Annotated in this window: 97 protein-coding genes, 1 tRNA gene and 1 pseudogene (2 of these 99 running past the window's edge); 51 read left to right on the top strand and 48 right to left on the bottom strand. The window is 54.7% G+C overall.

What is annotated here, in order from left to right:
• The 3 genes in view from modA to VN12_RS11280 are tightly spaced (at most 13 nt apart) and all read right to left on the bottom strand, a layout consistent with a single transcriptional unit that may run on beyond the window.
• A protein-coding gene (modA, locus tag VN12_RS11290) for a molybdate ABC transporter substrate-binding protein (RefSeq protein ID WP_168164340.1) crosses the window boundary here: on the bottom strand, positions 1-917 show its 5' portion. Its footprint begins 340 nt before the window's first position; only the first 917 of its 1,257 coding nucleotides appear in the window; the start codon lies at positions 915-917; its stop codon lies off the left edge, out of view.
• Between the two features lie 13 nt (positions 918-930).
• Positions 931-1,446 (bottom strand): HD domain-containing protein, encoded by a 516-nt coding sequence (locus VN12_RS11285; RefSeq protein ID WP_146676930.1) that lies wholly within the window; start codon positions 1,444-1,446, stop codon positions 931-933.
• Positions 1,443-2,414: an AAA family ATPase gene (locus VN12_RS11280; protein ID WP_146676928.1), complete on the bottom strand. Its 972-nt coding sequence runs from the start codon at positions 2,412-2,414 to the stop codon at positions 1,443-1,445. The genes VN12_RS11285 and VN12_RS11280 overlap by 4 nt, the downstream gene beginning before the upstream one ends.
• Before the next feature lie 103 nt (positions 2,415-2,517).
• Between VN12_RS11280 and VN12_RS11275 the strand changes: the two genes are divergently transcribed.
• Positions 2,518-4,464 (top strand): hypothetical protein, encoded by a 1,947-nt coding sequence (locus VN12_RS11275; protein WP_146676926.1) that lies wholly within the window; start codon positions 2,518-2,520, stop codon positions 4,462-4,464.
• Between the two features lie 15 nt (positions 4,465-4,479).
• Here VN12_RS11275 and VN12_RS11270 read toward each other — a convergent pair whose 3' ends face one another.
• Entirely contained in the window at positions 4,480-5,196 is a 717-nt protein-coding gene (locus VN12_RS11270) for a DUF1080 domain-containing protein (RefSeq protein ID WP_146676925.1), read from the bottom strand.
• A gap of 169 nt (positions 5,197-5,365) precedes the next feature.
• On the opposite strand from VN12_RS11270, the gene VN12_RS11265 reads away from it, so the two are divergent.
• Positions 5,366-5,791 (top strand): cytidine deaminase, encoded by a 426-nt coding sequence (locus VN12_RS11265; protein WP_146676924.1) that lies wholly within the window; start codon positions 5,366-5,368, stop codon positions 5,789-5,791.
• Positions 5,788-8,757 (top strand): hsp70 family protein, encoded by a 2,970-nt coding sequence (locus tag VN12_RS11260; RefSeq protein ID WP_146676922.1) that lies wholly within the window; start codon positions 5,788-5,790, stop codon positions 8,755-8,757. Before VN12_RS11265 ends, VN12_RS11260 begins: the two co-directional genes overlap by 4 nt.
• Before the next feature lie 125 nt (positions 8,758-8,882).
• Here VN12_RS11260 and VN12_RS11255 read toward each other — a convergent pair whose 3' ends face one another.
• Positions 8,883-10,262 (bottom strand): beta strand repeat-containing protein, encoded by a 1,380-nt coding sequence (locus tag VN12_RS11255; RefSeq protein ID WP_168164339.1) that lies wholly within the window; start codon positions 10,260-10,262, stop codon positions 8,883-8,885.
• Between the two features lie 660 nt (positions 10,263-10,922).
• Here VN12_RS11255 and VN12_RS11250 point away from each other — a divergent pair.
• Together VN12_RS11250 and VN12_RS11245 are read left to right on the top strand one after the other, a co-directional pair.
• Entirely contained in the window at positions 10,923-12,008 is a 1,086-nt protein-coding gene (locus VN12_RS11250) for a DUF1559 domain-containing protein (RefSeq protein WP_146676918.1), read from the top strand.
• An 81-nt stretch (positions 12,009-12,089) separates the two neighbouring features.
• Complete coding sequence (locus tag VN12_RS11245) at positions 12,090-12,776, top strand: DUF533 domain-containing protein (RefSeq protein ID WP_146676917.1); 687 nt, start codon at positions 12,090-12,092, stop codon at positions 12,774-12,776.
• 115 nt (positions 12,777-12,891) lie between these two features.
• Here VN12_RS11245 and VN12_RS11240 read toward each other — a convergent pair whose 3' ends face one another.
• Both VN12_RS11240 and VN12_RS11235 read right to left on the bottom strand, forming a co-directional pair.
• Positions 12,892-13,980 carry an RluA family pseudouridine synthase gene (locus VN12_RS11240; RefSeq protein ID WP_146676915.1) on the bottom strand — a complete coding sequence of 363 codons (1,089 nt, stop codon included), beginning with the start codon at positions 13,978-13,980 and terminating at the stop codon, positions 12,892-12,894.
• The gene (locus VN12_RS11235) at positions 13,964-14,407 is read right to left on the bottom strand and encodes a hypothetical protein (RefSeq protein ID WP_146676913.1); all 444 of its coding nucleotides are present in this window, start codon (positions 14,405-14,407) and stop codon (positions 13,964-13,966) included. Before VN12_RS11235 ends, VN12_RS11240 begins: the two co-directional genes overlap by 17 nt.
• A 213-nt stretch (positions 14,408-14,620) precedes the next feature.
• Between VN12_RS11235 and VN12_RS11230 the strand changes: the two genes are divergently transcribed.
• From VN12_RS11230 to VN12_RS11210, 5 genes are all read left to right on the top strand, one after another.
• Positions 14,621-15,955 (top strand): Gfo/Idh/MocA family protein, encoded by a 1,335-nt coding sequence (locus tag VN12_RS11230; RefSeq protein WP_146676911.1) that lies wholly within the window; start codon positions 14,621-14,623, stop codon positions 15,953-15,955.
• Positions 15,956-16,262: 307 nt separating this feature from the next.
• Positions 16,263-17,369: a DUF1559 domain-containing protein gene (locus tag VN12_RS11225; RefSeq protein ID WP_168164338.1), complete on the top strand. Its 1,107-nt coding sequence runs from the start codon at positions 16,263-16,265 to the stop codon at positions 17,367-17,369.
• A complete protein-coding gene (locus tag VN12_RS11220; RefSeq protein ID WP_146676909.1) occupies positions 17,369-17,788 on the top strand; it encodes a hypothetical protein in 420 nt (139 codons plus the stop codon). The genes VN12_RS11225 and VN12_RS11220 overlap by 1 nt, the downstream gene beginning before the upstream one ends.
• 152 nt (positions 17,789-17,940) lie before the next feature.
• Entirely contained in the window at positions 17,941-18,654 is a 714-nt protein-coding gene (gene rph / locus VN12_RS11215; protein ID WP_146676907.1) for a ribonuclease PH, read from the top strand.
• Between the two features lie 15 nt (positions 18,655-18,669).
• The gene (locus VN12_RS11210; protein ID WP_146676905.1) at positions 18,670-19,890 is read left to right on the top strand and encodes a threonine/serine exporter ThrE family protein; all 1,221 of its coding nucleotides are present in this window, start codon (positions 18,670-18,672) and stop codon (positions 19,888-19,890) included.
• A gap of 157 nt (positions 19,891-20,047) precedes the next feature.
• Here VN12_RS11210 and VN12_RS11205 read toward each other — a convergent pair whose 3' ends face one another.
• On the bottom strand, positions 20,048-21,391 hold the full coding sequence (locus VN12_RS11205) for a DUF1552 domain-containing protein (protein WP_146676904.1): 1,344 nt from the start codon (positions 21,389-21,391) through the stop codon (positions 20,048-20,050).
• Positions 21,388-23,724, bottom strand: coding sequence for a DUF1592 domain-containing protein (locus VN12_RS11200; RefSeq protein ID WP_146676902.1), 2,337 nt, complete (start codon positions 23,722-23,724; stop codon positions 21,388-21,390). Before VN12_RS11200 ends, VN12_RS11205 begins: the two co-directional genes overlap by 4 nt.
• Positions 23,725-23,931: 207 nt before the next feature.
• On the opposite strand from VN12_RS11200, the gene VN12_RS11195 reads away from it, so the two are divergent.
• The 4 genes from VN12_RS11195 to VN12_RS11180 are packed head-to-tail and all read left to right on the top strand — an operon-like array spanning position 23,932 to position 26,510.
• Positions 23,932-24,315 carry a 4a-hydroxytetrahydrobiopterin dehydratase gene (locus VN12_RS11195; RefSeq protein WP_146676900.1) on the top strand — a complete coding sequence of 128 codons (384 nt, stop codon included), beginning with the start codon at positions 23,932-23,934 and terminating at the stop codon, positions 24,313-24,315.
• Positions 24,312-25,151: an ABC transporter ATP-binding protein gene (locus VN12_RS11190; protein ID WP_146676898.1), complete on the top strand. Its 840-nt coding sequence runs from the start codon at positions 24,312-24,314 to the stop codon at positions 25,149-25,151. Before VN12_RS11195 ends, VN12_RS11190 begins: the two co-directional genes overlap by 4 nt.
• Positions 25,144-25,956, top strand: a complete 813-nt coding sequence (locus VN12_RS11185) for an ABC transporter permease (protein ID WP_240491397.1) — start codon at positions 25,144-25,146, stop codon at positions 25,954-25,956. Before VN12_RS11190 ends, VN12_RS11185 begins: the two co-directional genes overlap by 8 nt.
• 35 nt (positions 25,957-25,991) lie before the next feature.
• Positions 25,992-26,510, top strand: coding sequence for a DUF4149 domain-containing protein (locus tag VN12_RS11180; protein ID WP_146676896.1), 519 nt, complete (start codon positions 25,992-25,994; stop codon positions 26,508-26,510).
• 66 nt (positions 26,511-26,576) lie between these two features.
• On the opposite strand, the gene VN12_RS11175 is transcribed toward VN12_RS11180, so the two are convergent.
• The gene (locus VN12_RS11175; RefSeq protein WP_146676895.1) at positions 26,577-27,119 is read right to left on the bottom strand and encodes a hypothetical protein; all 543 of its coding nucleotides are present in this window, start codon (positions 27,117-27,119) and stop codon (positions 26,577-26,579) included.
• Positions 27,120-27,259: 140 nt separating this feature from the next.
• Here VN12_RS11175 and VN12_RS11170 point away from each other — a divergent pair, with 140 nt between their 5' ends.
• The 5 genes from VN12_RS11170 to VN12_RS11150 all read left to right on the top strand — a co-directional run bounded on the left by VN12_RS11170 (position 27,260) and on the right by VN12_RS11150 (position 34,292).
• Positions 27,260-28,387, top strand: coding sequence for a dipeptidase (locus tag VN12_RS11170; RefSeq protein ID WP_146676893.1), 1,128 nt, complete (start codon positions 27,260-27,262; stop codon positions 28,385-28,387).
• Positions 28,388-28,545: 158 nt separating this feature from the next.
• On the top strand, positions 28,546-31,131 hold the full coding sequence (locus tag VN12_RS11165; RefSeq protein WP_146676891.1) for a PSD1 and planctomycete cytochrome C domain-containing protein: 2,586 nt from the start codon (positions 28,546-28,548) through the stop codon (positions 31,129-31,131).
• A gap of 2 nt (positions 31,132-31,133) precedes the next feature.
• Positions 31,134-32,654: a DUF1501 domain-containing protein gene (locus VN12_RS11160; protein ID WP_146676889.1), complete on the top strand. Its 1,521-nt coding sequence runs from the start codon at positions 31,134-31,136 to the stop codon at positions 32,652-32,654.
• Positions 32,655-32,777: 123 nt separating this feature from the next.
• A complete protein-coding gene (locus VN12_RS11155) occupies positions 32,778-33,353 on the top strand; it encodes a flavodoxin family protein (protein WP_146676888.1) in 576 nt (191 codons plus the stop codon).
• Between the two features lie 15 nt (positions 33,354-33,368).
• Positions 33,369-34,292, top strand: coding sequence for a sugar phosphate isomerase/epimerase family protein (locus VN12_RS11150; RefSeq protein WP_240491396.1), 924 nt, complete (start codon positions 33,369-33,371; stop codon positions 34,290-34,292).
• Here the strand turns inward: VN12_RS11150 and VN12_RS11145 are convergent.
• Positions 34,289-35,311 (bottom strand): zinc-dependent alcohol dehydrogenase family protein, encoded by a 1,023-nt coding sequence (locus tag VN12_RS11145; RefSeq protein ID WP_146676884.1) that lies wholly within the window; start codon positions 35,309-35,311, stop codon positions 34,289-34,291. The two genes, VN12_RS11150 and VN12_RS11145, sit on opposite strands and share 4 nt — an antisense overlap.
• 83 nt (positions 35,312-35,394) lie before the next feature.
• On the opposite strand from VN12_RS11145, the gene VN12_RS11140 reads away from it, so the two are divergent.
• Positions 35,395-35,476: transfer RNA gene (locus tag VN12_RS11140), tRNA-Ser, on the top strand.
• Positions 35,477-36,215: 739 nt separating this feature from the next.
• Here VN12_RS11140 and VN12_RS26810 read toward each other — a convergent pair.
• From VN12_RS26810 to VN12_RS11095, 9 genes and pseudogenes are all read right to left on the bottom strand, one after another.
• Positions 36,216-36,563: pseudogene (locus VN12_RS26810) on the bottom strand (phage integrase SAM-like domain-containing protein); the annotation flags it as partial.
• A gap of 209 nt (positions 36,564-36,772) precedes the next feature.
• Entirely contained in the window at positions 36,773-37,243 is a 471-nt protein-coding gene (locus tag VN12_RS11130) for a hypothetical protein (protein WP_146676883.1), read from the bottom strand.
• On the bottom strand, positions 37,243-37,566 hold the full coding sequence (locus tag VN12_RS11125; RefSeq protein ID WP_146676881.1) for a hypothetical protein: 324 nt from the start codon (positions 37,564-37,566) through the stop codon (positions 37,243-37,245). Before VN12_RS11125 ends, VN12_RS11130 begins: the two co-directional genes overlap by 1 nt.
• A 143-nt stretch (positions 37,567-37,709) precedes the next feature.
• A complete protein-coding gene (locus tag VN12_RS11120) occupies positions 37,710-37,997 on the bottom strand; it encodes a helix-turn-helix transcriptional regulator (RefSeq protein WP_146676880.1) in 288 nt (95 codons plus the stop codon).
• 45 nt (positions 37,998-38,042) lie between these two features.
• A complete protein-coding gene (locus tag VN12_RS11115; RefSeq protein ID WP_146676878.1) occupies positions 38,043-39,761 on the bottom strand; it encodes a hypothetical protein in 1,719 nt (572 codons plus the stop codon).
• A gap of 12 nt (positions 39,762-39,773) precedes the next feature.
• Complete coding sequence (locus VN12_RS11110) at positions 39,774-41,150, bottom strand: hypothetical protein (protein WP_146676877.1); 1,377 nt, start codon at positions 41,148-41,150, stop codon at positions 39,774-39,776.
• Positions 41,151-41,292: 142 nt separating this feature from the next.
• Positions 41,293-41,973: a recombinase family protein gene (locus VN12_RS11105; protein ID WP_146676875.1), complete on the bottom strand. Its 681-nt coding sequence runs from the start codon at positions 41,971-41,973 to the stop codon at positions 41,293-41,295.
• 29 nt (positions 41,974-42,002) lie between these two features.
• Positions 42,003-42,827 (bottom strand): hypothetical protein, encoded by an 825-nt coding sequence (locus tag VN12_RS11100; RefSeq protein ID WP_146676873.1) that lies wholly within the window; start codon positions 42,825-42,827, stop codon positions 42,003-42,005.
• Positions 42,828-42,861: 34 nt separating this feature from the next.
• Entirely contained in the window at positions 42,862-44,034 is a 1,173-nt protein-coding gene (locus tag VN12_RS11095) for a hypothetical protein (RefSeq protein ID WP_146676872.1), read from the bottom strand.
• On the opposite strand from VN12_RS11095, the gene VN12_RS25800 reads away from it, so the two are divergent.
• Positions 44,034-44,186, top strand: a complete 153-nt coding sequence (locus VN12_RS25800; RefSeq protein ID WP_168164337.1) for a hypothetical protein — start codon at positions 44,034-44,036, stop codon at positions 44,184-44,186. The genes VN12_RS11095 and VN12_RS25800 overlap by 1 nt on opposite strands.
• Before the next feature lie 17 nt (positions 44,187-44,203).
• Here the strand turns inward: VN12_RS25800 and VN12_RS11090 are convergent, their stop codons facing one another.
• From VN12_RS11090 to VN12_RS11050, 9 genes are all read right to left on the bottom strand, one after another.
• Entirely contained in the window at positions 44,204-44,623 is a 420-nt protein-coding gene (locus VN12_RS11090) for a helix-turn-helix domain-containing protein (protein WP_168164336.1), read from the bottom strand.
• A gap of 5 nt (positions 44,624-44,628) precedes the next feature.
• Entirely contained in the window at positions 44,629-44,952 is a 324-nt protein-coding gene (locus VN12_RS11085; RefSeq protein WP_146676869.1) for a hypothetical protein, read from the bottom strand.
• Entirely contained in the window at positions 44,945-45,133 is a 189-nt protein-coding gene (locus VN12_RS11080) for a hypothetical protein (protein ID WP_146676867.1), read from the bottom strand. Before VN12_RS11080 ends, VN12_RS11085 begins: the two co-directional genes overlap by 8 nt.
• A 2-nt stretch (positions 45,134-45,135) precedes the next feature.
• Positions 45,136-46,473, bottom strand: a complete 1,338-nt coding sequence (locus tag VN12_RS11075; protein WP_168164335.1) for a DnaB-like helicase C-terminal domain-containing protein — start codon at positions 46,471-46,473, stop codon at positions 45,136-45,138.
• Positions 46,470-47,036 carry a hypothetical protein gene (locus VN12_RS11070; protein WP_146676865.1) on the bottom strand — a complete coding sequence of 189 codons (567 nt, stop codon included), beginning with the start codon at positions 47,034-47,036 and terminating at the stop codon, positions 46,470-46,472. Before VN12_RS11070 ends, VN12_RS11075 begins: the two co-directional genes overlap by 4 nt.
• The gene (locus tag VN12_RS11065; RefSeq protein ID WP_146676864.1) at positions 47,033-47,251 is read right to left on the bottom strand and encodes a helix-turn-helix transcriptional regulator; all 219 of its coding nucleotides are present in this window, start codon (positions 47,249-47,251) and stop codon (positions 47,033-47,035) included. The genes VN12_RS11070 and VN12_RS11065 overlap by 4 nt, the downstream gene beginning before the upstream one ends.
• A complete protein-coding gene (locus VN12_RS11060) occupies positions 47,238-47,438 on the bottom strand; it encodes a hypothetical protein (protein ID WP_146676862.1) in 201 nt (66 codons plus the stop codon). The genes VN12_RS11065 and VN12_RS11060 overlap by 14 nt, the downstream gene beginning before the upstream one ends.
• Before the next feature lie 139 nt (positions 47,439-47,577).
• Positions 47,578-48,402, bottom strand: coding sequence for a hypothetical protein (locus VN12_RS11055; RefSeq protein ID WP_146676861.1), 825 nt, complete (start codon positions 48,400-48,402; stop codon positions 47,578-47,580).
• Positions 48,403-48,539: 137 nt separating this feature from the next.
• Positions 48,540-48,785, bottom strand: a complete 246-nt coding sequence (locus VN12_RS11050) for a hypothetical protein (RefSeq protein WP_146676859.1) — start codon at positions 48,783-48,785, stop codon at positions 48,540-48,542.
• Between the two features lie 619 nt (positions 48,786-49,404).
• Here VN12_RS11050 and ltrA point away from each other — a divergent pair.
• Positions 49,405-50,661 (top strand): group II intron reverse transcriptase/maturase, encoded by a 1,257-nt coding sequence (ltrA, locus tag VN12_RS11045; RefSeq protein ID WP_205855087.1) that lies wholly within the window; start codon positions 49,405-49,407, stop codon positions 50,659-50,661.
• A 180-nt stretch (positions 50,662-50,841) separates the two neighbouring features.
• Here ltrA and VN12_RS11040 read toward each other — a convergent pair whose 3' ends face one another.
• The 7 genes from VN12_RS11040 to VN12_RS11010 form a co-directional block, all read right to left on the bottom strand.
• Positions 50,842-51,408 (bottom strand): four helix bundle suffix domain-containing protein, encoded by a 567-nt coding sequence (locus VN12_RS11040; RefSeq protein WP_146676858.1) that lies wholly within the window; start codon positions 51,406-51,408, stop codon positions 50,842-50,844.
• 290 nt (positions 51,409-51,698) lie between these two features.
• Positions 51,699-51,962, bottom strand: a complete 264-nt coding sequence (locus tag VN12_RS11035; protein WP_146676857.1) for a DUF4404 family protein — start codon at positions 51,960-51,962, stop codon at positions 51,699-51,701.
• Between the two features lie 79 nt (positions 51,963-52,041).
• Complete coding sequence (locus VN12_RS11030; RefSeq protein ID WP_146679884.1) at positions 52,042-53,364, bottom strand: DUF1501 domain-containing protein; 1,323 nt, start codon at positions 53,362-53,364, stop codon at positions 52,042-52,044.
• 65 nt (positions 53,365-53,429) lie between these two features.
• On the bottom strand, positions 53,430-54,299 hold the full coding sequence (locus VN12_RS11025) for a hypothetical protein (protein ID WP_146676856.1): 870 nt from the start codon (positions 54,297-54,299) through the stop codon (positions 53,430-53,432).
• A 16-nt stretch (positions 54,300-54,315) separates the two neighbouring features.
• Positions 54,316-55,575 (bottom strand): LL-diaminopimelate aminotransferase, encoded by a 1,260-nt coding sequence (locus tag VN12_RS11020; protein WP_146676855.1) that lies wholly within the window; start codon positions 55,573-55,575, stop codon positions 54,316-54,318.
• A gap of 498 nt (positions 55,576-56,073) precedes the next feature.
• Entirely contained in the window at positions 56,074-58,233 is a 2,160-nt protein-coding gene (locus VN12_RS11015; RefSeq protein ID WP_146676854.1) for a redoxin family protein, read from the bottom strand.
• A 144-nt stretch (positions 58,234-58,377) separates the two neighbouring features.
• Positions 58,378-58,917: a SixA phosphatase family protein gene (locus tag VN12_RS11010; protein ID WP_146676852.1), complete on the bottom strand. Its 540-nt coding sequence runs from the start codon at positions 58,915-58,917 to the stop codon at positions 58,378-58,380.
• Positions 58,918-59,108: 191 nt separating this feature from the next.
• On the opposite strand from VN12_RS11010, the gene VN12_RS11005 reads away from it, so the two are divergent.
• Together VN12_RS11005 and VN12_RS11000 are read left to right on the top strand one after the other, a co-directional pair.
• On the top strand, positions 59,109-60,494 hold the full coding sequence (locus VN12_RS11005; RefSeq protein ID WP_146676851.1) for a tetratricopeptide repeat protein: 1,386 nt from the start codon (positions 59,109-59,111) through the stop codon (positions 60,492-60,494).
• Positions 60,495-60,578: 84 nt separating this feature from the next.
• Complete coding sequence (locus VN12_RS11000; protein WP_168164334.1) at positions 60,579-61,736, top strand: glycosyltransferase family 61 protein; 1,158 nt, start codon at positions 60,579-60,581, stop codon at positions 61,734-61,736.
• A 30-nt stretch (positions 61,737-61,766) separates the two neighbouring features.
• On the opposite strand, the gene VN12_RS10995 is transcribed toward VN12_RS11000, so the two are convergent.
• Positions 61,767-62,723, bottom strand: coding sequence for an N-formylglutamate amidohydrolase (locus VN12_RS10995; protein WP_146676849.1), 957 nt, complete (start codon positions 62,721-62,723; stop codon positions 61,767-61,769).
• 2 nt (positions 62,724-62,725) lie between these two features.
• On the bottom strand, positions 62,726-63,334 hold the full coding sequence (locus VN12_RS10990; protein WP_168164333.1) for an RsmD family RNA methyltransferase: 609 nt from the start codon (positions 63,332-63,334) through the stop codon (positions 62,726-62,728).
• Positions 63,335-63,420: 86 nt separating this feature from the next.
• On the opposite strand from VN12_RS10990, the gene VN12_RS26185 reads away from it, so the two are divergent.
• The 3 genes from VN12_RS26185 to VN12_RS10975 are packed head-to-tail and all read left to right on the top strand — an operon-like array spanning position 63,421 to position 67,387.
• On the top strand, positions 63,421-64,932 hold the full coding sequence (locus VN12_RS26185; RefSeq protein ID WP_205855250.1) for a peptidylprolyl isomerase: 1,512 nt from the start codon (positions 63,421-63,423) through the stop codon (positions 64,930-64,932).
• Between the two features lie 57 nt (positions 64,933-64,989).
• Complete coding sequence (locus VN12_RS10980; protein WP_240491395.1) at positions 64,990-66,228, top strand: 1-acyl-sn-glycerol-3-phosphate acyltransferase; 1,239 nt, start codon at positions 64,990-64,992, stop codon at positions 66,226-66,228.
• A gap of 13 nt (positions 66,229-66,241) precedes the next feature.
• On the top strand, positions 66,242-67,387 hold the full coding sequence (locus VN12_RS10975) for an acyltransferase family protein (protein ID WP_146676846.1): 1,146 nt from the start codon (positions 66,242-66,244) through the stop codon (positions 67,385-67,387).
• Positions 67,388-67,423: 36 nt separating this feature from the next.
• Here VN12_RS10975 and VN12_RS10970 read toward each other — a convergent pair whose 3' ends face one another.
• Together VN12_RS10970 and dprA are read right to left on the bottom strand one after the other, a co-directional pair.
• Positions 67,424-68,362 (bottom strand): putative 2-dehydropantoate 2-reductase, encoded by a 939-nt coding sequence (locus VN12_RS10970; RefSeq protein ID WP_146676845.1) that lies wholly within the window; start codon positions 68,360-68,362, stop codon positions 67,424-67,426.
• A gap of 14 nt (positions 68,363-68,376) precedes the next feature.
• On the bottom strand, positions 68,377-69,612 hold the full coding sequence (gene dprA / locus VN12_RS10965) for a DNA-processing protein DprA (protein ID WP_146676844.1): 1,236 nt from the start codon (positions 69,610-69,612) through the stop codon (positions 68,377-68,379).
• A 201-nt stretch (positions 69,613-69,813) separates the two neighbouring features.
• Here dprA and VN12_RS10960 point away from each other — a divergent pair, with 201 nt between their 5' ends.
• Positions 69,814-70,920: a hypothetical protein gene (locus VN12_RS10960; RefSeq protein ID WP_146676842.1), complete on the top strand. Its 1,107-nt coding sequence runs from the start codon at positions 69,814-69,816 to the stop codon at positions 70,918-70,920.
• Between the two features lie 411 nt (positions 70,921-71,331).
• Here the strand turns inward: VN12_RS10960 and VN12_RS10955 are convergent, their stop codons facing one another.
• Positions 71,332-72,645: a WD40 repeat domain-containing protein gene (locus VN12_RS10955; protein WP_146676841.1), complete on the bottom strand. Its 1,314-nt coding sequence runs from the start codon at positions 72,643-72,645 to the stop codon at positions 71,332-71,334.
• A 44-nt stretch (positions 72,646-72,689) separates the two neighbouring features.
• A complete protein-coding gene (locus VN12_RS10950) occupies positions 72,690-73,463 on the bottom strand; it encodes a ThuA domain-containing protein (RefSeq protein WP_146676839.1) in 774 nt (257 codons plus the stop codon).
• 241 nt (positions 73,464-73,704) lie between these two features.
• Between VN12_RS10950 and VN12_RS10945 the strand changes: the two genes are divergently transcribed.
• The 3 genes from VN12_RS10945 (at position 73,705) to VN12_RS10935 (ending at position 79,013) form a co-directional block, all read left to right on the top strand.
• The gene (locus VN12_RS10945; RefSeq protein ID WP_146676838.1) at positions 73,705-74,157 is read left to right on the top strand and encodes a hypothetical protein; all 453 of its coding nucleotides are present in this window, start codon (positions 73,705-73,707) and stop codon (positions 74,155-74,157) included.
• Between the two features lie 239 nt (positions 74,158-74,396).
• A complete protein-coding gene (locus VN12_RS10940) occupies positions 74,397-75,581 on the top strand; it encodes an efflux RND transporter periplasmic adaptor subunit (protein WP_146676837.1) in 1,185 nt (394 codons plus the stop codon).
• Positions 75,582-75,584: 3 nt separating this feature from the next.
• Positions 75,585-79,013 carry an efflux RND transporter permease subunit gene (locus VN12_RS10935; RefSeq protein WP_146676836.1) on the top strand — a complete coding sequence of 1,143 codons (3,429 nt, stop codon included), beginning with the start codon at positions 75,585-75,587 and terminating at the stop codon, positions 79,011-79,013.
• Between the two features lie 37 nt (positions 79,014-79,050).
• Here VN12_RS10935 and VN12_RS10930 read toward each other — a convergent pair whose 3' ends face one another.
• Positions 79,051-81,804 (bottom strand): PQQ-dependent sugar dehydrogenase, encoded by a 2,754-nt coding sequence (locus VN12_RS10930; RefSeq protein WP_146676834.1) that lies wholly within the window; start codon positions 81,802-81,804, stop codon positions 79,051-79,053.
• 212 nt (positions 81,805-82,016) lie between these two features.
• On the opposite strand from VN12_RS10930, the gene VN12_RS10925 reads away from it, so the two are divergent.
• The 4 genes from VN12_RS10925 to VN12_RS10910 are packed head-to-tail and all read left to right on the top strand — an operon-like array spanning position 82,017 to position 87,686.
• Positions 82,017-83,033: an AAA family ATPase gene (locus VN12_RS10925; RefSeq protein ID WP_146676833.1), complete on the top strand. Its 1,017-nt coding sequence runs from the start codon at positions 82,017-82,019 to the stop codon at positions 83,031-83,033.
• Positions 83,034-83,044: 11 nt separating this feature from the next.
• On the top strand, positions 83,045-83,953 hold the full coding sequence (locus tag VN12_RS10920) for a DUF58 domain-containing protein (protein ID WP_146676832.1): 909 nt from the start codon (positions 83,045-83,047) through the stop codon (positions 83,951-83,953).
• Entirely contained in the window at positions 83,950-85,989 is a 2,040-nt protein-coding gene (locus VN12_RS10915; protein ID WP_168164332.1) for a BatA domain-containing protein, read from the top strand. The genes VN12_RS10920 and VN12_RS10915 overlap by 4 nt, the downstream gene beginning before the upstream one ends.
• Positions 85,990-86,006: 17 nt before the next feature.
• Complete coding sequence (locus VN12_RS10910) at positions 86,007-87,686, top strand: amidase (protein WP_146676830.1); 1,680 nt, start codon at positions 86,007-86,009, stop codon at positions 87,684-87,686.
• Positions 87,687-87,720: 34 nt separating this feature from the next.
• On the opposite strand, the gene VN12_RS26635 is transcribed toward VN12_RS10910, so the two are convergent.
• The 3 genes from VN12_RS26635 to VN12_RS10900 form a co-directional block, all read right to left on the bottom strand.
• The gene (locus VN12_RS26635; RefSeq protein ID WP_256388130.1) at positions 87,721-87,855 is read right to left on the bottom strand and encodes a hypothetical protein; all 135 of its coding nucleotides are present in this window, start codon (positions 87,853-87,855) and stop codon (positions 87,721-87,723) included.
• Between the two features lie 87 nt (positions 87,856-87,942).
• Positions 87,943-90,651, bottom strand: coding sequence for a flagellar filament capping protein FliD (gene fliD, locus VN12_RS10905; protein WP_146676828.1), 2,709 nt, complete (start codon positions 90,649-90,651; stop codon positions 87,943-87,945).
• 178 nt (positions 90,652-90,829) lie between these two features.
• Positions 90,830-94,060, bottom strand: coding sequence for a flagellin (locus VN12_RS10900; protein WP_146676827.1), 3,231 nt, complete (start codon positions 94,058-94,060; stop codon positions 90,830-90,832).
• An 895-nt stretch (positions 94,061-94,955) separates the two neighbouring features.
• Here VN12_RS10900 and VN12_RS10895 point away from each other — a divergent pair.
• The 5 genes from VN12_RS10895 to VN12_RS26690 all read left to right on the top strand — a co-directional run bounded on the left by VN12_RS10895 (position 94,956) and on the right by VN12_RS26690 (position 100,955).
• Positions 94,956-96,152, top strand: coding sequence for an LptF/LptG family permease (locus VN12_RS10895; protein ID WP_146676826.1), 1,197 nt, complete (start codon positions 94,956-94,958; stop codon positions 96,150-96,152).
• A 2-nt stretch (positions 96,153-96,154) separates the two neighbouring features.
• Positions 96,155-96,577 (top strand): ExbD/TolR family protein, encoded by a 423-nt coding sequence (locus tag VN12_RS10890; RefSeq protein ID WP_146676825.1) that lies wholly within the window; start codon positions 96,155-96,157, stop codon positions 96,575-96,577.
• Positions 96,574-97,026, top strand: a complete 453-nt coding sequence (locus VN12_RS10885) for an ExbD/TolR family protein (RefSeq protein WP_146676824.1) — start codon at positions 96,574-96,576, stop codon at positions 97,024-97,026. Before VN12_RS10890 ends, VN12_RS10885 begins: the two co-directional genes overlap by 4 nt.
• Positions 97,027-97,091: 65 nt before the next feature.
• On the top strand, positions 97,092-97,784 hold the full coding sequence (locus VN12_RS10880; RefSeq protein ID WP_146676823.1) for an AIM24 family protein: 693 nt from the start codon (positions 97,092-97,094) through the stop codon (positions 97,782-97,784).
• 207 nt (positions 97,785-97,991) lie between these two features.
• Positions 97,992-100,955 (top strand): autotransporter domain-containing protein, encoded by a 2,964-nt coding sequence (locus tag VN12_RS26690; protein WP_146676822.1) that lies wholly within the window; start codon positions 97,992-97,994, stop codon positions 100,953-100,955.
• A gap of 29 nt (positions 100,956-100,984) precedes the next feature.
• On the opposite strand, the gene VN12_RS10870 is transcribed toward VN12_RS26690, so the two are convergent.
• Positions 100,985-101,269 carry a hypothetical protein gene (locus VN12_RS10870; protein WP_146676820.1) on the bottom strand — a complete coding sequence of 95 codons (285 nt, stop codon included), beginning with the start codon at positions 101,267-101,269 and terminating at the stop codon, positions 100,985-100,987.
• A 609-nt stretch (positions 101,270-101,878) separates the two neighbouring features.
• Here VN12_RS10870 and VN12_RS10865 point away from each other — a divergent pair.
• The 11 genes from VN12_RS10865 to VN12_RS10815 all read left to right on the top strand — a co-directional run bounded on the left by VN12_RS10865 (position 101,879) and on the right by VN12_RS10815 (position 115,138).
• Positions 101,879-103,357 carry a Gfo/Idh/MocA family protein gene (locus tag VN12_RS10865; protein WP_146676819.1) on the top strand — a complete coding sequence of 493 codons (1,479 nt, stop codon included), beginning with the start codon at positions 101,879-101,881 and terminating at the stop codon, positions 103,355-103,357.
• A 155-nt stretch (positions 103,358-103,512) separates the two neighbouring features.
• Positions 103,513-104,772 carry a hypothetical protein gene (locus VN12_RS10860; RefSeq protein ID WP_205855249.1) on the top strand — a complete coding sequence of 420 codons (1,260 nt, stop codon included), beginning with the start codon at positions 103,513-103,515 and terminating at the stop codon, positions 104,770-104,772.
• Positions 104,773-104,877: 105 nt separating this feature from the next.
• Complete coding sequence (gene surE, locus VN12_RS10855) at positions 104,878-105,651, top strand: 5'/3'-nucleotidase SurE (RefSeq protein ID WP_146676817.1); 774 nt, start codon at positions 104,878-104,880, stop codon at positions 105,649-105,651.
• A 29-nt stretch (positions 105,652-105,680) separates the two neighbouring features.
• Positions 105,681-106,922, top strand: a complete 1,242-nt coding sequence (locus VN12_RS10850) for a tetratricopeptide repeat protein (RefSeq protein ID WP_146676816.1) — start codon at positions 105,681-105,683, stop codon at positions 106,920-106,922.
• Positions 106,923-107,139: 217 nt separating this feature from the next.
• Entirely contained in the window at positions 107,140-107,319 is a 180-nt protein-coding gene (locus tag VN12_RS10845; protein ID WP_146676815.1) for a hypothetical protein, read from the top strand.
• 192 nt (positions 107,320-107,511) lie between these two features.
• Complete coding sequence (gene purH / locus VN12_RS10840) at positions 107,512-109,101, top strand: bifunctional phosphoribosylaminoimidazolecarboxamide formyltransferase/IMP cyclohydrolase (RefSeq protein WP_409994278.1); 1,590 nt, start codon at positions 107,512-107,514, stop codon at positions 109,099-109,101.
• A gap of 10 nt (positions 109,102-109,111) precedes the next feature.
• Positions 109,112-111,100, top strand: a complete 1,989-nt coding sequence (hemE, locus tag VN12_RS10835; RefSeq protein ID WP_146676814.1) for a uroporphyrinogen decarboxylase — start codon at positions 109,112-109,114, stop codon at positions 111,098-111,100.
• An 8-nt stretch (positions 111,101-111,108) separates the two neighbouring features.
• Positions 111,109-112,188 carry a 3-oxoacyl-ACP synthase III gene (locus tag VN12_RS10830; RefSeq protein WP_146676813.1) on the top strand — a complete coding sequence of 360 codons (1,080 nt, stop codon included), beginning with the start codon at positions 111,109-111,111 and terminating at the stop codon, positions 112,186-112,188.
• A gap of 125 nt (positions 112,189-112,313) precedes the next feature.
• Positions 112,314-112,610, top strand: a complete 297-nt coding sequence (locus tag VN12_RS10825; RefSeq protein WP_146676812.1) for a hypothetical protein — start codon at positions 112,314-112,316, stop codon at positions 112,608-112,610.
• Between the two features lie 292 nt (positions 112,611-112,902).
• On the top strand, positions 112,903-114,174 hold the full coding sequence (locus VN12_RS10820; protein ID WP_146676811.1) for an NAD(P)/FAD-dependent oxidoreductase: 1,272 nt from the start codon (positions 112,903-112,905) through the stop codon (positions 114,172-114,174).
• Between the two features lie 19 nt (positions 114,175-114,193).
• On the top strand, positions 114,194-115,138 hold the full coding sequence (locus tag VN12_RS10815) for an amidohydrolase family protein (protein ID WP_146676810.1): 945 nt from the start codon (positions 114,194-114,196) through the stop codon (positions 115,136-115,138).
• 5 nt (positions 115,139-115,143) lie between these two features.
• On the opposite strand, the gene VN12_RS10810 is transcribed toward VN12_RS10815, so the two are convergent.
• Positions 115,144-115,343: the 3' end of a type IIA DNA topoisomerase subunit B gene (locus VN12_RS10810; RefSeq protein ID WP_146676809.1), read on the bottom strand. It continues 1,714 nt past the right edge of the window; only the last 200 of its 1,914 coding nucleotides appear in the window; the start codon falls outside the window, past its right edge; its stop codon occupies positions 115,144-115,146.

Raw genomic sequence — 115,343 nt, 5'->3', positions numbered from 1 at the left:
AGTTGTTGCTCAACGGTCATGGTCGGGAACAGTGCCAAATCTTGGGGCACATGCCCCAGTTGGCGATCCGCGACGGCTACATCGGTCATCTCTTTGGAACCGATCCAAATCTGTCCCGCCGCGATCGGCTTCAAGCCGCAAAGGGCTTCTAGGACAGTTGTCTTCCCGACCCCTGTCGGTCCCATCAGTACGCCATAACACCCCGATTCGATACGAAATGAAACGTGCTCACGACGAAAACTCCGTGAGCATGCAGTCACGTCGATGAGCTCAATCATGCCGCTCTCTTTCCACCGAACCATCGCATCGCAAACAATTCCTACGTCCGCGACCCCTAATCGAACATCATTCGCGACTTCATTCACGTTCGATCGAAAAGCCAATGTTGCCGATTCAAGATCACGCCAAAGGTTCGCTCTCTGCAGCATCTGTCGCGTTTGTTGACCGACTGCCGCCGTGTCCGGATTGGCCTGAACCAATCGAATTTTTGGCTGGAGAAGTGAACTCCATCCGGTGACGCCTTTTGGATTTCCTTTTCTCACTGCAAGACCGATGCGCATGGTGGCGATTGGAAAGACCTCGTCCACCAACCCCTTCTGGGTTGCAATTCGCAGGTAACTGTCGTCCGCAGGAAGGAACAATGCGCCAGTGCGCGCGATTTCCAACTGCGCCAAAAGAGTTTGGGATGCACCAAAATGCATCACAACACGATTCCCTGTCTTCGCCTCATAGAGTTGGCAGATCTCTTCAAGCACCGCGCGGTTACTGGACGCAACATAAAGTTGCACCTCCCTCTCACCCTCGCGGCTTTCCCCCAATCGTGAATCACTGCAAGGTGGAGCCGATCGAACAAGCGAAATCACGATGCCAACGGCTGCAAATAGAGAAAGCGCTAACGCAATGAATACTTTGGCCATCCGCGATCTCAACTCACTGTGAAGAAACCAGCAATGCCATTCGACGGCGATACGTTTCCTCATCCAATCGGTCTGTTAGAAATTGGTATGTGAGAATGTACTTCTCGATTCTCGCTCGATCCTCGTGTTCGTACCCTTCCCGATAGGCAACTCGATCGAGGCGGTAGTTGTCTTGCAAATCCAGCAATTTTGCGGCTCTCGCAATCGGGTTGCGTTGAAGCAGGACAATATAGTCGGCGTAAGACATCTCGCGTTGATGCGTCAAGAGTTGAACTGCTTCGCACGCTTCCAGGTCGACGCCAGCCTCGATCAAGTCCTGCAGTGTGGCGGCCGTGTCTTCCAAGACGTCGTGCAGTACGGCCGCCTGTTGAACCCGAGGATCCTCACTCATCATCATCATGCGGAGCGGGTGTTGAATGTAATCATTCCCCTGCTTGTCTCGCTGACCACGATGGAATCGGGTCGCGAGCTCGATCGCCCTCTCCAGGGGGCTCTCCAGATCGGATGAAGGCGGTTTTTCCAAGCTCATCGATCATCGTCCAAGGAGTCGTCATCCAAGGAGTCGTCATCGAAGTCCGGGTGCATCGGATCGTCTGGGTCGAGGAAGAAGTCTCCCAAACCGTGCGGTAGAGTATTCGCACCCAGAGAACGCGACTTCCGCTCTCGAGCCGACTGCAAATCCAACGCATCCTCTCCAAGACAGGAGACCAATGCCTGCCGCCAGACTTGATCCTTGGCGACCGGGTGAGTTGGGTCTTGCGCTAATAGTTTCATCGCGTACCGGAGTAGTTGGATACCATCGCGCGCGGAATAGTCCAATTGCAAGGAATGCGATTGCTGCAAGAAGTCGATCGTCAGCGTTAGAAGTTCTTCCGCAGCGAAGGGGAGATGATACTTCAAAATTGCCAGCTCATCGTCCCGGTTCGGGAAACCGACCGCGAGCGATGGTTGAAGCCGACTCATGATGTAGTCGGGAATCTCATAAGTCGAGTCATCTTGATTCATGGTTACCGCGCATCGGAAATCGCGGTGGGCTTGAATCGAGACCCCAGCCACAATCGACTCGATATATCGACGATGGTCCAGGAGTGGAGCGAGAGATGCCCACGACTTTTCATTCATCCGATTCCCTTCGTCCAGAATGCAGACTCCTCCCTTGATCATCGCGGTGACCAAGGGAGACGCATGATAAGCAATTTTTCCATCGCTCCCTAAGATTGGGGTGATGAGCAGGTCTTCTGGTCGCGTGTCTGCGGTACACTGGTAAATGTACAGAGATTGATTTCTCGCTTTCGCAGCAGCCATCGCCAAGGCGGTTTTGCCGATGCCAGGCGGGCCGACTAAACGAGGTGCGAGAGGGAGATCTTTGTCATCGACAACGAGCCAACAGGCCAGTAATTGCCGCAATACCTCTCCTTGACCGATCCATTGCAATTCGTTTGTAATCGGATTGCTGAGCGTAAGGCTGACGCCATCGATTTGAATTTTATCCTGCATAACGGTCGATTGGATTTCGGACTGGCCACGGAAAGTAGAGAAGAACGGGACGGGATTCGCATGCAAAAGGATTGTACCAGATTCGACCACGGAGTATCCCCAATTGAGCGATAGCTTTCGTTTGGATGATAAAGTGACCCTGCTGCCCGTCGTGCATCGCAGCGGCGCCAACGCTCGAGCCGTGGAGGAATGGCTGCTTCAGCATCAAGTCGATTGCTTGGCCGTCCCGCTTCCACCCTCGTTTCGCGAGTCGGTGCTCGCCGGAGTGGAGCAGCTCCCAACGATTTCCTTGGTCGCACAAGCCCCAGCGGCCAGTTCGCGTTGGGAGGCGGAGCAAGCTTGGCTCGATTCCGGAGAGTCGGAAGACCCCGATGGCGACCAGGACGAAGAAGACTCGGAACTCGCTCCCTTCTCGGGCGAGTCCCTGCCGTATAGCTACGTGCCGATCGACCCGAGTCAAAGCGTCATTGCTGCGATTCGATATGCGATGGGGGAACGCATCCCCATTCGATTCGTGGATCTCGAAACGGACGTTTTTACAGGCGACGAGGAATTCCTAGTCCCCGATGGATTTGCGCTGAAGGAAGTGCCTCTGGATACCTACAACGCGGCGATCTTAACTACCGTTCCGCGTCCTCAGTCCGAGCAAGTCTTGGCGAGGATCGAATCGATGGCCTCCAAGCTGCTTTCTCTCCGCCAGCACTACAAGAAGATCGTGATGCTCTGCTCGGTGGGGCATTGGCCTTGGCTACGTGAAGCCTACCAACGACAGCTAGCTACCCCATGGGTGGCCGATGGGGATTTTCATGACGAGCCAGCGGTCAATCATTCCGTAGAGGAATCGACCTTAGTGTTTCTTCTCGGAGAACTCCCTTACATCACAGCAGTCTACGAGCAGTCGCGTTACGAACTTTCCGACGACCCGCATGCTGCTGCCATCGACGGAGTGAAACGTTTGCTCCTTTCGGCGCGAGCTTCCTATTTGGCAGATTTTGGCCAACGGGCTCGGCGCATTTCGCCCCTCCTGCTTTCGCAGTGCTTGAAGTACATCCGCAATTTGACATTGCTCGATCGGCGGCTCACCCCAGACATGTACACGTTGGTTTTGGCTGCGAAACAAACCTGCGGTGACCAGTTCGCAATTCACGTTGCGGAAACCCTCCGCAACTATGCGTTCCAAGAACCTTTGCCGTGGTCCTCGGTCCAGATGGGGATTCATCAATTGCGATTGCCCGATGGAGAGGTTGTCCCCGCCATCAGCCGATTAGGGCAGCACCTTGGCGAGTGGCGAACCCTTCAGCTCAATCGCCGTCCGCTCAAAGACGAGTCCCGGCAGTGGCGACTCCAGTGGAATCCATACAAACAATGCTCTTGGCTACCCGACGATGCGAAAATCGAGAGCTTCCGAACGCGAGTGATCGAACGGGCTCGCGCACTGATTGGAGCGGACTTGGCACGGAGTGAAAAATTCACAACGAGCTTGATGGATGGTATCGACATCCGCGAAACATTGCGTCACTGGTACGATGGTCAGCTCTATGTGAAGGTTCAGCCACCCAGTGTGGGAACACTGGACGCGTGCGTCTTCATCTTCGATCCTAACCCCGACCCGAAGGTCTATTCGTGGCAGACGACTTGGTTTGCCGAGTTTGCTTGGGAATCAACTCTCGCATTCTATGCGACCGACTTCTCTCGCGAGATCCTTGGTCCAGGCATCGCGGTCGCGACGTACGGGGGGGCGATGTTTCTGTTTCCTCCGAAACCGATACCGGACATTTGGAAGGATCGGGATCTGCAATTCGCTGATACGCTGGAAGAAAGGCTGATCGCAGCGGCATGCAAACATTCGGAGGCAAAGCAAATCGCTCTCCTGTCACCCATTGCACCGACTGCTTCGTGGCGGCGAATCGCCAAGCAATTCGGTAAATCGCTCGTGCATGTCCCGCTGTCGCAATTCAGCGACGCAATGGTCGCCCAGTTGCGAACCGTCCATGTTCTCAACGGTCAAGAAGTTCGCAGTTATGCGGCCCACTTTATTCGTCAAGCATAGACGAGAATTTCGACGTTACGGCTTTGCTGGAGGGGGCTCGAGAATCTGGAACTGGATGTTGCGCATCCAAACCTCGCTCCCGTGATCCGTTAGCATCAGCTTGCCACGAAAGGTCTTTCCGAATCCATCGGCATCATTGAACTTGCTCGCCTGGTAACGACGATCCCAATCGGAATCTCCGATCGTAGCAGAAACGATCTTCTTCCCATTGAGCCAGTGTTCCAGCTTTGGGCCTTGCGCGACGATCTTTGCTGCATTCCATTCGCCAGCGGGATGAAGCAGCTTTTCACTGTTGGGTTCGTAGAGATCGTAAATAGCTCCCGTACTGTTCTTGGGTTCTACCTTTTTGGCATGGTGATCGTCGTAAATCTGGTATTCGAAACCAAGCCACCTGCCTCCGTAATTCCGCACTCGATACTTGATGCCGCTATTGCCAGACTTGGCTACTTTGAAGTCAAAGCTCAGTTCGAAGTCGTCAAACTCTTCCTTCGTGAGCAAATTGCCACCGCGAGGTATCTCCGCTCCTCGTTGGAGGTGAATCTCACCTGATTGGCATTCCCAAGCAGCAGGCGCTGGCTTGCCATCGAACGCTTGCCATCGCTCCATGGAGTCGGAAAGGAACGGGCTTTTGGTCGGTTCATCCGAATAGCCCCGATCGGAAAACAAAAAGAAAAGGGCTGGGAGTGCGAACTGCAACACAATACGCAGGTGTGACCTAGGCGAGAAAACCATGGCGAGACTCGATTGGAGAACAGGAGAGGACGGAGCGACTTAGGTACCGGGTAGGATGCTTCATTATATCTACCGCGAAATACGCCGCTCGCTTCCTGCGCAAGGATGACAACGGCCAGTTGAACTTTACAATACAAGCCCTCGAGAACCAAACAAGGAACCCAACTCCATGTCCCATGCGGATGCTCCGCTAGAACTGATCGAATTGATGGCTGCTGCCCGTGATGCGGCGACCAGGGCTTACAACCCGTATAGTCAATTTTCGGTCGGCGCTGCCATTCGTACATCGAGCGGACGAATCTTTGCCGGATGCAATATCGAGAACGCCTCCTACTCAGTCACTCTCTGCGCCGAGCGGGTCGCCGGTTCTCAAGCGATTTTGCAAGGTGAATTCGATTGGGAGAGCATGGTCGTTCTATCCCCCCAACGTGTTTCACTCTGCGGCGTTTGCAGGCAGTTTTGCCATGAGTTCGCACCAAAGATGCGAGTTTGGACAGGTTTTCTACTCGAAGATCCCCGTCTGATCGGCCCAGTCATCCTCTCGGATCTGTTGCCGGATGGAATGACTTTGGATCCTCGCAACACTCCATCATGACCTCTAACTTATCTACGTCGGAGTCGCTCGATCAAGCGTTCGAAGCGAAACGGAGCCGTTATGTTATCGGCATTGATTTGGGAACGACCAACTGTGCCGTCTCGTACATCGATACGAGTCTATTGCAATCGAACGACGGTCCTCCTCTGGTCCAGTCCTTTCGCGTCGAGCAGATGATCGACTCCGGGACTCGACAACATCGAGAGACTCTCCCGTCATTTCATTACGAACTTCAGTCAGCCGAAAGATCGGGGGTCGATTCTCGATTTCAATTTGGCGGCTCCAGTCATACGGGAATCGTCGGAACGTTCGCGCGCGACCGAGGGCTGGAAATGCCGGGTAGAGCGATTGCCTCCGCCAAAAGTTGGCTTTGCAATCCCATGGTGGATAGGCAAAGCGACCTTCTGCCATGGGGAGCCGACGAGGATGTCGAAAAGCTCTCTCCCGTGGAAGCGAGCCGTCGCTATTTGGAACATATTCGGCGTTGCTGGGATCGCGAACATCCTGATGCGCCGATGCAGGAGCAGGAGACGATTGTTACCCTACCAGCCTCCTTTGACGAACTGGCGCGGCGATTGACGATTCTTGCAGCTGAGCAAGCGGGGTTGAAGCAGCTGGTGCTCATCGAAGAACCGCAAGCGGCGTTTTACGCGTGGTTGGGACGGCACGAACAAGACTGGATGGAACGCATTACACCCGGTCAGACTATCTTGGTGTGCGATATTGGTGGAGGCACAACCGATTTCACGTTGATCCGTGTCGTCGATCGAAGCTCGGTTGCTGCCACAACCATCGACCAACGCGATCAGAGCCAATCTGTCTCAGAGAAGCTGGAGAAGAACTTTGGCTTGCACCGAGTTGCCGTTGGCGAGCACCTCATGCTCGGTGGAGACAACCTCGACTTGGCACTTGCGCGCTGGGCAGAGGCGCAGTGGATTCAAGATTCACCGGGAGGGGAAAGCCTCAAACCCCGGCAATGGGATGCGTTGAAGCTCCAATGCCGAGGTGCGAAAGAGTGTTTGCTGGGATTGGATCCGCCCCAGGAGTATCGACTTAGTATCCCAGGAAGCGGAACCAAGCTCATTGAGTCGGCGCGATCGGTGGTGATGACACTCTCCGAAGCAAAAAATTTACTGGTGGATGGCTTCTTCGGATTCGTTGATTTGCACGATCGTCCCAGCTCGGTCGACTCTGGTTTTCAAGAATTCGGACTTCCCTACGCCGCTGACCCCAATGTGTTGCGCCACCTAGCAGCTTTTCTTTGGGATCACCGATGGGCGGGCCGCTCTGAGACTCACGAAACCATGACCGATCCTATCGCAGCGCGCCCCGACTGGATCTTGTTCAATGGTGGTGTGCTCGAATCCCCTGCGATCAAGTCGGCGGTCTTGGACCAGATTGCGCGGTGGTTCGGGGCACAGGATGGTTGGAGACCTCGTGAGTTGTCTGGAAATCGATTGGATCTCGCGGTATCGCAGGGCGCTGCCTATTACGGGCAGGTACGCCGCGGCGAGGGAGTCCGAATCGACGCTAGGTTGGCGAAGACCTACTACTTGCAAATCGAATCCGACCCTCCTCGGGCTATGTGCATCATGCCCGCTCAAGCTCAAACGGGAGAACGCTTTTTGTTGGATCAGCATCCCTTGATGCTTTCAGTCGGGCAACCCGTTCAGTTTCCCATGTTCGTCAGCACGACGCGTCTTCTGGATCGTCCAGGTGATGTGGTCGAGATCGATCCGAACCAGATGGTCCCAACCGCTCCGATCCAAACGGTGCTCGAGTTGCCACGGAGGAATCAGCAACGAATGCTCCCTGTGTTGCTCGAATCCGAATTGAGCGAGATCGGTACTCTGGCCATTCAGTTACGGGTCGATCAGCGATCCGACGAGCATGAGTATTCCGAGGCCACGCCTGAAACGCATGCTCTGCCCTTAGCATGGCGACTGGAGTGCGACACACGAGGCGAATCAACGGGGCTTCGAAACAGATTGCAAAAAGCGGTCGATATCGCAGTGCTTCGCAAGGCAACACAGGGCGGGACACGTGTGTTCGGCCCCGAGTCGATAACGCCTCCCAAGGAGGCTTGGGAGGCATTGAGCGAAGAAGTCGGCTTGAATCGTCGCGACTGGGAGCCTGCAGTCCTGCGCGAGATATGGCGCGTGCTGATGGAAAATAGCGAGTATCGAAATCGATCTCCGGAGCATGAAACCCGATGGCTCAATGTTCTTGGCTGGTCCCTGAGGCCGGGCCTTGGCGTTCCCGCCGATAGTTGGCGCGTTCAGTCGACGTGGAGAGCGGTGCATAACAAATTGGTGCACCGAAATGCAGCGGTCCAGTCCGAAGCGATCGTGCTGTGGCGTCGTATCTCGGGTGGATTTACGAGCGGCCAGCAAACAGCTTTGTATCAGGATGTTTGGTCAAAGCTTAAGCCAACACTCTCAGGCGGAGGAGGTTTACCTCTCGGGAACAACGTGGCGATGGAGTTGCTTCGATTGCTCGGATCGCTGGAGCTGTTGTCGAGTCAGGACAAGGAATCGTTGTTGGAAACGCTGATTGGTTCGCTATCAAAAAAACGATTGGAGCCGCTTGCGACTGCGATTCTTTGGACGGTGGGTCGATTGGGGACTCGCGTTCCGTTGTACGGCGGTTGGGATCAGTTGGCGCGGGCCGAGAAGCTGGAGAGTTTGTTAAAGAAGCTAGTGTCCAGCTCGATCGTAAAGAGTGAATCGGTTCGCGCGGCCTACTCCTTGTGCTTGATGCAATGTGCGCAGCGAACGGGTGATCGACGCCGTGATATCAGCCATAGCCTGCGGCAGCAGATCCTGATGGAGATGAAAGCCTTAGCGATGCCGGAGAAGCATTGGCAGCGAATCGAGGAAGTGAGCGCGAGCGATCAAGATCTCGATGCCATTGTCGGCGAAAGCCTTCCCCTCGGATTCTCCCTCGCCGGAACCACGCAGTCGTAGATTGAAAAGACCGAAGATTCGTTGGAGCGCGATTCAAGCGGACGAAATAAAAAAACGGTCCAAGAAGGACCGTTCGTGCTGTTTGAAGATGCGTTAAAGGAAATCGGCTTGCGGCCGCGTGCGGACTAGCACGCCGCCGTCAAACGCTTGGCCAGCTTGTTGCGGCGGCGTGCATAAGCACCCCCGATGACCCCAGCCAATCCGAGCAATGCCATCGACGAAGGCTCAGGAACTGCGGTGAAATTCAGCGTCACACCGTTGGTACTGGAACTCCAGGTGAAGAAGCCCTTTGTAACATCGGGTGCTGCACCTGCCAAAGTGATGTTGCCGAAGACGCTGCCTGGAGCGGCAAAGGTTCCGGTGAAAACATTCCAGCTTTGGTTGGTGTTCCAAAAGGATGCGTCGATCGCATTGGAGATGTTGAGGACCGAGGTTGCTCCACTGTTGATCGAGAGCCCCGATCCACCGGAAACAGCTACCGTATCGAAACCGGTTGTCGTGTTGACCAAGTCCCACGAAAAAGTCGAGCCGGAGTCAAATGCGAGACCGCCGTTGAATGCAAGCGAACCGGCACCGGATACACCCGGGCTCAATGTTCCACCGTTTTGGATCACAACGGAGTTACCAAACGAACCGAGACCAGTCAGCGAGGATCCGGCTCCCGAGACGGCGGTGGATCCATTGACGGTTACCCCGGAAGCGACTTCCACACGACCTCCGCCTGAAAACGACACCGTCGATGCGCCCACGTTGTTGTTGAGACGAACAACGCCTGTCGCATCCGAATTTGTGATCTGCAAATTTCCGCCACCTGTAATGGCTCCGACGTTCAGCGTAGCAGCAGCGGAGTTCGAAATCGCGACATTTCCTGATGTATTGGAAATGCTACCTATGGTAGTAACCCCCGTTCCAGAGTTCGAAATCGATACACCCGCAGCGCTCGAAATTCCGCTCGTCGAAAGCGTCCCTGTGCCTGCCTTGGTGAGCGTCAGCACCCCTGCGGCGTTTGTGAGAGTGCCAGTGAACGAAGTAGCCCCAGTTCCGCCTACCGAAACTGTCGATCCCGAAACCGTTGCGTTTCCGATCGTGACATTCCCGGTCGCGTTCGAATTTGTGATGGCCAAGCCCGCGTTGCTTGTTAAAGATCCCGTGAAGGCGATTGCACCAGTACCAGACTTCGAAATAGTTAGGGCCGATGCAGCGGTGTTGCTCACACTCCCACCGAATTGAAGACCGCCAGTTGACGTTGCAGAAATGGTCTTCGACCCCGCGCCGGAAAAGGTAACGCCGGCGTTGATTTGCTGATTATTTCCACCGAGATTTTCGAGGAACGAGTTGGATCCCTGCAATTGCAGCCCAACGCCTGAGAATGGACGGAACGTATAAGCGCTCGAACCGGCTGCGAAACGAACACCGTTGGCGATGTTTGCTCCACCCGCGAAATCGATATTCTTCGAGTTGGCACCATTGTTCACAAACAACGCTGTGCTTGAACTAGTAGGCACCGTATCAAGCAACCAGTTACTGCCATCGGACCAGTAGTAGAAAAGTGGTGCGTCAAGGGTCGAATCCCCTTCCCACGTCTGGCCGATCGCAAAATTCCCGAAACTGCCTACTGCAAGCGTAGCTATGCTGGCTACTAAGAATCTCGCCAATCTCATGTTGCCCACCTCAGAATTCTTCAAGGTTGTTAGATACTAGGGCCTGAGTTTAAACCGTTGTGAAAGATTTGCAAAGGTTTTTCGCTCCAAATCGCGCATTCCGCAAAGTTCCTATTACTCCTAGGGGAATGATGTTTTCCCGAAGATTGGGTCGCCATTAGATAACTGCGATTCTAACGTTTCGAGCCCTGAGACGATCCGGTCGTTTTTAACGTCTCTATTCCGAAATATTGCCCATCCAACCTGAGGCTGAAATGTTCAATTTTGGGCAAAGTTATGACGTTTTCACGGTGCGTAAGTCCCGTCTAACGGTGTTGCGGTCGAATTTCGCCTCTTTTCGTAAGTTTTTTTGCGTACCGGGAGATGCGGATTGCGCTTAATAGGAATGGTTGAAGCGATTGTCTAAAGTATCGCCGCAATTTTCTTTCGCTTCCGACATGTAGCAGATACAATCCAGGTGTGACGTACACATCTTCGTCAGTAGATTCGAAGGGTTTTTCAAAAATGGTTGTCCGCAGAAGTCGTGGTTTCACTCTCGTTGAGTTGCTAGTGGTCATTGCAATCATCGGGATTCTGGTTGGTTTGCTTCTTCCCGCAGTTCAGGCGGCACGGGAGGCAGCGCGACGGATGCAGTGCCAAAATAACCTCAAGCAGTTTGGTCTCGCTGCATTGAATCATGAAAGCGCACTCAAGTACTTCCCGCCAGTGATTCACTCAAAGGTTTTTCCTAGCAGTGCTGGCCCTGTTGCACGTTCATCGGCTGCGAGTCTTCAAGTAGCGCTTTTGCCTTATTTCGAACAAACAGCGGCTTATTCGCTCTTCGACATGGATTACAACGTCGAGACCGATATTCCAATCTTCCCAACGATTGTTGACAAGCCTAACGCGAATGCTGCTGCCAGAGTCACGGAAGTCCCGAGCTTCCTTTGTCCGTCAGACGGTTCGGCGGAGCGGATTAACAATTTCGGCCGCCTCAATTACCACGGTTGTATGGGCGGGGCAAACCTCTACGGCGGAGCGACCTTTAATGGTGTGTCGTTGGACGGCGTTTTTTCTAAGAGCAGGCCAACCAACCAGGTAATGAGAGGTCCGACCTTTGGAGAGATCAGCGACGGAACCAGCAACACTTCGCTCTTTGCAGAGGTTATGAGAAGCACGAGTGTCGGGGTGAATAATAACACTACAGCATTTCGCGGCACAGCCGCGTATACGGGATTGCAGCTGGTGGACGGCAGGACGGTACCAGAATGCATGCCAGGTGCCAGCTCAAGTAACGTCCACCGCGACACCGGCTTGAAGTACTACATCTTCCTTCCGAACAATACGACCTACACCCACTCACTCCCTCCCAACTGGAACAAGCGAGTTCAGAATGTTGCTCAGCAACGATACAACTGCGCGAATGACGCGGTTGTTGGCGGGTTTGCAGGCTCCCAGCAACACATGGCTTCATCGAGCTACCACACGGGTGGAGTGAATGTTTGCCGTGCGGACGGATCGGTTGCGTTTCAGTCCGATTCCGTGGATTTTGGTGCGTGGCAAGCCTTTGGAAGCCGAGCTGGCGGCGAAGTGGTCAATTTGAACGATTAGTCGGATCGACAGCAAACAGAACCAAAGAAAGGCTGCCTCACCAGGCGGCCTTTTTTGTTATCCCACACCCTCGATGGACGCATGTTGCGACCATTTACTCAGTGGTTTCTTAATGAATCCTTCTCGAACTCCGTCATGACCCTCGACCATTTCACCTTGTTGAATCGGCAACTGCTCGAGTGCCTTCAAGCGGACGCAACCTCCCCTGTCGCAGCATTGAGCAGTATTGTCTCGGGAACCTCTTTGGGGGAGCGGATTGCGAAAGCCCCTGCCTGCATTGGCTCATTTCAGCACCTTGATTCGATAGTTCGCGCCGCTCTTCAGCGGCCATCTCTCGCTCTTAGGTTTCGCTCCGTGGAACGAGAAATGCCTGACGACGCGGTGCATGCGGACGAATCGATTTCAACGATTCCAAACGACGTTCGGGCTCTGGTCTTGCTTCGGGCGATGATCGCTGCGGCGAATGCGGATGGAGAGATCGATTCCACCGAGCTAGTGCAGATTGAAGATAATTCAGCGCGGTTGCAACTCCCCGAATCCGCCCGCACTTGGCTTCGATGTGAGCTGAAAACACCTCGCAATGTCTACAGCATTGCCTCCATCACGGAGCAGCCCGCCGACGCGGTCGCCGCCTACATCGTCTCGCATTTGATTGTCGATCACCAAAACGAAGCCGAGCAAGCATTCCTCGATGAATTGGCAGGCGCTCTTCAACTCACGCCACGCATGGTGATGGAGATTGAGCAAGTCCTGCACGATCCGACCTGATCGAAAGTTCTTGATCACCCTCAGCAACCAACTATTTTCCCGAGGGTGCAGCAAGGCGAACCACTGAGTCCGTTCGTTTTCCTTCAACCGCACGTACCCGGTGCGCGAAGTGGGTTTATTGGCCTTCGCGGAGGACCTTTAATACGCTTTCAAAATCAGGCGGAAGGGGGGCGTTAAATCGCATCGGCTCCCCTGTCTTAGGATGCGCAAATTCCAGTTGGTACGCATGAAGCGCTTGCCGTTCCATCTCGATGGTGTCATCCCCAGGACGGGCTGGAAGTCCTTGGGCGACGCGGCGAAGCAGCTGACCTCGGGTTACCTGTGCATGGCCTCCGTAGAGGCGATCGCACAAGACAGGACAGCCAATATGGGCCAAGTGCAGTCGGATCTGATGCGTTCGCCCCGTTTTCGGTTGAACCTCCAGCAATGCGTAACCGCGGAATCGCTCCTTGACCTCAAAAAACGTCGAAGCGTCACGGCTCGATGGATGCCCGGAACGAATCGCCATCTTTTCTCGATGATAGGGATGATGACCAATCGGCTGATGAATCCAATCGCGATCCCGATCCAGCGAACCCGACACGATCGCCATGTATGTCTTTGTCACATCACGAGCTTCGAACTGGGCACTGAGCTTGAAGTGAACTTCGTTGGTCTTCGCAATCGCAATAACGCCGCTCGTATCGCGGTCCAGGCGGTGAACGATCCCGGGACGCGTCGCACCTCCCGCATCGCTAAGCTGTTGAAAGTGGTGTGCGAGCGCGGCCGTGAGAGTGCCTGACCAATGCCCCTTCGCTGGATGTACCACCATACCCGCCGGTTTATTGATGATCACCATCCCTTCGTCTTCGTAGAGAATGTCGAGGGGGATGTCTTCTGCGATCGGTCCATCGGTCGGGGGGGGAGGAAGCAGATCGATGGCAACCTTCTGTCCCGCGAATACCTTGAACGCAGGCTTCACGGGCCGACCGTCCACCGAGACTTGTTCTTCCGTAATCAAACGGCGGAGAAAGACGCGGCTGTACCCATCCAGTTTGAGGGTCATGAACAAGTCGATGCGCTTTCCCGAATGCTCTTCGCAAACTTCGAGAAGGACATCGCGCCGAGGGGGGAGCGGGTCGGTATTCGAGGGAGCTAGCGGCAGGGAGGGATCCTGTTCGGAACCATCCTGCGGAAACTCAATCTCATCAAGAGGCAGAACCATCTTCTTCTTCCTCTGTGCCGTCGCACTCCTCATCGCATCCGGATTCGGAATGAAGCAAGCCCGGTTCGACCATAACCGCTTCATCGGATTCAGGATTGATCAATAAACCGAATTCTTCGGACATCGGGCGGAGCAAGGACTCGCCGTCGACCTCGAACAAGTCGACCGACTCCCCTTCAATTTGATCGGCGATCGAATCAACAAACAATTGAGCCGCTTCGCTATCCATGAAGGCGACGACGGCTGGGAACTCTTCGGTCTCTACGACCAATGCCGAGAGAGCATCTTCATCGTCCTCTTCGGAGGCGAGCGCGACGAGAGTGAATCGCTCGCTGCGGATCCACTGATCGACCGCGACTTGATCGTCGTTATTGATCGCCTGGATCAAGCCTTCCAAGCGGTTGTTTTCACTGCCAGCGTTAGTCATTGCGAAGTCCTTATTCGTTGAAAACGGATAGTTTGACAGAGGACCGCGAGACTGGCTATCGCAAGCGATCAGAAATCGTTTGAAAGTTGGCAGGGCTGATCGGGGGAGGAATTGCGGTCTAATTACCCTTACCTCTTCCCTTTGGTGGGTTTCCCGGCCAAAATGACAATTCTTGTAATGTCCTGTTCTATGCTTCCTGTCGGAGAGTCCTCCATGTCACAATCGTCTCGCCGTTCCTTTATTCAGAAAGCCGCCGCTGCGAGTGCAGGCGTGGCTGCAGTCCCCTACTTTCACACCGCTGCCAATGCGACGTATGCCTCCCCCAACGACCGTTTTAAAATCGGATGTATCGGGGTCGGTAGCATGGGAACCGGGGATGCACGCGGGCATGCGAACTTCGGTGACATCGTCGCGGTTTGCGATGTCGATTCCAATCACATGGATCGCGCACGCAACGATGATAAGATCGGCAAAGGCAAGGCGGATGCTTACAAGGACTATCGGAAGCTCCTTGATCGCAAAGACATCGAAGTAGTCAGCATCGTTACACCGGACCATTGGCACACGAAGATCGCTATCGAAGCGCTTCAAGCGGGTAAACATGTCTTCTGTCAAAAGCCTTTGACGCTCACTCTGCAAGAAAACCTACTCATCCGCGCTGCTTGCAAAGCCAATCCGAAGTTGGTCTTCGTCGTCGGAACACAGCAACGCTCGGATAAAGATCGATTTCTTCGCGCCGTCAACATGGCACAAAAAGGTCTGCTGGGTGATCTGACGCGGATCACGTGCGGCATCAACGGCAGCCCCACGGGCGGTCCGTTTGAAAAGGGGACACCACCCGCCCAACTGGATTGGGACATGTGGCTCGGGCAAGCTCCGAAAGTGGACTACATCGAAAAACGATGCCACTACGAGTTCCGCTGGTGGTATGAATACTCCGGAGGCAAATTCACCGACTGGGGAGCCCACCACATCGATATTGCTCTGTGGGCAGCCAAGCTCACCGAGCAAGGTTCTGGGCCCGTCGAAATCGACGGCCGCGATGCCAAGCATCCGGTGGAATTCAAAGATGGTAACCCGACAGTCGACAACCAATACAACACCTCCCACGACTTCAATATCATCCACAAGATGCCGAACGGTTTGGAGATCGTGGTGACCAGCCGAGGCCGAAACGGGCTTCTCATCGAAGGCTCCAAAGGACGTATCTTCGTCAACCGGGAGAAAATCGAAGGACAGCCCATCGAAGAGAATTGGGACAAGGACGCGTTTACCCCAGAAGACTTGGTCGATCTCTACAAGAGCAAGAAGTTTGAAGGCCACAAACAGAACTTCTATACCTGTATCCGCGAAGGGGGACTGCCGGTGTCGGACGTTTACTCGCACCTTCAAACGATGAACATGTGCCACTTGTCCGCCATCGCCGGCCGCCTGAATCGCGTGATCAAATGGAATCCGGCGACTGAGAAGATCGAAGGTGATGAGCTCGCCGCCTCCATGCAAGCTCGAGTCCAACGCAAAGGTTTCGAGATCCCCGTCGTCGGCTAAGCGACGCGCCAACATACCCATCCCACTTCGACTCAACGGGAGGCTTCGGCCTCCCGTTTTTTATTTGATGCACACGAATCATTCGTCTCCATTCCATCACTCTTGCCTAATTGGATGTTTTTTGACGTAATGGTGTTTAGAGGCGCACAATGTGCCATTTATGGGGTCGTGTGTGTGTTGGTGTAAATTAGCAAAAATAAGCAACCTTGGTTTGTGTTGTGGATCTTAGGCCGCTATTCTGATTCTGGTAATGGATCTTAGGTGGTTCTTTCTGAGCCGTCCCTGCAATTTTACAAGGGTTTCGTTTATGAGTCTTTCGCGAAGCAAATTGCGTCGAGCATTCACCTTGGTGGAGCTGCTCGTCGTCATTGCAATCATTGGAATTCTGGTCGGGTTGTTGTTACCTGCAGTCCAATCTGCGCGCGCTGCAGCACGGCGCATGCAGTGTGCGAACAACGTCAAGCAAATTGCTTTGGCCTGTCACAACTTTGAAAGCGCCTACAAGGCTCTGCCAGCCTGGACGTTTGTTGCGGGCGCGACGACCGGAGCATCCGGTCAGCGCCCAACAGCGCTCGGGTCCGCGCACTTCCAGCTTCTGCCGTACATCGAACAGAATGCGCTCTATAGCAATGCCAACGGAATTAGCTTTGAAGTTCGAACAGGGAAAGTCCCCTCGTTCGCTTGTCCTGACGATAGTACCCTGAGCGCGGCTGGTTTCGCTGGACGTGCCTTGACCTCGCATACGACTCGGACGAGCGTGGGTGGAGTTCCTTACGGTGGTACAACGTACGCGATCAACGCCCAAGCATGCAGCGCTGGATTCGAGCGAGGGCATCCCACACGCCTTGCTGGAAAGTTCTCGACGATATCCGATGGGCTGAGCAACACCATCCTTACGGTGGAGCGTCAGGCCGCGTGCTATGGGCACGACTTTCCACGAGCCGGGCAAACTCCGAACTTGGGTACGGGCTCGTTCACCTTTAGTATCTGGGCACGAGGAGGTCGGCACGCCACGTTTTCTCCATGGATCGACGGTGCACCCGCGGCGGCCGACTTGACCCTCAACAATGGTTCCGCCACAGAAGTCAACGCGGGATATACCTGGTGGGACTGCCCCGTAATCAATGCGACCCTTCGGAATCCTGCTAACTTCGCAGCAGGTCCAGGACCTCGTACCGACCCAACCTTCCGAAATCCATTCAACGGCGTTCCGAATCCTGGCGGAATCCAAAATGGTACGACCGAAACCGGATGCGATTGGCGTCGGCCTCAAGCGATGCACAATGGAGTCATGACGGCTAGCTTGGCGGATGGAAGTGTTCGAATGATTGCAGCCAATATCAATGTCACCACATTCAACCTGGCTTGCACGCCTTCGGATGGAAATGTACTCGGATCGGATTGGGAGCAGTAATGAGCCGACTTATCGCTTTGTTCTTCTTGATCGGTTTGCTTGGCTGCGGGCCCGGCAAACCTGCGCTTACGGAAATTTCCGGGACGATCACCTTCAAGGGGGAGCCTATCCCCGCGGGCGATATCAGCTTTACACCCGATGTATCGATATCGAATGGTGAGTTACGTATGTATATGGTGAAGGACGGGAAGTTCAATTCCGAAGAAACCCCCGAGAGCGGATTGCTTCCGGGTAAGTACAAGGTCCGGGTCAACGGATACGACGGAGTTCAGATTCCTAACTTCTACAGCGGCAAACAAATCTTCAATGCGGTCGAGATGGAGATGGAGATCGCACCGGGAGAAAAAGTTGCTAAGGATGTCGTGATTCCCGAATCGGCCGGACAGAATGTGCGGCACATTCCCACCGCGGACTTCTAAGGTTGTCGATTCCATAAATCCCTACAAACGGTACGAACGCTCCCTGCTTCGTGCCGTTTTTTGTTTGCGAATCAGCGGTACCGCGAAAGCATGGAGTCGCTAAGCTTATGAACTCGGGATTCAACAAGCCTCGGTTCGAAAACAGCCTAACGATGTCACAACAAGTACTCCGCCCGGTAGCCGTCCAGCGTCATTTCACCAACAAAACACCTGGAAGCGTCCTTTACCGTTGCGGCGACACGGTCGTACTCTGCACGGCTTCGCTCGAAGAAAGAGTTCCCGATTGGATGGTGGGAAAAGGCAAGGGATGGATCACAGCCGAATACAACATGCTACCTGGCAGTACTTCACCGAGAAAGTCTCGTGAACGGGCAGGTAAAGTGGATGGTCGAACCACCGAAATCCAACGATTGATCGGTCGGTCGTTTCGCGCAGTCGCGGATTTGCAGAAGCTAGGTGAACGATCATTGACGATCGATTGCGACGTCCTGCAAGCCGATGGTGGGACCCGAACCGCTGCTATCACCGGTGGCTTCATTGCGCTCGTCGATGCCGTCAACTCCGTTTTCGCGGATGTACCTCGTGAACAATATCCATTGCGAAGCAGCGTCGCTGCGATCAGCGTAGGAATAGTGCACGGTGTTCCGGCTCTCGATTTGGATTACGCAAAGGACGTCATCGCCGATGTCGATATGAACGTCGTCATGACTGGCTCCGGACGGTTTATCGAAATACAAGGAACTGGAGAAGAAGCGACATTCGACGACGCTGAGCTGGGTTCGCTCTTGTCGTTGGCCAAGCAAGGAATTCAGTCTTTGACGAAGGTCCAAAAAGAGGCGCTCGGCAGCGGTTGGCGATTCGATTGATGCCCTGTCGATATCATGCCATCTCTCAAGAACAGTCCCGAATCGGGATCCACGGACGAATTTCTCATTCGCACTGCTGAACTCCTTCATCAGCATGGTACACCCTCTCATCGTTTGGAGAGAGTGATGACTAAAGTGGCGAAGACACTCGGCATTCAAAGCGTGTTCTTGTACACCCCAACCGCCTTGATCGCTTCTCTCGGCGAAGGGAGTAGCGAGAGAACTTATATGCGACGGGTGGATTCAGGCATCGTGGATGCCGACAAGCTCATTCGATTTGATGAGACGCTCGAACGCCTTGAAGCGGGCCAGATCGACGTCGCGAGCGCGAGACGAGAACTCGAGGCAGCCGCCTCCGCTCTCCCTCCTTATTCGGCGTGGCTTACCGCGATCGCATGCAGCCTCGGGTGCGTTTCCATCGCCATCTTTTTCGGAGGAGGAGCGCCGGAAGTCATCGCGGCTGGGGTGATCGGATTGGCTATCGCCGGCTTGGAAGAACTGCATGCTTGGATGAAATGGGAGTCGGGACTTTTGTTCCCGGTAGCCGGATTTGTGGCTGCCATGGCCGCGATTTCCGTTTCGAAATGGGTTACTCCACTCGACGATCGTTTGGTGACGCTCGCTTCGCTGGTGATTCTGCTCCCCGGCTTCACCCTTACCATCGCGCTCACAGAATTAGCCGTCGGCCATTTATCCGCCGGGGTTGCCCGATTAGCTGGTGCGTGCGTCACCCTCGTTACGTTGTTCCTCGGAGTCGCGATCGCATGGAAACTGATGGAGGGCGTGCGTATTCCACCCATTCAAGCACTTCCGCTGCCGGGGTGGTGCAATTGGTTAGCGATCGCCGTAGCTCCCATCACGTTTGCAATCTTGTTTCGCGTTCGAGTATCGCAGTGGTTGGTCGTTCTAACAGTGTGTTGGACCGGATTCTTGACATCGAGATTGCTCGGCGAAAAATTTGGTATCGAAGTAGGTTCGTTCGCGGGTGCGATTGTTGTCGGGGCTGGTAGTAATCTCTATGCACGGCTTCGTGACCGACCTGCCATGGTTCCCCAAACTCCTGGAATGATCTTGCTGGTGCCTGGCTCCCTGGGCTATCGCTCCCTGTCGGCCTTGCAAGAACGCGAGACCCTCCAAGGCATTGACTTCGCTTATGGAATGGTCTTGGTCGCCATGTCGCTCGTAGGAGGATTGCTCGCTGCCACGGCCTTGGTTCCGCCCAAACGCATCCTCTAACGCGAAACGGTCATGCTCTGGAATATGCCTTGCGCACCAGCACAAGGCAAAAGATACAAGGCACTTGGACAAGGTTCGTTTCTGTCGATGGCAAAGACGCTCGGTTTTCAATAGCCCCGGTCGTCAATAGACGCGACCGTCCGAAAGCACCCTAGTGCTACGAAGGGATCGAGATAGGTTCTTTGCTGTCTCCGAACCGATCGGTTTGCACTCCCGATTGCTGGAGCATCCAAAGGTATAAATCGCATAGAGGAGTGTTCTTCGGATAGCGCCAATGACCACCCTTGCGAATCTTTCCACCTGCCTTCCCTACGAACACGATAGGTAAGTCGTCGTGATTGTGCCGATCACCGTCTGAGATGCCGCTGCCATAGACCATCATGCAATGGTCCAAGAGCGTTCCCTCTGCTTCCTCGACTCCCGAAAGATGATCGAGTAGGTAGGCAAAGTGCTCCATATGGAACGTGTTGATCTTTTGTATCTTCTCTTGCTTCTCAGCGCTCTTTCCATGGTGGGAAAGATCGTGGTGCCCCTCGGGGACACCAATGTCGGGATAGCCAGAATTGTTTCCTTCGTTGCGGTACATGAAGGTGAGGATACGGGTTGCATCGCTTCGAATCGCCAATGCGGTGAGGTCGAGCATCAGTTTGCAATGTTCGCTCCAGTCGCGAGGGATACCTGCGGGACGGGGGTATTGCGGGAGGCCATTCTCTCCTATTTGCAGTTTGTCATTGCGGACCAATCGGTTCTCGACGTCCCGAATGGCGTAGAGGTACTCGTCCAGTTTTCGCTTGTCCGCTGCCCCCAGATCCTTTTGCAACGACTTGGCGTCCTCCAACGCAAAGTCCAACACGCTCTTGCGACGCACAGCTCGCTCGGTGTGGTTCGTTCGATCGCTAACTTTCTCGCCCGAACCAAACATGCGTTCGAAGAGAGACGCCGGGTCATGTTCTTTTGCCAGCGGACTGTTCTCGGTTCGCCAAGCCAGGTTACTCGAATAGGCGCAGGAATAGCCCGAATCGCAATTTCCTGACTGCGCGGAGCCCTCCGTTCCCAATTCCAACGTTGCAAAACGAGTTTTATTACCAATCGCTGCACCCGCGAACTGATCGACAGAGATGCCGTTCTTGAAATCAGCTCCATCGGTCTTCTTCGGATGGGCACCTGTTAGGAACGCCGCCCCGCTTCGAGCGTGATCACCTGCTCCATCGCCATGGTCCCTCGCTCCATCCAATGTCAATCCGGTAAAGACTGAAACGTATTCGCGATGCTTGGCCAGAGGGGCGAGAATCGGAGTCAGTTTGAAGTCGGTACCATCTTCGGTGGGGGTCCAAGCCGGCATGTGAGCTCCGTTTGGAACCATAAAGAATAACATTCTCTTAGGGATCTCCGCTGCCGCGGACGCTCGGACCGTTGGGATCATCGCATCGAGCAACGGCAAACTAATCGCTGTTCCAATCCCTCGAATCACAGTCCGTCTCGATATCCTTTTTCGGCTCATAGATCGTCCCTCTCCCCTTTGCGTTGGAATGGATCGCTGGCAACGATCTCGTAAATCAGCGTTGTGAATCGATATTCATCTTTCCCAGCTGCGACCATGATTTTGTCGACAGCGCATCGATCGTAATATTCAAGCCCTCGCCCGAGTGCGTAGGTCATGAGCTTTTCGGTAACACATCGCGCGAAGGTCGAAGCTTGCTTCTCCTTCAAGTTCCTTATCAAGTCTCCAGGACCCTTCACGGTTTCGCCGCTAGGCAACTCCCCCGTGGTGTCAATCGGCTCGCCTCGTTCATGAGTACGCCATCGTCCGACTGCGTCATAGTTCTCCAGGGCTAGCCCCAAAGGGTCCATCAGTTTATGACAGCCTGCACAACTCGGATCAACGCGATGCTGCTCCATTCGCTGGCGAAGAGTCCCTGTCAATTCTGTCTTTTCTAGTTCAGGCACTCCCGGTGGAGCAGGAGGCGGTGGGGTTCCCAGCAAGTTATCGAGAATCCACTTGCCCCGTTTGACCGGACTGGTTCGAGTGGGGTTGCTCGTCACCGCGAGGACCGACGCATGCGTGAGGATCCCCATTCGCTTTTGACCCTTGGTGGAAATGAGCCGAAACTGTTCTCCCGCAACGCCTGGAATTCCATAGAAACGAGCTAGCTTCTCATTCACAAACGTGTAGTCGGCATCGAGAAGCCGCAAGACACTCTCATTCTGCCGCAATAAATGCAAAACGAAATGATAGGTCTCGTTCCTGGCCAAGACGCGGATCTCATCGTCCCACTGCGGAAACAAATTTTGGTTCGGCTGAAACTGTTCCAGCTTTCGGAGGTTCAACCATTGCCCTGCAAAGTTCTCTACAAACTCGGCGGCGCGTCGGTCGGCGATCATGCGCTGGATCTGCTTCTTCAATAGGGCGGGCTCGCGGAGCTTCCCCTGGTTCGCGATGGATAACAATTCGGCGTCGGGCATGGAGCTCCACAGGAAGTAACTCAATCTCGTCGCTAATTCGAAGTCGCTGAGGAGCGGGTAATCGTTTCCCTTTTTTACAGCAGGTGACTCGACTTTGAACAAGAAGTGAGGCGAAACGAGAATGGCCTGCAAGCCCACTCGCAACGCCCCTTCGAAACTCTCCCCCGATTCCACGGTCTCGGCAACCAATTTTCCCAGTCGCTTCAACTCATCCGGTTTGACTGGCCTGCGAAAGGCGCGACTGGCTATCGGTCGCAAACAGGCCTCGGCCGCTTGCGAAACACTCGTCGCGACATCCGGTTTCGTGTGAACCAGTCTCTTGTGCGTTTCCGGTAAGGTGGCTTCGACGAGAGGGGTAGGGGCTTTTTGTCCAAGCACCTTCACGTCGTGAATGGAGAGATTGCGATCCTGTGCTGGTTTCCCATCTTTGGCTTCCACATAGAAGTCATTGAAGAACTCGAGCGTGATGGTCTGCGTCTTCTTGCCTGTCCCTTTGATCGGCACCGTGTACGTTTGCACGTTCCCTTTCGGTTCGGTCGAGACAGAGACCTCACTCACCTTTTTGTCATCCAATAGGACGCGGAGCTTGGGCGGTTCGTCTCCTGCGGGAGTTCCACTCAGCCCCATCTCGATTCGGAAGGAGCCTCGCCAAGGGAGCGACTCTTGGAAGCTAATCTTTCCATTGGAAAAAAAGAGTAATTGCCTACCATCGTATTTCCCTCCACCCTGAGGCTCTGCATCCGAGAATTTGACAATCGACTCATAAACAGGTCCAGGTTCCGGGGCCATGATGGATTGGTCGGAAATCTCTTCCGCCGCGCGAACGTATTTTTCCATCAAGATGGGAGGCAGAGCCAGAACATCCCCGATGTTGTCGAAACCATATCCGACGTCATCGCCCGGAAATCCCGAGGCCGGTTGGTACTCGATTCCCAGCAAGTCTCGAATCGTGTTCTGATATTCGACCTTGTTGAGTCGACGAAGGGTCACACTCCCTGGGTTGGGGGTCAAGCCGCATTCGATGTCGTTGATGGTGGACCGAATCCAATCGATCAGTTTCTGTTTGGCTTCTTTCTCGAGAGGCGTCGCGTCCTCGGGAGGCATGTCCCCGAGCTCAATTCGCTGCAATACCTTTTGCCAAGTGGAACGTTCCTTCAACATCGATTTGGCAGTCTGGAAATGACTAAGCGCCAAGCCCCCGTCTGCCTCGGCCCCGCTATGGCAGTCCAAGCATGCTTGCTTCAAAATAGGCTGGATGGAGGAAGCAAACTCTTTGTCCTTCTTCGCCCAATCGATTCCTAGCACACTAGGAGTTGACCCAAACGCAAAATGCATCGCAGCCAGGAACAGACAGCTAACAAACCCTCGCATGGGTAAAATCAATGCTCCAGCTACGAGTCCTGATCAACGAACGCCCAACCAACACACTCCCAGCCAACAATCGTTTAGGCAAACCAACAATCGTTTAGGCAAAGAGGTACATTACATCCCAGAATGTCCTCAATCCTCGGGTGGTTTTCCCGACATAAGACATTTTAGACGACAAAAGCCCCTCGGGCGAAATGGAATCGAAGCGAAATGACGCAAGTTGCCACGACAGATGAACTTATCCAACGAAAATGCGCTGCCTGCGAAGGAGGGCTCCCTCCCTGCTCCCCCGAGTTGGCACGCGAGCAACTCGCTCACTTGGGCGACTGGAAACTCGACGAGTCGGGAAAGTCTATTCGCCGCGGTCTCCGTTTTCGGAATTTCCTGCAGGCGATCGACGCTCTCAATCGAATTGCTGAGCTGGCGGAACAAGAGCAACATCACCCGGACCTCCATCTCACTAGCTACCGCGTCTTGACCATCGTATTGACCACCCACGCCGTCTCCGGCCTCAGCGAAAACGACTTCATCTTGGCCGCAAAAATTGACCGCTTGATCGGAACATCCTTTGCCGACGCCAAGCCAAACCCATGAGCGTTTCCTCTTCTGAACCATCGCTCCCCATTCGAAACATGGATCCCGCTAGCAAGGAGATTGTATGCCACAGGATCGCGATGGAATTTCCGAACTCCCAAGGGGATGCTGAACAGGTTCTTCGAGGACTTGATTTGCATGTTCGCACAGGCGAAATCCTCACGCTGCTCGGACCGAGCGGGTGTGGAAAAAGCACGCTCTTACGAATTCTCGCGGGATTGCTTGTCCCGACGCGCGGAGAGGTCCTGGTCCAAGGTCAGACGTTCCAGCAGGGTGGCAAGGAACTTAAGAACCGTCTGTCGTTCGTCTTCCAAGAGCCTGCCCTCCTGCCCTGGCGGACTGTATGGGAAAATGTCTCGCTTCCGCTGCAACTGCGAGGAGGTCTCCGTGCCGCGGCTGCCAAGGATTCCATCGAACATTGGCTCGACGTGGTAGGCCTATCGTCGAAGGATTGGTCGAAGAAGCCAACGCAGCTATCAGGGGGGATGAAGATGCGCGCGTCGATTGCGAGGGCGATGACGACTCAGCCTCGCATTTTGCTGATGGATGAACCCTTCGCCGCGCTCGACGACGTACTGAGGTCCCGTTTGAACGATCTCCTTCTCCAAATCGTGGCGGAGGAGAAATGCACCGTCGTTTTCGTGACACACAATATCACCGAAGCTGTTTACATGAGCGATACGATTGCGATCATGGACCAAGGGAAAATCGCGGAAAGTCTCGAGGTTCAATTCTCATCCCCCCGAACCAAAGAGCTTCGCAGCTCCACCGATTTCTCCCGTTACTACGGCGCGGCGTCCGCTTCTCTATTCCGGAATGGAACGGGCGATGAATAAGTCGTCGATGCATAGAATCGCAGTCGCTTGGCCAAAGTTTCTTCTCCCGGTTGTCGTGTTTCTTTTGGTATTAGTGACCTGGGAAGTGCTGGTTCGCTGGCTGGAAATCCATAAGGTGATTCTGCCTCCCCCGAGCGATGTCCTCTCCGAAATGGTGCGCGAGCGTTGGACTCTACTGCGGGGTGCGTGGATCACTCTTCAGTCGGCAGCCGCGGGATTGCTCTGCAGCGCATTGGTCGGCAGTTTGGTAGCGATGATCTTTAGCCAGTCCTCCTGGCTCAGGCTTTCCTTCTACCCCTATGTGATCTTCCTGCAAACCGTTCCCATTGTGGCGATTGCCCCGCTGTTGATCCTTTGGTTCGGAAACGAGTTTCGAACCGTGGTCCTGGTCTCTTGTATCATCAGTATTTTTCCAATCATTTCCAACGTCACGAGCGGGCTTCTTTCAATCAATGAGAATTTGCGAGATCTCTTTCGCATGCAGTCAGCAAGCCGGTGGCAAACGTTGATCAAGCTTCGGATACCGGCGGCGATTCCACAGCTTATTCTCGGTCTTCGTGTGAGCAGCGGACTGGCCGTGATCGGTGCAATCGTCGGCGAGTTCTTCGTGGGGGATCGGGGTGCCTACGAAGGACTGGGGACGATCATCACGGCTCGGCAAGGAAACTTGAAAACCGCCTCGATGATTGGGGCTGTCATCGCATGTACTCTCTTAGGACTGGCTCTCCTCTTTTGCGTTCAACTCCTCAACCGCTGGATTTTGAAACGATGGACGCAAGGAGTTGGCTTCGAGTCCGATCATTAAATCACGAAGGGAGATCGGACCGCGATATACCCGCAATGAAGAACGCAAACTACGAGCACGGTCCAGCACGAGGGGATGGACACTACGAGAATCGGGATAAATCCGGATCCGCCATTCGCACCTGGAGTTCGGTCGCCTTGTTCGTTTGCTGGTCCTTGTGGTGGGGAGGTCTAACGTTTTATGCAGCCGTGGTGGTGCCAATTGGTACAGAAAGGTTCGGGAGCTTTGACCAAGGGCTCGTTACACAGGAGGTGACCCGCTATCTTCACGTGTTGGCTGCGATCGTAACCGGACTTGCTTTGCTGACAGGCCTCGTCGAGAAAAACAGACGAAAGATCCTCGCAGCCCTCCTCCTGGGAATCCTCACGGTCGCTCTCACGTACCAGCACAACGCGCTCACTATCCGCATGGATACAGCGAACGACACGGTCACCGACGATTTTTATCGTATGCACGCGATCTATCTTTGGCTCACGACCGGACAGTGGATCGTTGGTTTGCTCACTATCCTCCCCGCGACGCTTACGCCGACTCGGTGCCCGACCGCTACCTGATTCTCGCGGCTTGAATCCGGTAGGCCGACCCACGCGGCGGATGGCCCTACCTCCGATTCCCAAACATCAAAACAGAATGGGCTCGTCGCCGGATGGTTTCTCTTCCCATTGCCGACGAATTTCCCGGAGACCATACGCGCACATTTCGAACTGCTCGCTGAGCCGATGCAGCAAGTCGCTCGAAGCAGTCTGCTCATCGTCCGATTCGATTTCGCTCGCGATCTCGTACGCTTTCTTTCCTTCATGGCAGTAACTGACAAAATGATCGGATTTGTCGGTCTGCAACCCCCGCAAGGACTCCGGATAAAGACCGGTCCAGAACAAGGTAAAGTCCCCGATATGACGGTGCACTTCTCGCTTCGCCATCCCGACGCGATGCTGTGCTTCAGCCATCATGGTAACGACTTCCGTCGCCCGTCTTCCGTTCAGCTGCCGAATGCGATGGAGCGCGTCGGTCTTTGTGAAGCGAATCAGCAAATTGCTGACGTAGGTAACGAGCTCGGTATCGGTTACGCCCAACTGAGAATAGAATGCGTACTCGGACAAACCTGTAAAAAATCGCTCAAGCAGCTTGCTGCTCGGGCTGGAGGCATCGCTTTCAAATTGCATAGAAAGTCGCTCCCACTTCTACCAAACAAACGGACACGCTTTGTATTAAACTATTCAGTCCGTCCCGGTGAAGTCAAGACAATTACCTATCCTGTCCACAACTTTTGCCACCCCTACGATCGGAACGACTCGGTGAACCGATGTCTGTCGCTTCCGGCAATCTCCCTCCTTCGTGTGAAACCCTCCCTATGCTATTCGATGCTCACTTGGATTTGGCACTCAACGGTGTCGATTGGAATCGAGACCTTCGGCAAACCGTCGAGGATATTCGGGCACAGGAAACGGCATTGCAAATGCCGGAAGCCGGTCGAAGAACCAATACACTTAGCCTTCCCGAACTGCGTGAATCGGGGCTCGCCGTTTGCCTGGCCACTTTGCTGGCACGATTGGAGCCCCAGATCAACCATTCGTTCGGTTGGACCAGCCCAGAGGCTTGCTACGCGATGGCCCACGCGCACTTGGCCTACTACCGTGCGCTCGAACGCGCAGGACACTTGACTTGGATCCGATCTCGAGCCGATTTGCAGTCGCACGCAGATCGATTTGCCGCTGCCCCAGCGATAACCCCACTCGGAATTATCTTGACCATGGAGGGGGCGGATCCGATCCTCACGCCTGACACGGTCTTCGAGTACCATGCCGCCGGCCTGCGAGCCTTAGGCCTGACGCACTATGGGACCAACCGCTATGGTGGTGGTACGAATAGCCAAGTCGGATTAGCGGTCGACGCCGTTCCTTTGTTGAAGCATTGCGAGCAACTGGGGATTACCATCGACATGACCCATCTCTCCGACATCGCGTTTTGGCAAGTCCTCGAGCATTTTCAAGGTCCGATTCACGCGAGCCATCAAAATGCGAGGGGTATCTGCAATTGGCAACGCCAGTTCAGTGATGCCCAAATTCGAGCCGTGATCGAACGCCGAGGTATCCTAGGGGTTGCGATGGATGTCATTATGTTGCAAGAGGGGTACGTGCGCGGGGTTACCCCCCCGGTTGTGACCCTCGAAAGAGCCGTCGATCAAATTCGCTACGTGGCGGACTTGGCCGGATCGATCGACTGCGTTGGGATCGGATCCGATTTGGACGGTGCCTTTGGCAACGAACAAACTCCGGTTGGACTCAGCCGCTACCGGGACTTGCTTAAAATCGAAGATATCATGCTTCGACGCGGTTTCACTCCCGAGGACGTGGAAGCGGTATTCTTCGGCAACTGGTTCCGATTCTTTATGCGCATTCTTCCGGATGAAGAATCCGCCAGCCAGGAATAGCGATCGATGGATTTCGGTTACACTCAATACGGTTGCGCTTGATCGATCGAACGCTCGCTCGATCGAATTCGCCACATAGAGCAAATGCACCCAGCAGATACCTATAGCAATTGCTAACGTTCTTCCTCGATGTCCCAAGCATCGCAGAGTTCCCACCCATGTCCCCTCCGACTCGGATCTTCTTTCTCTGCCGACCGTGCATTCCGTTCGCATGGATCCTGGGAGCCATTCTAGGACTGGCTATGCACGGGCTGTTCCCGAGTGGATTGCCCGCGCAAGACGCAGCCCAAAACACGCCGCAAAGTACGGTCGACTTCAATCGCGATATCCAACCGATCCTCGCCGAGCATTGCTTGGAATGCCATGGGCCTGAGACGTCCGAAGCGGGACTGGATCTCTCGCGGCGGGATACGGCGACTGGGCTTCTCGAGAGTGGCGTTCGAGCCATTGTGGACGCAGCCCCCGATCAAAGCGAGTTGTTGCGGCGCGTCCAAGCCAGCGATGCGGATGTTCGAATGCCTCCCCCTGATCATGCTCCGCTCAAACGGATCGAAGTCGAAAGGCTCCGCCGCTGGATCGCACAAGGAGCAAGCTACGATCTTCACTGGGCATTCAAACCGTTGATGGACCTATCGCAACTCGACTCGACTGCCAGCGAATCGACCGTCCATCCGATCGATCGATTCGTGGAACGCGAGCTGGCTACGGTCAACGCCTCCCTCTCTCCGGAATCCGATCCACACACCTTGATCAAACGAGTCTATCTCGATCTCCTCGGATTGCTCCCGAATCCGGAAGAGACATCCAGCTTCGTCGACGCGTATCGATCTGCTAACAGCTCGGAGAAAGAAGTTCTTTACGAACAGCTGGTCGATCGTTGTCTAGCTTCTGCCCATTTCGGCGAACGATGGGGCCGGCATTGGCTCGATCTCGCGCGCTTCGCCGATAGCGATGGCTATGAAAAGGATCGAACCAGGCCTGATGCCTACGTCTATAGGGATTGGGTGATCAACGCCTGGAACCAGAATATGCCTTTTGATCAGTTCTCGATCGAACAACTTGCTGGCGACCTACTTCCCCACCCTACTCCCCAGCAACGCATCGCGACCGCATTCCATCGCCAGACGTTGACCAACACCGAAGGAGGGGTCGACCAAGAAGAGTACCGAATCGCTGCCAATTTTGATCGGACCGACACTCTCGGAACCGTTTGGTTCGGACTCACGATCGGATGTGCGAAATGCCACACCCACAAATACGACCCCATCACGCATCGGGAATACTTCGAACTCTTTGCATACTTCAACGAAGGTGACGAACAGTCGGAAGAGCTCCCGATCAACCTATCGAACCATTCGCCAATACTGCCCGAACTTTGGGCGGTCGAGTCGCAATTGAAGTCGCGTTATGGAGAGCTTGTTGAAGCTCAGCAAGCTTGGGAGCGCGAGCAACGAGAACGAGTGGAAGCAGACGAAAACAAATCGCTCAAACCGGAAGATCTGCAATTATCCAAAGAAGTCTTCAACGCCCTCAAGATGTATCCCGAAAAGAGGACCAATGAGACCCGCGAACTCTTGTTCGGGTTCTTTACGGATCGGGACGACGAGGTAAAGCGACTCAAAGCCATCCACAAAGAATTGTTGGATCGCTCTGGATCGCCCGTCATGTCGATTCGTGTCTTCGCTCCATCGCGGAGCAAACGCAAGACGCATCGATTGGAACGCGGGGATTTCTTGTCCCCCGCTGAGCGCGTTGATCTTGGTATTCCTACAGCTCTGCTCGATGACAACTCCGGCAAAGGTGCCTTGCGAGACCGATTGGAATTGGCCAAGTGGATGATGGGGCCGTCGAATCCTCTCACTCCCCGTGTGGTCGTGAATCAGATTTGGCTACGGTTGTTCGGACAAGGAATCGTGCGGACAGTCGGGGATTTTGGTGTTCGCGGAGAAAATCCCTCTCACCCCGAGTTACTCGACTGGCTCGCTACCCACTTCCGAGATCGATTGGGTTGGAATACGAAAGCCTTCATCAAGTCGATCATGCTGTCGCGAACCTATCGCCAATCTTCGGTGCATCGTGTTGATTCGAGTACACAGGATCCACTCAACAGACTTTTGTCGCGGCAGAATCGATTGCGATTGGAAGGGGAAATTGTTCGCGATATTTCGCTCCAATCTTCAGGCCTTCTGTCGCGAAAGATTGGTGGTCCCAGTGTCTTTCCTCCGATGCCTCCCGAGCTTGCTAAACTCAGTTACGCCAACAATTTCACTTGGAAAGTAAGCGAAGGCGAGGACCGGTACCGACGGGGGATGTACACCTTCTTCAAACGAACCATTCCACACCCGACCTTGATGACGTTTGATTGTCCCGATGCGAATGCTACGGCAGTTTCGCGAACGCCATCCAATACGCCTCTGCAAGCTTTGGCATTGCTCAACAACGAAACATTTCTCGAGGCGTCCGTCGCTTTAGCCCAGAATATTCTCTGGGCCCAATCGAGCGAGGATGAACGTTTGAGATTGTGTTTTCTTCGCTGCCTGGCGCGCGAGCCGAGCTCAAGTGAACGGATCGAACTGCGTGGGCTACTGGAACGAGCCCGTGTGATTTACCGCGAAAATCCAGCTTGGGCGAGCGAGCTCCTGTCGACTCGGCCCGATAGCGAAGGTCCAGTTGCCGAATTGGCCTCATGGTCTATCGTCGCGCGCGCCTTATTGAACTTGGACGAATTCATCACCAGGGAATAGCCATGGACCTCCATTCCATTTTGAAACATCCTGAGCTATCCCAGTTTGTCCAACGCGATTCCCGGAGGGTCTTTTTGGAAAACGCAGGGTATGGAATCGGAGCCTTGGCGCTCGCGGCTTTGGCCAGAGAGAACGCTGACGGCGACGAACCTACGTCTCGCAGTACGTCCGATCCGGTGTTCTCCATGAATCCGAAACCGCCGCACTTTGCACCCCGCGCGAAGCGATGCATCTTTATTTTTCTGGAGGGGGCGCCCAGTCAAATCGATCTTTATGATCCCAAGCCCAAGTTGGTGGAGTTGGATGGTCAACCATTGCCCGAATCGATGACGCAAAGCGTGCGCTTTGCCTTCATCAAGAAAGAGTCCGCGGTGCTCATGGGGTCGAAGCGAGTCTTCCGCCAGCACGGTCAATGCGGCATGGAGTTCAGCGACCTGATGCCCCACATCGGATCCTGTGCGGACGACATCCTTATGGTTCGATCGATGCACACGGATCAATTCAATCATCACCCCGCGCAGTTGACCTTGCTCGCAGGCCGCCCATTCTTCGGACTACCGACGATGGGATCGTGGCTGACCTACGGGCTAGGGAGTCCGTCTCAAGATTTGCCAGGATACGTCGTCCTTTCGGCGGGACGGGGAACCAGCGGTGGGGCATCCCTCTGGTCGAGCGGAATTCTCCCTTCCCTTTACTCCGGAGTTCTCTTTCGAAATCAAGGTGACCCCGTGTTGAATTTGGGAACTCCAAAAGGGATCCCACCCGAGTTGCAACGAGCAACGGTCGAAACGTTGAGCCAACTCAATCGCAACCGGTTTGAGCAGCTTGCCGATCCTGAAATCCAGAGTCGAATCGCCAACTATGAACTGGCTTTCCGAATGCAAAGCGCTGCACCGGAGCTCATCGATTTGAAGGGCGAGACTCGCGAAACCGAGGAGGAGTACGGTATCCACCGAGAAGATCCGCCGATCAAGGCAGACCGAGCGGGAGGTAAGGGGCAGTACAAGCAATTTGCGACGAACTGTTTGTTAGCGAGACGACTCATCGAGCGTGGGGTTCGGTTCGTCAGTTTGTTTCATGCTTCGTGGGATCATCATTCCAACTTGGACAACGAATTGACCTTCAATGCCGGCATGGCAGACCAGCCGGTCGCAGCATTGCTAAACGATCTCAAACGACGTGGCTTGCTCGATGAGACGCTGGTCATCTTCGCGGGGGAATTCGGCCGAACGCCTCTCGGTGAAAACCGGCTTGGGTATAGCAAGGTGACAGGCCGCGATCACCATCCGTTTGCGTTTTCGCTTTGGATGGCAGGGGGAGGTGTTCGCGGTGGGCTTACCTATGGTGCCACCGACGAGATCGGTTGGTCGGTTATCGAGAAACCTGTTCATGTCAACGATTTTCATGCGACAGTTTTGCATTTGTTCGGCATGGATCATCTGAAGCTAACGTATCGTCACCAAGGCCTCGACGCGCGATTGACCGGAGTGGCAGGGGACGTCATCCACGATTGGATTGCGTAGTCCACTTCCGTTCCACCGAGAGGAGCGTGCATTGCTTTCTCCTACTCCATCCACGAGACTATACAGCCTCTCATCTATTCCTATTCATCGCTTCCGATTCCAATTGCCGAGAAAGCAACCATTATGGCCAAGATCGCAATCGTCTACTTTTCCGCCAACGGGCACACCGAGCAACTCGCACATGCGATTTCCGATGGGGTGAAATCGCAGTCTGGAGCCGAGCCCGTCGTGCTTGCCGTGCAGTCGTCGGATATCACCAACGGCCGATGGAAAAACGATTCTGTCATCGCTTCGTTGCAACAGGCCGATACGATCGTCTTTGGAACGCCGACTTACATGGGAGGGTATGCTGCCCAATTCAAGTCCTTTCTGGATGCCTGCAGTTCGATTTGGTACTCGCAAGGCTGGAAAGATAAAATGGCGGCAGGTTTTACCCACTCGCTCGGGCTGTCCGGTGACAAGCTCAACACGCTCAACAGCCTTATGGTCAATGCGATGCAACACGGAATGGTGTGGGTTGGAAATGCGGTCATGACCAATTCGAACTCGGTCGAGGGTCTCAATCGCCTTACCTCTTACTCCGGCTTGATGGCCCAATCGAATATGGATCAACCCAACATTGGACCTGGCGATCGGCAAACCGCCGTTCTTTTCGGAGAGCGAATCGCTCAAGCAACTTTACGCTGGACCCAGAAATAGATCGGATCGTTGGTCATGCATACCTCTCTGCATCGTAGACATCTTCTCCAATCGACCGCGGCAACATGCTTGGCTGCGTCGATTGCCAAAGTGGCGCCCGCCCTCCCGGCTGATGAGCCCTTTTCCTTTCGCTATTTGCTGGGCTCCTCGCTCTACGGTTATGCGTCGATCGAATCGATTCTCCGCGAAGCGCCGAAGCTGCAGTGCGCATCGATCGATCTTTGGCCGCGCGTGCATGGTGATCAACGAGAGCAACTGGATGCAATGGGCGAAGAAGCCTTCCAGCGACTCCTCGAGGAACACCATCTCCAGCTCGGGTGCATCACGCAGTACAAACTCGGGCCCTTCGGTCTGGCGGATGAGTTTCGATTGGCCAAGCGGTTGGGATGCAAGACTATTGTGACGGGAGCCAAGGGGCCTTCGAAACTGCAAGGATCCGAGCTTCGCGCTGCCATTCGTGACTTTCTCGAACAGTTAAAACCCCATCTGGCCATCGCAGAAGAGTGTGGGGTGGTCTTGGCGATAGAGAATCATGCCAACAACTTGATGGAGAGTGAAGATTCGCTCCGCATCTTTGCAGAGCTTGCGTCCGCGGACAATTTGGCTATCGCCTTTGCACCGTATCATCTTCCTCAGGATCCCGATCGCTTGGCCAAGCTGCTTGAAGAGATTCTCCCGAAAGTGAACGTCTTTTACGCGTGGCAACATGGCAAAGGAAGCATGACGAAGCAGCCGAGGGAAGACGAATGGATGCAACTGCCAGGATACGGTACGCTTGATTTCAAGCCGATGGTCGATGTGCTGCGACGGGGCAAATATCAAGGATGGACCGAGCTATTCATGCACCCTTATCCACGCGGGTTGGCAATCCATGAATCCGTCGAGCAGTCGACAGCTGTTTTGCTCCAGGCGAAACGGCATCTTGAGTCACTTCTTTAGTCGATGCGAATAACGATCTTCCCGAAGTGATTGGCAGCGGCCAACGATTCGAACGCTTGAGGGGCCTCGTCAAACGAATAGATCGAATCGATGACGGGGAGGATGGGATGCGATTCCAGAAATTGGTTCATCGCGATGAAGTCCGCACGGGAACCGACATAGATCCCGTCGAGCCGCACGTTGCGAGCCAGCAGCGGAAAGAGGCTGGCCGTCGGGGGGCCAAATCCGGTGAGAACTCCGATCAAAGCGATGTGGCCGCTGGCAGCCACCGACTTCATCGATTGTTCGAGTGTTCCGGGACCACCGACTTCGACGACGTGGTCGACGCCTCGTCCATCGGTATCTTTCCAAACTTGCTCGGACCAATTAGGAAATTCTGAGGTGCAGATGGTTTTCCAAGCCCCCAAGGCTTCCGCCCTCTCAAGCTTCTGTTTGCTCCGCGATATGACGATTGGTTTTGCACCGTGTGCGACCGCGAATTGAAGAGCGATGACCGACACGCCCCCGGTACCGATGCAGAGGACGGTTTGGCCGGGAAGCAATTGCGACCGAGAACAAAGGGAATACCAAGCCGTAAGGCCCGCGCAGGGGAGTGTGCTGGCATGTTCGTAGGAGAGGGAGTCGGGGATGCGAACCACCCCGGTTTCGGGGAGATCGATGACCTGTTGCAACATTCCGTCGAGAGTTCCGCCGAGGTCGTTTTGATGGTGAGAAAGATCGAATGGGCCGGACTGCCAAGTCTGGAAAAAGCAGCCTGCGACGCGGTCACCGAGTCGCCACTGGGAGACATTGTCGCCGAGAGCGATGATTTCCCCTGCACCGTCGGAGGTAGGGACACGGCCGTCGACCTGCCTGCCAGCCAGGTTTTTCCAGGCGATCAGGTCGCGGTAATTGAGCGAGGCGGCGTGGACCCGAATCCGGACGTGGCCAGCAGGGGGCTGGGACGGGAGAGAAATTTCGGAACGGACAAGATCGTAGGCGGTCGGATTCTTCGAAAACTGCCAGGCAATGTGGTTCATAAAGGGCTCCGAATGGTGGAAAATGCGGTTCTCGACTTGTTCAGTTAGAGCACTTCGATATGCTTTTGAACAGTCCGCTATTCGGAGGGTAAGCGAATGGCTAGCGGCATCATTGGAAATGATGTGCCCCGTAAGGGGTTGCGGGTTCGAGTCCCGTGCCCTCCGCTTGTTCGCCTGCATAAACCATGTCAGAATCACCGTTCCCCCTGTGATTTCCTTGGTTTTCAGCGTTATTTTGCTCAGCATCGCAAACGCTCGCGGTGCTGCTTTCCGTGCTGTTTTGGCTGTTCACCGTGCTGTTTTCCGTGCGCGGCTCCGACGCCTTCTCGAAGTCCCCATCGGTCACTAGCAAGTAGCTCTTCCGCGCGATGGTCGGAGAGTTCCCCAACCACATGCAAACAACGTGCGTCGGGAACTCCGCTTCCAACTCGGTTTGACGGCTGGCCCGCATCGAGTGGAAGAGTCGCTTCCAGGGCTCAACCTGGGCCTTGGCGAGCTTCTTTAGGAACTGGGTCCGCAGGTTGGAGTTCTTCCATCCGTTGCCCGTCTGGGCTGCCTCTCGATACGCCTGCTTGTTGACGACAAACTCCGCATCGAGGGGATTCCTACGCCTGGCCTCGACGATGAAGGGCATCAGCTCGGGGAAGATCGGGCACTCGCGCACCCCTCGCCCTTCGTGGTGCTCCACCTTGGGCTCTCTCACCCGCATTCGCTTCCTTTCGATGTCCACATCCTCCCAGCGAAGGGAGAGGACTTCGGAGGGGCAGCGAAGGCCACCATATCGCGATAGAGCGACGATGAGCTTCCAAGTGGGCTCGCATACCCCAATCACCTTATCGATCGTCTCACGCGATACGAAGACGTTGGATTTAACCGAACTGGCCGAAGTCCGAATCTTGGCGAATGGGTTTCGCCCGATCAACTCCCGATCGATCGCATCCTCGAAGAACTGGCGAGCGAATCCGATTCGCTTATGTATCGTGGTCGTTGCCATCCCGTGCGCTTTGAGTGATTCGTGGAAGTCCTTGGCGTGCCCGGCTGTGATCTCATCGAGGTGAATCCCGTCGGGCATCCACTTTTTGAGATTGCCCACAACCTGGCGCCATACCTCCAGCGTCCCCGGCTTCCTGGCCCCACTCATTCGCTTCATGTAGTCATCGAGGAAGCTGGCGAGTGTTGGAACTCCCTTCTTCTCTTCGGCCTTCTCCAACAGCCCGACGTTTTCGAACTTCTTTCGAAGCTTCTCGGGCATCGAGGAGACCCATATCGAATCATCACGCGATAGCTCCCCGGTGGTTACCAGGCTCGACAGGATCGATTCAACGCGAAACTTGACGGCCTCCGCGTCTCGCTTGCTGCACTTGCCAAGCCAAAGCGTTTTGCGCGTTCCGTCTGGGGAGTAAAACAAGACGCGCTTCTTGCCGTCTGCATCGTTACCAATGGAAGCCATGCTAGAACCTTTCAGTTATTGAGGGCGCTCGAGGTTTTCACGTTGCTGGCAATAAACCACTCTCGGGCAACTGGGCCGGTCATCTCGATCCGGTCGTCATCGCCGTTTAGGAAGTAAAACTTCCAGTGATCTGGATAGGGAACGTAGGCGGGCCACGGAAAGGCAGCGCCGCCGATCTTCGCCATGCACATCGATCGCTTAGACAGCTCGCGCCAGTCGATGCCAGCCCGAAAGATCATCAAGCCATTGCCGGGTTCATTGTGATTCACCATCAGCAAATCGAACGCGCCACCCTCGCAATCCCAGTGATCGGGGTATTCGCGATCGGGATCCCAAAACAGCGGGAAGAGGCCTTTGCCCTGCATGAAATCGGCAAGCTGTTTCGCCCTTCCAATGCTTGTTCGTGGCTCGATCAAATACACTTTGTTTGTGGCCGCTACCAACAACAAAACGTCCACCTTTTCGGCTTTGTTCGCTCGCATTATTGAGCCCCTCCATTGATCGAGGAGAAGAGCTTCGAAAGCGACTTTCGATCATTCAAGACGTATCGGTAACGTCCCGTGTTTGGATCTTGGAATTTATCAACGAATCCGAGCACCTCCAGCATCGACACATCCCGGTAGATGGTCCTCTCGCACCAATCGCCCGATGTCTCGATAAGATCAAGCCGGATGTCGTTGAGCGAGCACCCAAATCGCTTTGAGGCGATACATTCCAGCGTGTGTAAGATCCTCTCCGTCATGCGGAGGCGGGCAGCGCCATTGTCTGAGGTAGATTTTTGCGCACCTTCGGTTAGCATAACCATCGTTCTGAACTCCCAAATAGTTTGGAACCAGGCCCTCGGATGTTGGCGCATCGCGGGGGCCGCTTTATTTCATCGGTTGCAAAACAGAATAGCAACCAACACAACCAAGCTTACCCCGTCTGACCAATCTGGTCAATACGGATTCAAGAGGCAGGGAAAAGATTTCGAATCGACTCGCCAAGAGCTTTAGCGATCTCTGGCAGCATATCGACCGACGGGAATCTTGAACCATCCTCCCATCGATAGACGGTTCTCGAAGTGCATTGGTATCCCGTCTGTGTGATTCGCTCCGCTACGTCATCGATCGTTAGCCCAGCCTTCTCGCGCAGCGTTCGCAATCGAACAGCGAAGCGCCCCGAGTAGGTGGATTGATCGATTTCCTTAGCGGGTCTTCCCATTTGTTGGGGCGGTCTTCTCGTTGCTGTGGTCATTTGGTTCAGTCGGTGAAGTGTCAATTCTAGTCAAAAGTACCCAAGTCAGTTAGCCCCGGCTTCTTCGTCTCCGTCGTCGATCCTCAAAAGCGGTCCAGCGAGTTGATAGCGTTGCTTCCATGCCGCTTCGAACACTGGTTGCCCGAAGTAATCTCCAATCTTGCGAGTGATGAAAGCGCCCTTTCCGATGGGGCGGTACAGAACCCCACCGATCTTGATTTTCCCAGGGTGGGGAACCTGATAACCAACTCGCTCAGCGTGCCCGATGACGGTTACCATTTGGCTCCCCGCTCGTTCTTCGATCCACCTCTTGGCCGCTCCCTCGGGCGCTGGTTGTGGAAGGTTTGCGCTGGGTACATCGCTCGAAACCAAGTTGTATTGCAAGTCCTTGCCCCGAAGCTCAACCGACACATAAGCGGGCTCGTCCGTTTCGTATTGAATTGCAGCTTGATACTTCAAGTAGCTTTTGCTCGGGAGTGGCTTTTCGTTTACCAGTGCTGGCGATGGAGCGACATAAGGCGTTGGTGTGATCCCGTAGGGAATCGGAACATTCGTTACTTGATTGCAAAGATCTGTGATCCGCTCACCCTCAACCTGATGGCCTAGCCCCGACTTCGCATAGTCGAAACCGATGCCGCGAAGTGGCGTCAAATGCTTGATGCTTTGATCCCAAGCTCTCCAGCTATCAAGATTATCGGAGACTGGCTGGAATACTCCCGACTCGGAGATCATTGAAGAGCCATCTTCCGCCCCTGACAGAAAATGATAACTGATGTAGAAGCCTATCCTGTTGGAGAAAATGTCATCATCGATTTCAAGCTCTTTGAGGAATAGATCTCGCTTGTTCAAAATGTACTGTTGTCTCTTGTCCACGAGTCCACGAAAGATCATCCAAGCTCGTGACTTGTGCTCTGTAGGTGAAAGCTCGATGGAGACGTTAAGCGTGTTTTCGATCTTGCCCAACGATTTCACTTCTCGGCGAACACGATGCATTGCACGAATATCGACAACGCCCGCAGGCCACGCGTTGGGGCTGGCAATCTCTTTATCCGTAATGGTGTAGTTAGCCGTCCGCTTGTCTGCTGAAATACTCCAATCAACTTCCCGGGTGAAGTTGTCCGGTTTGGTGTGGGCAATGCGATTTCGGTAGAGGTCAACCGTATCAGGTAAGGTTCGCTGACCTTGAACCCGAGTCATTGCGACCGACAAACTACCGCTGATCGTTCGTGTAGTGTATCCGCGGCTGTCGTATTTGAAGTTGATGGAATAGTTATGGCTTGCGAGCCCGCGAAATGCTGGAGATTCTCCGAGTCCATCGCAAATCGGAATTTCGAAGTCACATTCCCATTCCACCTCAACCGCGTGCGTATGCCCTACCGGAACCCAACGAATAAACCTCGGTTTGGGTCCCCATGAAATGTCTCTGATCCCTTGAAGAGAATCATTGATGTACCAGTGAGGCGAGAAGCCGTCGTGACGAATTTCGAGAATCTGCCCAGGCTTGCTAAGCGACTGCCTGGCTCGCTGCATGGTAGGCGCTGCGAACCTATCCGCAATCTGCCATTGCTCATCGGGTTGTTTCGCTGAATTGAACTCATATCCTTGCGAGTTCTCTTCGTTGATAATGATAGTCTGAACTTTCAAACGAAATCGCGTAGCTGTAACAGTCCAGTCCGCTTCATCATAGACGAACTGTTCATCAATCGTGATGTTGCTTCGATCCGGGAACGTGAAGCCGTTGTAGGTGATAACCGATAAACCCATCTTTGAAGATCCTTACTTTTTCTTGATGACTCGGCCTTTAGTATCCAACTCGATCGCCATAACTGCATCGAGAATGCTTAGATCGTTTGATTTCGTTGCTTTGCCCTCGATCGCGTCGAGGATCTTCCTCTGCCTATCCATGATGTCGTTGATCTTGTTTTGAGAAGCAACGAACGCACTAATGGCCGCTTTGTCGTCGGCTGGATTGTTGTTAGCGAGCGCTTGCACCATTGCAATTCGCTTCTGTTCCGAGTCCTCAACAGCGACCGTTTCTCGCCTCTCGGCGAGCCCTAGGGCTGCGTAGTTGGTCATTGTTGAGAGCATGGGCTCGAATGTAACTAAGTATTCAAGAATCTCAGTCCAAATCTGTTGCATCTCGTTGTTGATGTTTGACTTCGCTTCCTCGAAGCTTGCGAGAGAGTCTCCAATGCGACCAGCTCTATCTCTCATGTTCATTTCGGTGTTGACTTGATCTCGAAGACGGGCATTCATAATCGCCCCCGAATATTCCTCAAGTCGGTCGGCCTCATTGCCCAACGTGTCCGCGAATGTCTTCACGGCGAGCCCTGCTACTGCAAATGCTGCGACCACTGCGCCAACGGCTGGAACAATCGCCGCTCCTGCTGCTGCTGCTCCACCTGCGGCCGCCGTTCCCGCTCCGGTCGCCGCTGCACCTGTTGCGCTCGCTGCCGCTGCTGCAACACCTCGGGCCGCTACTGCCTGTGCGAACCTCGGCGATACCCTCGATGCGATCGATGAAGCTGCTCGCCCGATGCTTCGACCAACGCGAGTTCTCCCCGCAGCTCTCACGGCTCGCTGTGTGAATCGACTGGCCCGGGAAGCTACCTCGAGCGCTCGAGATCCTCCGGGCACTCTTCGGATAATCCGCTCCGCTGCTCCCCGAGCCCTCGCAAGTCCTCTTTGAAATGCTGTTGGGGGCGCTGCTGTTGTTGGTTGTGGTTCTTCTCGGGCCGGTGTCGGTAGCACCTGGGAAACTGGGGCAATGTTCCGAGCCTGTTCGGTCGAGATCGGCGGGGCAATCGTTGTATCAGCCTGCTGTGTCCCTCGGTCGTTACCTCGGAGAGTGAGGGCATTGATAAGCCGCTCGATCGGATCGCGGAACGCATCGGGGGCGAACCGATCCACCAAGGCCATGATCGAATCACGAAGGGCGTTGGTTTCCTGGCCGGGTGGTATCGGTGATCCGCCCGCAGTCGTTGGGCTTGCTGTCGTTGGCGAGCTTGTTGAAGGTGAATCCGTTGCTGTTGGGCTCGATGGACTCGATGGGCTCGCGCTCGGCTCATTGAAGTTCGGGGGCGGTTGATTGAATGCGGCCTGTTCCGCTTCGGTCGCATCGACCAGCCTGATTGTTATTCCTGCTTCGCTCATTGTCCGAGCCCTTTCCCTTTGTGTCGTTGTTCCTGGCGTTCCCTCGCCTTCAAGTATCCTGCCAAGGTTTGCTTGGCCCGTATGGTTTCAAACTTCGCTTCCCTGCGGAGTCGTTCGATAAGCTCGTCATCGGAGAGATACGCTAAGCGGTTCTCGCCACTATGCGGGCAATGGTGGTGTGGGTCCACTGTGGGGCTCCCTTCTTCGGTGTGCGTTGGTCGTTGGTAAGTGCTTCGGCAATCGCCCTCAGCGACATACCGCGCCGCCTCAGCTCGTGAATTACTTCGATGGTTTCTTGCTCCCGCTCGTTGGGGAGAAGCGTTTCGCCATCGGGGGCGAGATCGAAACCGTAGGGAATCGCTCCCACCCGTTGAGACTTGGCCCGTTTGTGGGCGAGTGCGAACTTCGTGCGCTCGCTGACTTGATCGCGTTCAAATTCAGCGAGAACAGCGAGCATCCGAAAGATCATCTTTCCCGCCGCTGTGGTGGTGTCGATCTTCTCGGATAGGCTCACCAAATCGGCTCCGGCTTTGTCCAATCGCTCCCCAATGTCGATGGTGTCCCGAGTCGATCGGGCAAGACGGGAGAGCGAATAGACCACCAAGACGGCCTTCGTTTTGCATGCGCGATCGATTGCAGCTTGAAGGCCTGGCCGGTTATCGGATCGACCACCGCTAAGGCCCGCATCGGTTTGGATGTCGAGTAGCTCCACATCGTTCGCCAAGCACCAAGCCGCGATCTTGGCCCGTTGGGCCTCCAGGCTTACGCCTTCGCTTGCTTGGTCCTCTGTTGAGACTCGACAGTATCCGATTGCGGTTTTCATGCTGACGCCCTTTTGCGGTGCTCTTGGGCCTAGTTGGTGTTCGAACGATCGAAAACCATTTGGTGGCCCACGAAGTAGTTGACGCCGCTATTTGACGGGGGCGTTTGTACACCACCGGTCAGTTGCGTACTAAAAGCTCGCTGATGGATGTCCGTTTGAACCCCGAATGTCTGAAGAATCATCTTGCTATCCAGCGTCCCAACGCTATTTCGATATAGAGCGTGGTTGCACTGCGCGAGCTTGAGAAGCTGATCTCCGACGACTTGTCGAATCTCTTCGAGAAGATCCTCCGCGTCTTTTTTGATCGTCTTTGCGACTCGCAAGCGAGTTTTGCTTGCGATGTTGTCCGCCTTCATCAATAAACGATTGCGAACTTCATCAAAAGCGTTTCGAGCGACAACCAACTCGTCCCAAGCAATCCGCGCTTCGGTACCAACAGCGACCTTGGCGGCAACAAGCTCGGAAATCTTCGACTCTATCAATTCGACGGAGTCCTCCCCGCTTCGTTGTGTCGCTATGATTTGTAACTCGATGTCGTTTTCTCGCTGCCTTGCTTGATCGTGTTTAACCAGAAGCCGTTCGCAAACTTCTTTTAGATTCATATAAGCTTGAAACTCGTCTGATTGAGTGATTTCTTCCCTAGCTTGCGACCTAGCGTCGTAATCGTTCTTCCCTTCCCCCTTGATCTTCATAGAAATGTCGACCACGAGTCCCTTATCGTCAGGTAGTGCCCTCGCCTGAATCTTTCGCATGTCCATTTTGACAGTGCTGATTGGCCTTTCGATAATAATCATTCCCTCTTCATTGCCCATAACTTGCTCCGGTGCTGCTTGTTGTTCAAAGTTCTTAGCCATCGTTTCCCCCTTGGTTGGTAAATAAGCCTTTGGCTCACGCCCCATGACGTTTCGCCCCCTGTGTTTCCATCGCCTGCAGCGCTAGCGGTTTGTGGCGTATCTCGTATTCGGGGATCCGTCCCCAGTTCAGAACCGCTATCGCATCAACCGTGCGCCTCAGGTCCGCTAGGATCTGGGTTACCCATAGATCGAGGCCCGCATAGAACGCTGAAAGCGGGATGGACTTTCCCTCCCATGCGCCCGCTCCGTCGTTACTGATTGCGCCATCTGGTATTTCGAGCCCGCGCCGAATCTCCGCGTCGAGGTCTTTTGGATATTGCAGGATATGGTCCGCGTTGCTCGGGAACGAAGCCTCTTCGATCTTCCATAAAGGCTTTCCGTTTTCATCGACGGTTGAGGGCGCGGTTATCACTCCGCCATTTACGCATTGTTCCGCGATCTGCATAGCAACATCACGGGCGGGGATCGGGTTTTCTTGCCCGTCGATGAATACTTGCCCTTCAGGATAAAAGACCCTCCTACCCCCGTAGGCGTCTTTGTGCATGAACAATCGCCGGGTATCGAGGGCCCCACCTCGTAACCACTTTTCCGTCCACGGGCAAAACGCCCCACGAAGGATGGAGTTCGAATACTTTTCGCCGTCCTCGGGTCGGAATCTAACGAAGTAGCAATAAGGAAACGGGATCGGGACGGCTCCACCTTCAACTCCACTCACGCGAATACCCCAAGGCGTCCCGGTCGATTTGATTTCCATGAGTCGACAATCCATCGCGTGCCTCGGGAGAAGCTCTTCGATTTCGATAAGGTTCGCATCGCTCAACCGCAGTCGAACCTCACCCGCAGCCCACCCCCAGATTTGCGAAGTGAGGATCCCGGGTAAGTAGCTCCTCCAAATCGTCTCGAACTGTCGGAGTAACCAATCGGCAATGACAGGATTGCGATGCTCTACGCCTGGCTTCCATAATTGCTTTCCATTCATATCGTAGGCACGGTACGCGAACTCCATCGAACTGATGGGAGCGGCTCGCATCTTCAGGCATAGCCTGACTTCTGGATCCATCAACATCGCTTGGATCGCTTGAAAATCGAATGGGGGAAGATCGCGGATGGTTCGAAAGGGAGGCGGGGCGACATAGGTACCCGTCAACACCTTTGAAACCTCGCCCCTCACCTTGGGCAATCGTGGCTTTTGAATGATCTGGTTCAATGGAAAACCTTCCCTTTAATCAAGTCTTCGATCTTCTCGCTTACCTTGCGCCTCTTGCTCTTTCGAATCCGTTCAGCGAGCACATTGGCGAACGCCGTAAAGAACAAGCACCCGACAAAGAACCCGGCGGATATTCCAAGGCCCACAAGTGATCCATTTATGAAACTGCTCAACATGTTTGATCCTCTCGCCCATCGTCTGGGAAGTAAAATGTCACGCCCGAACCCGGTGGAACCTGCGCGGCTGCTTCTTCTGTGGTCATGCCTTCAGGAATGAGAACGATGGTTCCCCGGTTCTTCGTTTTGTCTTCGACTTCAAGCTTCCTGCCATAACCACGCGATCGACCGAGCGTCGTTAGTGTGAAGATCGATGCTTTGAGACTTCCTGCCTCAACCTTCTCACGTAGCGTCTTTTCCGCAGCGTCTACCAGCTCTTCTCGGAACCCCTCAGCGATCGCTAATAACTTCGGGTCCGCGTGAACTCGCTTTGACACCGCTTGCCTGGAAACATTCAAGATCCTGGCGGTCTCAGCGAAGACGCCTTTGGTCTTCCTCAGCGCGTCCACAAGTTGCGTTTTGGTGAACTTCATAAGAGCTAGCAACCTTTCCGGCTTTGATAAGCTTCGCGAATGGCTCGCATCGTGAGAACGCATTGCTTCGCAAGCCTCTCGCTAGCCCTCTCGTGGTTACCCATCGGGCCTGCCAAGCTTAGGCGCTTGGCCTTGTGTACCTGCTCAAAGCTGGCGAGCGACTGCAAGGCCTCGGCGAGAATCCTTCGGTACATCGACAACGCGAGTCCTAGATCCTCCTCCGCTAAAGCCTCTTCGATAATCTGCTCCCTCTCGATCTTCATCGCGATGGCCGCTTGTCGAAAGGATCTCGATTTCGCTTCGAGCTTCGTGAGATCATCGTTACTCATGCTTCCCATCCTCATTTTCCAAAACAGCTCCCGACTTCTTTGGTGCATCGACTTGTTGAATGCTCACGCATCGATAGCCGTACATCCGAAGCAATCGCTTTAAGATCGATCGCAATCTTTGAAAGGGGTCTGGACCGCCGGGGGCAGAATCCAGAGCCCTGACTGTTATTTGGAATTGCACTGCTATCCCTCCCAGTTCGCTAATCGCGGTTGCGGGTCGATGTACTTCCTTCCGTCAAATTCAAGCATGAAGCTTCCGGCACTCAGCTTTCGAGACTTTGCGACGATTACCTTCATCGCGTCTTCGTACTTATCTTTCTCAACCATGTTGCGATGCAACAAAAGTGCAACATCAGCCTCTTCGAAAATCTGCTTTGACTCGGCATAGTCGCCGGTTGTTGGTTCTCGATTGCTACCATCTGCTATCTTTAATTGCGTCAGCAATACAACCGCGATACCCAACTCAACCGCCAAGTCCTTGAAGGTCTTTGTCCACTCCTTCAACTGAAATCGATATTCCCTTTTTGGGTCCGCTGTGAATCGCTGCAAGTGATCGACGAAGAGAACCTTGATTCCATGTTTCGCCTTCAAGTAGCGAGCCTTCCCCGCGATCGTCGCCGCTGTTTCATTGCCATTGCAAAGCAGGTAATACGGGACTGAATCGAACTTTTTTGAAACGAAGTTTTCCAGGTAGCTCAACTCAGTCTCATCGAACTCACTGCTCGCAAACTGAACTGGGATAAAGTTGGTTCTTCGGCTCAACTCTCGCTCGGCTAGCTCATGGCCCCGCATCTCCATGCAGCAAAACAGAACCGGCTCACCTGAACTTGCAATCTGAAAACCGATCTGACTTGCAAAGTACGTCTTTCCGATGAAGCTCTTCGCCGACAGCAACCAAAGCTGACCCGGGAACAACCCGCCCGTTGCGTCGTCCAGTGAAGCGATTCCCGTGCTAATCGATGGACTCTTGCCCGATCGGATCTTTTCGCGATGAATCTCGATAGCAGTTCTTGCCGCATCAGCAAGCGAGACGCACTTGACCGATACACCCTCCGCGTGTTCGGTTGCCAGTCTGAACCGTTGCAAAGCCTCATCGGTACCCATCTTCGATAGGTTTCCAAGCAATGCTTCCGCAGCCATCGCAATGGTTTCTCGCCTGTGGATCTTTACCAGGCTCTCGACAAAATAGCCAACCGTGCCGGGGCTCGCAAAGCTGTTAACGATCCGTTCTATCTCGTCTTGGCTAGGCAATTCACTTTGCAACTTGAGTTCAACTAGAACCGCATTTGCTTTGAGCGGAATCCCAGCGCCGCACATCGCGGCCATGATCGCAAACATCTTCTGATGGTACGGATCTGCGAAGTGATCGGCGCGAAGGAACGGAAGGCATTCACTTCGGAAAAGATCCTCCCGAAGGAAACCAGTAGCGATAATTGCCCTCTCACACTCAACCCGAGCTTGGTCCAAGTCTCGCTGAACGGCCAACTCCTTCGATCCGGTCGAACTGCCTTGAGCAATCATGCGCGTGCCTCCGCAGCCGCTTGGGCTCGCCGGGCTCGCAATGCCTCCCACTGCTCGGCGGGGGACATTTGGGCCGACAGTTGGCGATTGCATGCGCTTTCCGCTGCTCCAGAAGAGTCCTTCTTCTTTCTATATTTAAATACAGGAGGGGAGGGGCGCGCTTTCTTTTCGGATTCCTTTCGCTTTCCTTCCGCTTTCTCTAACGAATCGTTAGGGTATTTTTGGTTATTCTCTAACAAATCGTTAGGGAATCCTGACACAAAATAGACCCCCGGCCTACGCTTCGCGCCTGGCTCGTAGGTCAACAGTCCAACCTCAACAGCTCGATTGCGAGCCCTGACCAGCGCCGGAACAGAGCCTATTCCAGCGTGTCGGGCTATCTGTTCGTTGTAGTAGTTTGGAGGGTGATTAAACCCTACGCGATCCTCTGCCGCGACGACAGCGACAACCAACGCGAACGCATCGGGACCTAGGGCGACCGTCGCCTCCGATTCGATTACCCATCGGATAAACCGAAGCGCAAACATCTTGCTTTCTTCGCGTTCCGTGCCGTTGTAGATCATCTCCCGATCCCTTCTTCCGTCTTCTGGGCCATCCAGCGCCGCAGCTCGTCGGTCTCGATTAGGTGGATGTTCTTTGATGCTCGGAAGCTCTTGATCTCGCCAGCCTTCACAAGTCCCCAGAGCGTTCGCTGTGAGATCCCGAGAGCCATAGCGGCCTCAGAGAGCCTTAGCGCCATGCGGTCATCGATCGCGGGCATTCTCTTAGCTATGGACATGACTCGCCCCCGATGCTTGATAGACTTGATCGACGACCAGAGAGGCGAGCCGTTTGGTCAAATACACCTCAACCGGATCGCTCGGCCGATGACATATCGGATCGATCGTGATAGACTTACCCACGTTATGGGGTAGTGGGGGAATCGGCGGCAACCGATCCCCCTTTTTTGTTTCTGCGTTTTGCATCGCGAAATCTCTCTTGGGTTATGGGTGGCATCGTGCCAATGTCCTCGCAATGCGATTCCTTTGCATTGCTATGCGTGAATCCTATGAAGCGTTTTGGCGTCAATCTACCGTCATTTTCTGGCCAAAATTGACGACGCGACTATTCGCCAATCAGTACCCATTCGCCATCCATGTAGATCCTGAAAAAGCAATTACATTCACCATCGCCAAAGGCCTCTTTAACTCTCTCGTTGATTCGATCACACATCCGCTTGCAGCTCGTTTCCGCCTTATTGGTGTATTGACAAGCGGTTTCGATGTATTCCAGGGATACACCATCTCTTGTTGGCTTTCCGCCTGTCTTGTTTAACTTCGCGTATCCAGTAAGAACGCACTCAACAAGGTGCCTCTGTGCATTAGTGAGCTTTGGCGATTCGGTTCTTTCTGCCCACCATTTCGCCGCTTCGACGCCCGGTCGTGGATCGAGGGGCGGGGGCGGAGAATCGGTCTCTTGCTTACCAAACGCCTTCAGCGCCATCACAACCGCTTGATGGTGGGCCGATATTGGAGCAAAGTACCTTCGCTCATAATCTGCAAACGATAAGTCTCGATCTGTTGCAAATTCGATTGTTGAATCGATTGTTTCGTCATCGATGCTTAGAGGGTCATAGTTAAGAGCGATACTCCAAGGGAAGTTATTGGTGCCGTTGACATATCCAATGGTCCACGGGCAAAAATCTTCTAGGCCTATCGAAAATGCCTGATACACTGCGGCAGCGACCGCGGTACCTATTCCTGCGGCTGCTCTTACCGTTTTCCTTGCTTGCCTTATCGAGTCTCCCGCTCGTAACTGAACGTTGAAGCTCAGCTTGGCCGCAATCTCTTTATCACTGAACTTCTTGGCCGCATCGTCCAGCTTGGCCGCTATCACGCGAAAACCCATCTCCACGCCATCTAGCGCGAGATTCAACGCATCTTGATTCATAGCCTCAACCCTAGTTAGAGAAAGGGGGCCACCCTCTTGGAACGCGCCAGGGTTGAAAGCACATACCAAGAGAGTGACGGCGATAGCTACTCGCCTACCCCCAAGCCAAAGTGTGGGGATCCTGGCCGCAAAGTGAACTAGCATTCGATCGGATTCCCCAAAGTCTCGATCGTCTCCAAAAGCTGATCGATCGCATCGGAAGGGATCTCTTCCCAGTGCTCGGCGATGGTCCAAAATCGATCGTCATCGACTGCCGCGCTTTTGAGCAGTGCTTCGGCGCGTGCCGTTTTTCGTGCTATGATTCGCTCGGCGTTGCAAATTGCCTGGGAAAGAACAGATGGTTCGAGTCCCGTGCCCTCCGCCTCCTGAGCCAGTGTTTTCACTGGCTTTTTTCGTGTGCGTCAGGCATGACGCGGAGCGTCATTGACTGACGCTCGCAACTGGCAAGCGAAAGTGAACCAGGAAGTAACTTGTCGGGTGCAAGTCCCGATGGAGGCCTTGATGACAGGAACTCCTAGTCGACTGCAAGGGTGTCAGGGGCAACTCTGAATCTGAAGGAAGCAGCAGGCAAACTCTCGGTTCGAGGTACACGAACCGTATACGAGGCGACGACCCGGTGGGCGAGAAGGCACGAAGATTCAAAGCCCAATGTCATTCGGACCGAGTCGGCGTATATGCGGCGAATATACGAGAGGAAAGTTACGCGTCTTACCCTGAGAGATCTACGGGGATGCTGCAAAGCTAGTTGCCTCGCAAGAGGTTACGATGTCACCGTAGAAGTCAGCAGAGGCCATAGTAGTCGGAGGCTTTAGCTGACGAAGGGCCGAACAAGTTTAACCGTTTGGTGCAAAGTATTCGTGATGTGAGGTAGACGCAGAGATGACGGCTGAGAAGCCTGAGCGGCGAACAAGAGTATGCGGCGGAACCGCTGAGGGTAATTCGTACGCGCGTCAAACACTTCCGGCATGCAATGAGAACACTGAACATTCAGTCACCGTCACGATGGAGGAGGTGCTAAGCCGCAGCAATATGTTGCAGGCGTTGAGCCGTGTTGTCGGTAATAAAGGAGCCGCAGGCGTTGATGGGGTGACCGTCGATGAACTGCCAGGCTACTGCCGAGAGCATTGGGAACGCCACCGGGAAGAACTGTTCAGCGGAACGTATCGTCCGAGCCCTGTGCGAAAGGTAGAAATACCTAAACCCGGTGGCAAAGGGATGCGCATGCTGGGCATACCGACAGTGCTAGATCGCTTGATCCAGCAAGCTTTACTGCAAGTGCTCACGAGGCTCTACGATCCAATGTTTTCGGATTCTAGCTTTGGGTTTCGCCCAGGCCGGAGTACGCATCAGGCGTTGGATCGTGCCAAGGAACACATTGCTTCAGGGCATCGCTGGGTTGTCGACATGGACTTGGAAAAGTTCTTCGATCGCGTCAATCACGACATCCTGATGAGTCGCCTTGCACGTCAGATCCAAGACAAACGCATCCTGAAACTGATCCGCTTGTATCTGCAAGCTGGCATCATGGAAGGCGGCATCGTGAGTCCACGCAGCGAGGGAACGCCGCAAGGCGGTCCCTTATCACCGCTTCTGTCCAACGTCCTGCTCGATGAGCTGGACAAGGAGCTGGAACGCCGAGGCCACAAATTCGTTCGCTACGCTGATGACTGTAACATTTACGTTCGCAGTCACCGCGCCGGTGAGCGAGTGCTTAATGGTGTCGAACGCTTCCTGAGCGAGAAACTGCGACTGACAGTGAATCGAGCCAAGAGTGCCGTGGACCGCCCCTGGAACCGCAAGTTCCTGGGCTATACGTTCACGCACCATCACCAACCGAAGTTTAAGGTGTCTCCTGAATCGGTCAAACGCTTCAAGGGTCGCCTACGCGAGGAACTCCGCAAGGCACGAGGTCGCAATGTGCGTACGGTGCTTGCTCAGTTGCAGCCGGTCCTGATCGGTTGGGTGTCGTACTACCGGAAGAGTGAAGTGAAGAAAACGTTCGAGGAACTTGATAGCTGGTTACGCAGGAAGTTACGCGCCATCTACTGGCGCCAATGGAAGCGTCCGCCCAAACGAGCCCGCGAACTGACTCGCCTTGGCATTGACCGCGTGCGAGCGTGGGTCTGTGCTGGCAATGGTCATGGCCCCTGGTGGAATGCTGGCGCTAGCCACATGAATCAGGCCCTGCCTACTCGCCACCTCACGCAACTTGGGCTGATAAGCCTCGTCCAGAAAGGCACTGAGCTGAATCGTCGTTAGACCTGAACCGCCGTATACGGAACCGTACGTACGGTGGTGTGGGAGGACGGCGGGAGTAATCCCGCCTCCTACCCGATTTTGATGCCGAGCAGCGAAGATCGCTGCAAAACCGGACATTAGCGAGTTCCGGCTGATGGCCGGATAAATACTACCGATCAGCCGGTAAGGAATTTGGAGAGCTCATGAGCCTCCCCGCTGGTGTTTGTTTCGGGCGTCCAGTCGGGCGCGGGTCATGCGCTCGCGCAGGCCTCCTTCGGCAAGGAAGGCCTTTTCCAACGCTCGCAATTGTTGGTCCAATAAGTAGTTGGTTTGGTGTATCAGGCAGATCAGGATATTGGCCACGATCTCAGGAGTGCGGGTGGCGAGATAGGTCCTGAAGGTCTCATAGGACACATCATTCTTAGCTCCCAGTTTGCGAACAAACATTGCTTCGCGGGAATCCTTTGCCCAAAGTGGGTGGCTGCCGGTGCGTAGAAAATCTCGGTAGTCCTCGAGCAGTTCTTCTAGACTTGCGCGCGCCACATTCACCAGTTTGATTTCCGTTTCCTTCGACGTGGCGCTAGCCATGCAGCCTTCCAGGATATTCTGTTTACCAGATCGAGCGGCCTGTACCATCTGGTCCACGGTGCGGTCGCGTCGGTCAAGGAATCTTTCACAGAAGAAGACCGTACCGTCGTATACGATGCGGGCCTTGCGGAAGGACAGTAGATCCTCGTACCCACCGTGGGCAGGAATGAAGCCGTTCATGGTTGATCTCACGGTCGGGTGTGGCACTTTACGGGCAAGTGCGGGGCGATTGTTCCGGCATGCCGGCTTTCGAGAAAAGACCTGATTAATATAAGACTTATAGGACCCATAGGCCATATGGGACCAATAAGACCAATAAGGCCAATAGGTCCTATGAGTCCTATGAGTCCCATCGAGCGGGGCTGATATCTAACGAACAAAGATAAGCCCGATAGACGAGTCAGTTTGTTGGAAACGATTTTGCAACAACGGATTCGCGACACTCTTTTTGAGAAGCTCTTGCGGATGGGCTAGATGCCCATATCCGCCAGTCGTTCGACGACTTGCGAGACAATCTTGGTCAGTTGCGGATGGTTCACCTCCAACTCGTCGACCCAAGCCTGAAGGCGGGATGAGAGGCTGCTGTCGAGCGTGTTTTCCCCGCTCGCTTCCAAGGAGTCTTGAATCTCCTGCGCGATACGCTTGAGCGACTCCCGTGTCTCATTATCCAGCTCGGAACTTGTGTGCAGCTGTTCATGGAGACGCTGCAGCGTTTGAATCAATTCGTTCGACATACTATTCCTCTCCCTCACGTGGGAATGTGTTCCGATGAATCCAGTGCTTGGTGTGGTGGAATCGGAATCCCACGACCGTTTAAGCTAATATTCCTTGCAAGACGTTGCCGTGAACGTCCGTTAATCGCATGTCGCGGCCGCCAAATCGAAACGTTGACTTGGTGTGATCGATCCCCAGCAAATGAAGCATCGTTGCGTGGAGATCATGCATCTCGCACTTGTCACGGATCGCGTGGTAACCCCATTCGTCGGTTTCGCCGTAGATCGTACCACCCTTGACCCCGCCACCTGCCATCCAGATGGTGAATCCAAACGGGTTATGGTCGCGACCATCGGCGCCTTGCGCAAAAGGAGTTCGTCCAAATTCGCCTGCCCACACCACGAGGGTGGAATCGAGCATGCCTCGGTCTCGGAGGTCTTGCAAAAGAGCACCGATCGGTTGATCGACGGCTCGCGCGTTGGACTCATGCCCTTCTTTTAATTTGCTGTGCTGATCCCAGCGGTCTTGACCGACGTTGGGACAAGTCAGCTCGACAAACCGAACTCCTTGCTCCACCAATCTTCTCGCGAGAAGGCACTCTCGACCGAAAATACGAGTGGGCTCGTATTCGGCATCCAGTCCATACATGCGCTGGGTGTGAGCCGTTTCTTGACTAATATCACAGAGCTTAGGGATTTCTGCCTGCATGCGAAATGCAAGTTCATAATTGGCGATCGCGGATTCGACCGGGTCGCTCTTTCCAAAGAAGTCTCGCGTCTCGTGGTCGAGCGTCTGCAGCAACTCTAATTTCCTGCGCTGACGCTCGGGCGACTTCTCCAACGGAGTCACGTTCGCGACGCTCTGGCCATTCGGACGCAGTACCGAGCCTTGATAGGTGGCCGCCAAGAAGCCGTTGCCAAAGCAGTCGAGGCCGCCGGGCGGTGTGAGTCCGCCGTTAAGGACAACGAATCCAGGAAGGTTCTCGTTCTCACTGCCCAACCCATAGGTCACCCAAGCTCCCATGCTCGGTCTTCCTTGCAAGCCGCTTCCCGTATGCAGGAAGTAATTGGCGAACGTGTGCTCGGGAAACTGGGAAGTCATCGATCGGACGACCGCTAGCGAGTCCACTTGTTTGGCGACGTGTGGAAAGAGCGAGCTGACCTCGATGCCCGATTCGCCATGCTTCTGAAAGGTCCAAGGAGTTCCGAGAACCGTGCCATTGTTGTTGAACTGGGTCGGTGCTACCTTGAAGAAATCAGCGGGGTTCTTTCCGTGGTGTTCGGTCAGTAGTGGCTTGGGATCGAAGGTGTCGACCTGCGAAGGCCCACCGTCCATGTAGAGAAAGATGATGCTCTTGGCTTTTGCGGGATGGTGCAGCGGGTGGTTACCGCGACTCGATGATAAACCATGCTTTTGAAGCATCGCCGCCAAGGCTATAGCACCGAAGCCATTCGAAGCTCGCTGCAACCACTGACGTCTCGATACGATCACCACTGCAAATATTCCTCAAGGGATTCACGGATGCCGTCAACCGGGGGAGTAACTCCCGTCCAAAACGCGAAGTTCGCCATCGCTTCGCAGACCATCCATTCTACTGGCTCGATAGCCAGAAAACCACGATTTAAGAACTGCTCCCTCGCTTTTCGCCCTTCGGAAGAGAAGGAGGCGTCCAAACAGGCAATCCGAGGAGAATCCCCCCAACTCAAACCCAATAGAGCCTTGGAAGTGGCTAAATCGGGGACGCGTTCAAAGACGACGGCCGACCATGCTGCGGCTCCCTCCGAGTCAAACTTTTCATCGGTGCTTAGACTTGTTCCGGGAATCCACCTTTCCATCTCGCATTCCAGTCGAGGTCGCGACATGACCAGCGAGTCGAAGAGAGATTCTGATCCGACGAACAGCGTTCTCGCAATCTTAGCAGGCACCTCGACGTCCGATACCGAATCCGACGCGAACTCGCGTTTTTCAGGCAGGATCGGTGCATCCAGTTGTTTCGGAGCCGCGTTGTCGATGGCTTGCCAAATAGCGGTTGGGAAGAGATTGTCCCCCAGCCAAGAATTCCCATCGGATCGGGCCACGGTCACTCGTTGGAGTCGAAGCGCGGACTGCGTGACCGTATCGAGTTTGGGAATGATAAGCGACTGGAACGGTTCCAGTACTACCAAGCCTTGCATCCCGAGCGCTTGGACTCCGCGTACTGCGGCGTCGAAGCTCTCTTCGGCGACTTGCGATGTGAAGAATCGCCAGTCCAGTCCGCAGTCCTTCGCAGCTCGCGACATCACGAACTGCGTTGGGTTGCCAGCGACGGGGTTGCCGATGCAGCAGACGATGGGTTGAAGTGCGGGTTGCAACGTCATGCGCGGAGCTGCGGATCTAGAACGTAAACTGGAGAGTTCCCAATCGCTTTTTGGTCTCCGCCATCATCGCATCTTCCGCGGCTTCGCTGTCCGCTTCGTAGGTAACCGAGAATCGCAAATGCGGTCCGGCGTCATCCCACGGAACGGTGACCATCGAGTGCTGCGTGATGAAGTATTGCGATGCTTCCTCGGCATTGGCGAACGATGGACCGCCCGCGACGCCGGTTGGCGACTTCGTGTAGAGGAAATAGCTTCCGCCAGGTACGTCGCATTGGAATCCGCATTCGCGGAGGCATGCGACCAGTTTGTTCAAACGACGGCGATACTTCGCGTTGATCTGAGCGGGAATTTCAGGGGAGTCGAGGCCAGCGATCGCGGCGCGCTGGATCGCTCCGAACTGACCGCTGTCGCAATTGTCTTTGACATCCGCAAAGGCCTGGACGATCTTCGCGTTTCCGCAAACCCACCCAATTCGCCAGCCGATCATATCAAAGCCTTTGCTCATCGAATGGACTTCCACCCCCACGTCCATCGCGCCTGGAATTTGGAGGAAGCTCAACGGTTCGCCTTGGAACGTCAGCAAGATGTGGGCGGCGTCCTGGACGATGATGAACTTCTTCTCGCGAGCCAACTCGATGATTTGTTCGTAAAACTCACGTGTCGCGACTTGTCCCGTCGGGCTGTTGGGGTAGTTGACCACCAGCATCTTGGTCTTTTCCCAAATTTCATCCGTTACTTGGGAGAAGTCTGGGAAGAACTGGTTTTCGGGAAGAAGGGGGAGGCGGTGTACCGTGCCGCCATAATAGCGAGTGTGCGTGCCTGCGACCGGATAGCCCGGGACGGTCATCATGGTGATGTCGCCAGGATTGATGAAACAGGCAGGTAGCATCGACAAAGCGGTCTTGCTCCCGATGCAATGGTTGACTTGGCTGGCCGCATCGAGTTCGACCCCGAACTGGCGTTTCATGAAGCGAGCGACGGCTTCCTTGAAATCGGCCGTCCCGTTGTCCATGTAGCCTCGGTTTTCTGGACGGTTGATTTGGACCGCCATCTGCTCGCGTACCTTGGTGTTGGCCATGGAATCGTTCTCGCCGATCCCGAAGTCGAGGAGCGTGCGATTGGGGTAGTCCGCCAGCGCTTTCCGTTTCGCACGCTTGATTTTCTCAAACTTGTAGATCTCGTTTCCTTTGCCGTAGGAAAGGCCGCCAATGCGATCTGCGAAGAGCTCTTGAAAATAAGGATCTGCCGAAGCGATAGGTTCAGAAATCGTTGCCATAAGAGGGTGCACTCTGTTGTCAGTCAGGGTCACAAATCGAGAAACAATAGAATTCACCTCCATCATAGGTGATCAACCCGATTTGTCGATTGCAGCGGTCAAAGGGGCTGACGGACTTGTTGCACCAAGAGAGCTGCCGACTGGCTGCAACAAAAGAGCTCACGCGCTGGGCCAAGAAGAGCAACGCGGCGCAGCATTCGAAGATTCGTAGGTCGCGACCGGCTGGCAGTGCGCAACGCTTACGAAGAAACGATGCTGGAGACGCGCATCCCCAGCATCGTGTCAAAGAAGAAAGCTGTGGCTGTCCAGCTAATTATTTCTTGCGGTGACGGATCCGCGCTCGCATCCGTCTCTTCTTTCGACCAATCTTTCGTCGACCGCGTCCTGTCTTCTTAACACCCACGAGCAGTAGCTCCAAAAAATGTTGTTTCTGTTACGTTGCTTGAAATTGGAGGGGAAGAGCGTACCCACCTCCGCACGATTCGGCAACCCCCAAATTTACTTACCAGATGGTGAACCTGGCCGTTGGGGGGGGCGTTGTCCTCCGGTGGTTCCGTTGGCAGGGCGGTTACCTGGCGTGTTGACGGGGCGACCTGTCGGGGAAGCCGAAGGGGTTTTTGCATTCGATTTATTGGCGGAGGGGGCGGGCTGCTGGCTAGGGAGCTTGGCTGCCCGAGCGTCAGGAGCACCTTCGGTCAAGGCCTTGAGGGCATCCTCCATATCTTGCGTGAAATGGGCCCCTCGTTTGATGACCTTACCATTGCGATCGACCAGAATCGTAACGGGGACGCTCAGTACCCCAAGCCCAACGGCGAGATCGCTCTCAAAACCACTTCCCTCGTGGATATGTGGCCATGGGGCAAAGCCGGCGGGAATGGAGGTTGCCGCTTTCTCGCGATCGGAATCCAGGTTCACCCCAACGACCCCAAAGGCTTTGGGATTCTTTGCCAGTTCTTCCCGAATCTTCTTCATGTCCTGCTTACAGGGCTCGCACCAAGACGCCCAGTACTGAATGACGACTGGCATTCCCGCGAACTGCTTGCTGTCAAAGGTTTTGCCGTCCAGCGTCTTGCCGGAAAGACTGAAGGTTCTTCCCTCCAAGCTCAAACGGGCGATGGCGCCGGATGCTTTCTTTCCTTCGTTGGTCGAAGGGAACCCGTCTGCTACCTTCTTGTACCAAACTTGGGCTTCTTTCTCCTCGCCGGTTAACTCGTGATTGAGAGCGATTTGAATCATCGCATCCGCGGCGTCCGGGCTCTCCGAGTACTTCTCGACGTAGGCTTCCAAGTTCTCCATGTGATCCCCTTGGAGCTTGGCAAAGTTCACGTTCTCACCCAAGCTCTTGACTTGGTAGTCTGTCGTCAGAACACGGTAAGCGACGTAAGGCATGAGGTCCTTGCCACCAGGAATGTTCGGCAGCTGGGCTTCGAACGACTGCAATCGCTCCAGCCCTTCGGAATACTCGCCTTGCATCGCCGCCGAACTCACCGAGTCGACAAACTGCCGTACCCACAGTTCCATTTCGGATGTCCCCTTCGATGCATTGATCAAGCGGACCATGGTTTGAGCTCGCTCGTCGTGCAGTTGGGATAGTTTGCTGTTGTCTCCAGCTGCAGCTCGGATTTGGGTATCGATCTTCTCCAAATCGGAAAGGAGGGACTGCATCTCTCCGGTCATGCCGCTAGACCCCTCCTGCGTTGTTACCGGTCGACCACCTGCTGCGACCGTCGAGGGGAAAAAGAATCCACTCTCTGCAATCGTAGCCCCGTCGCTAACCGATTTTGGAAGATCGGCCAGTTTCCACGTTGCGCCGAGTTGCACCAACGTTCCGACCATGAGTTGCTGACTGGTCCCGTCGTTATCGATGATGGAAATGACGTTCTCGTAAGCGACAACATCCTGGGTTGCACCATCAGTACCTGCTGGTACTACGCCCGGCTTGTCGGCGGCAAAGTGAGCCCATTTCGTTGTGGATTGGACTAGCTTTTGCGAACGCGCGAATTCGGCGAATCCCGTACGGGCCGCGAGGACTCGCTCCACCAATTGCTTAGCCTTTTCGTCGCCAAGCCCCAGTTGCTTGATCTCTTGCTCGGAGGGGAGAAGGCGGCGAAAACGGTCTTCATCCTTCGTTTTGATGGCTTCGACCAGCTCGATCGTCACCTCTTCGGGCGAAATCATCTTCCACGTATCGACGGTTCCATCTTCGTTTTTATCGATTCCCCAGCGCGTTCCGCCCGTCCCCAGCCATCGATATTGGTCGGCCGTGGCATTGAAGTCGCTGTCGATATCTCGATAGATCTCGATGCCATCCTTGAAGTAGCACCATTGATCGACTTGTCGGTCCCCGTTGGCGTCGTTGAATCGGCGAAGCATTTGACCATTCGGGCCGAACACCGTCAGGCCATCGACGCCGTTCTTGGATTCGTAGCGGCTGGTGCAGCTCTCGGCTTCCTTCTCGCCGACTTGGTCGTAAACCACATTGGATTGGCGTGGCTTGTATCCCAACGCCTTGGAAACTTGTGGGTCGACATCGACTCCAGAAGCGGTTGGACCTGCGACGGACAGCACGATTGCAGCGGCAGGAATCGAAGCCCAACGGCTCCATGCCAAGTTGCTGCGAATCCATCCGGTTAACCATACTTTGGGTTGTTGACTCATTCCATTGACTCCAGAGCAGTCCAGCGAGCCGCGACGCAGCTCGAAAGACCGTGCATTGAGGTATCGACTAAGGCGCGCGCGTCCAATGCGTCATCGCTTCTCGCGCGGAGTCTAGCAAAAGGGTTCAAGCCAGTCCAAGACCATTCAAGGGGATAAGCTGCGAGGTGTTTGAAATGCCAGCAACCGCCAATTCCCAGATTCGATCTCCGGTACCAAATCTCCTATCTCCCCCTCATGACGGGATTCAAAGATAGCAATCGCGGCCGTCGGGACGTCCAAGTCGCTTCCGGCTAGGGCGCTCATCAAAATTTCCATGCCTGGATTGTGCCCGAGTACCAGCAAACTCTCCTCGTCGGCGTGGCTGTGAAAGGCGGAGCGAATGGCGTCCCAAATGACACGAGGCTCCGCGAGATAAAGGGCGTCCACCCACTCGACACTCCCATCACCAGGGAAATCGCTAGGCAAATCGTTGGATAAACCCCAGGCTTCACGCATCCTTTCCAATGTCTCTCGCGTGCGCACCGAAGTGCTGGAAAGAATTCGGGCTACGCGGCGATCCTCCGCATGTAACCATTCACGTAGCCAATGGGCCATCCGGGGGGCCGCATCCTTCCCCCTCGCATTGAGCGGTCGCTCCTTGTCGTGGAGGCCTGGCTGGCTCCAGTCGCTTTTGGCGTGCCTCATTAATATCAATTGTCGGTGCACGGGATGCCTTTCTACAAATGGATTTCGTGAATGTTAGCACATAGGGCTCCATCCTGACCCGTCTTGCAATCGTTCGAATCGGGGGGGTAGGATCCGGATTGCCCCGCACTCGGCGCGGCCCGGGAAGTATTCCCAATCCCTCTATTTCCTAGAACTCTGTCACCTAGATTATGCCTTCCACCGAAGAAACGCTCCAACAGGCTTGGAAAATTCACCAACAAGGGAACGCGGCGCAGGCGGAAAAAATCTATCGCGATGTTTTGCAACACGAGCCGAATCACGCGAATGCGTGGTGCTACTGGGGGATCGCCATGCACGATCTCCGTCGCTATGCACAAGCGGTCCAGGCTTACGAAAATGCGATTCGATTGCAACCCAACTTCCCCATCGCTTGGAACAACATGGGGAACTCCTTGCGGTACATCGGGCGAGTTGCCGATGCGGACGCGGCGTTTCAACACGCATTGGACCAGTCGCCGCAATATTTCAATGCCCTGCGAAATCGAGGCACTCTCCACGCGTGGACTGGCCGAATCGATCTGGCGTTTGAGTACTACTATCAAGCCATGCAACTCAACCCGCATGATGCGGAACTACATCGCAACCTCGGTGTAATTCATCTCTTGCAAGGAAACTTCCGAGAAGGCTGGAAAGAGTATCGCTACCGTTGGCAATGCGCGGAAGCGATCCAACACCGATACCCACAACCGAAATGGAACGGGGAGTCTCTCGAAGGAAAAACAATTCTCCTTTACGCGGAGCAAGGCCTCGGGGACACACTCCACTTCGTTCGGTTCTCGGAGATACTAAGCAAAAAAGGAGCGAGAACCATCCTCCATATTCAACCGCAACTCTTAGCCATTCTTCAGCAATGCAAAGGGATCGGAGAACTGGTTCCCAACTCATTACAAGTCGAAACACCGTTCGATTACCACTGCTCTCTAATCGACGTGGCGGATATCCTCGGAATCGATGCCAGCAACATTCCTTCGCAAGTTCCGTATCTATTCGCGAAACCTAGCTTGATTTCCTTTTGGGCCAACGGTTTGCAGCGAGCAATCCCCCCTTCCCCGTTTCGAATCGGACTGAACTGGCAAGGAAATCCTGACCATCAAGCCGATATGTTTCGATCTTTTCCTTTGAAATCGATGGAGTGTCTCGCTGAATTGGATGGCGTGCAATTGATTAGCCTGCAGAAAGGCAAAGGGACGGAACAGCTCGAACATTGGCAAGGCAAGAAAATCATCTATTGCATGCCTGAAGAAGTGGATCAGTCGAGCGGTGCGTTTATGGATACCGCCGCCATCCTGCACGCATTGGACTACGTTGTCACCAGTGATACGTCTCTCGCGCATCTGGCCGGTGGTATGGGTATCAAAACTTGTTTGGTGCTTGGATTCACTCCCGATTGGCGTTGGCTGCAGTATCGCTCCGATTCTCCGTGGTACCCAACGCTTCGAGTGTTTCGACAGACAGCTATCGGCGAATGGAACCCGGTCTTGCAGGAAGTCGCAGAATTTCTTCGAGGCGAGTTTGCCAAACCTCGTGTCAACTGATGCTCATGCTTCGGGCAATCCACTCGTCATTACAATTCAATCCGTAGAGCCGCTTTCGGTAGACCTGTTTTGCAGGGGATGGGCATGAAGGAGTACGATCCGAACGATTTTGCCAATCGCTTGATTCGACACAAAAAGTATCTGATCCCTGCTGCCAGCTTGATGCCGTGGCTTCCTCGCGAGCCCGCTCCAAAAACCTTTGCGACGCTGGAAGAGGCCTGCAATAAAATCGTGCTCGCTGAAGCTGCTGAGGTACCGGAAACAACCGTTAAGGTTTTTCTCGATGGTGGCGTGCACGAGTGGAAAGTGCCGGGAGTGCTGGAGCATGAGCAATCGCTCTATGTCTTACCAGGCGGTGGTTGCGTGGGTCGAAATGGATGCCTTCGTTCATCGGATCAACGTGCTATCCGCGACACGGCGTTCATGGGCAAATATGGCGTCGAAGGTGTGAAAGCCTTCTCCAGGCTAGATCCTCGGCATTGGATCCATCGCCAGCGAGGAAACCTCACGGCGCGCCGATCTATTCCGACACCGCAACGAGTTCCCGGCTCCGCCATCTCGATGAACAACTGCAGCTGCCACAATTTTTTTCACTGGCTAACCGAAGTCGCTCCCCGCGCTTTGGCCGCAATGCAGTTCGGGAACGAGGAGGCGATGACGTATATTGTTGATCATCGCAGCGCCTACCAACGGGAGATACTTCAACTCCTTGGGACCAAGCCTTCGCAGTGGATTCAACCGCACAGCCACCTTCATCTCCAGCCGGATCAGCTTTTGTGGTGCAACGAACCGACTTCGCATTTGCTAAGCGAATTCGCAGCCCGAATCCAACTCACCGGGAGACCGACGAAGTCCCTGCCTAGGAAAATCTACATCAGCAGAAGAAAGGCGGCGCACCGGAATCTGATCAATGAGCAAGAGGTCGATTCGCAATTGCGGTCCGAAGGATTTGAATGTTACGACTTCGAAGCTTTACCCATCCAATCCCAAATCGAACTGATCTCTGCCGCGGATTCGATCGTCGCATTGCACGGCGCGGCGCTCGCCCACCTGATTTTCGCCTCGCCGGGTACCCAGGTGGTTGAGATCTTCCCTGCATCGAGGCAGAACTACGACCTCTATCCACGAATCAGCAGGATGCGCGGGCTGCGACATTCCTTAGTTCTCGCGAGCCAGTCGAAGCACCGTCAGCAAATCCACGTGCGGTGCAACGACTTGTTCCGTGCGTTGCAGGAGTCGTAGTGCGTCGACCCGTCGTGGGAGGCAAGACGGCTAGCGTCCCGTTTGGGCGGGTTGGGCTCGTTTGGAACTCCATTTGGGAAGATAGAGCTCGCTGTATTGGGCGATGGCTTTTACCAGTTCGGAGGCGATTCTCGATCGGCTTTCTTTGGTTCGGTAAACGGCTCCAAATTCAAGCTGCATCGCATCGATCCCTACCGCTTGGTGACTTCCATAGGTCTGTACGATGTAGCCGCCCGTAAACCCAGCTTGCTCTTTTCCTTCGAATGGATCCGGGTGAACGATCCAGCCCGCGGACTTTAACAAGCCGAAGAAACTGTCGCTCCCTTCGTGCGCGGATCGACCGAAGTCCCGAATCAATCGCGTGACGGTCTTACCATTACTCGTTCCTCGAAAGACGGTGTCGCGGCGAGAACCTTGGCCGTGTAGGTCGAGCAGAAGACCTTGCTGGTGCTCGTTGAGTATTTCTTCGGTGAAGCTCGCCATCGAATGGTGATAGCGATTGTAGACCGATTGCATCGCCTCGTTTTCGAAAGCGATCGAGGAAGGGCGATTCGGATCCAAGTACTTGCGATGGGTGGCGGAGATAACAAAGTAAGGCTTCGCTCCAAACTCTTCCGCAATGGCTTCGACCACCTCCATCGCTAATTCTTGGGTTCCGCCATCGCGACCGACGAAAAAACCGCTCGGGCCGGTTTGAAGTCCCTTCCCTTCGCGAGGGGCAACGCCAGGGAACCCAAGCGATCCACCGTGCGGCGCGGAAATGAGGATGGGAATAGTCCCTTTACCCACCAGAACCAGTTTCTCGAGGTCAGGGGTTGTTTGGGTGGGACTAGGGACGGGAGCAGAGCGAGTGGGCTCGGGAGGTGGCTGGCTCTGGGCGAACGAGTTCGACGTAACGCAAAGAGCAAAAAGCAAGACAAGGGGGTAGGTCCAGGGCTTCCCCGACCGTGGCGAAAAGTATGCCGGGGGCTGGTTCTGGCTACGCATGGTTAAGACTCTTGCGCTGGAGGATATTTTTCGCCTATCGCCATCCGAGCTGGTTTGTAGGTGCGGACATCCCACTCCAGCTCTTGCGGCAGGAAGTCAAGTGGAGTGCGTTCCTCCAGCTCAATCGCGAAGAGCGATCCATAGGGAGCGGACTGTACCCAGTTCTGCAGCAGGGTTCGCATGCCATCGGAATCCTCTTCCCAAAACGCGTAGGGAGGGCAGCAGAAAACGACCCAAGGCAACTCGGGGAGCCGCAGAAGTGGCAGATTTCGGTCCATCGAAGCGCTCCATCGCAAGACGTCGTTTTGGATCACGACCAAGCTGTCTTCGACTCCTAGGGTCTTCGCATTCTTCGCGATGTCTTGTGCGGCACCTCGCAAGATCTCGAACAGGACTGCGGCGGAGGAGCCTCTCGAGAGTGCCTCGAATGCCAGAATTCCAGTCCCCGCGAAAAGATCGAACGCAATCGACTCCGGAAGCGTACCTCCGAGCAAGTTCATGACAGCTTCGCGAGTCCGATCCTTCATCGGTCGAGTTCTCGGATCGACCGCGAATTGGATCTTTCGCGACCGAAATTCTCCGCCGATGATTCGAAGGTTTGTTTTTTCCAAGGGATTTCTACTCGCGGGACAGAATCGATAAATGAACTTAGAATATGATCGTAACCCAATCCGACCCCCTGACTAGAGTCTTCTGGATGATCAGAACCTTGATTCGCTCCCACCATTCATCGCCAACTGCGATTCCTTTTTCCTCGAACGCCATCTGGAGAGGGTTGGTTTTTGTCACGGGCCGCTGCCGTCACGCGGCTCGGATGGGGGTGGTGTTACTGTTTCCCGTTTCCGCTGCGTACGCGCAGGTCCAGCCACCGACTGTCGACTCAACTCGGCCCAGTATTCGCTGGGACGACGGCAGTGTTCGGCTATATGACGGGCAGGATCATAGCGGTCATGATCATGCTGGACATTCGCATCCGTTGGGTGAGGAGACCCGCGAAGAACGCGCGTTGAAGGCGAAGATGACTCCCGAACAACGCGCGGAGTTCGATCGAAAGAAGGCGGAAGCGAAATCGCGTGAAGCTCAGGCGAGAGAGTCGCGATTCGCCTTCATCCCGGATGAAGACAATTCGGAGGAGGCCAAAGCCTACCGGGTGGCGTATGCCGAGTTTCAAAAGGCGGTAACGGAATTGATCATGGCCATGAATCGACATTCGCTGGCCTACGAGATCAACGATGCCAAGCAAAAGGAGCTGGATGATCTGTGGAACTCTGCTCTCTCGAATTGCCACGAAGCCCGTCGCATTTGGATTGAGCAATGCGCGAAGACTTATCTGTCCGATAAACAAAAGTACGCATCTCTTGGGCTCTCGCTGAAAGAGATGTTCTTATTCGATACTCAGCTCGATCGCGTCGATGCTTGGACGACCTCGCTCGCTTCGATGCTCGAACTGGAACCTAGCCTCTTGGACGGAGAGCTTCTCCTTGAACTCGTGTCCGCTTGTATCGCGAATCAAGAATACGACTTAGCGATAGCCGCTGGAGATATACTGAAACAGAAGCAGGAGCTGGTAGAATCCCAGCTTCTATTCCTCAGCAACTTGCCACGCATGAAAGAGACTTGGGAAAAAGAGAAAGCGAAACGTGAAGAGGAGAGCCAACGGGATAATAACCCAAAGATTGAGTTGGCTACTTCCAAGGGAAGGGTTGTGATCGAGCTTTTTGAAGACGATGCCCCCGAAGCGGTTGCGAATATTATCTATCTCACGGAACGGGGATACTACAACCGCAAGTCCTTTTTTCGGGTTGAGCAGCACATGGTAGCGCAAACCGGATGTGAAAAAGGAGACGGCACAGGCGACGCCGGTTACACCATCCGAGGTGAGGCAACTTCAGAGTCGTATCGTCCGCATTTGCGAGGGAGCTGCGCCATTGCGCTTGGGGCGAAAGATGGCGGACCGGATCCTGATAGCGGGAGCTCGCAGTTCTATATTGCGTTCACCGCACTGGAACACTTGAACGGCAAGTACACGGTGTTTGGGCGGGTGATCGAGGGTATGGAGAATGTCGCTTTGTTTCGCCAGATGAATCTAGCCGATGAAGAAGAGAAAAAATCCCAGAAGAACCCTGACTTTATTATTGAAGCCAAGGTGCTCCGAAAACGCGACCACGAATACAAACCTACTCCTGTGCGTGGGAAGCTTTTCCGCTGAAGCAAGTACGCTTCGTTCGCTTTGGCTCTATGCCAAGGTGAATCCACGCCTCGTTGCATGAGAAATGCGGTTGCGATGCAAGACATCATTATTGAGAAGCCGTACCAATTCGTACCTCCCCACCGCGGGAACTGGTTGCCTTGGTCGATTCTGAAGCTTGGACTGGTGAAGCGATACCTAAGAAAAGCGGAGGGGGTCGTCTCCGTGCGGCTTCACGGTATCGATCATTTGAAGGAGTCCAAACGGCGTGGGCATGGGATCCTGCTTGCACCGAACCACTGTCGGTATGCCGACCCGCTCGTGATGAGTTATGTCGCGGAGGAGGCACAGACGCTGTTTTATGCCATGGCAAGCTGGCATTTGTTTGAGCAATCCCGTTTTCAGCGATGGGCCATTTCGACGATGGGGGCGTTTAGCGTTTATCGCGAGGGCCTGGACCGTCAGTCGCTTGATTTGGCCGTGGAGATTCTGTCCGGTACCGAGCGCCCCTTGGTGGTTTTTCCGGAAGGAACGGTCTTTCGTACCAATGATCGACTGCAGCCCCTGCTCGATGGAGTCGCGTTCATGGCTCGCACGGCTGCCAAAAGGCGATCGAAAGAAGGTGACGGGAAAGTCGTGATCCATCCGGTGGCGATCAAGTACGTGTTCCACGGTGATTTGGAAAAGGCAGTCGATCCCACTTTGGATGCGTTGGAAAAGCGGTTGACCTGGCTCAAGCTCAAGGAGGCGCCGTTATTGCCAAGAATCCATCGAATGATGAAGGCCATGTTGAGCCTGAAGGAAATTGAATACCTAGGAAGTTCGCAGACAGGTACGTTTGAAGAGCGACAGCAACGGTTGATCGACCACCTTCTAAGTCCCTTAGAGGCGGAGTGGCTCGGCAAGTCGTTTCCGGAAAATGGACTGATTCCGCGGATTAAATCGCTTCGAATGAAAATCGTCCCGGAGCTTGCGACAGGAGAGATTACGGAATCCGAGCGAGAACGCCGATGGATCCAGCTGTCCCAAATTTATTTGGCGCAGCAGATCGCCTCGTATCCAGTGGATTACCTCGTTTCTCCGACGACGGACACGCGGATTCTGGAAACGATCGAACGATTGGAGGAGGACCTCACCGATCGAGCGAACGTTCATGGCCCGCTCGAGGCCATTATCGAGATCGACGAGGCGATTGAAGTTCCGACCGAACGCGTACCGCGAGGTGAGGAAGATCCTGTCATGAAGCAACTTCGAGAAAGATTGCAATCCATGCTTGACCGACTCTCCACGGAAGCCAACAGCATCAGCATTTCTTAGTCGATTGGACGCAATGGTCGAGTCTCTCAAGGAAGACAGCGCAAGCGAACTGTCTGTGAAATGGAACGAGGGGCTGCACCTTCCAGAGTTGGATGGAATTCGCGGTTTTGCGATCCTTATCGTTACCTTGTACCGCTATTGCAAGGAAATGGATCCGACGGCGAGCACGGCGCTGGCTTGGATCAAGCGATTGTCTCCTCTTGGAGAGAGAGGAGTCGATCTCTTCTTTGTTTTGTCGGGGTTCTTGATCACCGGTATCTTGCTCCGTACTCGCGATCGACCGCATTATTTCCGTAACTTTATGGTTCGCCGGGCTCTTCGGATTTTCCCCCTCTATATCCTGGCATTGATCGTTTGCTTGTACGTTGTCCCGCGACTTGGGGGGCCTTCGTCTTTTCAAGTCGCTGCAGGGGAGCAGGTGTATTTGTGGACATACATTTCGAACCTTCGAATGGCTTGGGTGAATGAATGGTGTTTTGGGCCGCTCGATCATTTCTGGTCGTTAGCGGTCGAAGAGCACTTTTACTTGATCTGGCCGGCGATCGTGTATTGGATCGCACCGAAGCGACTGTTCAGGCTTTGTCTCGCTTGGGTCGTTTTGGTGCTCGTGGCGAGGACCTTCTTGGCTAGGGATGCCGATTACGGAGTGGCCGTGGACGTCCACACGTTTTTCCGCTCCGATGCCCTATCTCTCGGAGGTATGGCCGCGATTGCCATCTATGCCAACTACCAGCCTAAAGTGTTGAAGACGGCGGCTGCAATTCTCGCTCCCCTGTTGTTTGTGGTTGGGATCGCCATTGCATGGACGGGCAAACGGTACTTTGCCATCCCGAATACCCTCATTCCAATACTCTTTGTCTGCGTGCTCTACTGGATGATGCATAGGTCGAAGCACGACGTATGGAATCGTATCACCCGTTGGTCCCCATTAAGATCGCTCGGCAAGTACAGCTATGGGATGTACGTCATTCAGTTACCGTTGGTGACTCTCATACCGGCATCTTCCGTGCTGCAATGGGTGCCAGGCTCGGGTTCGGCGCTCGTTTGGTTTTATCTGTTCTATGTGTGGATTCTGTTCGGATTGACGTATGTTCTCGCGTGGCTTTCGTATCACTGCTTTGAGAAGCATTTCTTGGCGATAAAGAAGCGTTTTGCATAACGGAAGACTTACACGATCAAAAGTAGAGAGGCCTTTCTAGGCGTTCGCACGTTTGTCTGCTAAGAAATGAAGTTGTCGGTACATTGCCAAAATCAAGGGTGCAGAGACTTGTTTTCTCGCCGCAGCGCGGATCGCATTGCCGTATATGGCTTCGACTTCGATGGGGCGTCCTGCCAGATAATCAAGTCGCATGGAGCTGTCATAGGGAACCATGTCGTCGGTATGTTCCATCATGTAAGCGATGAAATCGGTCTCGATCGAGTGGCCGCATTGGACAGCGGTCTCTCGAACTTCAGACATAATCGATTCGGCTAATGCGCGCGAATGGGGGTGGCGCATGATCGAATCCGTACTGGCATTGAGAATGACCGAAAGCCCATTGAACGGGATATTCCACATCAGCTTGCGCCAACGGGCAAGCGACAGATTTTCCGTGGTGTTGCATTCGATTCCGGTTTGGCGGAACAACTGGCAAATGTGGTGGAGGACCTCCATATCAGGTCCCGATTCGTCGTCGTTGATACCACGGTAAGGACCCATGAGGATTTTGCCATAATCCAAATGCTTGATGTGGCCGGGCCCAACTTTATTCGAGCACAAGAAACAGCAGCCTCCTGCGACACGCCCTTCACCCGCCACCTCACGCGCTCTTTGTTCGACATGCAATCCGTTTTGTAGGACTAAAACCAACGAATCCGGATGCATCAACGGTGGGATGAGTTTTTCGAGCAGGTGATTTTGCGTGCTCTTCAGAGCGATAATGATGCAATCGCACTTGGGCATTTCTTCGGGACTGCTGTAGGCATTGACCTTGGGGATATGAAAGTCCCCGAGTTTACTATCCACGCGTAGACCATACTCCCGAACAAAGTCGACATCGGAGTGGAGTAGGAAATGGACTTCCTGACCGATCTTTGCAAGAAGTCCTCCGTAGAATCCTCCCAAAGCTCCGGTACCCACGATTCCGAATTTCATCTCGATATATCCCACTAGCGCGAAACAGTTCTACTCGAAGGCCGTTTGATCAGTCCCTTCATTTGCAAGACGCTCAGTGTACTGAGTACGCGGGACACGGGTAATCCTGATTTCAATACGACGGAATCGATATCCGTAGGGAGCGATTCGATGCATTGCAGTACGCTTTGCTCGATTTCGTTTAGCTGCAGCTCTGCTGGGTGCGACACTCTCGCACCATTCTCCAACTCAATACCTTCAACGAGGGGACCAAGATGTTCGAGGATATCGTCGGCATCTTGTATAAGAATGGCTCCATCTCGAATGAGACGATTGCAGCCGCGGGACATTCGTGAGGTAACGGCGCCGGGAACAGCGAAGACATCGCGACCTTGTTCCCCGGCATGCTGGGCTGTGATCAAGGAACCCGATCGATCGGCCGCTTCAATGACGATCACGCCTAAGCTCAATCCGCTGATGATTCGATTTCGTTGAGGGAAGACACCTGCCTTGGGTTTCGAAAATGGGTGAGTCTCACTGAGGATGGCGCCGTGAGATGTAATTTCTTCTGCGAGCACATCATGTTCGGGTGGATAGACCTCGGTCACACTGCTACCCAGTACGCCGATCGTTCGCCCACCAACCTCCATCGCGGCGCGATGGCATATCGCGTCAATGCCGCGAGCAAGTCCGCTGACGATAGTGAGGCCTTGGCGAGCAAGCGATTTGGCAATCCGTTCGGCCATGGTGGCACCGTAGCTGGTGCAATGACGAGTTCCGACCATGGCGATAGCAAGCGAGTCGTTGGTCTGCAGCTTGCCTCGGAACATGAGAAAGAGGGGAGGGTTTTCCAACTCCAGCAGCATACGAGGAAATTGGCAATCACCGGGAACGAGGATCTGCACGGAATGTTCGATGCAATGTTGTTGGACAAGTTCAAGCAGGTCGCTTTGTGTGCCTTCTCGGATCAATGTGGAAAGTTTGGGTCCGATTCCGCTGACCTTTCCCAAATCTTTGAGCGTCGCGTTGGCGACTTCGCGCGCGGAACCAAAATGATGCACCAATGCGGCCAACGTGCGAGGCCCTACCCCACCGATAAGAGCGAGTCGTAGATAAGGTTCGCGATCTTCCTTCGGAACAAGGCGAATAGGAGGTATCGCGACTTCAAACGGAGGGGCATCGGTGTCGTCGAAGCACGGGCCGTCGGTTCCTTGCGGCGGGACCAATTCGTCAGAGTCGAACAAAGATTTCGTGACAAAATCATCGGGCATGATTCTTCCTCGGGGTGAGAAATCTGCAATCGCATGAGCCTCATTGTATCCTAATTTCTTTTTGGCGCCCCCTTCCCCACTCTTGTATCTGGGGTCTCGAGACGCTCCAATCACTTCTATGCACAGGATCGTGCCCGGCAACCCGAACGAATCGTCCCTTGTTTTGCCGATGTTTTCCCTTTCGCCCAAGGAATTCAGATCATGCGCAGCGCCCGCGCCGATATCTACCGTCCCGACGAAGTCGCTACGGTCCACACCATCGCCACCATTGTTCGCAAGTACTTCTTGCTCGGCGATGATGCTCTCACCCGCAAAGATCACAGCCATCGCGGTCTCTGGATCACCAAGCAGATCGAGGAGCAAGCCCAGTACTTTGGCATCGACGTCCTAGGTCATGCCATCATGAGCAACCACTTCCACTCGGTCTTGCGGTCTCGCCCCGACATTGTCCAAGAGTGGGACGATACCGAAGTGGCCAGGCGCTGGATGTTGATGTGTCCCAAGAGGAAGAACAAAGACAAGACTCCAGCGGAGCCCAACGAAAAGGAGCTCGATGCGATCCGCACCAAGCCCGAGAAGTTGAAAGAGATCCGATTGCGGCTCAGCGATATCTCGTGGTGGATGCGCATCCTTTGCCAGCGAGTCGCCAAGCGCGCCAACCTGGAGCTCCAAGAGACGGGCCGTCTCTTCAATGGCCGGTTCAAGGCGGTGCGGTTGCTCGATGACGAAGCCATCTTGGCCTGCGTGAGCTATGTGGATTTGAATCCCATCCGCGCCCAGGTAGCCCAGACGCTCGAGGCATCCCAGTACACGTCGGTAGCCCAGCGGTTCGCAGCCCTGAAGCAGGAGCTCGCCAAGTCAGAACCGCCCCCGGAGGGAACTCAAACGGAATCGCCGCAGTCCCCAGCGCCCAGCGAAGATCCTGCCTTGCCACAGCGTCTGTTACCAGACGCGTATTTAGCCCCGATAGAGCTGATCGATGAGAGAGGAAGCCAGGGGAGCAAACCGAGCAAGACGAAGAAGCGTTGCAGTGACAAGGGCGTGGTACCGTTGTCATCGATGAACTATATCCAGCTATTGGATGCGACGGCGAGGATTATCCGGGAAGGCAAGAAAGGGTTTACACCCGAGGAGGTGCCTCCGGTGTTGGAGCGGTTGGGATTGGATCCCGAGCGTTGGATCGACTACACGACCCATTTCAGTCGAATGTTCTCATTGGCGGCTGGAAGTGTGCGCAGTATGAAGGAGGCTCGAACGCTGGTCACCCAGCGGCAGATCTACTGTCCGCGATTCCAGCGACCTTCTTAAGAGCTTGTAGCCGTACAGGCCGCGAGCATCTTCTTCTTTGAGAGTGACCCTTGGAGCGGCACTGGGTTCGCCGCTGCGCGCCTCGAGAGTCAAACGGTCCAAAAACCCGTCTTTGACCGCCCCTCGGCCCCCATTCCCCTCGAACCACCCCCTCTCGCCCCCACCTTCGGGGGGCCACTCCCCACTTCCCACCCCCAGTGTCTCCCAGTGTCTTGTGTCAAAAAATGGTGAGTGTCCCCAGTTGTTGGTGAGTGTCCCCAGTTGTTGGTGAGTGTCCCCAGTTGTTGGTGAGTGTCCCTGTTATTGGTGCCTGTTATTGGTGAGTGTCCCTGGTGGATGGGGGTAGAGGAGATGTGGTTGCTGGATGGAGGGGGCTTGGATGGGGGGGCTGGATCTTGGGGCTGGATCTAGCTAGGAAGACGCTTCTCGAGAGAAGCCGATTCTTGATAGAACGAAGGTTGCCGACAGAACGAGGGTTGCCGAAAGGGCTAGCCAAAAAGGAAGACTCGTCAGACAGTCTCTCCAAAAATTCGAGAGATCTCGACGCTCCCAAACCGCAACACGTCCACTCCCATTGACCGACGCCATAAATCGATTGCTCGGACCAAAGGTGCAGGTGCACCCATGTCCATCGAACCACCCGGGGAACCTTTGCGAACGGGAACCATTCCATTTTGCTAACCGCAAACCTTCAGGGTCTGTTTCCAGGAGATATTCCCAGTTTGGAGACAACTGAGCGAACCCAACGGTCTCTAGATTCACAAGCAGTGTTCCTGTCGTGGAGTCCCAGATTTTCGTGCGACGATCCCAAACGGAGGGCGCAGCTGTTCTCTCTTGAAAAGTAACATCTCCCGGGGACGAAGTAACAATACTCTCTCCGTCGGGTGAAAATGCGGCTTGGGAGAAGGGGCCTCCCGAGATGGTTGTTACCATCCTCCCGGATTGAAGTTCCCATACCGAAAGAGATAGCCCTCCCTCGTTGAGGGTGAGCAACTTTGTCCCGTCACTGGACCATCGAGCCCATTTCGCTCTTATCTCCTGTGCTGCCAGAAATGGTTCTGCGATCCCCCGATCCCAATCGACTCTAAGCAGCTTTCCGCTATCGTCGATGACCGTTAACTCTTGGTTTCTCGGATTCCATGCCAGCCGCCCGGGTAACCAAGCTTGCTCCGGCCAATCGATTGCGATTCGACCCCGCTGCACGAAACTTATTGAATCCCAAATAGCCAGCCCTTGATCGAATACCACAACGATCTTTTCGCCGTCGGGTGAGAAGATCGGAAAGCAATCCTCTGCTTGGATGCTGATGCTCCCAATCTTCTTCCCGTCGCCATCGTTCCAAATAACCGCTTGCGCAACGTTCGTCGCGTCGCGAGAAAATCCACTGATGATCATGCCCTGCGATGAGTAACCCGCTAGGCCTTGTCCGTCGTATTGCTCTAGTTCCGACAGCACCTCGCCATTGGAAAGCTCAAGGACACGACTTTGCTTCTGAAAGCCGATCACTAGCCGGCTTCCATCCGGTGCAAACTCCGACTCATGGTATCCGTACGGTACAAACCCCACCCGACTGTAAGACAGGGACCATTCCTCAGCCCATCGCCGAAAAAGATTTAAACCGGACCAAATCAACACAGCCCAACACACCGCGAACGCAATCCATCGCTGAAACCGAAAGGGCTTCTGCCGCTGCCTAGGCTCTGCTGATTCGTTGGAAAATCCCAATCGAACTCCTCCTGGCGACCCAGCGAGTCATTCGGCTCCAGCGTTCATTTTCCCGCTGCCCAGCGAATGCCGTTGACGATGGTGGCCAAGAAAACAGGATCCGAAAATGTTTCATTGGAATGGCCGTACGTGGTTCCGAAAACGCGAGCGTCGCCATACTGATTGGCCCAATAAACGGGATGCTCCTTCCCATCTTTTTCACTTTTAGAAGTCGCTAAGACTTTCGTAGTAGGCCATACCTTTTCAATGATGTAGAGCTCATCCTTGGCAGATCGATATCCATCCTTCGGAATGTCTTTCATCGTGGGATGATCCGGCGCTGTGACGGTTACGGGGTACTCGCTCTGGTGATCATGTCTGCGACTGGTGACTCCGAGGAACGCTCGCCAATCGTCAACATCTGCAGATCGATAGGTGTGCATGGCGCAGTGGATCACCAATGCGTTCACCCCCTCGCGATGCGGCTTGGTGATTCCGCGGATGTACTCGGGGTCATCGGTATCTGCAAAGCACTCGTTATGAATGACGACGTCAAAACCCTCGTACCACTTGGGGTTCTTGTAAAAGTCGATCATCGCCTTCGTTCCCTTGCCTCCCTGATTCACGACAGTCCAGTTTACGGGAAGCGATTTATCCTTCGCCGCCAATTGCATTGCTTTGGTCTGGAAATCGTAGTCGTGGCAGCAGCCGCCGGTGATGAGCAACACCTGGATCGGTTTGCTGGCTGAACGTTCATCCGGAGACTGGCATTGCGCCGGCGAAGCAGCTTGGAAGAGTACGGAGACGAGAGCAACGACCGTGGGAATCTTCAAATTCATAAGGAATTCACCGGATTGTTTTTGGGAGGAATGAGGGTTGGTCCAAGGGAAGAAATGTACAAATTGCCCGTTTCGCGGGGAAAACCGGGCCACCGTGACATTCTTGGCAGTATAGCCTCCTCTGCGGCCGATTACCGGGCGTTGCGAACAGGTTGACACCGAATTTGACACCGTACTACAATCGAAACGCGTGACCACACGTGAAAGTTTGTTCTGTCCGATAACGTTGGAGTGAGGAAATATGAAGAACGCACTGTTGGGTTTGTTTGCCGCTGTTATTGCTTTTGCTGGTGCTAGCTACGCTTTCGAGAAAGTCGACTTGAAAGACGTAAAATGCATGATGAATGGCAAGTCGGCCGCGAAGGAAGACAAGAATTCGGAATGGAAAGACGGCAAGGTTTACTTCTGCTGCGACAACTGCAAGAAGACCTTCGACGGTGACAAAAAAGCCCATGCTTCCAAGGCGAATCACCAATTGATCGCTACCAAGCAAGTCGAGCAAGCTGCTTGCCCATTCACCGGTGGCAAGTTGAATGCAGATCAAAAGATCGAGTTCAAGGGCGCCACCGTCACTTTCTGCTGTGGCAACTGCAAAGGCAAGGCTGAAAAGATGTCCGACGAAGACAAGGTTGCAAAGATCTTCGGCGAAGACGCTTATGCTAAAGCGAAGTTCGCTAAGGTTGAGAAGAAGTAATTCGACAACCGATCTATATGCAAAGGGCTCCGACGACTCGGGGCCCTTTTCTTTTGGCTAGAGTGAGTTTCACAGTGGGGTGCTCGCCAGTTCGGCGTTCTCCGTCATCCATTTTGCTTTGCCCCTTCGCGCTTTGATGCGCGTCGCTTGCAACTCGCAGGATTCCTCTTACAACTAGGTGCAGTCGCTTCGAACGCGAAGTGCCGCTCCTTCTCTATGATCCTGTTCCGAGGTCTCTCATGCGCACCCCGAACGACAACGCATTTACCGCGTTGCTTGCTCTCTTTCTCGTCATGTTACAGGGATGCGCGCCCGAGCAGCCTAAACCGGTCGATGCACCTCCCCCTGATGTGACGGTCCAAAAACCAGTCTCGAAGAATGTGCAGGAGTCGTACGAATATGTGGGGAGGACGGAGTCCCCTGATTTCGTCGAGATCCACGCCAGGGTGACCGGTTATCTCACGAAGATCTACTTCGATGACGGTCAGGAAGTCGACAAGGACCAGCTCCTTTTTGAGATCGATCGCCGTCCCTACGAATATGCTCTGCGCAGCGCGGAAGCCAGATTGGAGCAGGCCAACGCGCAACTCAAGCTCGCGGATCTCAATTTAAATCGAAACCGAACATTGATCGTGACCAACGCCGTTTCGCAACAAGACCTCGATGAGGCTATTCAGCAACAAGCGAACGCGGCCGCCGAGATTCGTTCCGCACAAGCCTCGATCGATCAAGCCAAACTCGATCTGGACTTCTGCATGATCAAAGCCCCCATCGCAGGACGCATTAGCCAAGCCAATATCACCGTGGGGAACCTCATTTCGATGAACCAATTGAATGCCCCGCCCTTAACTACGATTGCCAGCATGGATCCGATGCATGTTTCGTTTGATGCGGATGAGCTTGCCGTCCTGCGATTCCGTGAATACCGCCGCCGTCAAGGCCTGGACGTGGACTTCAAGAATGTCAAGGAACTCAACCAAAAAGTGCTTGTCGCACTTTCGAACGAAACGGAATTCCGGCATGAAGGTCTACTCGATTTCATCGACAACCAAGTTCGACCATCCACAGGTACCTTGTTGGTACGAGCTTCGGTTCCTAATAGCGATCGTTACTTCGCGCCGGGCTTCTTTGTCAAAGTACGCATTCCTTTCGGTGACGAACAGCCTTCTATCTTGATTCCTGAACGATCGATCCTGAGCGACCAAAGCTTGCAATATGTGCTTGTTGTCGGTGTCGATAATGTCGTCAATCGACGCGACGTTGAGCTAGGTTCGACAGAGAATCGTATGCGTGTCGTCAAAAACGGGATCGACCCAAACGATCGTGTCATTGTCAATGGACTCCAGCGAGCACGACCTGGAATGAAGGTCAATCCGACCGAAGAATTGGCGGAAGGTTCCACGTCGATCGAGAAGAAGGAGTAGACGATGTTCGCTCGTTTCTTCGTCGATAGGCCGGTCTTTGCAACGGTTCTATCCTTGGTGATCGTGCTGCTCGGCGGCATTTCGCTCATGCAATTGCCTATCGCGCAGTATCCCGAAGTCGCCCCTCCAACGATTCAGGTCACAGCGATTTACCCAGGTGCCAATGCGCAAGTGGTCGCGGATACGGTGGCCGCCCCGCTGGAGCAGGAGATCAATGGTGTGGAAAGAATGCTGTACATGGCATCTCGATGCACCAACGATGGAATCATGAACTTGGATATCACTTTCGAGCTTGGTACAAATATTGACCAAGCGCAGGTGTTGGTTCAGAACCGTGTCGCTATTGCAGAAGCGAAGCTCCCCGACGAAGTGAAACGCCAGGGGGTGGTAACCAAAAAGAAATCACCAAGTATTCTTCTGGCTGTCAATTTGGTCGCTACCGATGATCGTTACGATCAATTGTACCTTTCGAATTTTGCAACCATCGAAGTTCGCGATGCTTTGATGCGCATCCCCGGAGTGGGAGACGTCGCGATGCTAGGGGCTCGCGATTATGCCATGCGTGTCTGGTTGGATCCCACGAAGCTTGCAGTTCGGAATTTGACCGCCGGTGACGTGCTCCAATCGCTCCGCGAGCAGAATGTTCAGGTCGCAGCGGGCCGGATAGGTCAGGAGCCTGCTGACCCAGGGCAAGAATTTCAATTGGCCATCAATACCAAAGGACGTTTGGTCGAACCCGAGCAATTCAACGAGATCATCGTCAAGACGGGCTCCAAGGGCGAGCTTGTTCGATTGGGCGATATTGCGAGAACGGAGTTGGGTGCAAAGAATTACGACGTCAGTAGCTCGCTGGACAGCAAGCCGAGTGTGACGATGGCGGTATTCCAGCTACCCGGTTCGAATGCATTGGCTACAGCGGAACGTATCCGAGAAGAGATGCGCCGATTGCGAACCGAACGCTTTCAACAAGGCGTTGAGTACGCCATCGTTTACGACACAACGACCTTCGTCGATGAGTCCGTGAAGGAGGTCTATAAAACCTTGATCGAGGCCTTCGTGCTGGTGTTCGTTGTGGTTCTTTTGTTTCTCCAGGATTGGCGGGCCACTTTGATGCCCATGATCGATGTGCCCGTGTCGCTGATCGGCACACTGGCCGTGATGAACTATCTCGGTTTTTCTCTCAACAATCTATCCATGCTCGGATTGGTGGTCGCCATCGGTATTGTGGTGGATGACGCGATTGTGGTTGTGGAGAATATCGAGCGTTGGATGGCCAAAGGGTTACCGGCTCGCGAAGCGACTATCAAGGCAATGGAAGAGATCACAGGGCCGGTGATCGCGATCACCTTGGTATTGAGTTCGGTGTTTCTCCCCACGATCTTTGTCGCGGGGATCCCAGGACAGTTCTTTCAGCAGTTTGCGTTGACCATTGCTGCCTCGACCATTATTTCCGCCATCAATGCGATGACGATGGCCCCCGCTCGAGCCGTAACATTGATCAAGCCGCATGTCGAAGGTCACGATCGCGAAGCGTTACCGCGCTGGGGTGTAGGCTTGCTCGGCGCGATCCTCGTCTATCGCTTCGCACTCCCCTGGTTGGGGCCTTGGGTTGGACTACCCCATTCGCACGCGTCCCACGGTGAACATTCCGATGTCTCCTACAGTTGGGTGCAATGGTGCATCTTTGCGTTTTTGTTGTGCGTCGGCTTTGTCGTGGGCTCGATTGCGTTTCCCGTCGTGAACAAGCTTTTGCAGAAGTTGTTTCGCGGCTTCAACGGGGTGTTCCATTGGCTCACGAACCTTTACGGGAGGACGGTGGCGGGTGCCATTCGCATGAGCGTTATTATGCTCGTTCTCTACGCTGGCTTGATAGGGCTTACCATTCGCGGCTTTCAGGTGGTCCCCAATGGTTTTATTCCACAGCAGGACAAAGGTTACCTCGTTGTCAACGCACAATTGCCGGATGGAGCGAGTCTCCAGCGGACCACCGAGGTCGCCGATCGCATCAATGCCATCCTTCTCAACACAGAAGGAATCGGGCACACCGTAAGCGTTCCTGGATATTCGATTCTTACGAGCACCAATGCGTCCAATTCCGTGGGTATGTTCGTGATTCTAGACCCCTTTGAAGAACGCGGCGGAATCGAGCGTCTGTATTCCGAAGCAATCGTGAAGGATCTGCGTGCGAAGTTGCGGTCTATTCAAGACGCAGAGATCGTGGTCATCGGCGCGCCTCCCATCGATGGATTGGCCTCGACTGCCGGCATGAAGATGCAGGTGCAAGACCGCGCTGGAGCAGGCCCCCAGGCCTTGCAAGGCGCGTTGGCAAATCTTACCGAAAGCGCCAAGGTCGAGCCACGGTTGACAGGAAGCTATTCGAATTTCACAGCCAATGAACCTCAGCTCTTCATCGATATCAACCGAGAGAAAGCCAAAGCCGCCAGGGTTGCATTGAACGATGTCTTCAGCACCCTCCAAATCTATCTTGGCTCGGCGTATGCAAACGATATCACCCGATTCGGTCGCAACTGGCAAGTGAGTTTGCAGGCGGATTCGTCCTTCCGTGCAAAACCCACCGATATCGGACGTCTTAAGGTAAGGAACAGCGATGGAGAAATGGTTCCTCTCGCCACGTTGATCGATGTGCAGAGCGTGAGCGGTCCAGGGATTGTGTATCGATTCAATATGTATCCCACCGCCGACTTCATTTCCAACCCCGCGCCAGGGCAAGGAAGCGGAGATACCATTCAACTGATGGAAGGGATCGCGAAGAGAGAATTGCCGAGCACGATGAGCTACGAGTGGACGGAGTTAGCGTTTCAACAGATTCTTGTCGAGAAAGATTTGTTGACGAAGCTGGTTTTCCCGTTGGCAGTCATTTTCGTTTTCATGGTTCTCGCAGCGCAGTACGAAAGCTGGTCCATGCCGATGGCGATCCTGCTCATCGTTCCGATGTGTTTGCTGGCTGCCGTTGCGGGATTGTGGATCACGAGCTCGGACAACAACATCTTCACACAAATCGGGCTTGTTGTCCTCATCGCCTTGGCAGCGAAGAACGCGATTTTGATTGTGGAGTTTGCTAAGCAATTGCAGCAGGAAGGCGCGACACGACGCGAGGCTGCTATCGAGGCATGCCGAGTCCGATTGCGTCCCATCTTGATGACTTCTTTCGCTTTCATTCTTGGCGTTGCGCCGTTGGTGGTCGGCCGTGGAGCCGGATTTGAGATGCGACAGTCGCTCGGTATCTCCGTTTTTTCTGGGATGATCGGTGTGACCATATTCGGCCTGATTTTCACACCTGTTTTCTACGTGCTGATCGATTGGCTGGGATCGTTGACAAAGAAGCAGGCCGCTGTCGAAGTCGGAGCTGAATCCACTGCTCCGGTACCCAAACGGCGATGGTGGGAGAAGATTCTCAAGAAGTCTCCCTAGCGTTTCGATCCGAAGCAGCGAGGCGTGAATTCTACGGTTACTTCACAAATCGAATCCAATCGATGTTCATCAGGCCGGACCGATTGGTTTCGTTGACACAGACAAAGTAGAGATCGGCATACGCTTCGGCACTGGTCGCTTCCTTCAAGGGCTTTTCCATAGCGACTTCGTACCACCCATCCCAATCCCCATTGACCTTGACCTGTAAGGTACCGACGAGCGGACCGTCGGGACCATTTCTGCGTACCTCGATCTTGCCTCCCGCGCCCGCGGACGTGACGTTGGCGACGATGGAGTGAAATTGATTCAACGGAACGCGGTCGACTCGCAGATAAGAGCCGTGATTGATGGCTCCGCAAAACTTTCCGTTTCCTGCTTTGTGAGAACCAAGTATCTGCATGTCGTGAATCTTGTCGGCTCGTTCCGCTTGCAAGGTTCGCGAACGCAATTCGATGGATTGGGAGGTTGAGATAGAGGGTATCGATCCCCAGCCTTTGTCGCGATAGGTTGCGTTCAATTGAAGCTTTCCGTCGAAGTCCTTTTTATCCGTGAGCAACTCGACAATATTCGAGAGTCCGGAGCGGTATTCCGTGGCGGGGTTGGGAACGGCTGCGAAGACCCATTCCACCATTTCGCGGATTTCGGATGGTGTGAATTGTTCGTGAGGTAGCATGGGTACTTTACCCCAGACACCGGTCGACCCAACTCGGACCCGTTCGACAGACGCTTCGATGGCGCCAGGTTGATCTCGATATTTCTTGGCAACGTCGACAAAGGCGGGACCGATGAGGGGAGTTTCGACGCTATGGCAATTGAAGCAATCGCTGTTTCGCATTCGTTTCAGTCCGGCTGGAACCGACGCTGGATCTTCCGAGTTCTCTCCCGAGATCATCGTCGCTTGAACACTCACTCGATTGGGAGCGTCCGCGTCGATAAACTCCAAATCCAGTTCTTCCGATTCGTCGGAGTCCGAGGTCCCGTCTTCCAGGTCCTTGACTTTGATTTTGAAAGAGACCCGTTCGCCGAGATCGAAGAAGTCACCATGCTTAGGCCGAACAAACTGCAGTTCGGGAACTGCGTTTCCGACGACGAGCGTCAAGGTAGCGGTTCCTCGGCCGCCCTGGGGATCTGTCAATTCGAGTTGAACGTTGTAGACACCTCGCTGCGTCGCCGTCCATTGCAGTTTGGGGGTTGTGCCGATCAGTTGAAGGTCGGCTGGTGCTGGTCTTGAAGCGGCTTGGGGGGCTTCCGGTGATGCAGGGACTTTGGATACCAACCAGCGATACTGGAGCGTGTCGCCGTCCTTGTCCGATGAGCCATCGCTGGAGAGTTCGACTTGAAGTGGTTCCTTGCCAGCTAACTTATCGGCTCGTATTTGGGCGGTTGGGGCACGGTTGCCGCGGTGGTAGTCAAGTCGGATCAGTTTAGCGTCTGGGTTGCGGCCCCAGGTTTCCCCGTATTCGATGACGTAGAGTACACCCTGGCGATCGAACTCCATGTCGATCGGGCGAGTGAATCGCATGGAGGGTAAGAAGGGTTCGATTCTTTGGATGCTGGAATCGTCATTCAGGTGGACTGCTGCGATCCAGTTTCGAGACCATTCGTAGATAAACAGGCATCGATGGAAGTGTTCTGGAAACTTCGTCGGCGAGTTGAGCGAGGGAGAGAAATCGTAGGTGGGACCAGCGCAAGCGGTCCGCCCTCCCGACCCTAGCTCCGGGAACTCCTCGGATGGACCACCTGGGTAGTAGATCCAGGCGGGTTGAGCAGGTGGAAGCAAGGGGGAGCCGGTATTGAAGACCGACCGGTTGATCGGTTTGAGGGGATCAAATCGTTCTCCTGTTTGTTTCGTTTGGTAGTCGTAGGCTGCATAAGGCTGATTGTTGGCGATGAACAATGGCCATCCAAAGTATCCCGCCGTTTTCGCTTGGTTGACTTCGTCATAGCCGCGTGGCCCGCGTTCGTTATCGCCACCGGCATCGGGGCCCACGTCACCCCAGTACAAGAATCCCGTTTTCGGATCGACGCTGATACGCCAAGGGTTTCTGCATCCCATGACATAAATCTCGGGATGGCCGACGGAACCATCGGCGGGAAAGAGGTTCCCCTCGGGGATTTCATATCCCCCTTCTGCGTTGGGGCGAATGCGAAGGATCTTGCCGTTGAAGTTCTTCGTATTCGAAGATGTTCGCAATGCGTTGAAGGAACCTTTCGAATCTCGTTCGTCGATAGGCGCATAACCACCGGAATCACCGAAAGGATTCGTGTTATCTCCCGCACTGATGTAGAGGCATCCGTCCGGTCCGAACGCCAGCGAACCCGCATGGTGACAACATTCTTGACGTTGTTCTTCGTACTGGAGGAGTAGCACTTCGCTTTGCATGTCCAATTTGCCGTCGCGATAGGTAAAGCGGCTGACATGTTGACCGCTGAACGAAGGGGGCGAGTATTGCAAATAGACCCAGCCGTTGCTCTCGAAATGGGGATCGAGGGCGAGGCCGATCAATCCGTTTTCCTGTTCGGTTGTCACGTTGATTTTGCCAATCGTCGCCAGCGATCCTGTGTTGGGATCGAGTCGTTTGATTTCGCCAGCCAGTTCGATCAAGAAGATCGTTCCATCTGGTGCGATCGCTAATTCCATCGGCTGGATGAGATTACCGACGAGTTCGGTTTTTTCAAAGCGGTTCGGATCGTAGGATTCCTCACCCCTGGAAGCCGACTCGAGCGAGGCCCAAGATGTGAGTGCGAGGCAAGCGAGAGAAGCGACGTTGCGAGATCGTGCTCGGCGCATAGGGAGCCTTTGAAGCAAAGTGGCGGGGATGTTGGCGGGTGTAGTGGCAGGAGGATTCTATCCTACTCGAGCGGGGGGCGTCGTCTATGGTAACCGGGGAGAATTGGACTACACTGAGGTGCCCTCATTGGGAAGCCCTCATTGGCTGCCCACCCTAGTCCACCCTGTGGTCCCCCGCTGTCATTCCGAGTGCAACGAAATCGAAGGACTCCATGTCGAGTACGAACCCATCCTCCGTCTCTAGCCTGTCCGATGACGACGTTCATTTCATCGATCGATTGCGAGATTCGTATCGCCGTTTTTCGGGCGAGCTCGGAAGAGTGATCGTCGGTCAAAAGGATACCATTGAGCAGTTGGCGATCTGCATGTTCGCGCGGCGTCACGCGTTGCTGATGGGGGTGCCAGGTTTAGCCAAGACGCTTTTGGTTGGCAAAGTTGCTGAGACGATGTCCCTCGGTTTCAGTCGCATTCAATTCACGCCCGATTTGATGCCGATGGATATCACCGGTACGGATATTCTTCAGGAGTCGAACGAAGGGCGTCGCGCATTTCAGTTCATCAAGGGTCCGATCTTCGCGAACATCATCTTGGCGGACGAAATCAACCGGGCTCCACCAAAGACCCAGGCGGCACTTCTGGAAGCGATGCAGGAGCAGCGGGTAACGGTGCTGGGAAAAACATTCGAGCTCGATTCCCCGTTTATGGTCTTAGCCACGCAGAATCCAGTTGAGCAAGAGGGGACGTATCCGCTGCCCGAAGCCCAGCTGGACCGCTTTATGTTTCTGATCGAGTTGGATTATCCGAACGAGGCAGAAGAGATTCAGATCGCGAGGAGTACGACCGGAGATGACGCGTCGACGTTGAGTCCAGTGATGACAGGGGAAGAGATCATCGGATTCCAGAAGCTTGTTCGACGAGTTCCCGTGCCGGATCATATTTACGAGTACGCGGCCAAGTTGGTACGCAAGACGCGTCCTCAGGGAGAGACCGCTCCTGCTTGGATGAAGTCGTATGTCAGTTGGGGGGCGGGGCCTCGCGCGGTCCAGAATCTGATTTTAGGGGCCAAGAGTCGTGCCGCATTGCAAGGAAGCTACATGGTGCGGCTCGAAGACCTTCAAGCCATTGCGAAGCCTGTGCTGGTCCATCGCATCATCACGACGTTTGCCGCTCAAGCCGAAGGGATCTCTGCCAAGCAGATCGTGCAGCGATTGATCGATGAAATGGAATAAAGGATGATCGCATGCTTCCTGTAACGCGTTCGTTCTTGGATCCGCAGGTGCTGTCGCGGCTTTCGGCGCTCCCACTCTTGTCTCGCTTTGCGATGCAAGGAAACATTTCAGGGCGTCACGCGTCGCCGCACCTGGGGTCGAGCGTTGAGTTTGCGGAGTATCGCAAATACGTTCCCGGTGACGATCTGCGAAGGCTGGATTGGAGAGCCTACGGGAGGACCGATCGCTACTACGTGAAGGAGTTCGAGGCCGACACCAATCTGCGATGTTGTTTGGTAGTCGACACGAGCGGCTCCATGGAGTTCGCGTCCAAGGGGAATCCATCCAAGCTCTTTTTTGCGAAGTGTTTAACGGGGACGCTCGCTTATCTGGCGACGCAACAGGGGGATGCAGTGGGACTTTCGTGCGTCTCGGAAAAGCTGACACAGAACATCCCGCCGCGAAGATCACCGGCTCATTTGAAAGTCGTCTTGGACCAATTGGAGCAATGCAAGGGGGCGGGGGCTACCCATCTGCCTGCCGTATTGCATGAGTTGGCGGAAACCTTTCGACAGCGTGCATTGGTGGTTGTGGTATCCGATCTTTTCGTCGATACGGCGGAGCTCAAATCGTCGTTCGAGCATTTGCGATTTCGCAAACATGATGTCGTCGTCTTTCATTTGCTCGACCCTCAAGAGATCGCATTCGAGTTTCAGCGCCCGGTCCGTTTCTTGGATATGGAAGGAGGGATGCCTCTTTTCACCGATCCGGCGGAGCTCGCCGATCGCTACCATCGTGCATTGAGAGAGTATTTGGAGCGGATGCGGGCCATCGCGATCGAGACCGGGGTCGACTACCATCGCACCATTACCAATGAACCTTACGAGCAAGTGCTCACACGATGTTTGTTGGGACGCACCGGCAGCCGAGGTGTGCGATGAGTTTTTTGCAACCCGTCTTGCTCTTCGCGCTTCCTCTGCTCGCTATTCCGATCCTTGTTCACTTGATCCACTTGAGGCGTTATCAGTCGGTCCCATGGGCTGCCATGCAGTTTCTATTGGTGGCGAGTCGAATGTCGAGTGGATATAGTCGATTGCGTCAGTGGATCGTATTGGCTTTGAGAGCTCTCGCGATCGCGGCGCTCGTATTCTTCATGGCCCGTCCGCTCGCGAGCGGCGTGTCTGGCTGGCTAGCGTCCGATGTTTCCCAATTGCAGGTTCTCGTTCTCGATCGTTCTCCTAGCATGCAGCAGTCGGTTTCGGAGCGGGGTGTGACCAAGCTTCAAACCGTTCTCGAAAACTATGCGAACTGGAGCAAGACGGTTGGGACGGGGGTGACGATGGTGTTCACATCGGGGCACGAGGACCCGATCGAATTGTCCAGTCCGAGCGAATGGGTGCGCGATCCGCGATTGCAAGGGAATGCTCTCACCACGAATCTTCCGGCGTTGGTCGAAAAAGCCTGTCGATACATCGATCAAAAAGGGGCGGCGCGCGCCACGGTTTGGATTGCGTCGGACCGTCGGGAGAGCGATTGGCGAAGCGAGTCCGGCGAGTGGGCATCCATGCGTTCTGCCGTTCAGGAAGGGAGTGCAGAGGTACGGTTTCAGGTACTGGAAACGCATTCGGAGTTGTCGAATCTCGCCATCCAACTGGATGCGGCGAAGCTCATTGCGGGGGATGATGGCAATGAACTGTCGATCAGTTGCCGCGTCGTGGCTTCCCAGCTGGAATCCGGGACGGCGCAGGCGAATCAGACCATTCCGCTTGAGATACGGATCGGAGATGCGAACACGATCGTAAACCTCGATTTGGTTTCGGGAGTTGGAGAGCTTAAAGGCTTCCGCATTCCGATCGATAAGGCCCCGGAGAAGGCCACGGGATGGGGGGCGATCCGAATCCGTCCGGATTCCAATGAAGCGGACAACGTAGCATACTTTGCATTCGAACCTCCCTTGCCTCGCAAAACTCTAATCATTAGCGAGGATTTCTCGAAGCTCGACGCTATTTCTCTAGCAGCAGCGATTTCTTCTGAAAGCTCGGTGCAACAATCTGTTCAGACTATTGAGCCTTCTCAAATGGCGATCGCGGTCTGGGACGAGGTGGTGTTGGTCGTTTGGCATGGACCGCTTCCGCAAGGGGACGATGGAAAGTTGCTGGAACGATTCATCGAACGAGGGGGGCAAGTTCTCTTTTTGCCACCTGAGGTCCCAGCGCCCCAGCGGTTTCTCGGGTTGCAGTGGTCCAACTGGGTCGAGGCCGATGTGACAGGAGACCCGGAGGCGATAGGGTTGCGCGTAGGGCCTTGGCGCAACGACACAGTTCTCCTTGGAAACACTCAGAATGGTAATGCCGTTCCGTTAGGGGATGTCACGGTCTCGAGGTATTGCAAGATGGAAACATCTGCGACCGAGCTAGCGCGGCTAGAGGATGGAGCGAGTTGGCTGGTGCGATTGGATTCGGTATCGGAGAAGAGTTCCGGCGCGGCCTATGCGATGGGGAGTACCACACAAGTCGGCGACACCAATTTGGCATCGAACGGTATTGCGTTGTACATCATGGTGCAACGAATGATTCAAGAGGGAGCAGAGAAGTTGGGCAGGCAGCCCAACCGATGGGTCGATACGACAGAGTCACCTTGGAGTGACGGCACGGAAATGGTGTTGGGGAACGAGAACGTTCTATCGAATCGCTTCTTTGAGCACGCAGGAGTCTATCGAATGGATTCGATTCCGTTTGCACAAAACCGTCGACCGGAGGAAGACCTGCAGGTTAGAATTTCTGACCAAGATCTGGAGAAGATATTCGAGGGGTTGGTTTGGTATCGCGTCGATGCCACGCTGGCCGACACCGGATTAGTCCAAGAGATTTGGCGTTGGTTTGCGTGGTTCATGTTGATTGCTTTGTTTGCAGAATCGATCCTCTCTTTGCCGGCAAAGCGCGTCCAAGCCATTTGTCGCACTGAAGCTTTTACTTAGCCGAAAAGGAGAGGATCATGGGATTGGTAACGCGACGGCAAGCCGTATTGGCCGCGTTGGGGAGTGGGATTTGTGGCAGCATGTCGATCTCGCCCGTTCTCGGACGAGCTATCGCAGCGCAAACACCGGAAGCGACCGAGATCACGGGTAGGCAGATATCCGAAGCGTGCTGGATCGCCGATGTCCGTTGGACCGACGAACAGTGCGAAGAGGTGGCAAAGAGTTTGAATCGGAAATTGGCGGGCTGGAAAGCATATCGACAACGATTGCCCAGCGAGAATGTACCGATGCCCCTCGCGTACCGCCCCTCTTTCTTTTTGCCTGCCGATGAGAAGGGCAATCTGTTTCCGTTTCAGCAAGATCGCGGGCTGGATGCTTCTGTGCTTCCAGTTGTTCCGAAATCGACGGGATTGGTTTGGGACAATCGAATCGAGGATGTGCTCGAGTGGTCGATTAAGCATCTAGCGTATGGACTGCGACAGAAGTGGTTTACCAGTGAGGATTTGACCGAGTTTTATTTCCAGAGATTGAAAGATGCGAACGAGAAATTGTTGTGCGTTGTACGCATGAATGAGGCAGCGATCGAAACGGCGAAGGAACGAGACAAGGAGTTAGCGAGTGGAACGGATCGAGGGTTGCTCCATGGGATTCCGTGGGGTGCCAAGGATATAATCGCGGTGCGCGGGTTGCCTTGCAGTTGGGGAGTGGGGCGTTATGAAGATCGCGAGTGGCAGGAGACCGCGACCGTTGCTCGTAGGCTTCAAGAGGCGGGTGCGGTTTTGTTGGCTAAGCTCTCGGTGGGAACGCTCGCGTGGGGAGATGTGTGGCATGGTGGCCAAACCAAGAATCCTTGGAATCCCGAGCAAGGAAGTTCGGGGTCATCGGCAGGAAGCGCCTCGGCCGTTGCGGCGCGACTTTGTCCGTTTGCGATCGGGACCGAGACTTTGGGAAGCATTGTTTCGCCGACACGCGTATGCGGAACGTCAGGATTGCGTCCGACCTTTGGACGGGTAAGTCGAGCAGGGTGCATGACTTTGTCATGGACGATGGATAAGGTTGGACCAATCGCCAATCGTGTCGAGGATTGCGAAGCGATTTTCGCGGCCATTTTGGGACCGGACGGGTTGGATCCGACGGTGGTTGAGCTTCCTTGGACGGGCCGCTCCGAGCTTACGCTCCAGGGCCTTCGTGTGGGAGTGACGAGCCGAATGAATGCCTCGGAACGCGAGAGTCGAAGTTGGTTCGAGGGGCAGGGGGCCGAAATCGTGGAGCTCCAGTTCCCCGACGCACCGATTCGAATCATGTCCGATGCGTTGGGTACCGAGGCAGCTTCGGTGCACGAGATGCTCTTTCGGGACGCCAAAGAGGACAGTGAGTTAGGGAAGTGGGGGCCCTCCTTTCGCGAAGCGCAGTGGGTGCGGGCCGTCGACTATCTGCATGGAATGCGCTGGCGAGTCGCAATGATCCGCGAAACGGAGAGCGAGTTGCGCAAGGTCGATTTGCTAATCGGCGATGGGGATCTTTCCAGGATGAATTTGACGGGGCATCCCACGTTAGTGGTCAGCTTTGGTGAAGAAGAGAGCGAGCGAAAGCCTCGTACCGTCGCCTTGACTGGGCGTATGTTTTCCGAGGGAGTCTTATTGTCTGCGGGAGCTGCAATTCAAGAGGCTAAGCCTTTTGTTGTTTTCGGAAAATAAATTTGCAGAGATTTGCCTTCGTTCCAAACGTGACCTAGGTTTGTAATTGTCCGCTCAGCATGAGCACGACAAACCTGTGGGTGGGATTCCGCTGCGGTGTACCAGCCAGTGCATTGTTCTTTGGGGCTTTGAGCAATGCTGCTGTGGTATCTGCGGTTTCGGTAAGCATCTTGCAACCATGCTTACCTCCCACTCCTAGATTGCAGAGGCCGCTCGTTTCGATGAGCGGCCTCTGCTGTTTTCAGAGGAGGACGAATTACAAATCTTGGAATCGAGCGAGAACAGAGTTGATGTCTGTCATGGCATTGCTGTTGTTACGGATCTTGCTTAGGGTCTCTTCCAGTTTGTAGAACTGATTGAGAAGTCTTTCACGTTCTCGGCCCAATCGTGCGTTCTGTGTTTCGATCCGTTTGTTCGTCGATTCTATCTGGCGCTGGAGAGATTGATTCCGAAGGACCAAGGTGCTGTTGTTGATGCCCACGATTGCGTCGAGAGCCTTTTTGGCGCGGGCTCCGAAGCCGGTCGTCTCTTTTGTGAGAAAGCTGGTGACATCTTCGGGGTTCGCGGCGATGGCTTTGGTGAGCTTCTCTTTATCGAATTCGAGTTTGCCTTTATCGTTCAAGCTAAGGCCGAGTTGCTCGAGCGATTGAACTCGTCCTGAACCAAAGGTTCGCTGGGTGATAAGTCGAGTAAGGGTTTGTTCTGCGCGGAGGACCTCGGAGCTGCCGATCAGCATCCCTGTGGTTCCGGTGTCGGTGTTGAATTCGGTTTCCTTGTCGATTTTGTCGCGGACTTTGTTGAACTGATCGACGAACAACTGCAAGTTGCGTTCGAGGGTGGAGTTGTTCTGGGTAACAGAAATATCGACAGGGCTCGTGGAGGTTCCTTTGAGCGTCAACGAGACGCCCTCCACTGCGTTGTTGATGGTGTTGGTGGAAGAGCGGATCAGTGTCCCACCTGTGTCCGACGCGCCGCCGACCGAGATCAAGGCATCGCGGGCGGCTCCGGAGGCGTTGATGTTCAGGCCGATTGCATCTCCATCGGCAACCATGCGGCCGGCCTCGCCCGTGGCACGCGATGTGAGGAGTACTCGAACGGTCGAAGGACCGGATGTGAGGAGCGAGGCGGTGATGGGGCCACCTGCATCATTGATCTTCTTCACAACATCGGAGACGGTGTCGGATGCGCCTACCTGCAGGCGAAAGGTTTGACTGCCGTTGATTTCGCGACGATTCGGTTCGGTTTTTGAAACGCCGGTTCCGAGGATTCCTAAGTCTTTGGCTGTGTTACCCGATTGGTTTTCGGTGATAGTAAGGCTGCCGGATCCATTCGAGGAGTCGACGATGACAATCCCATCCCCGTCGTCATTGAGACGAGCTTGAACGCCGATCGTGTTAGCGTTGACCAACTCCAGCAGGTCCCCAACTGTTTTCGTATTGGGGGTGATGCTGACCGATTTCTGTCCTCCCGAGCCGTTAGTGATAGTAAAGCTGCCGATACGGACGCCCCGACCTTGGTTCAATCGAGACAGCTCGGTGGCTTCACCAACATATTGCATCTTGAGCGACTGACCATCGACGCTGCTCTTGGCAACGTTGACCGCGAGCCCCAGTTTTGTTGCCGTTCCATTCGCATCGCCATCTGCGATGATAAGATTGCTGGCAGAGCCGCCGGTGACATCTTGCAAGACAATTCCGGTTCGGGAACGATTCAGTGAAGCGGTCACTCCTGAATTGCTTTGGTTGATTTTATCCATCACATCTCGCAATCCTTCGCTGCCCGACAAGTCGACTTGCGTCGTCACACCGACACGATTGGTGATCGCGACGGTTCCGGGAGTTCCAATCCCTTTTCCTCCGTTCAACGTGCCGAGCAAGGGACCCGAGAGGGTATTTTGGACGCGCGATCCCGAGATCACGCCATTGACGTCCGTCGTGCTTGCGAGGCCCAATTCGCTCGCGAGTCGGCCTGACGCGGCAAAGGTGTTGGAGCCGCTTGTTTTGTCGATCAGGTCGAATCCATCACCGTTTTCACGGATCCGCATTTCCAATTTGTCAGGGTTCGCTGCGTTGACCTTGGCAAGAAGTTGTCCGACGGTTCGCGGCGGATTGGAGCTGTCGAGATCGACAGAAAGAGATGTTCCATCCTTCAGGTTTACCGTCAACTCACTCCCGAATCGCATCGAGAGGCCACGTTGATCGCGAAGCGTACTTAAACGAGTCGATGCACCGAGGAAGGCGAGATCGTCCCCGGTCGCAGTATTGGTGCTGACGTTGATACCTCCCAGGCCAAGGTCTGCGGCGGTACGGCCTCCGCCCACTTCTTCCACGATCAAGTTGGAGGTGGTTTGTCCGCTCAAGTCATTGAGCGTCAGCCGGTCCCCAACTGTTTTCGCGCTGACTTTGAGTCCTGAGTTGTTGATCGCCTTCACGACATCTTCCATGGTTGCCGCGAATCGGAGATCGACTTCTTTCGAAGTGCCGCTGCGATCCGTGACACGAATCAAGCCACGGGTAACGCCTGATCCTCCTCGCACATCATCGAGATCCATGCTTCCATCGACGAAGCCACCGGTTCGTACGACGAATTCGCCCGCTTGCAGTAGTTCCGAGGTGCTGGAAATCGGAGCGCTCGAGGCCGTTGCCGTTTGAGCCGTCTGAAGAACTTGGACGGAATAATTCCCCGGCACTGCTTTACCGGAAATGGCCGCTGTGACGACGTCCGGCTTGGCCGAGTTCGCCGTCGTGGTCGCGATGCTAGATGCAACACCGATTCGGTCGGATTGGAGTTGAATGCCGACCACCAGGGCCGTTAGTTCGGTGATGGCTACTTGCTGAGCCTGAAGGCCTTTGACGCGCGTGTTGAGAAGATCCACCGGTTTGGACGCAACGGTCATCAACTGGTCGACCGTCTTGGCGATATCGATTCCAGAGGTCAAGCCGATGTTAGATTGGATACGTCCCATGATTCTTTACTATGCCACGGAAAGCCGCGCTCGGTGGTTTTCGATTGGTAAGAAACTATTCCTTTTAGGAGTTAGATTATCGACAGTTCGGGGGCAAAGATCCCGTGAGATCTTTGCTAGCAATAAAAAAAGGCGTGCTTGTGGCACGCCTTATTGTTTTTTCGCTAGGAAGTCGGGTTTATCGGAGGAGCGAGAGAACCGACTGCGAGCTTTGGTTTGCAATTCCGAGAACGCTTGTTCCGGACTGAACCAAGATCTGAGCACGGGTCAAGTTCGCGGATTCCTTCGCAAAGTCTGCGTCGCGAATGGTGCTTTGAGCTTCGTTCAAGTTCGAGAGCGTGTCGTTGAGCGAAACTGTGTTGCTTTCCAAAGCGGTTCGTTGGAACGCACCCAGTCGTCCGCGAAGGGTGGTCACCTTGTTGATGACTTGATCGACGATCGACGAAGCGCGAGTCACGTCCTTGGTGAGCGAGCTGTTGCCGCTGCTGGCCAGTTCAAACAGTTTGCCCGAGACACCGCCAAGCTTTGCTGTGTTCAAGCTCGAGATCCCAAGTCGAGCTTGTTGGTTGCTAACGACATCTGGTCCGAGTTGGAACATCGCGCCACCGCCGGTGATGTTGAAATTCACCGAGGTGTTCGAGCCTGCCTCGACGGTCATGCTGAAGCTCAGCGTGGAGGTGCTTAGCGAAATTTGGTTTCCTTTACCCGAAGCGACGGTACCGTTGACCGTAGCTTGGATATCGGTTCCGACAGCGCGAGGACCACCTTGTAGAGCATCCTTGAACGTGCCGCCGACACCTTCGCTGAGAACTTCGACAGCCACAATACCGGCCGAGCCGAACTCGGTGCTTCGGAATTCGATGTCTTGATCATCGTTCAGAACGGCTTCGACGCCGGTCGAGTCCTTGAGCAAATTGATCGACTGAATGATGTTGTCGACCGAGACACCTTTTTGGAACTTGAAAACTTCCGCTCCGTTGCCACCCGTCAATTGGAAGACCAGGTCGGCTTGGAGTCCACCTCCCAGTGCCCCGCCGGTCATCGTCCCTGCGGAAGGCACCGATTCGACAGCACCCTTGTAGACTCCATCACCATTGCTGGTGGGGCTAAGGGAGGCGGCGAAGAGTGGCTGGTTGTTGGAATCTTGGATGTTATTGATTGCCGAGGCGACTGCCGACAACTGGGTGCTGCCTGCATTGCTGACGCGGATCAAGATCGAGCCTGGGTTTCCGCCCGTTCCAGCGGTGTAGGTTGCAGTAGGAGCGTTGGCAGCGACTGCCGCATCTTCTTGGAAGGTGATCGAGACGCCATTGAAATCGACCCCGGGGTTCGACGATTCGACAATCAGCTGATCGCTGAGTCCGGACGAGCTGGTGGATCCGCCGGTCAAGACACCGGTCTTGGTTCCCAAGTCAGCGTTGGCAGGCGTACGATTGAACTTTGCACTTCCGTTCGCCACATCGGATACGGTGAAGACGCTTCCAACGTTCGCCGTGATCGCGTCAGCGATGTTTTGGATCGTTGCTCCTTCACCGACGGTGACACGGAGTTCGTTAGAAGCTTCGTCATAGATGACGTCGGTCGTCGTACCGGTGCTGAAGATGAGGCTGGTGTTGTTACCTACATCACCGTCCGCCAAGCCGCCATCGACAGCGGTCAGCTTGAAGGACGAGGCCGCAACCGTGTCGGTACCGGTCGACATTGGGTCGGTGAGAGCACCGATATCGTTGGAGTTGAACCGAGCGTCCGCAAAGCGAACGTTGGCTGCTTCGAAGGTTCCTTCCGCGTTGATGGCAGAAGCCACATCTGCAACCGTTGCACCCCGGCCGACGGTGATGTTTAAGCGATTAGCCGTTGCATCGTATACCGCAGTGGTTTCGGTTCCGGAAGCCGCTTCGATGAATTGAACGTCGGTGCTGTTCCCGGTTGCGCCGTCTGCGGCTCCACCATCTACAGCGGTCAACTGGAAGCCAGCTCGGCTACCGAGAGCGAGCGGTGTGTCGGTACCACCTGTGAGTGGGTTCGCGACGGTTGTGCTCGCAACGTTCGCGGGCGTACCGGCTTGTTGGACGTCGGAGAAGACAAACTGTCCACTCAAAGCGGTGTTGATTGCGGTTTGGATGTCCGCGTCAGATTGCGATCGGTCGATCGTCAAGACGACGCTATTGCCTGCTGCGTTATACGATGCGCTGGTACCGCCCGAGTTCACGATCGAGAAGGTGATATCGGTTGCGTTGCCGCGAGCTCCGTCAAACGATCCACCTGCAACCGCTGCGATGTCAAAAGTGTAGCCGTTGGTACCGTCTCCGAATGCAACGTCTGCCCCGGACGCTTGAGCGAAGGTCGTTGGGACGATCGAAGTACCGCCGGAGAGAACTCCGGTTCGGATACCGGCATCGGCTGCAGCGACGTTGGTCGCGTTACCGCCGGAGAAGCTGAAGAGGCTGTTGATGCCCGAAACGCTGTTGAGGGCGGTGACTGCCGTCGCTGCTGTTGCGCCCGTGGCCAATTGCAGGTTCAGTGTGTTGGTATCGGCATCGTAGGAACCGGTCGTCGAAGCGCCGGTGGTGATGTTGATACGAACATCGTTACCGATGGCACCGTCGACGATCGAACCATCGCGAGCTGTGATATTGAGGGCCGCTCCGCTTCCGAGCGTCAAGGTTCCATTGGCTTCGACATAGGCAACGGTGGCCGCATCTAAACCGATGTTGCCGGTCGCTTCATCGCCACCGAAGAAGGAAGTCGCCATGTTGACCGTCCCGGAAGCTTCGGCACCGACGGTCGAATCAGCGAAGGTGAAAGTGCTGCGAGCCTTCTCCGACGCATTGGCTGCGGGAACGTCTGCAGTGATCGTAGCGCGGGTGGCTGCGGCGCTGATCTCGACGTTGACTCCGACGCTGCCGGAAGCCCCGAGGTTGGCCGAGTCGATTTGAAGGTCTTTTACGGAACTGAATCCGGTGCCTTGCGAGACTTGGAAGTCGAGCGAACCGTCGAGAAGTCGACGGCCTTGGAACGTGGTCGTTTGAGCGATGCGGTTGATCGCTTCGAGCGACGAGTCGATTTGGAGCTGGTTCGCAGCGATTTCATCGTCGCTCAGTGCCCCTTTGTTGGCGGCTTCGGTGACCAAGCCCCGGATATCGTTCAGAAGAGAGCTAACCTGTCCGAGGGCCGAGTCCGCCGTTCCGATGATTTGGTTGGCGCGCTGGGTGTTCGAGAGAGCTTTGTTGATGCTGGTAATGTCGCTTCGCAACGCTTCACTGGCAATCAAACCTGCTGGATCGTCTTTCCCGGTGTTGATACGGAGACCGGTGCTCAATCGGGTCAGAGCGGTCTGCAAGTCCCCGTTGGTTCGGTTCAAGCGGTTTTGAGCGTTTAACGAACTAACATTCGTGTTGATACGTGACATCTATGTATATCTCCCGATTGGATTGGTAATGGCACCCACGATGATTCGTTGGGTTTGAAAAGTTGGAGTCGCCTTGGCAGGCATTGAAACGAAACGATGGAAATCCTTTCCTTCCGGTTGCCTACTTTCTCTCCCTGAACCATCGCGAGGGATCACTAGCGGCAGCGAAGTGGGCAGACGTGGAGCACCTGCACTTCTCACGGACTCGCAAAACTAGCATCGGAACCCGTGCGCTGTAGATTAAGAAGCTCTCGAAAAAGCTAGATTTATTCACCAACAACCCCCCTCATGGTGGGCCTGATTGATGCAATCGTTACAGGACGAAGACTTTTTCCAGGCATCGCAGCTTTCCAAGTTGAAATCCTGAATTTCATCCTGTTCGAATGGCCCCCCCCTCAAACTCTGGGTAACCGCCCCCCAGACGCTGCATCGCGTTGCACAAAAAACAGGCAGTTTGACGTGTTCTGTGCAAGTTCTCTGCCTGTCGAGTTCGCATCCTCCCGGTGCCAGGAATCGGAAGCGAGTCCCTCGTACCATTAGCAAATTTTTTTCTGAGGTCGCCGCAAGGCCTGAATTAGCCTTTAGCGGAAGATAAGTTACCTTTGTGTGGTTGGTAACTGATTGCTAGCTCGTTCGATGGGAGGCTGGGTAGGTCTGCTGGCACGCGGAATGCAAACTACAGGTTCCATGACGGGACGAAGTCGAACGTGTGTGTGCGAGGCAGCGTCCCCTAGATGAAAAAATAACACCGCATGAGATTCGGAGTTTGCTGGAGGAGGGAGAGGACCTTCGGCTGGTTCTGGGTTGAGTGCGGTGTTTTTTTTCGTTGGTTGGGTCGAGGTTTGGGCTCGAAACTGGGGTCACTTTGAGCCGGGCCTTTCGCTAGACTTGCGGCATGATCCCCGGCAAGTTCACGCGGTACGTCCTTGGTGACGTGCTCAAGATGTTTCTCCTGATGCTGATCTCCATGACCCTGGTGATCTCGTTGATCTTTGTGGGGCAGCAACTGGTCGCTGAGGGGGTCAATACGCTCACGATCTTGAAGCTTTTTCCGTACATTTCGCTGATCGCGTTGCAGTACTCGGTTCCGGCGACCCTTCTATTCGCCGTTTGCTGCGTGTACGGTCGCATCTCTGCCGACAACGAGATCATCGCCCTCAAGAGCGCGGGAATATCGCCGATGCGGGTTTTCCGGCCGGCTTGGTTTTTGGGGCTGTTGCTGAGCCTGCCTTCGGTCTGGCTCAATGATCAAGCCGTCTCATGGGCGAGGCCGGGAATGCAGCAAGTCGTCCTCCGAAGCATCGAAGAGATTCTGTATCCTGCGCTGCGATCGCAGCGTTCTTATACATCCGAGAAGGGCTTTTCCATTCATGTCGAGGATGTGCAGGACAAGTGGCTAATCAAGCCTACGATTTGGATGTTTTCCGGCAGCAATTCGCAACTTATCACGATCCATTCCGAGAAGGCGCGCATCTCGGTCAATCTCGATAAAGATTTGTTGACCATCGAACTCATCGATTCGTTTGTGGATATCGATCGGGACAAGCAGATGAAGTGGAATGGTTCGCAGACCATCGAGTTGCCGCTGAACAAAGCCTCGAAAGCGAGCGCGACATCATCGAGTCCGACCAGTTTCTCGATGACTGAGATTCCTGATCAGATTCGAACGCACAGCGAGAGCAACGAACGGCGGCGCGAGCAGCTCGCCGCGAATTTTTCGTTCGCGCTCGGCACGGGGCGATACATCGCTTTCAACGACCCGATGGCGGCGCAGATCCAGCTCATGGTCCAAGAGACCGAGACACGGATGGCAAGGTTCCGGACCGAACCGATGCGACGATGGGCATTGGGGTTCAGCTGCCTTGCGTTTGTGTGGATGGGAGTGCCGATGGCCATTCTCATTAAGAGCGCTGACTATTGGTGGAGTTTCGGTCTCTGTTTTATCCCCGTCCTTTTGGTGTACTACCCCGTATTCGGATTGGCGCTCGAGATGTCCAAAAAGGGGACTTGGCCCGCAGTCGCCCTTTGGTTGGGTAACATAGTGCTAGCAGCCATCGGGACGTGGCTGATGCGCAAAGTCATTCGAGCCTAGCCATGCGAATACCCAACTACCGGGGGACGAGTCAAGTTGCCATCAACATGACTCCGATGATCGATGTCACCTTTCTGCTCATCATATTTTTCTTGGTGAGCAGTCATTTGGCCAAGCAAGAGAATTTTCTGAAACTATCGCTTCCCCTCGCAGCGTCCGGTCAAACCGACGATTTGGCCAAGCCGACGTTGACGGTGCAGGTGTTGGCCGACGGCTCGTATCAAGTCGGAAACCAGCCGATGGCGCTCGATCCCATCCGCCGACTCATCGCGCAGCGAAACCAGTCGGAGAATGTCTCTATCCGCGTACGCATTCGCACTGACCGGACTTCTCGATACGAGGCGATCGCGGGCCTGCTTCGGATGTGCGCGCTGACCGGTAACAGCGATATTGTCTTCGCCGTCTACGAAGAGGATTCGAAATGAAGAGCGTGTACAGCTCCGGATCTCGGTCCACATCGGTCGATAGCGTCATGACGCCCATGATCGACGTCGTTTTTCTATTGCTCATTTTTTTCTTGACGACGGCCTCGTTTCAAAAGCTAGAGAAGCAACTTCCTGCGGCTTCCGCCAGCCAACCTGAAGCTGCTCCCAATGGAGCAGCTCCTCAACCCACCGAGTCTGAGGTGGCCGATTTCAATGACATCGTGATCAAGCTTTCTACGGCCAACAATGTTGTTCGCTACACCTTGCAATCGAATGCTGTCGCAGGGTTTGAAGAGCTCGTTCAGCGTCTCCAGACGATTCTACGGATTCGACAGGACGTTCCGGTGATCATCGATCCCGACAATTCGGTTCCCGCAGGCGAAGCGATACGTGTGTATGATATGGTTCGCCAAAATGGCTCGGTCTCGGTATTTCTCGTTGCGCGATAGTGCGGGCTGGCTGAGCGACCCGCGCGATTTCATCGCGTTTCTTTCACTTGAGGAGTGAATGGGTTATGGCTCGATTCGGACTGCGTGAGTTTCTCGAAACCTCCACTCAAAAAGATCGTGGACAAGGGTTATTTGAGTTAGAGCGGGATCGCGTTTTGGAGGTCAACCTGAACGGCGATATTTGGACCAAAACGGGTTCGATGATTGCATATGTTGGAAATGTCAAGTTTGAGCGCGAAGGGATTCTTCAACAAGGAATGGGGAACTTGCTCAAAAAGATGGTGAGCGGTGAAGGAACCCGATTGACGAAGGCTTCGGGGCGCGGAGTTGTTTATTTGGCAGACACGGGAAAGAAGATCACGATTCTCAACCTAGAGGGAGAGTCGATCTTCGTGAATGCCAACGACGTGCTTGCGTTCGAAACGTCCCTTCAATTCGACATCAAGATGTTACGCAAGGTCGCTGCCATGCTCAGCGGTGGGTTGTTCAACGCACGCTTCAGTGGCACCGGCATGCTCGCCATCACTTCGCATTACGATCCACTGACACTTCGTGTGACTCCAGATCTCCCCGTCTTTACTGATCCGAATGCGACGATCGCTTGGAGTGGAAATCTGACTCCCGAATTCAAAACCGACATTACATTGAAAACATTCCTGGGGCGTGGAAGCGGCGAGAGTCTGCAAATGAAGTTCCTGGGCGATGGCTTCGTCGTGGTGCAACCTTACGAAGAAATCTACATGCAGCACGGGGGCTGAGGCGTTACAGTTTAACAGCAAGCGTTAAGTTATTCCGGTCGAACGGGTCGACCGGAATATAACACTGTAACGATCTGCAAAATCCTTCTATCTGATAACGCAGGCCTTTTCCTTCCACCCGATAGAGACGACGCAGGAGAAAGGATTCTCCGCTGCGGATACGCAATCGCAAATTCGTCTAGTGCGGTCGATGGAAAGGATTCATCCATGTCGTTCGGATTGATGTCTTGTCGTTCTTCTCGCCCCCGAACCACTGCAATCAACAAACGAGAACCGGTCGCCCGGCGGGTCTGGCGTCGATCGATCTTCGCAGCGTTGCTGACGACGGGGACTTGGGTGGCCCCCGGCGTGCACGGGGCCGACATTTGGGTTTCGAGCATGGCAGATGCGGGGGCGGGGTCCCTGCGCGATGCAATCGAACAAGCGAATCTCAATCCGACGGGGGCGGACACAATTCGCTTCGACAGCTCTCTCATGGGGCACACCATCACCGTGCAATCGATGCTTCCGATGATCTCCAAGGGATCGGGAGGCAGTTTGAATATTGTGGGATTGGGAAGCGATCAGTTGGTCATCAGCGGGCAAAACCAGTCCCGCGTCTTTTGGGTCGAGTCGGGAAATGTGTCGATCGAGGGTATGAAGATCGCGGAAGGTCTCGCGAAAGGTGGCAATGGCGCGGCGACCGAATTGGGAGGCGGTGGCGGCGGGGGACTGGGAGCAGGCGGGGCTCTGTTCGTCAATACATCCGGCAACGTCACGATGCGAAATGTCCGGTTAGCCAATAATGAAGCTCAAGGCGGGAACGGCGGCGGTTACAACTCTTCCTTTTCGCGGGGAGGGGGAGGCGGAGGAGGATTGGGAGGGGACGGAGGGGCCGCGGGCTATAACGGTGGTGGAGGGGGGGGGGGGTTTCTCGGTGCCGGGGGATCGGGTGATATCGGTGGAGGTGGAGGTGGAGGTGCCTCCCAGCCCGGTGAGAGTTCTGTTGGTTTTATCGGTGGAACCGGCGGCGGGGTGGAGGGAGGAAATGGGGGCGGCGATTTTTCAGTTGGAAGTTCTGGTCAAACGTTTGGAGGAGGTGGTGGGGGCGGTGGGTACGCTGATGGGGGAAATGGGGGAGAATTCGGCGGCGGCGGTGGGGGAGGAAGATATGAGGATGGGGGGAATGGCGGATTCGGCGGCGGTGGCGGTGGGACTGGGTTCCACGGCGCGATGGCTGGCGAAGGGGGCTATGGCGGTGGAAATGGTGGACAGGAATTCACCGGTGGCGATGGCGGCGATGGTTTGGGGGGCGCGGTATTTGTGCGCCAAGGGGGGACAATCACCTTTGAGAATGTCCTCTTCACCGACGGTTCGGTCGCAGCCGGATCCGGAGGCATGGGTTACATTTGGAGCGGCAGTGACGGAATGGCTGCCTCGTCAAATGTTTATGCCATGGAAGGCGCGTCCGTGAACTTCGCCATGTCTAGCAACACCAGGGTGCAGCTCGACGGTCAAGACTTCACGTTCGATCAGTTGAGTGTCGACGGAGAGGGAACCGTCGAAACGACGGGTGCTGTGACCATCCAGCATGGAGTCACCGTCAATTCGGGTACGTTCCGAGTGAACTCGAACACGACAACCGATGTGACCGTGAACTCCAATGGTACGTTGGGAGGGAGTGGAACGATCATCGGTGCGCTGCTTCTCAATGGTACCCTCGCCCCGGGAAATTCGATCGGGACGTTGAACGTGAATGGGAATGCAACCTTTAGCGCTGGCAGCACCACAACGATCGAGATCAACGATGCCGGGACGGTTTCCGGTGTGAACAATGACTCGATCGTCGTCAACGGCAACGTCAATATTCAAGGCGGAACGGTCAACGTCCTCAGCGCCCCAGGCAATTACACCAACGGCAGTGTTTATACGTTTCTCACTGGGACCAGCGTCACCGGAAATTTCGACTCGATCGTCGACGATTTAGCGTTCTTTGATGCGTCGCTGGTTTATGGGTTGAACTCGGTCTCCTTCGAGCTCATTGCCAACATGAGCGACTTCTCGATGGTCGCCGCGACGCAAAACCAACTTTCTGTCGCGCAGTTTATCGATGCCAACAGCTCTTCCCCTCCACCGGACCTGCAATCGATCATCGATGCCATGACGCCGATGACCAATCAGCAAGTCCAGCAGAGCTTGGATCAGATGAGCGGTTCGATTTACGCAACGTTGCCAGTCGCAGGACTCCAGCATACGACGTACTACATCTCGCAATTGTCCTCCCATATCAAAAACATGATGGGGCCCTCGGACTCCTCTGGTGGGTCGTATTCGATACGAGGTCCCGTCGATGAGCTTCGCACGGACGGTTGGATCAGCGGATATGGTTTGGGCGGTCAAGCCGACAGCGATGGCAATGCCGATGGATTTCGATACGGCATCGGTGGAACGCAAATTGGCGTGCAGAGGATGTGGCAGCCCGGACATGCATGGGGGCTATGGAGCAATATGGCTTGGAGCAATCTGCGAGGCCGACAGCTCAACGAATCCGCAAACGTCGAGAACTACCATTTCGGCACCTACCTGAGTGGACGAGATGATGCGCACTATTATCTTGTTCTGGGAGGGTTGGGCTATGACCATGCTGAGGTGCAACGGAATGTTCAGATCGGGAACGTTAGCGGATCACCGAGTAGCACGCTCGATGGATGGCAAGCGAACTCCTACTTGGAGCGTGGGATGTCGGTGGATGTAGGAAGTTGGTCCTTCCAGCCTTACACCGGTTTGCAGTATGCGTATCTTCGGCAAGCTGGCGCGAAGGAGAGCGGTGGCGGGGTCTTTAATCTTGCGACAACCGGAATCGACGCCCACTCGCTGCGCAGTTCTCTCGGTGGCCGATTTTCCAAGAGTTTGACGACAGGGCGAGGACTCCTGGTAACACCGGAGTTCCGGTCAGCGTGGTTTCACGAGTTCCTCGATACGAACTATCTAATCGGAGCTCAGTTCAGCGGCTTACCTGGGGCGGGATTTGCCGTACGAGGGGTCGACTTGGGAAGGGACTGGGCTTCAACCGGCGCCGGATTTAGCCTAGGCGCAGGGCGAGGAGCTAGGCTCTTCGCGGGCTACGACGCCCAGTACAACAGCCAGCAAGTGTTGCATGTCGGCTCTGGCGGACTGGAACTCCTTTACTAACGCCGCGCTGGCTCTCCCGGTGGTCCAGCCTAGGCGGGAGCACCGTCGCGGCGGAGTGACACGGAGTAAAGCATGACGATCGTCCCGAATGCGAGGAGCGACCACGGAAACCACTCCGAGGGCTTGAACACTCGGTTGGTAGGGGGCGGTGGGGCGGAAAAGAGCCCTCCGCTGGCCTGTTGACGCACGGGGTCATCCAAGACTCCTGCTACCAGAACCGCGCTGTCGATCAGCAAACACTCGATTCCACCGATGATCAACACGATACCAACTGCGCAGAAGAAAGCTCGCCAGAGGGTAGCTGGACGAATCATCGAATACCTCGCTCGATCCAGAGAGTGTGGGAGAAGGGGTTGCAAACGCTATCAAAGAGGTCCATCGGACGTTTCTCTGCGAATCGCTTCATGTTTTTGAAGAGATTCTGGATGCCCCAATCATGCTCGAGGTAGGGTTTCCACCTCGAATGCGGCTTGTGCGGTCTCCCAACCGTTGCAGGGCCGGATGAGGACGTCTTATTCGCAGCGTCTCCATTGCCGCCTTTTCTTCACAACTGCCATGGCTGTAATGGCGCCTTAAGTCACCTTGTGGGCCGTCAGTGTGTTATGGCTTCCATTAGTCGCGGGCAAGCCGGATGCATTGGAACGGCCGTCAACCCGGAAGAAAGGGACTGGGGGGGGCCGGTCAGCGGCCCGGAAGGGATTCGGGAACGGTTGACTCTTTACCCGTGTAAGAGCTGATCAAACTGTTGCGACTGCCAATCTTGCTCGCTAAGATAGGCAGCAGATTAAGGGCGAACAAAACCGCTCCATTTCGCGGCTGCGCGAATCATGTTTCCCAAGCGAGCGAACGAACTCGCTGGATTGGAAGGAGCATGGTTCTGGCGGCTTATTGAATCACTCCAAGACTAACGGGAAGCACACTCCATGTCGAAAACATCTCGCCGCGGGTTTATGAAGACGACGTCAGCCGTCAGCGCTGGCTATTTCGTCGCTGCTGGAACGCAGCAAGCGTTCAGCAATTCTGCCATCGAAAAACTCAATGTCGCTTGTATCGGCGTGGGAGGAAAAGGGGGCAGTGACTCCAGTAACGCGGCTCAGTTCGGCAATGTTGTTGCCATCTGCGATGTCGACCGGGGAACATTGGACGGAAAGGCCAAATCGGAAGGCTTCCAATCCGCAGAAAAGTTTACCGACTACCGCGAGCTTTTTGCTAAGCACGGCAAGAACATCGATATCGTGACGGTCAGCACGCCGGACCACATGCACGCTGCGATCACCCTTGAGGCGATGCGTCTTGGGATCAGCTGCTACACGCAAAAGCCTTTGACACGAACAATCTACGAAGCGCGATTGCTCGCCCAGGTTGCGAAGGACACCGGCGTTTGCACCCAGATGGGGAATCAAGGAACGGCTCTCGATTCTTCCCGCGAGGCCATTGCTCAATTGAAGTCGGGCGTTCTGGGAGCCCTCAAGGAAGTCTATGCTTGGTCGAACCGCCCTGTTTGGGCACAGGGACCTGGCCGCCGAAACAACATGGAAAAGTTTGCTGCACAAGCGATGAAGGAAGATCCCGAATCGGCACCAAAGCTGATCGAAGCCAAGAAAAAGGAAATTGCACGAGCGATGGAAAAGCTCGATTGGAAAGCTTGGATCGGTGTGGCTCCCGACCGCGAATTCTGGCCCGGTCTCTATCACAGCTTCCAGCACCGCGGTTGGTGGGATTTCGGCACCGGCGCTCTTGGCGATATGGCTTGCCACCAGCTCACCGTTCCGTTCGCTGCCTGCGGTCTTCGGGATCCGATCTCGGTTCAAGCCAAGACGACCGGTCACGACTTCGACAGCTTCCCCGCGAGCTCGATCATCAAGTTCGAGTTTCCTGAGACAGCAGAGCGACCTGCGATTCCATTCTGGTGGTACGACCGCAAGGGCAACAAGCCCCCGATGGAAGTCTTCACCAAGTGGGGCATCAACAATGTTTCGGACAGCGGTGTTCTCATCGTTGGCGAAAAGGGTGCCTTCTACAGCTCCGACGATTACTGCGGTAAGTACGAACTCAAGGGAGTTTCGAAGGTCAACATCGATTACGAGAAGGCCGAAGACAAAGGCGGCTTCGACGTGAACAACATGTACGAGCTCTTCCGAGCTAAGATGGCTGGCAATCCAATGATTTGCAAGTCCAACTTCATCGAGCGAGCTGGTCCTCTCACCGAAACCATCCTCCTCGGAAACTTGGCCGTTTGGGCTGCCGCGAAGGGTGGAAAGGACGGAGAAATGGGCGAGTGGGGCGAGAAGGTGGAATGGGATGCGAAGAATCTCAAGGTCACCAACTTGGCGTCGCTCAAGACTCCACGCGTCGCGGACTTGATCAAGCCGACCTACCGAGACGGCTATCGACTGGATTAATCCGGTCCTTGAGGTACTCTGGTATGAACTCATGCCAGATTAAACGGTTATCGACGGGAGTCAGTTGGCTCCCGTCGTTGTTTTGATAAGTCATGCTTCTCGAAACGACCCGCATTCCCTTCCTCCGTGAACTCGACGCCCTTTTTGAGGTATCCGTGAAAAAGTTCTTCCAAGTGGCCTGCCTCTCCGGCCTCGTCTCCTCCTCGGTTCTTTCGCTTTCAATGGTTACAACCGTTTGCGCCGCGACCACCGCAGCGCATCCCGCTGACGCTCAAGACGTAGCGGCGGCCAAAAAGAGGCTGGCAGAGCTCGGGTCGGTTGCCAAATTGACGATGGAAGGTGACAAACTCGTTGAGATCGTCGTCACCGATGGATCGAAGATCACCGATGACGATCTGACGCTTTTCAACAAACTCAGCGACCTTCGCAAGCTTCAGATCCTTAATTGCAGAAGCTTGAACAACGAATCAGTATCGAAGATTCTCGGACTGAAGAGTCTTAAGTCCCTATCACTGACCAATACGGTTCTCGATGACACGGGCGTCGAAGCGATCGTGAAGGCGTATCCGGATTTAGTCGAGCTCGATCTCTCCTCCAACTCGAACATGTCGAGCGGAGTGCTCAAATCGATTTCGGAGCTCACAAAGTTGCAGCAATTGTCACTGTTGCAAAATCGCCTCAATGACATCAGCACCCTGCGACTGAACAAACTGCAAGATCTGCGAGTCCTCGATTTGCGAGGAAACATGGAAGCGGGTGACATGACAATGGATGTCCTCGGTGACTTGCCCAAGCTCAAAGCCCTCAAGCATCGCAGCACGGCGGTAACCGACTACGGGATGGAGCTTCTTTCGAGGAACGCAACCCTCGAGAACATGCTCATTCAAGACTTCGGTATCACCGATCAATCGGGGCAGCATTTGGCAAAGCTCAGCAAGCTTTCTCAGCTCGAGATCTTCCGTTGCCAAGGCTTCGGGGATGAAGGAGTTCTCGCCTTGAAAGGGATGGGGCTGCAACGGTTGACTCTTCGCGATTTGCCGGTTGTCGGCGATCGTGCACTCGAAGTCTTTGCGGATCTTCCCAAATTGAAGCGACTGTATCTACACGAACTGAGCAGCATCTCGGATAGCGGTCTGAAGAATCTGGAGGGATTGAAAGCCCTAGAGCTTCTCGATATTTGGAGTGTTCCGCAGATGTCGGATGCAACACTGGACGTCATCGCGAAGCTCCCCAATTTGAAAGAACTCTCGATCCGTTCGACCGGAGTAACGGACGCTGCCATTGAGAAAATATTGGCGATGCCCAAACTGCAAACCTTGGTGTTCAAAGAAAATGGTGCCGTTTCAGCCGATGCCATCAAGAAGCTGAGCGCGAAGAAGTGGACCAAACTGGATGTTGGCGGTGCGACCAAGTAGAGTCGAGCAGCCATTGCCCTAGAAACCGATTTGGTTCAAACTCATCGAAGCAGCTGGTAGGTACCGGCTGCTTTTTGTTTTTTTCTTGCATCGGGAATTGAGTGCGTGAACATTCTTTTAGCAAACGATGATGGTATCTATGCACCTGGACTCCATGCTCTGCGGCATGCGCTCGAGCGGCTGGGGGATGTATTGGTCGTTGCTCCCGCTAACGAGCAGAGCGGCGTCGGTCACTCGATCACTTATCTCACACCGCTCACTTGCAAAGAGATCTTTGAAGGTGATTTTTTTCGCGGATGGGCTGTCGAAGGTTCACCTGCGGATTGCGTGAAGTTGGGAATCGCGGAGCTGGCGAGCAAGCCCATCGACTTGATCGTGAGCGGGATCAATGGTGGGCTCAATGCAGGGATCAATGTGCTTTACTCTGGCACGGTGGCTGCAGCGATTGAAGGTGCGTTTTTTAGGCTCCCCAGTATTGCCGTGTCTTTGGAACATGATCCGCATGCCGATTTTGAAGCGGCCGCAGAGATCGCCGTCGCTCTGATCCGTCAGATCTTAGAGTCCCAGGGAGAGCGTAAAGATCTTTACAACATCAATATCCCGACGGCTGCAGCCGAGCAGTATCGACGAGGGGGTGTACCTGAAGTGCTGTGCGTTCCCATGGGAGTGGAGCGTTATGGCGAGCATTACATCAAGAGGCAGGATCCGAAAGGGCGAAATTATTATTGGTCCACCAATGATCCACCCCCGCGACCTACGGATCACGAAACCGATCTCACCGCGTTAGCCAAAGGGCACGTGACCATCACCCCGCTCCAGTTCGATATGACGAAGCAGGAATTGTTAGGTGAGATGCAGAGCTGGAAGATCCAGCTTTAGTCCGACCTGTCGCTTGTTCCTATCCATCCATGACACTTTTCAATCAGCAAGGAAAATCGAACGTGGTCGCGGAAAGCCAAGCGTGGATCGAGGGCCAGCGGATTGCTTTTTTCGGTAAGCTCGGGGCATTCTCGAAGAAAGAAGCCCTGCAGATCCTGCGGGAGATGGGGGCCGATGTACTGGAACGGATCGGTAGCGATGTGGATTGGATCGTCGTCGGAGCGGACGAACTCCCTGGCGAGGACATATCGGAATGTCTGACCGATGCAGTGCGCAGACGATTGCGTGAGGGGAGTGCACACCTCATTCACGAACACGAGCTATGGCAGCGCCTCGGGCTGGTCGAGCAGAGTCCCAAACAACTCTACACACCTGCCATGATGGCGGGGCTCTTGAAAACACCTGTTCGCAACATCCGGCGCTGGCATCGAATGGGATTGCTCACCTCGTTCAAGGTCGCGCATCGCCTCCCCTATTTTGATTTCGAGCAAGTGCAAAATGCGAGGCAGTTAGCCAACTGGATTGCGAAGGGAGCGCGTCCCGTCGACATCGCGAAGCAGCTTGCGAACTTCAAGCCCTGGGTGGAAAAGAAATCGCTCCTCGATCTCGATTTGGTCGTCGATGGTCGGCGATTGCTGTTGCGCCAGGGAGGGAAATTGCTTGGGGCCAATGGACAGCTCCATCTCGATTTCGATCAAGATGAAACCGTGGCTGCGAGCGATGATTCGTTGCCGATTGTGTTTGCCGCGCAGCCCGCCTATGGTCGGGACGAGGAGGAGCAAGGTGTTCGTCGCGATGTGCCGGGTGACCTGGAGAATTGGAAACGGGATGATCTGCTCAAAATTGCAGAAGAGCTCGAGGACGCGGGCCAGTTCGAGGACGCGATCGAATGGTATCGGATCATTCTCGCTCGATACGGTTTGAACGCGGAAGTTTGTTTTCAGTTGGCGGAGGTGTTGTACCGGTTGGGGGATGTCACAGCGGCGCGCGAGAGGTATTACAACGCCATCGAATTGGAGGAGGATTTCTTGGAAGCGCGGGTGAACTTGGGCTGCGTACTTGCAGAGACAGGTGCGATTCCACTCGCGATCGCGGCCTTCCAGGGGGCACTGGTCAAGGACGATGGCTACCCCGACGTCCACTACCACTTGGCTCGGTGTTTGGATGAGGAGGAGCAAACCGAGTTGGCGGCTCGACACTGGCTCCGTTTTCTCCAGCTTGCTCCACAGAGTCCTTGGGCCGAAGAGGCTATCGAGCGATTGGGGCGTTAGCGAAAGTTCGGACTTGCTAGACCACGTCGTAGCTGGGTACGGGGCCTTGTATCTTTTCCAGTCTGCCTAGATTGACCGATTGGGATCCTTTGCCCAGCCCCGACAACACGACCTGAGTCAAGAAGGCTCGGCAGACGCTCCGTTTTGGGACGAAGAGGAGGGCATCGCGAGCGCCAAATGGATCGAGCGTTCTATCTTTTCCGATCGAGGAATTAGCATGTCCCCCACCGAAGAACCGTCGCTGGAATTAGGAAATATCGCGTTGGCACCCGAAGATGTTGCCACCTTAAAGATGTTGGTGGAACGCTATGATCGTGTCATTCAAGAGCTCGATGTGCTCAATGACGAGATCGAAAGTTTGCTGCAGGCCGAAGGGATCAAGGCTTGCGAGTCTTGAGGCCTTCTGGGACGATTGGGGGGAGTACAAAAGCGTCTTGAGAGGCCGTTCTGGGAACGTTCGTCGGACCCGAAGGGCTTCGTTTCATCCAGGTTGCCTGAAGACTAGCGAATTCCCTTAAGTCTGCCCGACGGACTGCTCCCCCAGAATCATCGTACCGTGACAGCCTCCTCTTCTCCCAAGAACTTCTCAATTCCCGATATTGCTTCCGTTCGCCGAGCTCTCGTTAGTGTTAGCGACAAATCCGGGCTGGAGCACTTTGCGAAAGGGCTCGTATCGCAGGGGGTAGAGATTTACAGCACGGGCGGCACCCGAAATTATTTGCTCGGACTGGGCATTCAGGCCCACGATGTGTCGGCTTACACGGGTTTTCCGGAGGTGATGGATGGCCGCGTGAAAACGCTTCATCCGAAGATCTTCGGAGGAATTCTGGCACGCCGAACGCTAGCGGAGGACCAGCATGCGTTGCGAGACCATGAAATCGTCGAATTCGATTTGGTGGTTGTGAATTTGTATCCGTTCGAGAGCACGATCCAGCGAGAGGGGGTCGCGATCGATGAGGCGATCGAACAGATCGATATTGGCGGCCCGAGCTTGATCCGAGCCGCGGCGAAGAATCATGCATTCACAACGGTTGCGACCAGCCCCACGCAATACGACTCGATCTTAGCAGACCTTGCTGCCAGGGGAGGCACAACCCTGACGTTGCGTCGCAGACTGGCTGCCGAATGTTTTGCGCAGACAGCCCGGTACGACGCTTGCATCGCCGACTACATGCATCAACAAACTCAGCCGCCGCGCGAGAGCGAACCGCTGGAGATGGCAGCCAACATCACGATCCCGATGCAGCTCAAAGCCACGCTTCGGTACGGCGAGAATCCTCATCAGTCGGCAGCGCTTTATCGATTGCCCGGGAAGCATGCAGCCTCGTTGGTAAACGCCCAGCAGCTCAATGGAAAAGAGCTCTCGTACAACAATTTGCTCGACTTGGACGCCGCCCTACAAATCGTTCGATGCTTTGCGAAACCATCGGCAGTGGTGATCAAGCACAACAATCCCTGCGGGGCCGCGTCTGCTCACAAAGCATCGTTTGCTTGCCGCAAAGCGCTCGACGGAGACCCGCTCAGCGCGTTTGGAGGAATCCTTGGGTTCAATTGCACGGTCGATGCCGAGACGGCCGAGGTGCTCAGTACGCCAGGATTGTTTGTCGAAGCGATCGTTGCGCCCGAGTTCACCGACGAAGCCCTCTCGATCTTAAAGACGAAGCCAAAATGGCGAGACAATGTGCGACTCATGGCGACGGGACCTTTGGTCATTCAACCGCGCGAGTTGAACTATCGATTGATTAGCGGCGGTGTGTTGGTGCAGGAAGCCGACAATCAGCCTCCGACCAGTCTCAACTGGAAGACCGTTACGAATGTTGCCGTAGCGGATGAGCTGTGGGACGACATTGCATTTGGCTGGGAGATGGTCAGGCATGTGAAGAGCAACGCCATTGTGTTAGCGAGAGACGCGGCGTTGGTGGGGGTCGGAGCCGGACAGATGAGCCGAGTCGATTCCGTGGAAATTGCGATCGAGAAAGCTGGGGAGCGATCGGCCGGGAGCATCTTGGCCTCGGATGCGTTCTTTCCATTCCCTGATTCGATTCATCGCGCGGCAAAAGCAGGAATCATTGCGATCATACAACCGGGTGGTTCCAAGAAGGACGAGGATGTCATTGCAGCTTGCAATGAATATCGCATCCCGATGATCTTCACCGGTCAGCGTCACTTCAAGCACTAAACGAGCCGCTATGTCCGATGCAACGCAGCCTTCTTCCTCGGAAGGTTCGATCCGCACCCCATCCTTTGGAGGCCTTCGCGTCGCTGCGCTCGAGAGCCGCAGACGGGACGATTTGTCTCGGCTGATTGAGCGATTTGGTGGAAAGCCTTTCGTGAGTCCTTCGATGCGAGAAGTCGCAATCGAGAAGAACAAGGAGGCAGTCGACTTCGCGTACCGGGTCATGACGGGCGAGATAGGGATCGTCATTTTCTTAACCGGGGTGGGGGTTCGGCAATTGATCGCCGCCATCGAGCCCCATGTCGATAAGCAGCGTTTTCTCGATTCTCTCTCCGATATTGTCACGATTGCACGGGGGCCTAAGCCGGTCGTCGCCATGCGAGAATTCGGTCTGCAGCCGACCCATCGGGCCCCGGAGCCAAACACATGGCGAGAAGTGCTGCAGTTGATGGACCAGCACGTACCCGTTGCCAGTCAAACGATTGGATTGCAGGAGTACGGTGTTACGAATCACTCACTCGTCGCAGGCCTGGAAGCACGCGGCGCGAACGTGGTGCACGTGCGTGTTTATCAGTGGGAATTCCCTGAAGACACATGTCCCCTGCGAGAGAACATCGGCGCGATTTGCCGTGGCGAACGAGATTGTTTGATGTTCACCAGTGCTCATCAAGCCGTCAATATGCTTCGTATGGCCGACTCGATGGGTTGCGAACGGGAGCTTCGACTCGCATTGCGCGAGACGGTGGTCGCGTCGATCGGTCCCACCACGACCGAGATGTTACAGCACTTGGAGTTGCCGGTGGATTTGGAGCCGGAACACTCCAAAATGGGGCATCTGGTGCAGGCCGCAGCAGAGAAAACAGAGCGAATTTTGAAAGCCAAGCGGTTCCTGGGCAACTCCGGTGCAACAGTTCGTTCTCAAGACGCGCACCTAGCAGGCGATGACAACATGAAAGAAGCGATCGAAGCGAGCGATTTTATCAAGGCCTGTTATCGGCAGCCCACCGAGGTGACCCCGGTATGGTTGATGAGGCAAGCAGGCCGCTATATGGCGGAGTATCGCGCGGTGCGCGAGAAACATTCGTTCTTAGAGCTCTGCAAAAACCCTGCTTTGTGCGCCGAGGTTATGGTGACTGCGGTCGAGAAAATCGGAGTGGATGCTGCGATCATTTTCTCCGACTTGCTCCCCATCTTAGAGCCGATGGGCTTTGACTTGGAGTTCGCCGCAGGTGACGGACCCGTGATTCACAATCCCATCCGCGAGCCTGCCGATATCGATCGTGTGCGGGTGCTCGAGGAAATGACGCCCCTTCAGTTTGTTGCAGACACGGTACGCCTGACGCGCGCGGCGTTACCTCCGAAAATCCCAGTCATTGGCTTTGCTGGTTCTCCCTTCACGTTGGCCAGCTACATGATCGAAGGGGGCGGGTCCCGCAATTACGTCCACACCAAGAAGTTGATGTTGGGGGATCCGTCGGCTTGGCGCGTTCTCATGGACAAACTGGTCGACTCGATCGCCTTGTACCTCAATTCGCAGATCGCGGCCGGTGCGCAGTGCGTGCAACTGTTCGATTCATGGGCGGGGTGCTTGTCGACGAACGATTATCGAACTCATGTTCTCCCGTTCATGACCAAGCTATTGGAATCGATATCACCCACGGTCCCTGTCGTGAATTTTGCGACTGGGAATCCGATGCTCCTGTCCATGTTGCGAGGCGATGCTCGCACAGTCGTCGGGTTGGACTGGCGCGTATCGCTTGATGTTGGCTGGGATATGGTGGGACCCGATCGAGCGGTTCAAGGAAACTTGGATCCCACGGTTTTATTTGCCGGTTTAGATGCGATCCGCGCGGCGGTGAAAGATGTGCTAGACCGCGCTGCAGGCCGACCGGGTCATATTTTCAATCTTGGGCATGGAATTCTTCCAGGAACTCCTGTCGACCACGTGATCGCGTTGGTCGATATGGTGCACGAGATGACGGATCGCCGAAGCAGGAGTTAACGACAAACGTGCAGTTTCAAGACGTCTCTCTCCTGTCGGTCGGATTCGTACTTCCTCCTGAGATCATCACCTCCGAGGAGATCGAGAATCGCTTGTCTCCTGTTTACGAGCGATTGAGGCTGCCGCAGGGACGTTTAGAAGGGATGAGCGGAATCCAATCTCGGCGTCTTTGGGAAAGAGGAACACGGTTGAGCGATGTCAGCGCCCGCAGTGTCCAGCTGGCAATGCGAGCTGCCAATGTGTTACCGGCTCGGATCGGAGCGTTGATCCATGCCAGCGTTTGCCGCGAGTTCCTAGAACCAGCAACGGCTTGCCGCGTCCATCATTTGGCGGGGTTGCCTTCGAAGGCGTGGGTGTACGACCTTTCGAATGCTTGTCTCGGAGTCATGAATGGAGCAGTCCAGATCGCCAGTCTCATTGACGCGGGAGTGATCGATGCGGGTATCGTGGTTGGTACCGAGGATAGTCGCGGCCTGCTCGAGGCAACAATCGCCCAACTTCTCGGGGATGAAGAGTTGACGAGGCAATCCATTAAGCCCGCGTTTGCATCGCTGACGATCGGATCGGGAAGCTGTGCTTGGCTTCTTGGGCGCACTTCCTTGTTCGGTGAGCGCGGGGCGTCGGTGCATGGGGCAGTAGCCGTTGCGAAGACTGAGTTTCATGACTTGTGTCAGAGCGATACCGATCAAGCTGGCGCGTCGATGGCTCCCACGATGCAGACCGATTCCGAGTTGCTGCTGGAGGCAGGTATCGAGACTGGGGCACAAGCGTTCGATGCTCTTCTCGAAGAATTGCAATGGGAGCGAGCGAGCATAGGACGCACCGTGTGTCATCAGGTTGGGACAGCGCATCGCCGGAGGATGCTTGAGCGTCTGGCGCTCCCTTTGGAGAGGGATTTCAGTACGTTCGCGAGGTTGGGAAATACGGGCTCGGTCGCACTTCCCACCGCCCTGGGATTGGGAGTCGAAGAAGGGTTTGTGGATGGGGGGACCCGCATCGCTCTGTTGGGAATAGGGTCTGGTCTGAATTCCGTGATGATGGGGCTTACCTGCCGACAGATTGACGTAGCGAAAGAAACGTTCGGTTGATTTTTTGGCTGGCACAAGATTTTTCGTTTGACTGACTTGGTTTGTGAGTCATCTTTCCAAACCCCCGCTTCAAAAGTTCGTTTCAACCCCAACCTAGATTTTGGGCTCTAAGCGAGGAAAAGCAGATGTCAAACGATGCATTGGGCGGGGCAGCAGTCTCGATGGAGCAGTGTATGCTCGACGCCAACGGGGGGCTCGAACAGACCGATGCAGCCATCGAACGAGCCAAAGCGAAGCTGCGCGAGATCGACGAAAAGATTGAGAAGATGAGGGAAACCCAATCGGACTCGGTTTTTACGGAGATCGCTAGCGAGCTGCACGGACACTCCCTGACCGGGTCTACTATCATTACCCAATTGACGGCTCGCTCCCATCAGTTGCTCAGCAATCTTACCCGCTTCCGATCTCGAGGCGGTCGTTAAGCCAGTGATTAGTGGCCGTGCCGGCACGCTTCGGTGCGACTCTTTCTGCAGCCGTCCCTGAGTGCTTCAGGGAATCTCGACCCTTTGCCGATCGGGGAATGGTATCCCCTCCGGATCATTCGAGGAGGAACCTCGTCCATCGATGGAAATTGGGACGTCGAAGTGATACAACATGCAGGAGCCGTACGACCGCATCTTGCGATCCCTCGGCGACGCCAACCGGGGCAGGCATTCCGGGGGCAGGCAGTCTCGTTCGAATCGTCTTGATCTTTCATCATAGAAATCGGTTGCAATGGTTACGGGCTCAAAAAAGGATTTGGTCGTCGTTGGCGGTGGCATCATCGGACTCTCCACCGCGTATTTCGCTTTGGAAAAGGGATGGAACGTTACTGTCATCGATCGCATTGCATCCCAAGGGGATAATTGCTCGCACGGTAATTCCGGCATGGTGGTTCCGAGCCACTTCACACCGCTCGCAGCACCTGGCGTAATGGGGCAGGCGATTCGGTGGCTTCGAGATCCCGAGTCTCCTTTTTCCATCCGCCCTTCGCTCAGTATGAGCATGCTGAAGTGGGGACTACGATTCTATCTCGCGTCGACCAAGGCCCAAGTCGAGCAGGCAGCTCCGCTTCTTCGCGATTTGAATTTGGCATCGCGAGACCTTTACATTCAATGGGCCGAGCAAGGCATCCAATCCGGATTGGTCAAGAAGGGGCTGCTCATGCTCTGCAATACCGATGCGATGTTGGAGGAGGAAGTAGTACTCTCCCAGCAATCGCGGGACTTAGGAGTTCCTGCGCAGGTGCTGACAGCTAACGAAGTGGAGGCCCTCGATCCGAATGTGACCCTGCAGGTGAAGGGTGGTGTCTATTACCCCAAAGACTGCCATCTCGATCCGGAGCTGCTGAATCGCTCCTTGCAATCGGAAATCGAAAAGCGAGGAGGACGCTTCCTGTGGCAGACCCACGTCACCGGTTGGAAAACCGATTCGACACGCATTCGTGCCCTCGTTACCAATCACGGAGAAATTGCAGCGGATGAATTTGTCGTGTGCGGTGGTGTATGGTCGGAGGAATTGGTTCGCTCCCTCCAGATCCGACTACCGTTGCTCGCCGGCAAGGGTTACTCGCTTACGGTTCCGACGCCGATCGAACTCCCCTCGGTCTGCTCGATCCTTTGCGAAGCCAAGGTGGCTGTGACACCGATGGGGGACAAACTACGTTTCGGTGGCACGATGACGATCGGAAACCCCGATCATGTCATTGCACCTGAGAAGATCCGCGGCATGATCAAGAGTGTTCAACGTTACATGCCCCGGTTCAAGCCCCAGCATTTCGAGGGCATCTCTCCGTGGGTAGGGCTCCGCCCGGTCACCCCGGATGGCCTCCCCTATATTGGCAAGCCATCTGGTTGGAACAATTTGACCGTCGCTGCGGGCCATGCCATGATGGGATTGAGCTTGGGCCCCATCACTGGAAAACTGACGACGCAGCTTGTTTCAGGCGAAGCGACTTCGATTCCTGGTGTTGCGGATCGGCTATCTCCTAACCGCTACGCTGCTTGATAGAAACGTCTTCCTACCTATGACACTCGATCGACGAAGTCTTTTGCAAGGAGGTATCGGTGCCGCTGCTTGCTCCGCCCTTTCCACTCTTTCGACCGAAGGTTACTCGTTCGAAAAGGACAGCGATCAACAGTGGATCGATGCGCATGTCCACGTTTGGACCGGTGACACCCAGACATATCCGCTGGCAGAGGGATTCACCAGGGAGCAGATGCAGCCCGGAAGCTTCACTCCGAGCGATCTTTTCAGCCATTGCAGGCCTCAGGGCGTGTCCAAGATTGTTTTGATCCAGATGAATTTCTACACGTTCGACAATCGCTATATGCTCGACGTGATGGAGAAGCATCCTGGAGTTTTTTCTGGAGTAGCTATCATCGATGAATCCAGTGAAGATGCCCCTAAACAAATGGCTGCGCTGAAGCAAAAGGGAGTGCGAGGATTTCGTCTTTATGCAGACCAATCGAACGTGTCGAAGTGGAAAACCTCGCAGGCGATGCGCCGGATGTGGGCTGCGGCTGCCGACCTGAACTTGGCCATGTGTTGTCTAGCCAACCCGGATGCTTTACCTGGGATCCTCGCATTCGCCAAAGAGTATCCGAAGACGCGTGTGGTGATCGACCATTTCGCACGCATTGGCATCGACGGAACCATGCGTGATACCGACCTCGACCATCTCAAGAGCTTTGTCGATCGAGAGGAGACGTATATCAAGACATCTGCATTTTATGCGCTCGGTAAGAAGAAGCCGCCCTACGATGATTTGGGACCGATGATCCAGAAATTGGTGACTTCGTTCGGATCGGAGCGATTGATGTGGGCCTCCGATTGTCCTTTCCAAATTGAAAACGGTCACACATATGGTGCGTCGATCGATTTGATTCGCAATCGCCTTGCATTCCTCACCGCCGAGGATACGAACAATCTATTGAAGAATACGGCGGCGAAAGTTTTTTTTAGCGTTTAACGCTCTTATACGTCGATATCGCTCGCCTCTTCCGCCCGTTCCATGATGAAGCGGAATCGAGCGGATGCATCTCGTCCCATCAAGTCGCTCATGACTCGATCGGTTTCGAGGTGGTCGTCGATATCGACCCGAAGCAATCGGCGCGTAGCGGGGTTTAGCGTGGTATCCCAGAGCACCTCCGGCATCATCTCGCCAAGCCCCTTGA

Origin of the sequence: Pirellula sp. SH-Sr6A, assembly GCF_001610875.1 — a bacterium.
In the GTDB taxonomy this organism is placed as follows: Bacteria; Planctomycetota; Planctomycetia; order Pirellulales; family Pirellulaceae; genus JBKCUI01.
This window is presented reverse-complemented; position numbering and strand designations above follow the sequence as displayed.

Bases quoted from the DNA above. Each gene is read 5' to 3' on its own strand.
- VN12_RS11175 (WP_146676895.1), bottom strand. From the start codon at position 27,119: ATGCAATTTGAAAGCGATGCCTCCAGCCCGAGCAGCAAGCTGCTTGAG.
- VN12_RS11195 (WP_146676900.1), top strand. From the start codon at position 23,932: ATGACGCAAGTTGCCACGACAGATGAACTTATCCAACGAAAATGCGCT.
- VN12_RS11235 (WP_146676913.1), bottom strand. From the start codon at position 14,407: ATGACTAACGCTGGCAGTGAAAACAACCGCTTGGAAGGCTTGATCCAG.
- VN12_RS26635 (WP_256388130.1), bottom strand. From the start codon at position 87,855: ATGCTTACCGAAACCGCAGATACCACAGCAGCATTGCTCAAAGCCCCA.
- VN12_RS11220 (WP_146676909.1), top strand. From the start codon at position 17,369: ATGAGCCGACTTATCGCTTTGTTCTTCTTGATCGGTTTGCTTGGCTGC.
- VN12_RS11020 (WP_146676855.1), bottom strand. From the start codon at position 55,575: ATGGCAACGATTTCTGAACCTATCGCTTCGGCAGATCCTTATTTTCAA.
- VN12_RS11170 (WP_146676893.1), top strand. From the start codon at position 27,260: ATGTCTGTCGCTTCCGGCAATCTCCCTCCTTCGTGTGAAACCCTCCCT.
- VN12_RS11210 (WP_146676905.1), top strand. From the start codon at position 18,670: ATGCCATCTCTCAAGAACAGTCCCGAATCGGGATCCACGGACGAATTT.
- ltrA (WP_205855087.1), top strand. From the start codon at position 49,405: ATGGAGGAGGTGCTAAGCCGCAGCAATATGTTGCAGGCGTTGAGCCGT.
- VN12_RS11155 (WP_146676888.1), top strand. From the start codon at position 32,778: ATGGCCAAGATCGCAATCGTCTACTTTTCCGCCAACGGGCACACCGAG.
- VN12_RS11010 (WP_146676852.1), bottom strand. From the start codon at position 58,917: ATGAGGCACGCCAAAAGCGACTGGAGCCAGCCAGGCCTCCACGACAAG.
- VN12_RS25800 (WP_168164337.1), top strand. From the start codon at position 44,034: ATGGAAAACCTTCCCTTTAATCAAGTCTTCGATCTTCTCGCTTACCTT.
- VN12_RS11055 (WP_146676861.1), bottom strand. From the start codon at position 48,402: ATGAATCAAGATGCGTTGAATCTCGCGCTAGATGGCGTGGAGATGGGT.
- VN12_RS11265 (WP_146676924.1), top strand. From the start codon at position 5,366: ATGTCCCATGCGGATGCTCCGCTAGAACTGATCGAATTGATGGCTGCT.
- VN12_RS11005 (WP_146676851.1), top strand. From the start codon at position 59,109: ATGCCTTCCACCGAAGAAACGCTCCAACAGGCTTGGAAAATTCACCAA.
- VN12_RS10850 (WP_146676816.1), top strand. From the start codon at position 105,681: ATGACACTTTTCAATCAGCAAGGAAAATCGAACGTGGTCGCGGAAAGC.
- VN12_RS10870 (WP_146676820.1), bottom strand. From the start codon at position 101,269: ATGATTCGTCCAGCTACCCTCTGGCGAGCTTTCTTCTGCGCAGTTGGT.
- VN12_RS11105 (WP_146676875.1), bottom strand. From the start codon at position 41,973: ATGAAAACCGCAATCGGATACTGTCGAGTCTCAACAGAGGACCAAGCA.
- VN12_RS11100 (WP_146676873.1), bottom strand. From the start codon at position 42,827: ATGGCTAAGAACTTTGAACAACAAGCAGCACCGGAGCAAGTTATGGGC.
- VN12_RS11225 (WP_168164338.1), top strand. From the start codon at position 16,263: ATGAGTCTTTCGCGAAGCAAATTGCGTCGAGCATTCACCTTGGTGGAG.
- VN12_RS26185 (WP_205855250.1), top strand. From the start codon at position 63,421: ATGATCAGAACCTTGATTCGCTCCCACCATTCATCGCCAACTGCGATT.
- VN12_RS10980 (WP_240491395.1), top strand. From the start codon at position 64,990: ATGAGAAATGCGGTTGCGATGCAAGACATCATTATTGAGAAGCCGTAC.
- VN12_RS11260 (WP_146676922.1), top strand. From the start codon at position 5,788: ATGACCTCTAACTTATCTACGTCGGAGTCGCTCGATCAAGCGTTCGAA.
- VN12_RS11110 (WP_146676877.1), bottom strand. From the start codon at position 41,150: ATGAGCGAAGCAGGAATAACAATCAGGCTGGTCGATGCGACCGAAGCG.
- VN12_RS10915 (WP_168164332.1), top strand. From the start codon at position 83,950: ATGAGTTTTTTGCAACCCGTCTTGCTCTTCGCGCTTCCTCTGCTCGCT.
- hemE (WP_146676814.1), top strand. From the start codon at position 109,112: ATGTCCGATGCAACGCAGCCTTCTTCCTCGGAAGGTTCGATCCGCACC.
- VN12_RS11245 (WP_146676917.1), top strand. From the start codon at position 12,090: ATGTTGCGACCATTTACTCAGTGGTTTCTTAATGAATCCTTCTCGAAC.
- VN12_RS11125 (WP_146676881.1), bottom strand. From the start codon at position 37,566: ATGGTTATGCTAACCGAAGGTGCGCAAAAATCTACCTCAGACAATGGC.
- VN12_RS11025 (WP_146676856.1), bottom strand. From the start codon at position 54,299: ATGACGTTGCAACCCGCACTTCAACCCATCGTCTGCTGCATCGGCAAC.
- VN12_RS10865 (WP_146676819.1), top strand. From the start codon at position 101,879: ATGTCGAAAACATCTCGCCGCGGGTTTATGAAGACGACGTCAGCCGTC.
- VN12_RS10890 (WP_146676825.1), top strand. From the start codon at position 96,155: ATGCGAATACCCAACTACCGGGGGACGAGTCAAGTTGCCATCAACATG.
- VN12_RS11160 (WP_146676889.1), top strand. From the start codon at position 31,134: ATGGACCTCCATTCCATTTTGAAACATCCTGAGCTATCCCAGTTTGTC.
- VN12_RS11120 (WP_146676880.1), bottom strand. From the start codon at position 37,997: ATGACCACAGCAACGAGAAGACCGCCCCAACAAATGGGAAGACCCGCT.
- VN12_RS10885 (WP_146676824.1), top strand. From the start codon at position 96,574: ATGAAGAGCGTGTACAGCTCCGGATCTCGGTCCACATCGGTCGATAGC.
- VN12_RS11240 (WP_146676915.1), bottom strand. From the start codon at position 13,980: ATGGTTCTGCCTCTTGATGAGATTGAGTTTCCGCAGGATGGTTCCGAA.
- VN12_RS10930 (WP_146676834.1), bottom strand. From the start codon at position 81,804: ATGCGCCGAGCACGATCTCGCAACGTCGCTTCTCTCGCTTGCCTCGCA.
- VN12_RS10920 (WP_146676832.1), top strand. From the start codon at position 83,045: ATGCTTCCTGTAACGCGTTCGTTCTTGGATCCGCAGGTGCTGTCGCGG.
- VN12_RS11285 (WP_146676930.1), bottom strand. From the start codon at position 1,446: ATGAGCTTGGAAAAACCGCCTTCATCCGATCTGGAGAGCCCCCTGGAG.
- VN12_RS10970 (WP_146676845.1), bottom strand. From the start codon at position 68,362: ATGAAATTCGGAATCGTGGGTACCGGAGCTTTGGGAGGATTCTACGGA.
- VN12_RS11130 (WP_146676883.1), bottom strand. From the start codon at position 37,243: ATGCGAGCGAACAAAGCCGAAAAGGTGGACGTTTTGTTGTTGGTAGCG.
- VN12_RS10935 (WP_146676836.1), top strand. From the start codon at position 75,585: ATGTTCGCTCGTTTCTTCGTCGATAGGCCGGTCTTTGCAACGGTTCTA.
- VN12_RS11200 (WP_146676902.1), bottom strand. From the start codon at position 23,724: ATGCGAGGGTTTGTTAGCTGTCTGTTCCTGGCTGCGATGCATTTTGCG.
- VN12_RS11030 (WP_146679884.1), bottom strand. From the start codon at position 53,364: ATGCTTCAAAAGCATGGTTTATCATCGAGTCGCGGTAACCACCCGCTG.
- VN12_RS10925 (WP_146676833.1), top strand. From the start codon at position 82,017: ATGTCGAGTACGAACCCATCCTCCGTCTCTAGCCTGTCCGATGACGAC.
- fliD (WP_146676828.1), bottom strand. From the start codon at position 90,651: ATGGGACGTATCCAATCTAACATCGGCTTGACCTCTGGAATCGATATC.
- VN12_RS10815 (WP_146676810.1), top strand. From the start codon at position 114,194: ATGACACTCGATCGACGAAGTCTTTTGCAAGGAGGTATCGGTGCCGCT.
- VN12_RS11040 (WP_146676858.1), bottom strand. From the start codon at position 51,408: ATGAACGGCTTCATTCCTGCCCACGGTGGGTACGAGGATCTACTGTCC.
- dprA (WP_146676844.1), bottom strand. From the start codon at position 69,612: ATGCCCGATGATTTTGTCACGAAATCTTTGTTCGACTCTGACGAATTG.
- VN12_RS11280 (WP_146676928.1), bottom strand. From the start codon at position 2,414: ATGCAGGATAAAATTCAAATCGATGGCGTCAGCCTTACGCTCAGCAAT.
- VN12_RS10845 (WP_146676815.1), top strand. From the start codon at position 107,140: ATGTCCCCCACCGAAGAACCGTCGCTGGAATTAGGAAATATCGCGTTG.
- VN12_RS11000 (WP_168164334.1), top strand. From the start codon at position 60,579: ATGAAGGAGTACGATCCGAACGATTTTGCCAATCGCTTGATTCGACAC.
- VN12_RS10910 (WP_146676830.1), top strand. From the start codon at position 86,007: ATGGGATTGGTAACGCGACGGCAAGCCGTATTGGCCGCGTTGGGGAGT.
- VN12_RS26690 (WP_146676822.1), top strand. From the start codon at position 97,992: ATGTCGTTCGGATTGATGTCTTGTCGTTCTTCTCGCCCCCGAACCACT.
- VN12_RS10995 (WP_146676849.1), bottom strand. From the start codon at position 62,723: ATGCGTAGCCAGAACCAGCCCCCGGCATACTTTTCGCCACGGTCGGGG.
- VN12_RS11070 (WP_146676865.1), bottom strand. From the start codon at position 47,036: ATGATCTACAACGGCACGGAACGCGAAGAAAGCAAGATGTTTGCGCTT.
- VN12_RS11150 (WP_240491396.1), top strand. From the start codon at position 33,369: ATGCATACCTCTCTGCATCGTAGACATCTTCTCCAATCGACCGCGGCA.
- VN12_RS10960 (WP_146676842.1), top strand. From the start codon at position 69,814: ATGCGCAGCGCCCGCGCCGATATCTACCGTCCCGACGAAGTCGCTACG.
- VN12_RS10950 (WP_146676839.1), bottom strand. From the start codon at position 73,463: ATGAATTTGAAGATTCCCACGGTCGTTGCTCTCGTCTCCGTACTCTTC.
- VN12_RS11230 (WP_146676911.1), top strand. From the start codon at position 14,621: ATGTCACAATCGTCTCGCCGTTCCTTTATTCAGAAAGCCGCCGCTGCG.
- rph (WP_146676907.1), top strand. From the start codon at position 17,941: ATGTCACAACAAGTACTCCGCCCGGTAGCCGTCCAGCGTCATTTCACC.
- VN12_RS10895 (WP_146676826.1), top strand. From the start codon at position 94,956: ATGATCCCCGGCAAGTTCACGCGGTACGTCCTTGGTGACGTGCTCAAG.
- VN12_RS11180 (WP_146676896.1), top strand. From the start codon at position 25,992: ATGAAGAACGCAAACTACGAGCACGGTCCAGCACGAGGGGATGGACAC.
- VN12_RS10820 (WP_146676811.1), top strand. From the start codon at position 112,903: ATGGTTACGGGCTCAAAAAAGGATTTGGTCGTCGTTGGCGGTGGCATC.
- VN12_RS11270 (WP_146676925.1), bottom strand. From the start codon at position 5,196: ATGGTTTTCTCGCCTAGGTCACACCTGCGTATTGTGTTGCAGTTCGCA.
- VN12_RS11015 (WP_146676854.1), bottom strand. From the start codon at position 58,233: ATGAGTCAACAACCCAAAGTATGGTTAACCGGATGGATTCGCAGCAAC.
- VN12_RS10945 (WP_146676838.1), top strand. From the start codon at position 73,705: ATGAAGAACGCACTGTTGGGTTTGTTTGCCGCTGTTATTGCTTTTGCT.
- VN12_RS10825 (WP_146676812.1), top strand. From the start codon at position 112,314: ATGTCAAACGATGCATTGGGCGGGGCAGCAGTCTCGATGGAGCAGTGT.
- VN12_RS10975 (WP_146676846.1), top strand. From the start codon at position 66,242: ATGGTCGAGTCTCTCAAGGAAGACAGCGCAAGCGAACTGTCTGTGAAA.
- VN12_RS11165 (WP_146676891.1), top strand. From the start codon at position 28,546: ATGTCCCCTCCGACTCGGATCTTCTTTCTCTGCCGACCGTGCATTCCG.
- VN12_RS11090 (WP_168164336.1), bottom strand. From the start codon at position 44,623: ATGAAGTTCACCAAAACGCAACTTGTGGACGCGCTGAGGAAGACCAAA.
- VN12_RS11035 (WP_146676857.1), bottom strand. From the start codon at position 51,962: ATGTCGAACGAATTGATTCAAACGCTGCAGCGTCTCCATGAACAGCTG.
- VN12_RS11075 (WP_168164335.1), bottom strand. From the start codon at position 46,473: ATGATTGCTCAAGGCAGTTCGACCGGATCGAAGGAGTTGGCCGTTCAG.
- VN12_RS10880 (WP_146676823.1), top strand. From the start codon at position 97,092: ATGGCTCGATTCGGACTGCGTGAGTTTCTCGAAACCTCCACTCAAAAA.
- VN12_RS10900 (WP_146676827.1), bottom strand. From the start codon at position 94,060: ATGTCACGTATCAACACGAATGTTAGTTCGTTAAACGCTCAAAACCGC.
- VN12_RS11190 (WP_146676898.1), top strand. From the start codon at position 24,312: ATGAGCGTTTCCTCTTCTGAACCATCGCTCCCCATTCGAAACATGGAT.
- VN12_RS11115 (WP_146676878.1), bottom strand. From the start codon at position 39,761: ATGGGTTTATCGGTTATCACCTACAACGGCTTCACGTTCCCGGATCGA.
- VN12_RS11085 (WP_146676869.1), bottom strand. From the start codon at position 44,952: ATGAGTAACGATGATCTCACGAAGCTCGAAGCGAAATCGAGATCCTTT.
- VN12_RS11060 (WP_146676862.1), bottom strand. From the start codon at position 47,438: ATGCAAAACGCAGAAACAAAAAAGGGGGATCGGTTGCCGCCGATTCCC.
- VN12_RS11205 (WP_146676904.1), bottom strand. From the start codon at position 21,391: ATGAGCCGAAAAAGGATATCGAGACGGACTGTGATTCGAGGGATTGGA.
- VN12_RS11145 (WP_146676884.1), bottom strand. From the start codon at position 35,311: ATGAACCACATTGCCTGGCAGTTTTCGAAGAATCCGACCGCCTACGAT.
- VN12_RS10940 (WP_146676837.1), top strand. From the start codon at position 74,397: ATGCGCACCCCGAACGACAACGCATTTACCGCGTTGCTTGCTCTCTTT.
- VN12_RS11065 (WP_146676864.1), bottom strand. From the start codon at position 47,251: ATGTCCATAGCTAAGAGAATGCCCGCGATCGATGACCGCATGGCGCTA.
- VN12_RS11250 (WP_146676918.1), top strand. From the start codon at position 10,923: ATGGTTGTCCGCAGAAGTCGTGGTTTCACTCTCGTTGAGTTGCTAGTG.
- VN12_RS11185 (WP_240491397.1), top strand. From the start codon at position 25,144: ATGAATAAGTCGTCGATGCATAGAATCGCAGTCGCTTGGCCAAAGTTT.